The 111,205-nt window shown below is 67.6% G+C and carries 111 protein-coding genes and 1 tRNA gene (1 of these 112 cut by a window edge); 61 read left to right on the forward strand and 51 right to left on the reverse strand.

The features are described from left to right. Positions 1–450 precede the first annotated feature (450 nt). The gene (locus BLT45_RS18150) at positions 451–918 is read left to right on the forward strand and encodes a hypothetical protein (protein WP_139187993.1); all 468 of its coding nucleotides are present in this window, start codon (positions 451–453) and stop codon (positions 916–918) included. A 230-nt stretch (positions 919–1,148) separates the two neighbouring features. On the opposite strand, the gene lolD is transcribed toward BLT45_RS18150, so the two are convergent. From lolD to BLT45_RS18625, 10 genes are read right to left on the reverse strand one after another with little or no spacing between them, the layout of a single operon-like run. Further along, the gene (gene lolD / locus BLT45_RS10180) at positions 1,149–1,856 is read right to left on the reverse strand and encodes a lipoprotein-releasing ABC transporter ATP-binding protein LolD (RefSeq protein WP_093298875.1); all 708 of its coding nucleotides are present in this window, start codon (positions 1,854–1,856) and stop codon (positions 1,149–1,151) included. Then, complete coding sequence (locus tag BLT45_RS10185; RefSeq protein ID WP_093298877.1) at positions 1,849–3,096, reverse strand: lipoprotein-releasing ABC transporter permease subunit; 1,248 nt, start codon at positions 3,094–3,096, stop codon at positions 1,849–1,851. The genes lolD and BLT45_RS10185 overlap by 8 nt, the downstream gene beginning before the upstream one ends. Positions 3,097–3,101: 5 nt before the next feature. Beyond that, the gene (locus BLT45_RS10190; RefSeq protein WP_093298879.1) at positions 3,102–3,557 is read right to left on the reverse strand and encodes a hypothetical protein; all 456 of its coding nucleotides are present in this window, start codon (positions 3,555–3,557) and stop codon (positions 3,102–3,104) included. Beyond that, positions 3,508–3,756 (reverse strand): FAD assembly factor SdhE, encoded by a 249-nt coding sequence (locus tag BLT45_RS10195; protein ID WP_056880931.1) that lies wholly within the window; start codon positions 3,754–3,756, stop codon positions 3,508–3,510. Before BLT45_RS10195 ends, BLT45_RS10190 begins: the two co-directional genes overlap by 50 nt. Then, positions 3,753–4,184, reverse strand: coding sequence for an MAPEG family protein (locus BLT45_RS10200; protein WP_093298881.1), 432 nt, complete (start codon positions 4,182–4,184; stop codon positions 3,753–3,755). Before BLT45_RS10200 ends, BLT45_RS10195 begins: the two co-directional genes overlap by 4 nt. Positions 4,185–4,188: 4 nt before the next feature. Beyond that, positions 4,189–4,971, reverse strand: a complete 783-nt coding sequence (locus tag BLT45_RS10205; protein WP_093298884.1) for a succinate dehydrogenase iron-sulfur subunit — start codon at positions 4,969–4,971, stop codon at positions 4,189–4,191. Between the two features lie 18 nt (positions 4,972–4,989). Then, positions 4,990–6,780, reverse strand: a complete 1,791-nt coding sequence (gene sdhA, locus BLT45_RS10210) for a succinate dehydrogenase flavoprotein subunit (RefSeq protein WP_093298887.1) — start codon at positions 6,778–6,780, stop codon at positions 4,990–4,992. A gap of 4 nt (positions 6,781–6,784) precedes the next feature. Continuing rightward, entirely contained in the window at positions 6,785–7,168 is a 384-nt protein-coding gene (gene sdhD, locus BLT45_RS10215; RefSeq protein ID WP_093298895.1) for a succinate dehydrogenase, hydrophobic membrane anchor protein, read from the reverse strand. Continuing rightward, entirely contained in the window at positions 7,165–7,557 is a 393-nt protein-coding gene (gene sdhC / locus BLT45_RS10220) for a succinate dehydrogenase, cytochrome b556 subunit (protein WP_093298898.1), read from the reverse strand. Before sdhC ends, sdhD begins: the two co-directional genes overlap by 4 nt. 55 nt (positions 7,558–7,612) lie before the next feature. Beyond that, positions 7,613–7,798 (reverse strand): DUF1674 domain-containing protein, encoded by a 186-nt coding sequence (locus BLT45_RS18625; RefSeq protein WP_093298900.1) that lies wholly within the window; start codon positions 7,796–7,798, stop codon positions 7,613–7,615. Between the two features lie 39 nt (positions 7,799–7,837). Here BLT45_RS18625 and BLT45_RS10230 point away from each other — a divergent pair, with 39 nt between their 5' ends. Then, positions 7,838–8,701 (forward strand): CAF17-like 4Fe-4S cluster assembly/insertion protein YgfZ, encoded by an 864-nt coding sequence (locus tag BLT45_RS10230; protein ID WP_254771856.1) that lies wholly within the window; start codon positions 7,838–7,840, stop codon positions 8,699–8,701. A gap of 86 nt (positions 8,702–8,787) precedes the next feature. After that, the gene (gene ubiM, locus BLT45_RS10235) at positions 8,788–10,020 is read left to right on the forward strand and encodes a 5-demethoxyubiquinol-8 5-hydroxylase UbiM (RefSeq protein ID WP_093298903.1); all 1,233 of its coding nucleotides are present in this window, start codon (positions 8,788–8,790) and stop codon (positions 10,018–10,020) included. Between the two features lie 4 nt (positions 10,021–10,024). On the opposite strand, the gene BLT45_RS10240 is transcribed toward ubiM, so the two are convergent. The 7 genes from BLT45_RS10240 to BLT45_RS10270 form a co-directional block, all read right to left on the reverse strand. Beyond that, positions 10,025–10,567 carry an NADPH-dependent FMN reductase gene (locus tag BLT45_RS10240; RefSeq protein WP_093298906.1) on the reverse strand — a complete coding sequence of 181 codons (543 nt, stop codon included), beginning with the start codon at positions 10,565–10,567 and terminating at the stop codon, positions 10,025–10,027. A gap of 29 nt (positions 10,568–10,596) precedes the next feature. Next, positions 10,597–12,858: a thiamine pyrophosphate-dependent enzyme gene (locus tag BLT45_RS10245; protein ID WP_093298909.1), complete on the reverse strand. Its 2,262-nt coding sequence runs from the start codon at positions 12,856–12,858 to the stop codon at positions 10,597–10,599. A 13-nt stretch (positions 12,859–12,871) separates the two neighbouring features. Then, positions 12,872–13,522, reverse strand: a complete 651-nt coding sequence (locus BLT45_RS10250; RefSeq protein WP_093298912.1) for a glutathione S-transferase family protein — start codon at positions 13,520–13,522, stop codon at positions 12,872–12,874. Continuing rightward, positions 13,512–13,997: a nucleotidyltransferase family protein gene (locus BLT45_RS10255; RefSeq protein ID WP_139187994.1), complete on the reverse strand. Its 486-nt coding sequence runs from the start codon at positions 13,995–13,997 to the stop codon at positions 13,512–13,514. The genes BLT45_RS10250 and BLT45_RS10255 overlap by 11 nt, the downstream gene beginning before the upstream one ends. Then, on the reverse strand, positions 13,997–14,548 hold the full coding sequence (locus tag BLT45_RS10260; RefSeq protein WP_093298918.1) for a GNAT family N-acetyltransferase: 552 nt from the start codon (positions 14,546–14,548) through the stop codon (positions 13,997–13,999). Before BLT45_RS10260 ends, BLT45_RS10255 begins: the two co-directional genes overlap by 1 nt. Before the next feature lie 93 nt (positions 14,549–14,641). Next, on the reverse strand, positions 14,642–15,805 hold the full coding sequence (locus BLT45_RS10265) for an acyl-CoA dehydrogenase family protein (RefSeq protein WP_093298921.1): 1,164 nt from the start codon (positions 15,803–15,805) through the stop codon (positions 14,642–14,644). Between the two features lie 149 nt (positions 15,806–15,954). Beyond that, complete coding sequence (locus BLT45_RS10270; RefSeq protein ID WP_093298924.1) at positions 15,955–16,767, reverse strand: glycine zipper 2TM domain-containing protein; 813 nt, start codon at positions 16,765–16,767, stop codon at positions 15,955–15,957. 172 nt (positions 16,768–16,939) lie between these two features. Here BLT45_RS10270 and BLT45_RS10275 point away from each other — a divergent pair, with 172 nt between their 5' ends. Further along, entirely contained in the window at positions 16,940–17,164 is a 225-nt protein-coding gene (locus tag BLT45_RS10275; RefSeq protein ID WP_093298926.1) for a DUF6116 family protein, read from the forward strand. Between the two features lie 4 nt (positions 17,165–17,168). Next, positions 17,169–17,936 (forward strand): TatD family hydrolase, encoded by a 768-nt coding sequence (locus BLT45_RS10280; protein ID WP_093298928.1) that lies wholly within the window; start codon positions 17,169–17,171, stop codon positions 17,934–17,936. Here the strand turns inward: BLT45_RS10280 and BLT45_RS10285 are convergent. Continuing rightward, positions 17,917–18,729: a tRNA threonylcarbamoyladenosine dehydratase gene (locus BLT45_RS10285; protein WP_093298931.1), complete on the reverse strand. Its 813-nt coding sequence runs from the start codon at positions 18,727–18,729 to the stop codon at positions 17,917–17,919. The two genes, BLT45_RS10280 and BLT45_RS10285, sit on opposite strands and share 20 nt — an antisense overlap. Positions 18,730–18,805: 76 nt before the next feature. Here BLT45_RS10285 and BLT45_RS10290 point away from each other — a divergent pair, with 76 nt between their 5' ends. Together BLT45_RS10290 and BLT45_RS10295 are read left to right on the forward strand one after the other, a co-directional pair. Next, positions 18,806–19,246 carry a cytochrome c gene (locus BLT45_RS10290; RefSeq protein WP_093298934.1) on the forward strand — a complete coding sequence of 147 codons (441 nt, stop codon included), beginning with the start codon at positions 18,806–18,808 and terminating at the stop codon, positions 19,244–19,246. Between the two features lie 143 nt (positions 19,247–19,389). Further along, positions 19,390–19,866: a glycine zipper 2TM domain-containing protein gene (locus BLT45_RS10295; RefSeq protein WP_093298939.1), complete on the forward strand. Its 477-nt coding sequence runs from the start codon at positions 19,390–19,392 to the stop codon at positions 19,864–19,866. A 92-nt stretch (positions 19,867–19,958) separates the two neighbouring features. On the opposite strand, the gene BLT45_RS10300 is transcribed toward BLT45_RS10295, so the two are convergent. Further along, entirely contained in the window at positions 19,959–20,168 is a 210-nt protein-coding gene (locus BLT45_RS10300) for a cold-shock protein (protein WP_093298942.1), read from the reverse strand. A gap of 230 nt (positions 20,169–20,398) precedes the next feature. On the opposite strand from BLT45_RS10300, the gene BLT45_RS10305 reads away from it, so the two are divergent. From BLT45_RS10305 to BLT45_RS10320, 4 genes are read left to right on the forward strand one after another with little or no spacing between them, the layout of a single operon-like run. Continuing rightward, complete coding sequence (locus BLT45_RS10305) at positions 20,399–20,884, forward strand: DUF456 domain-containing protein (RefSeq protein ID WP_093298945.1); 486 nt, start codon at positions 20,399–20,401, stop codon at positions 20,882–20,884. Positions 20,885–20,936: 52 nt separating this feature from the next. Beyond that, entirely contained in the window at positions 20,937–22,112 is a 1,176-nt protein-coding gene (locus BLT45_RS10310; RefSeq protein ID WP_093298947.1) for a phospholipase A, read from the forward strand. Continuing rightward, positions 22,112–22,531, forward strand: coding sequence for an arsenate reductase (glutaredoxin) (arsC, locus tag BLT45_RS10315; protein ID WP_093298951.1), 420 nt, complete (start codon positions 22,112–22,114; stop codon positions 22,529–22,531). The genes BLT45_RS10310 and arsC overlap by 1 nt, the downstream gene beginning before the upstream one ends. A gap of 47 nt (positions 22,532–22,578) precedes the next feature. After that, a complete protein-coding gene (locus tag BLT45_RS10320) occupies positions 22,579–23,688 on the forward strand; it encodes a sterol desaturase family protein (protein WP_093298954.1) in 1,110 nt (369 codons plus the stop codon). Positions 23,689–23,802: 114 nt separating this feature from the next. Here BLT45_RS10320 and BLT45_RS10325 read toward each other — a convergent pair whose 3' ends face one another. The 3 genes from BLT45_RS10325 to BLT45_RS10335 are packed head-to-tail and all read right to left on the reverse strand — an operon-like array spanning position 23,803 to position 26,405. Continuing rightward, positions 23,803–24,438, reverse strand: coding sequence for a glutathione S-transferase family protein (locus BLT45_RS10325; protein WP_093298958.1), 636 nt, complete (start codon positions 24,436–24,438; stop codon positions 23,803–23,805). 17 nt (positions 24,439–24,455) lie between these two features. Then, positions 24,456–24,881 carry a hypothetical protein gene (locus tag BLT45_RS10330; RefSeq protein ID WP_093298962.1) on the reverse strand — a complete coding sequence of 142 codons (426 nt, stop codon included), beginning with the start codon at positions 24,879–24,881 and terminating at the stop codon, positions 24,456–24,458. Positions 24,882–24,887: 6 nt separating this feature from the next. Further along, positions 24,888–26,405, reverse strand: a complete 1,518-nt coding sequence (locus BLT45_RS10335; protein WP_093298966.1) for a fumarate hydratase — start codon at positions 26,403–26,405, stop codon at positions 24,888–24,890. 112 nt (positions 26,406–26,517) lie between these two features. On the opposite strand from BLT45_RS10335, the gene BLT45_RS10340 reads away from it, so the two are divergent. The 11 genes from BLT45_RS10340 (at position 26,518) to BLT45_RS10390 (ending at position 39,100) form a co-directional block, all read left to right on the forward strand. Continuing rightward, a complete protein-coding gene (locus tag BLT45_RS10340; protein ID WP_093298970.1) occupies positions 26,518–27,405 on the forward strand; it encodes an RNA polymerase sigma-70 factor in 888 nt (295 codons plus the stop codon). A gap of 37 nt (positions 27,406–27,442) precedes the next feature. After that, positions 27,443–27,889, forward strand: coding sequence for a carboxymuconolactone decarboxylase family protein (locus BLT45_RS10345; protein ID WP_254771857.1), 447 nt, complete (start codon positions 27,443–27,445; stop codon positions 27,887–27,889). 34 nt (positions 27,890–27,923) lie between these two features. After that, positions 27,924–28,568, forward strand: a complete 645-nt coding sequence (locus tag BLT45_RS10350; RefSeq protein ID WP_093301855.1) for a trimeric intracellular cation channel family protein — start codon at positions 27,924–27,926, stop codon at positions 28,566–28,568. A 107-nt stretch (positions 28,569–28,675) separates the two neighbouring features. Further along, positions 28,676–29,761, forward strand: a complete 1,086-nt coding sequence (locus tag BLT45_RS10355; RefSeq protein WP_175455816.1) for a sensor histidine kinase — start codon at positions 28,676–28,678, stop codon at positions 29,759–29,761. Positions 29,762–29,763: 2 nt separating this feature from the next. Continuing rightward, positions 29,764–30,612, forward strand: a complete 849-nt coding sequence (locus BLT45_RS10360; protein ID WP_093298978.1) for a LytR/AlgR family response regulator transcription factor — start codon at positions 29,764–29,766, stop codon at positions 30,610–30,612. A gap of 210 nt (positions 30,613–30,822) precedes the next feature. Continuing rightward, a complete protein-coding gene (locus BLT45_RS10365; protein ID WP_217629556.1) occupies positions 30,823–33,951 on the forward strand; it encodes an efflux RND transporter permease subunit in 3,129 nt (1,042 codons plus the stop codon). Positions 33,952–33,971: 20 nt separating this feature from the next. Further along, a complete protein-coding gene (locus BLT45_RS10370) occupies positions 33,972–35,069 on the forward strand; it encodes an efflux RND transporter periplasmic adaptor subunit (protein WP_093298983.1) in 1,098 nt (365 codons plus the stop codon). Between the two features lie 86 nt (positions 35,070–35,155). Next, positions 35,156–37,030: an ABC transporter ATP-binding protein gene (locus tag BLT45_RS10375; protein ID WP_093298988.1), complete on the forward strand. Its 1,875-nt coding sequence runs from the start codon at positions 35,156–35,158 to the stop codon at positions 37,028–37,030. A gap of 23 nt (positions 37,031–37,053) precedes the next feature. Next, complete coding sequence (locus BLT45_RS10380; RefSeq protein ID WP_217629557.1) at positions 37,054–38,262, forward strand: PQQ-dependent sugar dehydrogenase; 1,209 nt, start codon at positions 37,054–37,056, stop codon at positions 38,260–38,262. A gap of 14 nt (positions 38,263–38,276) precedes the next feature. Then, entirely contained in the window at positions 38,277–38,657 is a 381-nt protein-coding gene (locus tag BLT45_RS18520; RefSeq protein WP_254771858.1) for a hypothetical protein, read from the forward strand. Beyond that, entirely contained in the window at positions 38,654–39,100 is a 447-nt protein-coding gene (locus BLT45_RS10390; protein ID WP_093298993.1) for a PaaI family thioesterase, read from the forward strand. The genes BLT45_RS18520 and BLT45_RS10390 overlap by 4 nt, the downstream gene beginning before the upstream one ends. 607 nt (positions 39,101–39,707) lie before the next feature. Here BLT45_RS10390 and BLT45_RS10395 read toward each other — a convergent pair. Together BLT45_RS10395 and BLT45_RS10400 are read right to left on the reverse strand one after the other, a co-directional pair. Beyond that, a complete protein-coding gene (locus tag BLT45_RS10395) occupies positions 39,708–40,505 on the reverse strand; it encodes an amidohydrolase (RefSeq protein WP_093298997.1) in 798 nt (265 codons plus the stop codon). 19 nt (positions 40,506–40,524) lie between these two features. Further along, the gene (locus tag BLT45_RS10400; protein ID WP_093299003.1) at positions 40,525–41,676 is read right to left on the reverse strand and encodes a pyridoxal phosphate-dependent aminotransferase; all 1,152 of its coding nucleotides are present in this window, start codon (positions 41,674–41,676) and stop codon (positions 40,525–40,527) included. A 71-nt stretch (positions 41,677–41,747) separates the two neighbouring features. Here BLT45_RS10400 and BLT45_RS10405 point away from each other — a divergent pair, with 71 nt between their 5' ends. From BLT45_RS10405 to BLT45_RS10465, 13 genes are all read left to right on the forward strand, one after another. Beyond that, positions 41,748–42,254, forward strand: a complete 507-nt coding sequence (locus BLT45_RS10405) for a DUF3293 domain-containing protein (RefSeq protein ID WP_139187995.1) — start codon at positions 41,748–41,750, stop codon at positions 42,252–42,254. A gap of 117 nt (positions 42,255–42,371) precedes the next feature. Then, positions 42,372–43,016: a heme ABC exporter ATP-binding protein CcmA gene (gene ccmA, locus BLT45_RS10410; protein WP_093299012.1), complete on the forward strand. Its 645-nt coding sequence runs from the start codon at positions 42,372–42,374 to the stop codon at positions 43,014–43,016. After that, positions 43,013–43,699, forward strand: coding sequence for a heme exporter protein CcmB (gene ccmB / locus BLT45_RS10415; RefSeq protein WP_093299017.1), 687 nt, complete (start codon positions 43,013–43,015; stop codon positions 43,697–43,699). The genes ccmA and ccmB overlap by 4 nt, the downstream gene beginning before the upstream one ends. 15 nt (positions 43,700–43,714) lie before the next feature. Further along, positions 43,715–44,473: a heme ABC transporter permease gene (locus BLT45_RS10420; RefSeq protein WP_093299022.1), complete on the forward strand. Its 759-nt coding sequence runs from the start codon at positions 43,715–43,717 to the stop codon at positions 44,471–44,473. Beyond that, a complete protein-coding gene (gene ccmD / locus BLT45_RS10425; RefSeq protein WP_093299027.1) occupies positions 44,470–44,637 on the forward strand; it encodes a heme exporter protein CcmD in 168 nt (55 codons plus the stop codon). Before BLT45_RS10420 ends, ccmD begins: the two co-directional genes overlap by 4 nt. A gap of 4 nt (positions 44,638–44,641) precedes the next feature. Continuing rightward, entirely contained in the window at positions 44,642–45,106 is a 465-nt protein-coding gene (gene ccmE, locus BLT45_RS10430) for a cytochrome c maturation protein CcmE (protein ID WP_056880889.1), read from the forward strand. Between the two features lie 412 nt (positions 45,107–45,518). Continuing rightward, positions 45,519–47,459, forward strand: coding sequence for a heme lyase CcmF/NrfE family subunit (locus BLT45_RS10435; RefSeq protein ID WP_093299034.1), 1,941 nt, complete (start codon positions 45,519–45,521; stop codon positions 47,457–47,459). Next, the gene (locus BLT45_RS10440; protein ID WP_093299039.1) at positions 47,456–48,052 is read left to right on the forward strand and encodes a DsbE family thiol:disulfide interchange protein; all 597 of its coding nucleotides are present in this window, start codon (positions 47,456–47,458) and stop codon (positions 48,050–48,052) included. Before BLT45_RS10435 ends, BLT45_RS10440 begins: the two co-directional genes overlap by 4 nt. After that, positions 48,049–48,507: a cytochrome c-type biogenesis protein gene (locus BLT45_RS10445; protein ID WP_093299049.1), complete on the forward strand. Its 459-nt coding sequence runs from the start codon at positions 48,049–48,051 to the stop codon at positions 48,505–48,507. Before BLT45_RS10440 ends, BLT45_RS10445 begins: the two co-directional genes overlap by 4 nt. After that, positions 48,507–49,517 (forward strand): tetratricopeptide repeat protein, encoded by a 1,011-nt coding sequence (locus tag BLT45_RS10450; protein ID WP_093299054.1) that lies wholly within the window; start codon positions 48,507–48,509, stop codon positions 49,515–49,517. The genes BLT45_RS10445 and BLT45_RS10450 overlap by 1 nt, the downstream gene beginning before the upstream one ends. A 228-nt stretch (positions 49,518–49,745) precedes the next feature. Then, positions 49,746–50,873 (forward strand): homoserine O-acetyltransferase MetX, encoded by a 1,128-nt coding sequence (locus BLT45_RS10455; RefSeq protein WP_093299059.1) that lies wholly within the window; start codon positions 49,746–49,748, stop codon positions 50,871–50,873. Positions 50,874–51,109: 236 nt separating this feature from the next. Continuing rightward, positions 51,110–51,697, forward strand: a complete 588-nt coding sequence (locus BLT45_RS10460; RefSeq protein WP_093299063.1) for a cysteine dioxygenase family protein — start codon at positions 51,110–51,112, stop codon at positions 51,695–51,697. Between the two features lie 58 nt (positions 51,698–51,755). Continuing rightward, positions 51,756–51,841: transfer RNA gene (locus BLT45_RS10465), tRNA-Leu, on the forward strand. Positions 51,842–52,149: 308 nt separating this feature from the next. Here BLT45_RS10465 and BLT45_RS10470 read toward each other — a convergent pair. Together BLT45_RS10470 and BLT45_RS10475 are read right to left on the reverse strand one after the other, a co-directional pair. Continuing rightward, the gene (locus BLT45_RS10470; protein WP_254771904.1) at positions 52,150–60,735 is read right to left on the reverse strand and encodes a glycoside hydrolase family 94 protein; all 8,586 of its coding nucleotides are present in this window, start codon (positions 60,733–60,735) and stop codon (positions 52,150–52,152) included. Positions 60,736–61,257: 522 nt separating this feature from the next. Then, positions 61,258–64,041, reverse strand: coding sequence for a PAS domain-containing hybrid sensor histidine kinase/response regulator (locus tag BLT45_RS10475; RefSeq protein ID WP_093301865.1), 2,784 nt, complete (start codon positions 64,039–64,041; stop codon positions 61,258–61,260). A 459-nt stretch (positions 64,042–64,500) separates the two neighbouring features. Between BLT45_RS10475 and BLT45_RS10485 the strand changes: the two genes are divergently transcribed. Beyond that, a complete protein-coding gene (locus BLT45_RS10485; protein ID WP_139187996.1) occupies positions 64,501–64,950 on the forward strand; it encodes a hypothetical protein in 450 nt (149 codons plus the stop codon). 82 nt (positions 64,951–65,032) lie between these two features. Here BLT45_RS10485 and BLT45_RS10490 read toward each other — a convergent pair whose 3' ends face one another. Both BLT45_RS10490 and BLT45_RS10495 read right to left on the reverse strand, forming a co-directional pair. After that, positions 65,033–65,836: a transglutaminase family protein gene (locus tag BLT45_RS10490; protein ID WP_093299081.1), complete on the reverse strand. Its 804-nt coding sequence runs from the start codon at positions 65,834–65,836 to the stop codon at positions 65,033–65,035. A gap of 159 nt (positions 65,837–65,995) precedes the next feature. Beyond that, the gene (locus BLT45_RS10495) at positions 65,996–66,499 is read right to left on the reverse strand and encodes a TspO/MBR family protein (protein WP_217629558.1); all 504 of its coding nucleotides are present in this window, start codon (positions 66,497–66,499) and stop codon (positions 65,996–65,998) included. A 361-nt stretch (positions 66,500–66,860) separates the two neighbouring features. Here BLT45_RS10495 and BLT45_RS10500 point away from each other — a divergent pair, with 361 nt between their 5' ends. Together BLT45_RS10500 and arr are read left to right on the forward strand one after the other, a co-directional pair. Beyond that, on the forward strand, positions 66,861–67,643 hold the full coding sequence (locus BLT45_RS10500; protein ID WP_093299086.1) for an autotransporter outer membrane beta-barrel domain-containing protein: 783 nt from the start codon (positions 66,861–66,863) through the stop codon (positions 67,641–67,643). A 205-nt stretch (positions 67,644–67,848) separates the two neighbouring features. Further along, positions 67,849–68,256: an NAD(+)--rifampin ADP-ribosyltransferase gene (gene arr, locus BLT45_RS10505; RefSeq protein ID WP_093299090.1), complete on the forward strand. Its 408-nt coding sequence runs from the start codon at positions 67,849–67,851 to the stop codon at positions 68,254–68,256. Between the two features lie 150 nt (positions 68,257–68,406). Here the strand turns inward: arr and BLT45_RS10510 are convergent, their stop codons facing one another. The 6 genes from BLT45_RS10510 to BLT45_RS10535 all read right to left on the reverse strand — a co-directional run bounded on the left by BLT45_RS10510 (position 68,407) and on the right by BLT45_RS10535 (position 72,865). Then, entirely contained in the window at positions 68,407–69,153 is a 747-nt protein-coding gene (locus tag BLT45_RS10510; RefSeq protein ID WP_093301872.1) for a L,D-transpeptidase, read from the reverse strand. Between the two features lie 156 nt (positions 69,154–69,309). After that, the gene (locus BLT45_RS10515; RefSeq protein WP_093299095.1) at positions 69,310–69,579 is read right to left on the reverse strand and encodes a hypothetical protein; all 270 of its coding nucleotides are present in this window, start codon (positions 69,577–69,579) and stop codon (positions 69,310–69,312) included. A gap of 149 nt (positions 69,580–69,728) precedes the next feature. Next, entirely contained in the window at positions 69,729–70,880 is a 1,152-nt protein-coding gene (locus tag BLT45_RS10520) for an acyltransferase family protein (RefSeq protein ID WP_093299100.1), read from the reverse strand. Between the two features lie 7 nt (positions 70,881–70,887). Next, positions 70,888–71,574: an ABC transporter permease gene (locus BLT45_RS10525; protein WP_093299103.1), complete on the reverse strand. Its 687-nt coding sequence runs from the start codon at positions 71,572–71,574 to the stop codon at positions 70,888–70,890. Further along, positions 71,571–72,455, reverse strand: a complete 885-nt coding sequence (locus BLT45_RS10530; RefSeq protein WP_093299108.1) for an ABC transporter ATP-binding protein — start codon at positions 72,453–72,455, stop codon at positions 71,571–71,573. Before BLT45_RS10530 ends, BLT45_RS10525 begins: the two co-directional genes overlap by 4 nt. After that, positions 72,452–72,865, reverse strand: coding sequence for a GntR family transcriptional regulator (locus tag BLT45_RS10535; RefSeq protein ID WP_254771859.1), 414 nt, complete (start codon positions 72,863–72,865; stop codon positions 72,452–72,454). Before BLT45_RS10535 ends, BLT45_RS10530 begins: the two co-directional genes overlap by 4 nt. Positions 72,866–73,131: 266 nt before the next feature. On the opposite strand from BLT45_RS10535, the gene BLT45_RS18155 reads away from it, so the two are divergent. Further along, positions 73,132–73,755 (forward strand): cupin domain-containing protein, encoded by a 624-nt coding sequence (locus tag BLT45_RS18155; protein WP_139187997.1) that lies wholly within the window; start codon positions 73,132–73,134, stop codon positions 73,753–73,755. An 85-nt stretch (positions 73,756–73,840) separates the two neighbouring features. Beyond that, the gene (locus tag BLT45_RS10545; RefSeq protein WP_093299118.1) at positions 73,841–74,536 is read left to right on the forward strand and encodes an aspartate/glutamate racemase family protein; all 696 of its coding nucleotides are present in this window, start codon (positions 73,841–73,843) and stop codon (positions 74,534–74,536) included. A 14-nt stretch (positions 74,537–74,550) separates the two neighbouring features. On the opposite strand, the gene BLT45_RS10550 is transcribed toward BLT45_RS10545, so the two are convergent. The 5 genes from BLT45_RS10550 to BLT45_RS10570 form a co-directional block, all read right to left on the reverse strand. After that, complete coding sequence (locus BLT45_RS10550; RefSeq protein ID WP_254771860.1) at positions 74,551–76,698, reverse strand: TonB-dependent siderophore receptor; 2,148 nt, start codon at positions 76,696–76,698, stop codon at positions 74,551–74,553. 125 nt (positions 76,699–76,823) lie between these two features. After that, positions 76,824–77,195, reverse strand: a complete 372-nt coding sequence (locus BLT45_RS10555; protein ID WP_093299124.1) for a YciI family protein — start codon at positions 77,193–77,195, stop codon at positions 76,824–76,826. 122 nt (positions 77,196–77,317) lie between these two features. Next, positions 77,318–78,943 (reverse strand): ABC-F family ATP-binding cassette domain-containing protein, encoded by a 1,626-nt coding sequence (locus BLT45_RS10560; protein ID WP_093299128.1) that lies wholly within the window; start codon positions 78,941–78,943, stop codon positions 77,318–77,320. Between the two features lie 157 nt (positions 78,944–79,100). Continuing rightward, positions 79,101–80,438: a sensor histidine kinase gene (locus tag BLT45_RS10565; RefSeq protein ID WP_217629559.1), complete on the reverse strand. Its 1,338-nt coding sequence runs from the start codon at positions 80,436–80,438 to the stop codon at positions 79,101–79,103. Beyond that, positions 80,435–81,178, reverse strand: coding sequence for a response regulator (locus tag BLT45_RS10570; RefSeq protein WP_093299134.1), 744 nt, complete (start codon positions 81,176–81,178; stop codon positions 80,435–80,437). The genes BLT45_RS10565 and BLT45_RS10570 overlap by 4 nt, the downstream gene beginning before the upstream one ends. 240 nt (positions 81,179–81,418) lie before the next feature. Between BLT45_RS10570 and BLT45_RS10575 the strand changes: the two genes are divergently transcribed. The 4 genes from BLT45_RS10575 to BLT45_RS10590 all read left to right on the forward strand — a co-directional run bounded on the left by BLT45_RS10575 (position 81,419) and on the right by BLT45_RS10590 (position 84,530). Further along, positions 81,419–82,159, forward strand: a complete 741-nt coding sequence (locus tag BLT45_RS10575; protein ID WP_175455817.1) for an SDR family NAD(P)-dependent oxidoreductase — start codon at positions 81,419–81,421, stop codon at positions 82,157–82,159. A 73-nt stretch (positions 82,160–82,232) separates the two neighbouring features. Continuing rightward, on the forward strand, positions 82,233–83,246 hold the full coding sequence (locus BLT45_RS10580) for an alpha/beta fold hydrolase (protein ID WP_093299139.1): 1,014 nt from the start codon (positions 82,233–82,235) through the stop codon (positions 83,244–83,246). Between the two features lie 17 nt (positions 83,247–83,263). Beyond that, positions 83,264–83,968 carry a cytochrome c biogenesis CcdA family protein gene (locus BLT45_RS10585; protein ID WP_093299144.1) on the forward strand — a complete coding sequence of 235 codons (705 nt, stop codon included), beginning with the start codon at positions 83,264–83,266 and terminating at the stop codon, positions 83,966–83,968. A gap of 4 nt (positions 83,969–83,972) precedes the next feature. Continuing rightward, positions 83,973–84,530: a thioredoxin family protein gene (locus tag BLT45_RS10590; protein WP_093299153.1), complete on the forward strand. Its 558-nt coding sequence runs from the start codon at positions 83,973–83,975 to the stop codon at positions 84,528–84,530. A gap of 76 nt (positions 84,531–84,606) precedes the next feature. On the opposite strand, the gene BLT45_RS10595 is transcribed toward BLT45_RS10590, so the two are convergent. Both BLT45_RS10595 and BLT45_RS10600 read right to left on the reverse strand, forming a co-directional pair. Then, the gene (locus tag BLT45_RS10595; RefSeq protein ID WP_093299159.1) at positions 84,607–84,819 is read right to left on the reverse strand and encodes a tautomerase family protein; all 213 of its coding nucleotides are present in this window, start codon (positions 84,817–84,819) and stop codon (positions 84,607–84,609) included. Between the two features lie 55 nt (positions 84,820–84,874). Beyond that, positions 84,875–85,606, reverse strand: coding sequence for an SDR family NAD(P)-dependent oxidoreductase (locus tag BLT45_RS10600; protein ID WP_093299163.1), 732 nt, complete (start codon positions 85,604–85,606; stop codon positions 84,875–84,877). Positions 85,607–85,715: 109 nt separating this feature from the next. On the opposite strand from BLT45_RS10600, the gene BLT45_RS10605 reads away from it, so the two are divergent. The 4 genes from BLT45_RS10605 (at position 85,716) to BLT45_RS10620 (ending at position 87,948) form a co-directional block, all read left to right on the forward strand. Beyond that, on the forward strand, positions 85,716–86,645 hold the full coding sequence (locus BLT45_RS10605; RefSeq protein ID WP_093299167.1) for a LysR family transcriptional regulator: 930 nt from the start codon (positions 85,716–85,718) through the stop codon (positions 86,643–86,645). 99 nt (positions 86,646–86,744) lie between these two features. Next, positions 86,745–87,158: a cupin domain-containing protein gene (locus BLT45_RS10610; protein WP_093299172.1), complete on the forward strand. Its 414-nt coding sequence runs from the start codon at positions 86,745–86,747 to the stop codon at positions 87,156–87,158. Between the two features lie 18 nt (positions 87,159–87,176). Next, a complete protein-coding gene (locus BLT45_RS10615) occupies positions 87,177–87,398 on the forward strand; it encodes a DUF2798 domain-containing protein (protein WP_093299177.1) in 222 nt (73 codons plus the stop codon). A gap of 130 nt (positions 87,399–87,528) precedes the next feature. Next, positions 87,529–87,948, forward strand: a complete 420-nt coding sequence (locus BLT45_RS10620; protein ID WP_093299183.1) for an organic hydroperoxide resistance protein — start codon at positions 87,529–87,531, stop codon at positions 87,946–87,948. Between the two features lie 149 nt (positions 87,949–88,097). On the opposite strand, the gene BLT45_RS10625 is transcribed toward BLT45_RS10620, so the two are convergent. Both BLT45_RS10625 and BLT45_RS10630 read right to left on the reverse strand, forming a co-directional pair. After that, positions 88,098–88,658 (reverse strand): dihydrofolate reductase family protein, encoded by a 561-nt coding sequence (locus BLT45_RS10625; protein ID WP_093299188.1) that lies wholly within the window; start codon positions 88,656–88,658, stop codon positions 88,098–88,100. A gap of 148 nt (positions 88,659–88,806) precedes the next feature. Next, positions 88,807–89,730, reverse strand: coding sequence for a LysR family transcriptional regulator (locus BLT45_RS10630; protein WP_093299193.1), 924 nt, complete (start codon positions 89,728–89,730; stop codon positions 88,807–88,809). A gap of 144 nt (positions 89,731–89,874) precedes the next feature. Between BLT45_RS10630 and BLT45_RS10635 the strand changes: the two genes are divergently transcribed. Then, positions 89,875–90,267: a RidA family protein gene (locus tag BLT45_RS10635; protein WP_093299197.1), complete on the forward strand. Its 393-nt coding sequence runs from the start codon at positions 89,875–89,877 to the stop codon at positions 90,265–90,267. A 54-nt stretch (positions 90,268–90,321) separates the two neighbouring features. Here the strand turns inward: BLT45_RS10635 and BLT45_RS10640 are convergent, their stop codons facing one another. Together BLT45_RS10640 and BLT45_RS18160 are read right to left on the reverse strand one after the other, a co-directional pair. Continuing rightward, positions 90,322–91,980 carry a GMC oxidoreductase gene (locus BLT45_RS10640; protein WP_254771861.1) on the reverse strand — a complete coding sequence of 553 codons (1,659 nt, stop codon included), beginning with the start codon at positions 91,978–91,980 and terminating at the stop codon, positions 90,322–90,324. Between the two features lie 242 nt (positions 91,981–92,222). Further along, positions 92,223–92,450, reverse strand: coding sequence for a hypothetical protein (locus BLT45_RS18160; protein WP_139187999.1), 228 nt, complete (start codon positions 92,448–92,450; stop codon positions 92,223–92,225). Between the two features lie 173 nt (positions 92,451–92,623). Here BLT45_RS18160 and BLT45_RS10650 point away from each other — a divergent pair, with 173 nt between their 5' ends. The 4 genes from BLT45_RS10650 to mddA all read left to right on the forward strand — a co-directional run bounded on the left by BLT45_RS10650 (position 92,624) and on the right by mddA (position 96,765). After that, complete coding sequence (locus BLT45_RS10650) at positions 92,624–95,206, forward strand: ATP-binding protein (RefSeq protein WP_093299208.1); 2,583 nt, start codon at positions 92,624–92,626, stop codon at positions 95,204–95,206. 105 nt (positions 95,207–95,311) lie between these two features. Continuing rightward, a complete protein-coding gene (locus tag BLT45_RS10655; protein ID WP_093299214.1) occupies positions 95,312–95,677 on the forward strand; it encodes a DUF4242 domain-containing protein in 366 nt (121 codons plus the stop codon). A 66-nt stretch (positions 95,678–95,743) separates the two neighbouring features. Beyond that, the gene (locus tag BLT45_RS10660) at positions 95,744–96,016 is read left to right on the forward strand and encodes a DUF4242 domain-containing protein (protein WP_093299218.1); all 273 of its coding nucleotides are present in this window, start codon (positions 95,744–95,746) and stop codon (positions 96,014–96,016) included. A gap of 14 nt (positions 96,017–96,030) precedes the next feature. Next, the gene (mddA, locus tag BLT45_RS10665; RefSeq protein WP_093299222.1) at positions 96,031–96,765 is read left to right on the forward strand and encodes a methanethiol S-methyltransferase; all 735 of its coding nucleotides are present in this window, start codon (positions 96,031–96,033) and stop codon (positions 96,763–96,765) included. A gap of 63 nt (positions 96,766–96,828) precedes the next feature. On the opposite strand, the gene BLT45_RS10670 is transcribed toward mddA, so the two are convergent. Continuing rightward, positions 96,829–97,620: an alpha/beta fold hydrolase gene (locus BLT45_RS10670; RefSeq protein ID WP_093299227.1), complete on the reverse strand. Its 792-nt coding sequence runs from the start codon at positions 97,618–97,620 to the stop codon at positions 96,829–96,831. Positions 97,621–97,923: 303 nt separating this feature from the next. On the opposite strand from BLT45_RS10670, the gene BLT45_RS10675 reads away from it, so the two are divergent. After that, positions 97,924–98,187 (forward strand): hypothetical protein, encoded by a 264-nt coding sequence (locus BLT45_RS10675; protein WP_093299232.1) that lies wholly within the window; start codon positions 97,924–97,926, stop codon positions 98,185–98,187. Between the two features lie 3 nt (positions 98,188–98,190). Here the strand turns inward: BLT45_RS10675 and BLT45_RS18650 are convergent, their stop codons facing one another. Continuing rightward, a complete protein-coding gene (locus tag BLT45_RS18650; protein ID WP_305775344.1) occupies positions 98,191–100,749 on the reverse strand; it encodes a methyl-accepting chemotaxis protein in 2,559 nt (852 codons plus the stop codon). Positions 100,750–100,957: 208 nt separating this feature from the next. Here BLT45_RS18650 and BLT45_RS10685 point away from each other — a divergent pair, with 208 nt between their 5' ends. Continuing rightward, a complete protein-coding gene (locus tag BLT45_RS10685) occupies positions 100,958–102,712 on the forward strand; it encodes an EAL domain-containing protein (RefSeq protein ID WP_254771862.1) in 1,755 nt (584 codons plus the stop codon). Positions 102,713–102,728: 16 nt separating this feature from the next. On the opposite strand, the gene BLT45_RS10690 is transcribed toward BLT45_RS10685, so the two are convergent. Continuing rightward, positions 102,729–103,652 (reverse strand): LysR family transcriptional regulator, encoded by a 924-nt coding sequence (locus BLT45_RS10690; protein ID WP_093299241.1) that lies wholly within the window; start codon positions 103,650–103,652, stop codon positions 102,729–102,731. A gap of 104 nt (positions 103,653–103,756) precedes the next feature. On the opposite strand from BLT45_RS10690, the gene BLT45_RS10695 reads away from it, so the two are divergent. From BLT45_RS10695 to BLT45_RS10720, 6 genes are all read left to right on the forward strand, one after another. Continuing rightward, positions 103,757–104,506, forward strand: a complete 750-nt coding sequence (locus BLT45_RS10695; RefSeq protein ID WP_093299246.1) for an SDR family oxidoreductase — start codon at positions 103,757–103,759, stop codon at positions 104,504–104,506. Between the two features lie 99 nt (positions 104,507–104,605). Then, a complete protein-coding gene (locus BLT45_RS10700) occupies positions 104,606–105,535 on the forward strand; it encodes an alpha/beta fold hydrolase (protein ID WP_093299249.1) in 930 nt (309 codons plus the stop codon). Between the two features lie 112 nt (positions 105,536–105,647). Then, complete coding sequence (locus BLT45_RS10705) at positions 105,648–107,882, forward strand: CocE/NonD family hydrolase (RefSeq protein WP_093299254.1); 2,235 nt, start codon at positions 105,648–105,650, stop codon at positions 107,880–107,882. A 148-nt stretch (positions 107,883–108,030) separates the two neighbouring features. After that, a complete protein-coding gene (locus BLT45_RS10710; protein WP_093299264.1) occupies positions 108,031–108,255 on the forward strand; it encodes a hypothetical protein in 225 nt (74 codons plus the stop codon). 41 nt (positions 108,256–108,296) lie between these two features. Beyond that, positions 108,297–108,785 carry a nuclear transport factor 2 family protein gene (locus BLT45_RS10715; RefSeq protein WP_093299269.1) on the forward strand — a complete coding sequence of 163 codons (489 nt, stop codon included), beginning with the start codon at positions 108,297–108,299 and terminating at the stop codon, positions 108,783–108,785. A gap of 109 nt (positions 108,786–108,894) precedes the next feature. Further along, positions 108,895–109,452 (forward strand): hypothetical protein, encoded by a 558-nt coding sequence (locus BLT45_RS10720; protein WP_217629560.1) that lies wholly within the window; start codon positions 108,895–108,897, stop codon positions 109,450–109,452. A 6-nt stretch (positions 109,453–109,458) separates the two neighbouring features. Here BLT45_RS10720 and BLT45_RS10725 read toward each other — a convergent pair whose 3' ends face one another. The 3 genes from BLT45_RS10725 to BLT45_RS10735 form a co-directional block, all read right to left on the reverse strand. Next, on the reverse strand, positions 109,459–109,890 hold the full coding sequence (locus BLT45_RS10725) for a nuclear transport factor 2 family protein (protein ID WP_093299274.1): 432 nt from the start codon (positions 109,888–109,890) through the stop codon (positions 109,459–109,461). A 139-nt stretch (positions 109,891–110,029) separates the two neighbouring features. Beyond that, a complete protein-coding gene (locus BLT45_RS10730) occupies positions 110,030–110,401 on the reverse strand; it encodes a YciI family protein (protein ID WP_093299277.1) in 372 nt (123 codons plus the stop codon). Positions 110,402–110,482: 81 nt separating this feature from the next. Beyond that, on the reverse strand, positions 110,483–111,205 hold the 3' portion of the coding sequence (locus BLT45_RS10735) for an HD-GYP domain-containing protein (protein WP_093299282.1). The gene runs 507 nt beyond the window's last position; only the last 723 of its 1,230 coding nucleotides appear in the window; its start codon lies beyond the right edge, outside the window — the gene reads right to left on this strand; it ends in the stop codon at positions 110,483–110,485.

Genomic DNA, 111,205 nt, shown 5'->3' on the forward strand with positions numbered 1-111,205 from the left:
GTGGCGTACTTTTACCTTCCCAAGGTCGCAAATGCGGCCTAACAATTCATTCAAGCCGAACCCGCTTCGCGGGTCGGCTTAATTCAGGCGTTAGCGCCCATGAAAAGCAGTATTCGGCTACTAAAGTTCTGGGTACTAGCAACTGCTCAGATCGTTCTGGTCGTTGCCTGTGCGGTCGTTTGGTTCTACTTCCGCACAGTTGCTTACCTGACTGGCCCACCTGATCCAGACACTTACGCCTGGAACTGGGGGTTCCAACTTGTCGCGTTCGTCATTGTCTGGCTGCCCGCACTTCTCGTCTGCACCGGTATTCTGCTGGTCATCGAGCGGGCTGCACTTACCCCGTACTATCGCGCTAGGGCACTCCAAGTTGGTCGGCATGTGCGCTAACAATTCATTCAAGCCGAACCCGCTTTCGCGGGCTGGCCTGGCTCAGGCATCGGGCTCGCTATGAAGATCCTCGCGGCGCTCGCTCTGACATCGATGCTGGCAGGCTGCACCTCGACCCGTGGTGAGCCAAGCGATGCCGAGAGATTCGCGACCTTGGTGGCCGAACCCACGCCACCCGAGTGGCGTGTGGGTGCTGTCTGGGAGTTTTCGAATCCGGAGCCGCACGACGGCTCCCGCTCAAGCTGGACTGTTCGAGTGACGAACACACCTATCGAAACATGCACGTCCGGCGAATGGCGGGAACTTGAACCCATCCGGACGCCTGTGCAGGGCACCAGGGAACCGGCCAGATATGCCTACAGCGTTTCGGGTCGCCTGCTGATGCTCGACTTCAATGCCGGAACGTGCGACATCGGTGATATCCGAGGCGAGCTCACCGACGGGTCATTCGTTGGACAACGCTCGGCCGGACCCTTTCCCGGCCGCGATTTCGTCGCGCCGCGGATCGTGGGTCGAAGCGTGCCGTGAAAGGCCGCGTCAATGCGTGCAAGCCGAATCTGCTTCGCGAAGCGGAGCAACTCGAGTGTTCTAACGCATGAAGCGCATCGCGAACCTGGCGATCGCACTGGGTATCTTCATTGCGGCGTGCGGATGCATTGGCAAGCCTGCCGTGAAGAACCTGCTGCCCGCAACCGGGTCGCTATGACGGACTGACCTCACTCCGGCGAGATCGGCACGGCATGAACCGTGCCGCCTTTTCAGACCGCTTCAGGCGCCAGCTCGCGAAGCTTGCCTTCGTGCAGTTCGAGTACGCGATCCAGCCGGCGCGCCAGGCGGCGGTCATGGGTCACCAGCACCAGACTGGTCTTCTGCGCGCGGTTGAGCTCCAGCATCAGGTCGAACACCGTCGCTGCGGTCTTCTCGTCCAGATTGCCGGTCGGCTCGTCGCCGAGCACGCAGGCCGGCTGGTTGACGAGGGCGCGGGCGACAGCCGCACGCTGGCGTTCGCCGCCGGACAGTTCACCAGGCTTGTGTTCGAGACGATGCCCCAAACCCACCGACTCCAGGAGCGCTTTCGCGCGCGCGGCGGCATCGTCCGTCGCCGCGCCACCCAGCATCACCGGCATCATCACGTTCTCGAGCGCGGTGAACTCCGGCAACAGATGGTGGAACTGGTAGACGAAGCCGAGCGAGGTGTTGCGCAGCTGGCCGCGTGCGGCGTCCGACAGCGATGACATCTTCTTGCCGGCGACGTAGACCTCGCCGGAGGTGGGCGTGTCGAGGCCACCCAGCAGGTGCAGGAGCGTGCTCTTGCCCGCGCCCGACGCACCGACGATGGCCACGGTCTCGCCCGGCTGCACGTTGAGCTCCAGGCCATCGAAGACCGGGGTGCGCAGCTTGCCTTCGGCATAGGTCTTGCCCAGCGCTTCGGCATGGATGACCGCGGTGCGGATGGACTCATTCATAGCGCAGCGCCTCCGCGGGCTGGGTGCGGGCGGCGCGCCACGCCGGGTACAGCGTGGCCAGGAAGCTCATCGTCAGCGCGACGGCGGCGATCATCACCACTTCGCCTGCGTCGAGTTCGTAAGGCAGACCGGTGATGTAGTAGACGTCCGAGGGCAGCAGGGTGACCTTGAACACGGCCTCGATGGCCGCGAGGATGTATTCGAGGTTGACCGTCAGCAGGATGCCGCCGATCACGCCCATCACCGTGCCCATCACGCCGATCAGCACGCCCTGCACCATGAAGACCTGCATCACGCCGCGCGGCGTCAGGCCCAGCGTGCGCAGGATGGCGATGTCGGCCTGCTTGTCGGTGACCAGCATCACCTGCGAGTTCACCAGCGAGAACGCGCCCATCAGGATGATGAAGGACAGCAGGATGCCCATCACCGTCTTCTCCATCTTCAGCGAGTGGTAGAGATTGGCGTTTTCGCTGGTCCAGTCGCTGATCCGGTATGGACCCTGCAGCCGCAGTGCGAGGTCGCGCGCCACGTCCCAGGACTGGTACATGTCGTGCAGCTTCAAGCGGACGCCGGTGACGCCCTCGCCCATCCGCAGCACGCGCTGCAGGTCGCCCATGTGGACGAGCGCGAGGTTCCGGTCCACGTCGTTGTGGCCGACCGCGAAGATGCCGGTGACGGTGAAGCGCTTGATCTTGGGCATCGCGCCCATCGGCGTGCCCTGGAAGTCGCCCGCCGTGACGACCACGCTGTCGCCCACGCCGACGCGCAGCCAGGCGGCCAGCTCCTGCCCGAGCAGGATGTGGAACTCGCCCGGCTTCAGCGAATCCAGGGTGCCGGCCTTCATCTTGTCGCCGATGACGGAGACCTTGGGCTCCTCGCCCGGCAGGATGCCGGTGACCAGGGCGCCTTGCGGGTCCGCATTGCCGGTGAGCATCGCCTGCACGTGGATGAAGGGCGCCGCGCCCGATACGCGCGGATCGTCCATCGCGATCTTGGTGGCGTGCGGCCAGTCCTGCATGGCTTCGCCCGCCCCCATCACGGTGGCGTGCGCGGTGGCCTGCAGCAGCCGGTCGCGGATTTCGCGCTGGAAGCCGCTCATCACGGACAGCGTGGTGATCAGGATCATCACGCCCAGGGCGATGCCGACGACCGAGGCCAGCGAGATGAAGGAGATGAAACCGTTGCGGCGCTTGGCGCGGAGATAGCGCAGGCCGATGGCGACGGGGATGGGTTTGAACATGGACCCTATGGTGCCATCGGGCCCGCCGGGCGCCCAGCGTCGGCTTCGCCCGCAGCAAGCCTCAGTTCACGCCGGGCGCGGGCCGGCAGCGTGTCGGGCCACCAGGCCGCATGGCGCCAGGCTCCGCCCGGCCGTTCGCGCCAGCGCAGGAACGCCAGCGGCCCACGCCAGGCCAAGCGCACATCGTGCAGAGGAGCCCCATCGACGGTGGGCACCCGGCCGTCGCCCGGGAACCAGAATTCACGCTCCGCCGACGCGGCATGGGCCTGCGCCAGCCACAGGCCGCGACTCAGCGCCAAGACGGCCCCGGGCCAGGCGATGGCCACGGGTAGTTCGCAGAGCAGCAGCGAGAGTGCCGCCAGCAGGCCCAGCAAGACCAGCCACGCCTGCACCAGGCGCGAGGGGCGCCATTCAAGCCGGCAGCTGACGGATCCGTTCGACCAGCGCGGCGAGTTCCGCATCGGGACACTGCTCGTAGCCCATGAACCAGCGCCAGAGCTTATCGTCCTCGCAATCCAGCAGGCGTAGGAAAACCACGCGCTGCGGCTCGGATTCGGTCGCCCAACTCCGATCGAGGTAACGACCGAACAACTGGTCCAGTTCGCGCATGCCGCGCCGGCAGCGCCAGCGGATGCGCTTGAGTTCGGGATCGTCGCTCATGCCGCCGCCAGCGCGAGGGCCAGGCGCACCCAGAAGGCGATCAGCACCAGTGTCGCCACCGCGTAGGCGACGAAGCGGGTCATGACGTGGTTGAACGTGCAGTGCACCAGGCTGTGCACCGCACGCAGGCCGACGAAGACCCAGGCCAGCGCCAGCGATACCGCGTCGGCCACGCCGAGTTGCGCGGCCAGCAGCACGCCGGCGTAGAACAGCACCGGCAACTCGAACAGATTGCGGAAGTTGTCCGATGCGCGGGTGTCGGCCAGCAGCCGTACCGAATCGGCCGCGTTCGCCAGCGCCTGCGCATGGATGCGCTTGCGCGACATTTCACCCAGGCGGAGCTGGTACAGCCTGGCCCACACGAGGAAGGTCAGGCCGGCCATCGCCACTGCGGGCCAGAGGATCGCCGTGGCGGACGCGTCGCTCATGCGGTCAGGCGCGACGCGCCATCATCAGCTTCTTGATCTCGGCGATCGCCAGCGCCGGGTTCAGGCCCTTCGGGCAGGTACGCGCGCAATTCATGATGGTGTGGCAGCGGTACAGCTTGAACGGATCTTCCAGATCGTCCAGGCGCGCACCGGTGTCCTCATCGCGCGAATCGATGATCCAGCGGTAGGCCTGCAACAGGATCGCCGGGCCGAGGTAACGCTCGCCGTTCCACCAGTAGCTCGGGCAGCTGGTCGAGCAGCAGGCGCAGAGGATGCACTCGTACAGGCCGTCCAGCTTCTTGCGGTCTTCCGGCGACTGCAGGCGCTCGCGATCCGGCGGCGCCGGCGTCTGCGTGCGGATCCACGGCTTGATCGAGGCGTACTGCGCGTAGAAGTGGGTCAGGTCGGGAACCAGGTCCTTCACCACGTCCATGTGCGGCAGCGGATAGATCGGCACTTCCGCTTTGGTGCAATCGCCGATCGCCTTGGTGCAGGCCAGCGTGTTGGTGCCGTCGATGTTCATCGCGCACGAACCGCAGATGCCTTCGCGGCACGAGCGACGGAACGTCAGCGTGGGGTCGATCTCGTTCTTGATCTTGATCAGCGCGTCCAGGACCATCGGACCGCACTTGTCGAGGTCGACATCGTACGTGTCGGTACGCGGATTGGCGCCGTCGTCCGGGTTCCAGCGGTATACCTTGAAGGTGCGCACATTCTTGGCGCCCTTCGCGGGGAAGTGCTTGCCCTTGGTGACGCGCGAGTTCTTCGGGAGGGAAAATTCGGCCATGTGTCAGGTCTCCCGGGCTCAGTAAACGCGCGGCTTGGGCGGCACCACATCCACGTCCTTGCTGAGCGTGTACATGTGCACAGGGCGGAAATCGAAGCTGCACTTGCCGTCGTCGGCGACATTGACCAGCGTGTGCTTCTGCCAGTTGACGTCGTCGCGCTCGGGGAAGTCCTCGTGCGCGTGCGCGCCGCGGCTTTCGTGGCGTTGCTCGGCCGAGTTGATCGTGGCGACCGCGCTGAGCAGCAGGTTGTGCAGTTCGTAGGTCTCGATCAGGTCGGAGTTCCAGATCAGCGAACGGTCGCTGACCTTCACGTCCTGGAAGCTGGAGAAGATGTCGGCCATCTTGTCGCAGCCATCCTTCAGCGACTTGCTGGTGCGGAAGACGGCGGCGTCGGCCTGCATCGTGCGCTGCATGTTGTCGCGGATCACCGAGGTCGGCGTATCGCCGCTGGCGTTGCGCAGCTTGTCCAGGTGCGACAGCGCCTTGTCGCACGCATCGCCGGCCAGCGGCTTGTGCGACGAACCGCTCTTGATGGTCTCGGCGCAGCGGTTGGCGACCGCGCGGCCGAACACGACCAGGTCGAGCAGCGAGTTCGAACCCAGGCGGTTGGCGCCGTGCACCGACACGCAGGCGGCTTCGCCGATCGCGTACAGGCCGGGCACCACCGCATCGGGGTTGTCGCCGACCTTGCGCACGACTTCGCCGTGGTAGTTGGTCGGGATGCCGCCCATGTTGTAGTGCACGGTCGGGATGACCGGGATCGGCTGCTTGGTCACGTCCACGCCGGCGAAGATGTGGGCGCTTTCGGCGATGCCGGGCAGCTTCTCGTTGATGACCTCCGGGCCCAGGTGGGTCAGGTCGAGCAGGATGTGGTCCTTGTGCTCGCCGACGCCACGGCCTTCGCGGATCTCGATGGTCATCGAGCGGCTGACCACGTCGCGCGAGGCCAGATCCTTGTAGTGCGGTGCGTAACGCTCCATGAAGCGCTCGCCGTTGCTGTTGCGCAGGATGCCGCCTTCGCCGCGGACGCCCTCGGTGATCAGGCAGCCCGCGCCGTAGATGCCGGTCGGATGGAACTGCACGAACTCCATGTCCTGCATCGGCAGGCCGGCGCGCATCACCATGCCGCCACCGTCGCCGGTGCAGGTATGGGCGGAGGTCGCCGAGAAGTACGCACGGCCGTAGCCGCCGGTGGCCAGCACCACGCCATGGGCGCGGAACAGGTGCAGCGTGCCGGTGGCCATGTCGAGGGCGAGCACGCCGCGGCAGGCACCCTCTTCATCGAAGATCAGGTCAAGCGCGAAGTACTCGACCATGAAGCGCGCGTCGTGCGCCAGCGACTGCTGGTACAGCGTGTGCAGCATGGCGTGGCCGGTACGGTCGGCGGCGGCGCAGGTGCGCTGCGCCGGCGGGCCTTCGCCGTACTTGGTCGTCATGCCGCCGAACGGGCGCTGGTAGATCTTGCCCTCTTCGGTGCGGGAGAACGGCACGCCGTAGTGCTCCAGCTCGATGATGGCCGGGATGGCCTCGCGGCACATGTACTCGATGGCGTCCTGGTCGCCCAGCCAGTCCGAGCCCTTGATGGTGTCGTAGAAGTGGTAGCGCCAGTCGTCCTCGCCCATGTTGCCCAGCGCGGCGGAGATGCCGCCCTGCGCCGCCACGGTGTGTGAGCGGGTCGGGAAGACCTTGGTCAGGCAGACCGTCTGCAGGCCCTTGGCCGCCAGGCCGAAGGTCGCGCGCAGGCCGGCGCCGCCGGCGCCCACCACGACCATGTCGTACTTGTGTTCGGTGATCTTGTAAGCGGACATTGACTCAATTCCCCAGCGCGATGCGGGCCACGGCGAAGACGCTGACGATGGCGCCCAGCACGGCGATAAACTTGACGGTGGTCTGCACCGCGAGGGCGAGCAGCGAGTTGTGCACGTAGTCTTCCAGCACGACCTGCAGGCCGAGCTGGGCGTGCCAGAACATGGCGACCAGGAAGCCGACCAGCAGCACCGCGTTCCACGGCTTGGACACGGCGGCGGTGGCGGTGACGTAATCGGCGCCGACCAGGCTCAGTACGAACACCAGGAACCAGATCGTCAGCGCGACCAGCGCGGTCGCGGTCAGCCGCTGGTGGACGAAATGCTCGGTACCGGTCTTCGCCGAGCCCAGGCCGCGCGCATTCTTGATCGGCGTGCGGAAGTTGCTCATGCGCCACCTCCCAACAGCACATACGCCCACACCAGGGCGGTGATGACCAGGCTGCCGATCACCGACAACCAGCTGTTGCGCACGAACGTGGCGATGCGGTAGCCGATGGCGAAGTCCTGCACGATGTGGCGGATGCCGTTGCACAGGTGGTAGGCGAAGGCCCAGGTCCAGCCGAACAGGAACAGCTGGCCGTACCAGGCGCGCGCCATGTCGGTGAAGCAGTTCCAGGCTTCGGGGCCGATCATCAGCGTCAGCAGGCCCGCGGTGATCACCAGCGCGCCGGCGGCGAGGACGATGCCGGTGGCGCGATGCAGGATGGAGGTCGCCATCTGGATCTGCCAGCGGTAGACCTGAAGATGGGGGGAAAGCGGACGTTGTGGAGTCGCCATTGACGCGCTCGTTGTCTCGGCTGGGCGGTCGTGACCGCGTTGGCTCAAACGCTGCTCAGAAGTCGATGCAGCGCCCGTTCTTTTCCCAATCCCCGTAACGCGTGGGCTCAGGCCCGTCGCGGCCGCCGATCTCCTTCGCCACCGCCGTTCCCCCTGCCCCTTCACCCGCAGGCGGGGTCGAGGTTTCGGGCGGCTGTGTTCCGGGATCGGTGTCGGGAGTCGGGGGTGTTTGACCTATCATGGCGGTCTCGCAACGCACAAAATTTTAATCCCCACCCCCTTGGCTGACAACCTTTCCCGTACCAGCACACCGGTTTTCGCCCTGCCCGACCACGCGCTGGTGACGCTGGAAGGGCCCGATGCGACGGCGTTTGCGCAGGCCCAGTTCGCCAACGACGTGGCCGTCCTGCCGCCCGGACAGTGGCAGTGGAATGCGTGGCTGACACCCAAGGGGCGCGTGATCGCGGTGCTCGCGCTGGCCAAACTGGCCGAGGACCGCGTGTGGCTGGTGCTGCCCGACCACCCGGCCGGCGCCTTCGCCGAAGCGCTGCGACGTTTCGTGTTTAGACGAAAGTTGAAGATCGATGTCCCCGTCGACACCGCCGTCAGCGGAGGATTTACCGCGCCCGCGGTCGCGCACGGCGCCGTGCTGGCGATGGATGCCGGCACGCTCGAACTGGATATGGGTGGCGACGGCGGCCCGCGCACGCTGCGCCTGGGGCCCGCCGCGGCCGATGACGCCGTACAGCAGGCCGCGTGGCGCGCCGCCGATTTGCGCCATGGCCTGCCCCGCCTGCCGGAAACGCAGCGCGAGCAGTGGACGCCCCAGCAGCTGGCATTGGACCGGCTGGCGGCGTACAGCGTCAAGAAGGGCTGCTACCCGGGCCAGGAAATCGTCGCCCGCACGCATTTCCTCGGCAAGGCCAAGCGCGCGTTGCAGGGCTTCCTCGTTGACGGCGCTCTCGATCCTGGCGCCGCGGTGCGCGACAGCGAGCGCGACGTCGGCGCCGTGGTGAGCACCGCGCCCGAAGGTCCGCAGACCCTGTTGCTCGCGGTGCTTCCCCTGGACCATGCCGGCGAAGGCCTCTCGGTCGAGGCACGCCCGCTGTCGCGCGCGCCGCTGCTGGACGGCCTGCGCCGCTGACCCTTCTGCGCGGGGATTGATCCACGTCAATGACGTGGGCGCCTGCCTGCCTAGACTGCCGTGAACCCAGGCACGAGGACACGCGCATGCACCACGACGTCATCATCATCGGCGCCGGCCCGGCCGGCTTGTGCCTGGCCAAGGCGCTCTGCGAACTCGATCTCAAGGTGGCCCTCGTGGAGCGCCAGTCGCGCGCCGCCATCGCCGAACCCGCGTTCGACGGCCGCGAGATCGCACTGACGCACGCCTCGATGCGCCTGCTGCGCGATCTCGGCATCTGGCAGCACCTGCCGGAAGATGCCTGCTCTCCGCTGCGCGCTGCACGGGTGATGGAGGGCGACTGCCTGCACGACATGCGCATCGACGCCGCCCTGGCTGGCAAGGAGCAGCTCGGCATGCTGGTGCCGAACCATCGGATCCGGGAAGCCGCGTGGGCGGCCGTGTCGGACCTTCCCGGCCTGGATTTCTTCGACGGCGCCCGCATCCACGCCGTCCGCACGACGGACGATCGCGCCGGCATCACCCTCGGCGACGGGCTCCGCCTGGAAGCGCCGCTGCTGATCGCCGCGGACAGCCGATTCTCCGAAACGCGACGCGCGATGGGCATCGGGGCCGATCAGCACGATTTCGGCAAGAGCATGCTGGTCTGCCGCATGCACCACGAGCAGCCGCACCAGGGCGTGGCGTGGGAATGGTTCGGCCATGGCCAGACACGGGCGTTGCTGCCGCTGGAGGAGCACGCATCCTCGATCGTCATCACCCTGCCCGACGCCGCCGCACGCCGCCTCGCCGCGCTCGACGTGGACGCCTTCGCGTGCGAGATGGAGCAGCGTTACGGGCATCGCCTCGGCCACATGAAGCTGGAGAGCAGCCGCCATGTGTATCCCCTGGTGGGCGTCTACGCGCGCCGGTTCGTCGCCCGCCGGTTCGCACTGGCCGGCGACGCGGCGGTCGGCATGCATCCGGTCACCGCGCACGGCTTCAATCTCGGACTCGCCAGCGTCGAACGGCTCGCCGACATGGCGCGGGAAGCACTGCAGCGCAACGGCGACCTGGGGTGCGCGGACGGGTTGGCGCGCTACGAGCGCCGTCATCGTCGTGGCACCCGGCCGCTGTACCTGGCCACGCGCGCCATCGTCGAGCTCTACACCGACGATCGCGCGCCCGCACGCCTCGTGCGCGAGGGCGTCCTGCGGGCCGGCCGCCGCCTCACGCCGTTCCGGCGTGCGCTGGCCGGCATGCTCGCGGACGAGGCGCCGAACACGCGTCGCCCGCTGCAGCGCCTGAGGGATGGCCTGGCGCTGCTGCGCCCGGCCTGACGGATCAGTCGAGCCAGGCGCCGAAACGATCCAGGAACAGCTGCAGGCGCTTGCGCAGGCGCTCGTCGACCACGTCGCCCGCCGCGTCGATCTGGCCCTCCCGGTACTGGATGGCGATCTCCGGTTGCGGCAGCACGGCGACGTCGACCGCGGCCAGCACGTTGCGCAGATGCTGCTGCGCGGACACCGTGCCGTGCGCACCCGGCGACGTGCCGATGATCGCGGCACGCTTGCCGCCGAAGGAATTGCGGCCGCCGGGACGGCTGCCCACGTCGATGGCGTTCTTCAGGACGCCGGGGATTGAGCGGTTGTATTCCGGCGTGACGAACAACAACGCATCGCAGCCTTCCACCTGTTGCTTGAACTGCGAGCCCGCCGGCGGGAAATCCGCATCGTCGTCCTGGTCGTACAACGGCAGGTCGCCGATGCCGATCTCCTCGAAGGCGAAACGATCGCCCGCCATCGCCCGCACGGCGCCCGCGAGTTGGCGATTGAAGGAGCCTTCGCGCAGGCTGCCGATGATGATGCCGATGCGGGGCGTGGCCATGTCCGTTCCTCGATCAGGTACAGCCGACATCATGCCAGCCGGTCGGCCGCGGCGACGATGTCCTCGTCGCCCGGCAGCACCAGGAACGCGGCGCCGGCGAGCGGTGTGTACGTATCGGCGCCGACGACGCGCTGGAACGGACGCGCCCGATAGCCGGCTTCGGCGATCGCCGTGATGACGCCTTCACCCACACCGGCGGCCTGCCGTCCCTCGTCGACCACCAGGATGCGCTTGGCCGTCTTCGCCTGTTCGGCGATGAAGGCCGCGTTGAGCGGTACCAGCCAGCGCAGATCGACCACGCGCACCTGCCAGCCATGCGTGCGTTCGATGGTCCGCGCGGCGCGCAGGCTCATCGGCACGCCGTTGCCGTAGGTGAAGATGACCAGGTCGTCGGCGCCTTCGCCGTAGACGCGCCCCTCGCCGAGCGTCATCGCCTCGTCCTGCGGCGGATACGGGAACAACCACTGCCCGTCGCCTGGTTCGTGCAGGTCCTTGGTCATGTACAGCGCGATGGGCTCGAGGAACGCCGTGACGCGCCCATCGACCTTGGCCAGGGCGGCCAGCGTGCGCAACATGGTGGCGGCATCGTCGCCCCGCGAGGGGCAGCCGACGACCAGGCCCGGGATGTCGCGCAGCGCGGTGATCGAGTTGTCGTTGTGGAAGTGGCCGCCGAAGCCGCGCTGGTAGCCCAGGCCGGCGATGCGGACGACCATCGGGTTGCGGTACTGGTCGTTGCTGAAGAACTGGAGGCTGGCGGCCTCGCCGCGGATCTGGTCGCAGGCGTTGTGGAAGTACGCCAGGTACTGGATCTCCGGCAGCGGCAGCATGCCCATGTTGGCGTAGCCCTGGGCCAGGCCGAGGATCATCGTCTCGTCGAGCAGCGTGTTGAACACGCGGCTGCCCTTGAACGCTTTCTGCAGGCCCTTGGTGACGGTGTAGACACCGCCCTTCTGCGCGACGTCCTCGCCGAACAGCAGCGTCTCCGGATACTTGCAGAACAGGTCGTGCAGCGCGTTGTTGATCTGGATGGCGAGATGCCGCGGCGGCAGTTTCTCCGGCAGCCTCTCCTCGCTGCCGAACGCAGCCACTCGGACATCGTGCGGCGCGGTGCGACGCGCCTCCTTTGCGACCTCGCGCGGGCTGTACGGCGCCAGCGGAGCGATCACGTCCTGCAGCGATGCGATCTTGGGACGGCGGTCGGCGTCCTCCGCGGCGGCGAAGCAGCGCTTGCGCGTGGCGTCGTACAGCGCGAGCAGCGACGCCTTCGTGTACAGGCCCGACGCCAGCGCGATGTCGGCGCTGCGCAGCAAGGGATCGGTCGCCTCCACGGCGCACAACTCTTCCAGCGGGCGCCATTCGATTTCGAAGTCGGTACCGGCGTGGCCCATGATGCGCGTGGTCCGCAGGTGCAGGAACGTCGGCCGGCGCGTGCGGCGGCAGTGCTCGACGGCGGCCTGCACCTGGCCGTAGCCGGCCGCAAGATCGAGGCCATCGGCGTGGAAGTAGTCCAGGTCGGCGCGGTCGCGGAAGTTGCGGCCGATCCAGCCATCCGGCGTCTTCACCGAAATGCCGATGCCGTTGTCTTCGCAGACGAACAGCACCGGCGCCGGCAGCTTCTGGTAGGCCGTCCACGCCGCCGCGTTGAACGCGGTCTGCGCGGTGGCGTGATTGGACGAGGCGTCGCCGAAGGAACAGATCGCGATGCTGTCCTCCGGGATGGGCAATGCATGGCCGATGCGGCGCCCCTGCTCGATCGCCACCGCCGTGCCCAGCGCCTTCGGCAGGTGGGAGGCGATGGTCGAGGTCTGCGGCAGCACCCACAACGGCTTGCTGCCCCACACCTTGTGGCGGCCGCCGGAGGCCGGATCTTCGGCGCTGGCGGCGAAGCTCAGTGCCGAGTCCATCACCGGGTCCATGCCCGGCAGCTTGCGGAAACGCTCGGCCATGAAACCGCCGCTGCGGTAATGCAGGAAGGCCGGATCGGTATGGCGCGTGGCACGGGCGACCATCGCGTTGCCCTCGTGGCCGCTGGACCCGATGGTGTAGAAGACCTTGTTCTGCACGCGCAGCACCCGCGCCATCAGGTCCAGATGGCGGCTGACCAGCTGCGATTCGAGCAGCTCGACGAAGCCGCGCGCGTCCAGCGCACTGCCCGGCAGGACGGGTTCGCCCGCTGCCGGTGCAACACGTGCCTGGCCGTTCCATTCGTTGACGAACTCGATGAAATTCTGGTCGCAGATCTCGGCCCGGTTCAGGCCTTTCATGCGTGCGGGAATCTCTTTTGCAGTCATGTGCTCGCTCGGATCAGGAAGACGCCAGGCGCGCGGCGACGTCGTCGCTCACGCCGGGCATGGGAACGAAACCCGGCTGGGCGCGCACGCGCGCCAGCCAGTCGGTGATGCATGGGTACGCGACGAGATCGAAACCGCCGTCGTCGGCGCAATGCGTATAAGCAAACAGCGCGATATCGGCCACGCCGTAGTCGTTTCCGGTGAACCACGCCGCTGCCTGCAGATGCTTCTCCATCACGGCCAGCGCCTGCGCGCCGCGCTCGACCAGGCGCGGCAGATCCGCGCGGCGCGGCGAATCCAGCGGCGTCCAGCCCCGGATGAAGCGTGCGACCGCGATATAGGGCTCATGGCTGTACTGCTCGAAGAACAGCCAGCTCAGCGCCAGCGCACGCTGCCACGCATCGTCCGGCAGGTACGGGCTGCCTTCGGCCAGCCAGCAGAGGATGGCGTTCGATTCCACGAGGACGCCGCCATCCGCGCGCTCCAGCATCGGGACCTTGCCGTTCGGGTTCTTGGCCAGGTACGCGGGCGTGCGGGTACCACCGTTGGCGCTGTCGACTTCGATCCAGCGGTAGGGGCGTCCGAGCTGCTCCAGCAGCAGGCGCACCTTGTGGCAGTTGCCCGAGGTGGACATGCCATGGACAGTGACGGTTTCAGGCGACATGCGGATGCTCCGACGCGGCGGGAATGCGGGCGGCCTTGGCGAGGTCCTTCTCGCGGCCGAACGCCAGCAGGATGCGGCGCTGGTCCTCCCGCGTCGGGATGCGCACGGCGTGGCCGCCGACATCGATGCGCACGTCGTCGCGAACGTCGAGTTCCTGCCATCCGATGGCCGTCATCACCTCCAGACCGCCCATGACTTCCAGCGGCATCGGCAGGTGCGTGAAGCGCGCGAAGGTCGAACGGAAACGGGCGTCGTCCGCGGGCTGGTAGGCCGCATCGACGTGGTCGATCCACGCCTCGCGCAGGCGCAGCGCATCGCGGCGGCTGCATAGCACATCGATATCCTGCGGCACGATGTCCGGAATGCCTGCCAGCGCCATCGCGGCACTGCCGATGATCCACCAGGGATCGCGGAAGGTCCGCGCCAGCTCGGGCAAGGCATCGTGCAGGCCTGCGTGCAGCGCGGAGGTCGGCATCACGGGCGCGCGGCCCTGCGTGTGCGCCACTGCGCGCGCGTCTGGCCCCAGACTTCCACCGGTTTCTCGTGGTGCGGTTCGGGCAGGCGATCCATCCGCAGGTAGGCCGATCCGAGTTTCGCGGCGACCGCCTTGGAGTTGGCGTTCTCCGGATCGATGGTATGGATCACCTCGTCCCAGCCCAGCTGGTCGAACGCCCAGTCGATGCTGGCCGTCGCCGCCTCCGGTGCGTAACCGCGGCCCCAGGCTTCACGGGCGATGCTCCAGCCGACCTCGGTGCCCGGCCAGCCTTCGGGCTGCCACGGCCCTACCCGGCCGATCCAGCGACCGCTGGCCTTCTCGATCACCGAGAACATCGCGAACCCTTGCAGGTGCCAACTGCCGAGCATCGCCGCGAGGCTCCGCCACGCGGGTGAGCGTGCCTGCACGCCGCCGATGTAACGGGTGGCCTCCTCGTCGGCGACGAAGGCCGCCCAGGGCTCGTAGTCCTCGCGCCGCGGCAACCGCAGCAGGAGGCGGGGGGTTTCAAGCTGCAGCTCTGAAAGATCCATCGTTGCCACGTCATCCCAGAACGGAAGGTCTCCCAACCCGCGGGCCTCTTGCCCGCGCGCTCCCTCTCCCGCACGCCTGGTGCGGGTACCCGCTCAGAACGCGCTGATGCCCGTCAGCTCGCGGCCGATCACCAGTTGGTGCACGGTTTCCGTGCCTTCGTAGGTGATCACCGATTCCAGGTTCAGCGCATGGCGGATCGCGGCGTGCTCGGTGGTGATGCCGGCGCCGCCCAGCAGGTCGCGGCACTCGCGGGCGATGTCGATGGCCATGCGGCAGTTGTTCCACTTCGCCAGCGATACCTGCTGCGGCGCCATCGTGCCGGCGTCTTTCAGGCGGCCCAGCTGCAACGACAGCAGCTGCGCCAGGGTGATGCGGCGGGCCATCTCGGCCATCTTGATCTGCGCGCTCTGCGTGGCCGCGACGGGGCGGTCGAACAGGATGCGCTCCTTGGTGTAGGCCAGCACTTCATAGAGGCAGGCGATCGCCGCGCCGATCGGCCCCCAGGTGATGCCGTAGCGCGCCTGGGTCAGGCAGCCCAGCGGACCCTTCAGGCCCTTCACGTTGGGCAGGCGACTGCTGTCGGGCACGCGCACGTTGTCGAAGAACAACGCGCTGGTCACCGAGGCGCGCAGGCTCATCTTGTGCTTGATCTCCTGCGCCGTGAAACCAGCCATGCCCTTCTCGAGCAGGAAACCCTGGATGCCGTCGTCGGTCTGCGCCCAGACGATGGCGATGTCGGCCAGGTTGCCGTTGGTGATCCACATCTTCGAACCGTTGATGACCCAGTCGTCGCCGTCGCGGCGCGCGTGGGTCTTCATGTTGGCCGGGTCTGAGCCGCCGTGCGGTTCGGTCAGGCCGAAGCAGCCGATCACCTTGCCCGCTGCCATGTCGGGCAGCCAGCGCTGGCGCTGCTCTTCGTTGCCGTAGGCGTAGATGGGGTACATGCACAGCGAGGACTGCACGCTGACGAAACTGCGGATGCCGCTGTCGCCGCGCTCCAGTTCCTGGCAGATCAGCCCGTAGCTGACCGCGTTGAGGCCGGCGCAGCCGTACTTCTCCGGCAGCGAGGAGCCGAGCAGGCCCAGTTCGGCGATCTCCGGCACGAGTTCCTTCGGAAAGCGTCCCTGGTCAAACGCGTCGCCGATGATCGGACGTACTCGCTCGTCCGTGAAGCGGGCGACGGCGTCCTGGACGGCGCGCTCCTCTTCGGTCAGCAGGGAACGGACATCGAACAGGTCGTACGGGTTCAGGGCCATCGCGTTTCAACCGGCGTTTGAGGTATCCGGCGATTGTATGCGGTGGCCCTCGGCGCCGGTAAGCGCCAGTCCGCAAAGCGAAGGCCGGCGAAACGCCGGCCTTCGAGGGGTGCCACGTTGAAACGCAGGTTCCGGCCGGGACCGCGGGTTCAGCCCTGCTTGGGCGTATCCACGCTGGCGGTCTGGGTCACGACCTGGCCGTCGATCACCGGCAGGCGGGCGCCCGGCTCCTGTTCCATGCGGATGGTCTTTTCCTGGCCCTCGAACCGGTAGGTCACGTCGTAGCCGACGACCTTGTCCGTCGTGCCCAGGGCGATGCGGTTGCCCGGCTTGCTGTCCATGCGCATCGTGCCGGTGGTGCCGTCCGGGTTCCGGTAGGTGACGTTGTAACCGGTCACGCGCGAGGACTCGGACGTCGCATTCTCGGTATGGCACTGGCGCTCGGTGCGGCTGACCACCTTGCCACCCACGTGGCGCTTGTCCACCTGGTTGCCGATGGCGCCGCCCGCGACCGCGCCGGCCACGGTCGCAGCCTTCTTGCCGCTGCCGCTACCGACCTGGTTGCCCAGCAGGCCGCCGATCACGGCACCCGCCACCGTGCCACCGACGTTGCCGTCGCGTTCCGGTGCGCGCTCCTGCACCACGACGTCCTGGCAGACCTCGCGCGGCGTGCTGCTGGTGGTCGTCTCACGCACGGCTTCGGTGCCGATCACCGTCGCATACAGCTTCTCCGAACTCGTCACCGGGGCGGACTTCACCACCTCGGCGTACTGGAGCGTGCCGACCGGAATCTGGTTGTCCGTCGAGGCCGCATCGTCCGCGACCAGCGAACCATCCGCAGCCGTCACCAGGCCGCCCTCCGCCGGGCCCTTGTCACCGCCCTTGAGGAAAGCCGCCGTGGCCACACCGCCCACCAGCAGCGCGCCGACGGCGACAAGAATCGTTGTGGTATTGCTCTTCATCGCTGCCTCCAAGTCGGGCCTTGCCCGGTTCACATTGGTCATCATTGCACCACTGCGAACCTGAACCAAGTACCCGCGAACGGCCACGAAAACCAACAAAAAATGAACGATTCCATGACCTCCCGATCATGCTAGCGTGATGCCCATCCCACTGCGGTCGAGTGCCGACGCCATGCCCAGTCCCATCCTCCTTCCCTTTCTCGATTGGGCGCGCAAGCTGCGCTATCCCACGCTGTTCAAGATCACCGCCGCGCTGTTCTTCGTGACCCTCTTCCTGCCGGACCCGGTGCCCTTCGTGGATGAAATCCTGTTCGGCCTCGGCACGTTGCTGCTCGCCAACTGGAAGCGGCGCAAGGATCCGCCATCCTCGCTCGAGGCGCCCGACGCACGTCGCTGACCTCATGCTGGTCGACAGCCACAGCCACCTCGATGCGCCCGAACTGGACGCCGACCGCGACGCCGTGCTGGCGCGTGCGCGCGCCGCCGGGGTAACGCGCCAGGTGGTGCCTGCCGTGACGGCCGCCTCGTGGCCGAAGCTGCGCGACGTGTGCGCACAGGAGGCCGGGCTGTTCGCCGCCTACGGCCTGCACCCGATGTACTTGTCGGAGCATCGGCCGGGGCACCTGGACGAACTGCGCATGTGGATCGAAGGCGAGAAGCCGGTGGCCGTCGGCGAATGCGGGCTCGACTTCTTCGTCGACGGGCTGGATGCGGAGACACAGCAGTCCTACTTCGATGGCCAACTGCGGCTGGCGCGCGCGTTCGACCTGCCGGTGATCGTCCACGCACGTCGTGCGGTGGATGCCGTGATCGCTTCGATCCGTCGGATCGGCGGCCTGCGGGGCGTGGTGCACAGTTTTTCCGGCAGCCCGGAACAGGCGAAGCAGCTGTGGCAGGCCGGTTTCCTGATCGGCCTGGGCGGACCGGTGACCTACGAACGCGCCAACCGGGTGCGCACGCTCGCCCGCACGATGCCGCTGGACTACCTACTGCTGGAGACGGATTCGCCGGACCAGCCCGATGCCGGCATCCGCGGGCAACGCAACGAGCCCGCGCGGCTGACGGAGATCCGCGATGTCATCGCCGGACTGCGCGACATGGCGCCGGACGAGATCGCGCGGGTGACCACGCAGAACGCGGAGCGCCTTTTCAGGCTGCCGTCGCGCTGACGGCGCGGGCCTTCTTCAGCAGCAGCTCCAATGCCTTGCCCACCATCGCAAAGGCGAAGGCACCGGTGATGTGCGTCGCCGCGCCCAGGCCCACGCCGCAGTCCAGCTTCAACGCTGCATCGGCGCCCAGTTGCGGCCGCAGGCCACAGACGGTGCCATCGGCCTGCGGATAGTTGACGTTCTCCAGCGAGTAGACCGCCTGCACGCCGAAATAGCGGTCGCGGTTCTTCGGGAAGTTGAACTCCGCGCGCAGCTTCTTGCGTACCAACGCGAGCAGCGCGTCGTGCTCGGTGCGCGAGAGGTCGCGCAGGCGGATCTGGGTGGGATCGGTGCGTCCCCCTGCCGAGCCGGACACGACGATGGGCAGCTTGCGCCGGCGGCACCAGGCGATCATCTCCACCTTCACGCGGAAACTGTCGCAGGCATCGAGCACCAGATCGAAGCCGCGATCCAGCAGCTCGCCCATGTTGGAGGCGGTCAGGAACTGCGGCACGACCTCGACGTCGATCAATGGATTGATCGCACGGCAGCGCTCGGCCATCGCTTCGGCCTTGTTTCGGCCGTAGTGGCCTTCCAGCGCGGGCAACTGGCGGTTGGTATTGGAGACGCAGATGTCGTCCGCGTCGATCAACGTGAGATGACCGATGCCCGAGCGCGCCAGCGCTTCCACCACCCACGAGCCGACGCCGCCCATGCCGACGATGACCACGCGCGAGGCCGCGTACCGTTCCGTCGCGCCCACGCCGTACAGGCGGTCGATGCCGGCGAACCGGTCCCTAAGTTCTTTCTTCATATCACTAGTGTAAAGCGTGGCGCGAACCGTGACGGCCGTCGTACCATCGCCCCGTCACCCACCAGGAGCCCGCCGCATGGCCAGCCAGCCCGAGACCAAGAAGCCGTCCGCCGCTTCGCGCTACTTCTTCCTCTTCCTGATCGGTCTGGTGGTAGGCGCCATCTGCACGGTGATGGCAATGCGGGCGCTGCAGGCGCGCCAGGATCCGTTCCCCCACAGCGTCATGCACGTGATGGGGAAGCACGCCGGCCAGTTGGCGGACAAGGTGAAAGAGAACCGCTGCGCGGCCACCGACACGATTCCGCACGTGCGAACGCTGCGCGCGATGGCGAACGATCTCGAGTTGGCGTTCCCCGGCCTGGCCGACGACACCCGCTTCAAGAGCCACACCAGCCAGTTCCGCGCGGACCTGGACGCCGCCCTGAGTGCGCCCCCGACCGAGTGCGCCGCCGCGTCCACGCTGGTCGAGAAGGTAGGCGCGGACTGCAAGGCCTGCCACCAGGATTTCAAGGGATGACAGCGGCGTCACGCCTCTGAATCGCACCTGACACTCGGGCCGCGCAAGCGGCCCGATTGTCATCACGTTCACGCGCTGCTGCCGAGCATGTGACACGACAGGACCCGGCAAACGCACGGGCTCCATCGCACAGGAGGCTTCCCATGAATACGCGTCTGCTCGTCATCGGCCTGACCGCCACCGTCGCCCTCGCCGGTTGCGCGAGTACCTCCCCGGGTTACGGCAGCAGCGGCTACGGCAGTGGCGGCTACAGCGCCCCGGCCAACCGCTACTGCGCGGACTGCGGCATCGTCGAACGCATCGACGTGGTGTCGTCGGGCCGGAGTGCTCCTTCCGCAACGGGCGCCGTGCTCGGCGGCATCGTGGGCGCAGTGGCGGGCCGCCAGATCTCCGACCGCACGGGTGGCAGCGAGGGCAACAAGAACGTGTCCACGGTCGCCGGCGCAGTGGCCGGCGCGGCCGCCGGCAACGCCATCCAGAAGCGCACCACCGGCGACACCTACAACGTCACCGTGCGCATGGACGATGGCCGCCGCGTGACCATCAGCCAGCACGACCTCGGCGGCATCCGCGAGAACACCTACGTGCGCGTCCAGAACGGCCGCGTGGTCCTGCGCTGATCCGCGCACCCCACAGGCAAAGAAAAAGCCCGGCATTCGCCGGGCTTTTTCATGCGGAGCCCGCGCCTGGCGCGGTACGCATCACATCAATGTCAGACAGGCTGCACCGCATCCGCCTGCAGGCCCTTCTGGCCCTGCACGACGGTGAAGCTGACCTTCTGGCCTTCCTTCAGGCTCTTGAAACCCTGGGTCTGGATGGCGCGGAAGTGCACGAACACGTCTTCGCCATTTTCCCGGCTGATAAAGCCGAAGCCCTTGGCATCGTTGAACCATTTCACGGTTCCGGTTTCACGCTCGGACATCTAGTTGCTCCTTGGAACGGGTGGTGGTTACGCCTCTCGGCGGCTGGTTGCAAGGAGGACACGAGGTACAAGCGATGCAGCGGATCATTGGATCTACCCCATCAGGCCACGGTGCACGGTGACCTTGGCAACGACAGCGGCCGCACAGTAACCCGGCATTTGGCAAAATGCAAACGCGCGAACGAAAAAGTCAACCCCCTGGCAAGCCCTTGATTCACTAGGAGAATTGTTTGGACATCCAGTATCTGTACTACACCGTCGCCATCGTGCTGATCCTGGTGGGCATCGCCGGGGTGATTCTGCCCGCCCTGCCCGGCCTGCCGCTGGTGTTCGCCGGCATGCTGCTGGCGGCCTGGGCCGGCGATTTCCAGCAGATCGGCTGGGTCACGCTGGTGGTCCTGGGCCTGCTGACGGCGCTCTCCTTCGCCGTCGACATATTCTCGACCGCGATCGGCGCCCAGCGGGTGGGTGCCAGCAAGAAAGCCCTGCTGGGCACGGTCATCGGCACGTTCGCCGGCCTGTTCTTCATGCCCATCGGCCTCCTGGCAGGCCCTTTCGTCGGTGCCCTGGTCGGCGAGCTGTGGCACGGGCGCGAGTTCCGCCAGGCCACCAAGGTCGGCCTGGCCACCTGGCTGGGCATCGTGCTGGGCGTGGTGCTCAAGCTGGGCCTCGCGTTCGCGATGCTGGGCCTGTTCGTTTTCGCCTGGATCTTCTGACCTTCGCCCGTCGGCTGGCAGAATGTCGGCGCCCCCAACGAGCGATCCCTGCATGACGCACCGCATTCGACTGCTGCCGCTTGTAATTGGAGTTACATACGGCCTGACCGCCCACGCGCAGGAAAGCGCACCGGTAGCGACGCCGGCCGAAGCCTGCTTCCTGCTGGAAAACGATGCGCAGCGCCTGGCCTGTTACGACAAGGCCCTGGGTCGCACGGCCGCCGACACCCGCCGTGCGGATGAAGACGCCGTGGCGGCGAAGGAAGCCGAAGCGGCGGCCCGCGCAAAGGCTCGCGAGGCCGCCGATGCCTCGCACGACCCGGATGCGCCGCTCAGCGAGCGCACGCGCCGGCGCCTGGGGGCGTGGTTCCGCGCGGACGACCCCTCGGACGCCGACCTGATCGCCAACGCGGGCCGCGGCTCCCTGCTGGACAGCCGCTGGGAACTGGCCAAGGACTCCAAACTGGGCGTGTTCCAGTTGCGCGGTTACAAGCCGGTCTACCTGCTGCCCGCGTTCTGGACCAGCCAGGTCAACGAAACGCCGACCTCGCCGAACCCGGACAACACGGTCACCACGCCCCAGGAATTGCAGGACATCGAAGCCAAGTTCCAGCTCAGCTTCAAGACCAAGTTCGCCGAGAACCTGTTCGGCGACAACGGCGACCTCTGGGGCGCCTATACGCAGAGCTCGCGTTGGCAGGTATTCAACGGCGAGGAGTCGCGCCCGTTCCGGGAGACGAACTACGAACCGGAAGTGATGCTGGTGTTCCGCAACAACTACAGCATCGCCGGCTGGAAGGGCCGCATGGCCGGCATCGGCATCAACCACCAGTCCAACGGCCGCAGCGATCCGCTCTCGCGCAGCTGGAACCGGGTGATCGCCACCATCGGCCTGGACCGCGAGAACTGGGCGTTCGTGGTCCGGCCGTGGTACCGCGTGCCCGACGGCAACGACGACGACAATCCCGACATCGAGGACTACATCGGCCGCGGCGACGCGATGCTGACGTACGCACGCGGCGGGCACGTCTTCACCGTGCTGGGGCGCCACTCGCTGCGCGGCGGCGACGATTCGCACGGCGCGCTGCAGGTGGATTACGGCTTCCCGATCACCCGCACCTTCCGCGGCCACGTGCAGGTCTTCCACGGCTACGGCGAGAGCCTGATCGACTACAACCACAAGGCCACCTACCTCGGCCTGGGCATCTCGCTGCTGGACTGGTACTGATGGACGACGTGACGATCTACCACAACCCCGCATGCGGCACGTCGCGCAACACGCTGGGACTGATCCGCAATGCCGGCATCGAACCGCGCGTCATCGAGTACCTGCAGGCGCCGCCGGACCGCACGACGCTGCTGGCGCTGATCGCCGCCATGCAGATCCCCGTGCGCGACGTCGTACGCACGAAGGAGGCGCTCTACGCCGACCTCGGCCTGGCCGAGGCCTCCGATGCGGCGCTCGTGGACGCGATGCTGGCCCATCCGGTGCTGATCAACCGCCCCATCGTCGTCACCGCCCTGGGCACCAAGCTCTGCCGCCCATCGGAAATGGTGCTCGACATCCTGCCGCAGCGGCAACGCGGCGCCTTCAACAAGGAAGACGGCGAGCCGGTCGTGGACGCGGCCGGAAACCGCATCGGCTGACGTAAGATCGGGCGCAGGACCTGTACCGCCTGCCAAGGAAGCCGCCCATGCCACGCCTGCGCCGTTCGTTCTTCGCCTATGCCTCCGCCCTGCTGGGTCTGCTCAGCCTGATGGCGGTGGCCTGCTTCCATTTCCCGGAGCTGCTGACGAGCAAGGAATTCCGGGCGGCCTACAACGAACAGTTCGCCCGCCACCTGTTGCTGGTCGGGCTGGTGGCGGCGTTCGCGCTCGGGACCTTGGCCATCCTGCGCGACCGCAACAAGCGCATCGCGCTGATCGGTGTCGGCAGCGCGACGGTGGCCGTGCTGCTCGGCGGCACCAACGTGCAGTTCGACGCCATCGGCAAGACCCCCTACTCGCTGGGTCTGGACTGGTTCGTGATCTCGCTGTTCTTCTCGGCGCTGGTGTTCGTCCCGCTGGAGCACTACCTGGGCAAGCGCCGGATCTCGCCGCTGCGCCCGGGCTGGCGCACGGACGTGACCTACTTCTTCATGAGCCACATGCTGGTGCAGTTCATCCTGATCCTGGTGACGGCCTCGACCTCGACCATCGCCGGTTTGGCCGCATTTCCGGCGCTGAAGGACGCGATCCAGTCGCTGCCGGTGTGGGCGCAGTTCCTGATCGCCGTGTTCGTCGCCGACCTCGCACAAGCGCTGCTGCATCGCGCGTACCACAACATCCCGTGGCTCTGGCGCTTCCATGCGGTCCACCATTCCAGCCGCGAAATGGATTGGCTGGCCGGCTCGCGCATCCACTTCGTCGAGATCGTGCTGACCCGCAGCGCCGTGTTGCTGCCGCTGCTGATCCTGGGCTTCTCCACGCCGGCCGTGAACGCCTACGTGATCCTGGTCGGCCTGCAGGCGGTGCTGGCGCACGCCAACCTCGGCCTCCGTTTCGGCGTGCTCGAGTACCTGCTGGTGCTGCCGCGCTACCACCACTGGCACCATGCGCGGCACAAGGACTACCTGGACGTGAACTACGCCATCCACCTGCCGCTGGTGGACATGCTGATGGGCACATTCAAGCTGCCGCCGAAGCAGGAAGACTGGCCCGAGGAATACGGTGTGATGAAGCTGGAAACCGTGCCGCGCGGCATCGTCCGCCAGCACCTGATGCCGTTCCAGGGCGGGAAGAAGTTCGACGAGTACGTGGACTGAGTTGCCAGGGCAATCGGTGTGGGAACGAGGTGAGTCGCGAAACTGCGTGATCCAAGCGGTGCGAGCCGGAGAAGAAGCTCGCGACTTACGTCGCTCCCACAAGACGCATGTCCATTACGTCCAGTCGGTCAGCCCCTCGCGGGCATAGACTTCCCTGAAGCTCGGCAGCGCCTTCATCCGCTGCGCATAGGCCAGCAGCACCGGCCAGGTGTCGGTGGGCTTCGGCATGTTGCGCGACCAGCGCATCAGCATCGTCAGCAGGAAATCAGCCGCGGTGCGTTGCGCGCCCAGCAGGTAGGGGCCATGCGCCTCCAGGTGGTCGGCGACCTGGCCCCACGCCTTCTCCAGCTTCGCCCGCGCGTGGAGCTGGGTGGCCTCGATGTTGGCCTCGCCGGCGATCTCGTCCGAATAGAACCACGCACGGTACGCCGGCATCAGCGTGTTGGCGCAGAACAGCATCCAGCGGTAGTACTGCGCGCGCTGCGTGCCCGCCACCGCCGGCGCGAGTTCGGCGCGCGGGTGCGTGTCGGCGAGATGCATCAGGATCGCCGCCGTCTCGGTGATGACCTGCCCGTCCACCACCAGCGTGGGGACCACGCCGGCGGGATTGAGCTTCAGGTAGTCGCCGGACTTCTGGTCGCGCTTGTCGAAGTCCAGCTCGTGCAATTCGTGCGGGATGTCCAATTCGATCAGCAGCCAGTGGACGACCAGGCTGGCGGTGCTGCGGGAGTAGTAGAGCTTTGTCGTCACGGATCACCCGATAACCATCAAAGGGAAGTCGAAGCCGGTGCGGCAGTGGCCGCCTTCACGGGCGTATGGCATTGCGAGCAGGCTTGGTCGAGCGTGAAGGCATCTAGACCTGCTATTTCGTAGCCGCATTGGACGCAATGGAATCCAGGTTCGATGCGTGTACGGTCAACAGCGGGCACATACATCACACCTTTCTCGTCGGATTCGATCACCCACCATTGGCGGTCGAAGTCGTAGCGAGCGACTCCATGGATTTCGATATCTTCGGCGTCATCCGATTCGTCGTATGCCACGAGATCGAGTCCGTCTTTAAGCACGACGCCTGCGTTCGACAGGTCTCTCAGGGAGCCAAACGTGTCCAAGACCACCGCAATCCGGCCATTCGCTGGCCCGCGGACCAAGCCATTGAAGTCAGCGTAGATCCTGAATGCGTCGGCTGTCATCAGCGCTTACGCCACCACCACCGGAATCTTCCCGATGCGCGCCTGCCATTCCTTCGGGCCAGTCTGGTGCACCGAAGTGCCCTGCGAATCGACGGCCACCGTCACCGGCATGTCCTGCACGGTGAACTCGTAGATCGCCTCCATGCCCAGGTCGGCGAAGCCGACGACCTTCGCCGCCTTGATCGCCTTCGACACCAGGTAGGCCGCGCCGCCGACGGCCATCAGGTAGGCCGACTGGTGCTTCTTGATCGCTTCGATCGCGGCGGGGCCGCGCTCGGCCTTGCCGACCATGCCCAGCAGGCCGGTCTGCGCCAGCACCTGCTCGGTGAACTTGTCCATGCGGGTCGCGGTGGTCGGACCGGCCGGGCCGACGACCTCGTCGCGCACCGGATCGACCGGGCCGACGTAGTAGATGAAACGACCCTTCAGGTCGACCGGCAGTGGCTCGCCCTTGTTGAGCATGTCGACCATGCGCTTGTGCGCGGCGTCGCGGCCGGTCAGCAGCTTGCCGTTGAGCAGCAGCACTTCACCCGGCTTCCAGTTGGCCACGTCTTCGCGCGTCAGTGTGTCGAGATCGACGCGACGGCCCTTGGAGGCGTCGTAGGTCAGCTCCGGCCAGTCTTCCAGCGAGGGCGGGTCCAGCATCACCGGGCCGCTGCCGTCGAGGGTGAAGTGCGCGTGGCGGGTGGCGGCGCAGTTCGGAATGAGCGCGACCGGCAGGTTCGCCGCGTGGGTCGGATAATCCTTGACCTTGATGTCGAGCACGGTGGTCAGGCCGCCCAGGCCCTGCGCGCCGATGCCCAGCGCGTTGACCTTCTCGTACAGTTCCAGCCGCAGTTCCTCGGCGCGGTTGGACGCGCCGCGGGCCTGCAGGTCGGTGATGTCGATCGGCTCCATCAGCGATTCCTTCGCCAGCAGCATCGCCTTCTCGGCGGTGCCGCCGATGCCGATGCCGAGCATGCCCGGCGGGCACCAGCCGGCGCCCATCGTCGGCACGGTCTTCAGCACCCAGTCGACGATGGAGTCGGACGGGTTGAGCATCGCGAACTTCGACTTCGCCTCCGAACCGCCGCCCTTCGCGGCGACGATCACGTCGACGGTGTTGCCCGGCATCACCTTCACGTTCACCACGCCCGGCGTGTTGTCCTTGGTGTTGGTGCGCTTGCCGGCCGGGTCGGCCAGCACGCTGGCGCGCAGCTTGTTGTCCGGGTGGTTGTAGGCGCGGCGAACGCCCTCATGGACCATGTCCTCCACGCCCATCGTGGCGTCGTCCCAGCGCACGTCCATGCCGATCTCGAGGAACACGGTGACGATGCCGGTGTCCTGGCAGATCGGGCGGTGGCCCTCGGCGCACATGCGCGAGTTGATCAGGATCTGGGCGATGGCGTCCTTGGCCGCCGGGGATTCCTCGCGCTCGTAGGCGGCGGCGAGGTTCTGGATGTAGTCGACCGGGTGGTAGTAGCTGATGTACTGCAGGCCATCGGCGATGGACTGGATGAGGTCTTCTTGCTTGATCGAGGTCATTGGCGCGACGGGCGGGCTGCCGGTGGGGTAGCGGGCGGAAGCCCCCATTTTAGGCCAAAGTGGGGGCCGCCCCGGCTGTCACGGGCCGGTGCCCTCGCCCGTCTTTGGTCGCATGAACGCCGAAAACACCTTCGAAACCCACCGCGCCCGCCTGTTTGGGCTCTCCTACCGCCTGTTGGGCAGCCGCAGCGACGCCGAGGATGTCGTCCAGGACACCTGGCTGCGCTGGCAGCAGACCGACAAGACCGGCATCCGCGACCCCGAGGCCTGGCTGGTCACCGCCGCCACCCGCCTGGGCATCGACCGCCTGCGGGCTGCGCGCGTGCAGCGCGAGCACTACACCGGCCCCTGGCTGCCCGAACCCGCCGAGATCGACGAGGCCCCCGGCCCCGAGCGCACCGCCGAGGTGTCGGAACAGGTTTCGCTGGCCTTCCTGGCCGTGCTGGAACGGCTGGGCCCGGAGGAGCGCGCGGCTTTCCTGCTGAAGGAGGCCTTCGACTACGACTACGCGCAGATCGCCCCCCTGCTCGGCCAGAGTGAAGCGAACTGCCGGCAGATGGTCCACCGGGCGCGCGAACGCGTGCAGGCGGGGCGCCCGCGCTTCGACGTGCCGCCGGAGAACCATCGCCGCCTGCTGGAGCGTTTCATGCAGGCCGCACGCCGCGGCGACCAGCCGGCGATCACCGCCCTGCTGCGGGAAGACGCGCAGCTGGTCTCCGACGGCGGCGGCAAGGCGCAGGCGGTCATTCGCCCGCTGCTGGGCGCGATACGCATCGCCCGGCTGTTCTGGGCCGCTTACCGCCGGCAGGACCCGGCGATCGCCTGGCGCATGGGCACGGTGAACGGCGAACCGGCGATCCTGCGTTACCGCGACGGCGTGCTGGTCGCGGTGATGGTGGCGGTGAGCGATGGCGAACGCATCAGCGAGCTGTTCACGGTCGCCAATCCGGACAAGCTGGGCCCGGGTGTCACGACGAAGGACGGTGGTGCGTCCTGGTAGCGAAGGTGGCCATCGTGGCCGCCATTGAGGCACTGACATGAGCATGAAATTCCATCGCGTCGATTACCCCAAGCACGTTCCCGAGGCCTTCCGTGGCCTGTATGCCACCAGCACGGCGCTGCACAACGGCGCGCTGGGCAAGGAGTTCCTCGAACTGGTCTTCCTGCGCGTCTCCCAGATCAACGGCTGCGCCTACTGCATGGACATGCACAGCAGCGCACTGGTCAAGGCCGGGGTGGAGTCGCGCAAGCTGCACACGCTGGCCGGCTGGCGCGACAGCCGCTTCTTCGACGCGCGCGAACGCGTCGCGCTCGCCTGGGCCGAAGCGCTGACCACCCTGCCCTCCGGCGCGCCGGCCGATGCGACCTACGAGGCGCTGAAGGACCACTTCGACGAGCACGGCATCGCCGAGCTGACGATGGCCGTGGCCACGATCAACGCATGGAACCGCCTGGGCGTGGGCATGCAGCCGATCCTGCCCTGACCGCGCAGCCGCGCCAGGCGGCACAATGGGCACCATGGATACCCTGGTGCTCATCCTCGACCTGGTCGGCACGTTCGTGTTCGCGCTCAGCGGCGCCATGCTGGGCGTGCGCCGCCGGCTGGACATCTTCGGCGTGCTGGTGCTGTCGTTCATCGCCGCGACCGCCGGCGGCATCACCCGCGACCTGCTGATCGGCGCCACGCCGCCCGCGGCGCTCAGCGACTGGCGCTATCCCGTCACCTCGCTGGCTGCCGGCGTGGTGACGTTCTTCCGCGCGCCGCTGATCGAGAAGCTGCACCACCCGGTGCGCCTGTTCGATGCGATGGGCCTGGCCCTGTTCGCCGTCGCAGGGACGCAGAAGGCCCTGGAGTACGGCATCGCACCGCCGATGGCGGCCGCGATGGGCATGCTGACCGGCATCGGTGGCGGTATCGCGCGCGATCTGTTGCTGGCGCAGGTACCGCTGGTGCTGCGCGCCGAACTCTATGCCGTGGCCGCGCTGGCCGGCGCCCTGATCGTCGCGGTCGGCCATTGGTTGACGCTGCCGCCGCTGCCGTGCGCACTGGCCGGTGCCGCGGCCTGCTTCGGCCTGCGGATGGCGGCGGTCACGTTCGGCTGGCACCTGCCGGTCGCCCTGCAGTCCGGCGGGGACGGCGAGCCGCCCGGCCCGCTGCGCTGACCCGCCCGCACGTGCGCCCAAGCGTGCACGGGGGCCGATGAGCCGTGCCGCATCGCGGGGCGCATGGCCTTAGCATGGCGGCACCTGCGTCCGTACCGTCTTCCGCCATGGCCATCGCTGCATCCCGCTCCCTCGATATCCCCCGCCAGCAGGCCTTCTGGCTGCTGCACCTGGGCGGCTGGGGCGCCTACTTCGCACAGGGCTGCCTGTATGCCGTCGCGCACGGCAAGCCGTCGGGCTACTGGGTGGTGCCGCTGACCGCGGCCATCACCGGCGCCGTGGTCACCCTGGGGCTGCGCTACCTGCTGCGCGCGTGCTGGGGCCTGCCGCCACGCAGGCTGCTGGCGGTGATGGTGCCCGCAATCCTGGTCAGTTCGGCCGTCATCGATTTCGTCACCCGCGAGGCGCTGGTCGACTTCTGCGAAACCTGCCGGCCGTCCACGCAACTGGAGTTCATCGCCTATTCGCTGGGCTACATCTACGTGGTGCTGGCCTGGGTGGGCGCCTACATGGGCATCAAGTACTACCGCCAGTTGCAGGGCGAAACCGAGCGCACGCTGGCCGCGCGCAGCATGGCCCATCAGGCGCAGCTGAAGATGCTGCGCTACCAGCTCAACCCGCACTTCCTGTTCAACACGCTCAACGCGATCTCCACCCTGATCCTCGACCGCGACAACGCCACCGCCAACCGCATGGTGCAGGGCCTGTCGTCGTTCCTGCGTCACTCGCTGGACAACGATCCGATGCAGCGGGTGACGCTGCGGCAGGAACTGGACGCACTGACGCTCTACCTGGACATCGAGAAGATCCGCTTCGCCGAGCGCCTGCGCATCGAGACCGACATCGACGAGGACTGCTGGCGCGCCTTGCTGCCCAGCCTGCTGCTGCAGCCGCTGGTCGAGAATGCGATCAAGTACGCCGTCGCCAAGCAGGTCGCGGGCGGGTTGCTGCGCATCGAGGCCGAACGCGAAGGCGAACAGCTGGTGTTGCGCGTGATCGACGACGGTCCCGGCTGCGGCAGCCTGGAAGGCAGCGAGCTGCCGCCGGGCAAGGGCGTGGGCCTGCGCAACACCCGTGAGCGGTTGAGCGTGCTGTACGGCGACGCCGGCGGCTTCTCGGTCCGCAACCACGAACGCGGCCTGGAAGTCTCGCTGCGCCTGCCGTTCGAAACTTCCCAGACCCTCGGGGATTGAGCATGGACAGCCACGCCCGCGTCGAACCCGCCCCGCGCCTGCGCGCCCTGATCGTCGACGACGAACCGCTGGCGCGCCGCGGCTTGGAGATCCGCCTGGCGGCGCACCCGGACATCGAGATCGTCGGCCAGTACGGCGACGGCGCCGCCGCGATCGCCGGATTGCGCGAGCATCGGCCGGACCTGATGTTCCTCGACGTGCAGATGCCGGGCATGGACGGCTTCCAGACGCTGCGCGCGATTCCGGCCAACGAAATGCCGCTGGTGGTGTTCGTCACCGCCTACGACCACTATGCGATCCGCGCGTTCGAGGCCTCGGCGACCGACTACCTGCTGAAACCGGTGGAGGACTCCCGCCTGGCGCAGGCGCTCGTGCGGGTGCGCCTCGCCCGTGCGCAGCGCGAAGCCAGCGGCCATTGCGCCCACCTGCTCGGGCTGCTGGGCGAACTCAGCGGCCGGCCGCCGCTGGACCTGGACGAAGCCCTGAAGCCCGACGCGCTCGACCTGTTGCGCCGCGAAGACAAGCTCGCCGTGCGCGACGGCGGCCGCACGGTGCGCGTGGACCTGCACAGCATCCGCTGGATCGACGCCGCCGGCGATTACATGTGCATCCATGTGGACGGTGACGACGCCAACGGCACCACCCTGATCCTGCGCGCCACCATGCGCGACCTGGAGAAGCAGTTGGATCCGCAACGCTTCCCGCGCATCCACCGCTCCACCATCGTCAATGCCCGCCGCGTGGTGGAGATGCGCCCGCACACGAACGGCGAAAGCTTCCTGCGCCTGGACTGCGGCCAGGAACTGAAGCTGTCCCGCAGCCATCGCGACAAGCTGGCGGTGTTGCTCTAAGCGTCGCCTGCTTCTTGTGGGAGCGACGTAAGTCGCGACGACGGACCTTGATGCGGCCATCGCGACTTACGTCGCTCCCACAACAGCTCCGCTCCTTGCGCGTAACGCGAATTCTCATTCTTCGGTTCGCCGCGCCGCGTTCACCACTCGCCGCAACGCCGCGCCGCGCATGACTTCCGGGCCATAACGCCGTCTTCTGCTGCGCGCATCGTGCGCACCGCCGAAGCCAAGATCGCCCGCACGATGAAACTCACCGAAGCCTCCCTGCGCAATCCCGCCGCCGTCGCCGTGGTGGTGGCGATGGTCTGCGCGTTCGGCCTGCTGAGCCTGGGCAAGCTGCCGTTGCAGCTGTTTCCGGACATCGAGCGTCCGCAGATGTCGATCCAGACCGGCTGGCGCGCGGCGTCGCCGCAGGAGATGGAATCGGAGATCGTCGAACCGATCGAAACGGTGATGCAGGGGCTGCCGGGCCTGGAGGAGATGGCCTCCAACGTCAACGCCGGCAACAGCTTCATCAACCTGACCTTCGCCGTCGGCAGCGACATGGACGCGATGCTGGTGGAGGTGCTGTCGCGGATGAACCGCCTGCAGCCGCTGCCGCGCGATGCCACGCCGCCGGTGGTCCAGGCCGGCGCCGACAACGCCAACAACTCGCTGACCTATTTCTTCGTGCAGAAACTGCCGGGCACCCGGGGCGACATCCTCGACTACCGGCAGTTCATCGAGGACCGGATCGTGCCGCGGCTGACATCGGTCGACGGCGTGGCCGGCGTGGAGATCAACGGCGGCGCGGAAGAAGAGCTCACCATCACCCTGGACCTCGCGCGCGCGGCGGCGCTCGGCATCCAGATCCCGGAGGTCGCGGCGGTGGCCGCGCGCGCCACCGATGTCTCCGGCGGCGTGGTCGAAGCCGGGCGTCGCGAGTACGTGCTGCGCTTCGCCGGACGCTATTCGCCCGACGCACTCGGCAACCTGATCCTCGCCTGGCGCGACGGACGGCCGGTGCGCCTGGCCGACGTGGCCACCGTCGAGGTCAAGCGACCGGAGCAGCGCTTCTTCGCCTATCAGAACGGCAATCCCGCCATTGGCCTGCGCATCCTGCGCGAGAGCGGCGCCAACGTGCTCGACACGCTGGACGAGGTCAAGCAGGTGGTCGCCGAGGTGCGCGAGCAGGAACTGAAGCCGCTCGGCCTGGACATCGCCCAGAGCTTCGACGCCTCGGTGTTCATCAACCGTGCGCTCGGCCTGCTCTCCGGCAGCCTGACCGCCGGCGTGCTGCTGGCGGTGGGTTGCCTGTGGTGGTTCCTGCGCGATGTGCGCGCCACCGCATTGATCGCGTGCGCCATTCCCATCTCGCTGCTGGCCACCTTCATCGTGCTGCAGCTGACCGGCCGCAGCCTCAACGTCATCTCGCTGGCCGGGTTGGCCTTCGCCGTGGGCATGGTGATGGACGCGGCGGTCGTGGTGGCCGAGAACATCGTGCGCTTGCGCGAGCAAGGGCTGTCGGCGACGCACGCCGCACTGGAAGGCACGCGCCAGGTCGGCGGCGCGCTGGTCGCGTCCACCCTGACCACGGTGGCGGTGTTCCTGCCGGTGATCTTCATGGAGGACGTCGAAGGCCAGCTCTTCGCCGACCTTGCGCTGACGATTTCCATCGCCGTCGGCATCTCGCTGCTGATCGCCGTCACCGTGTTGCCCGCGGCCGCTGGCAGCTGGTTGCGTACGCGCCCTGGCGAGGAACGCCAGCACCGGTTCTGGTCGCGGCTCAGCGACTGGGCGCTGAAGACCACCGACGGCCGGACCCGCCAGCTGGGCTGGGTCGGCGCGCTGGTGCTCGCGCCCGCCCTGCTCGCCGCCGTGCTGATGCCGCAGATCGACTACCTGCCCCCCGTGAAGCGCGCGGCGGTCGACGCTTTCTTCAACTTCCCGCCCGGCATGAGCCCGGAGCGGGTGAACCGCGAGATCGCGCCGGTCCTGCTAGAACGCATGCGCCCCTACATGGACGGCGAGAAGGGCCCGCAGCTGAGCAACTGGTACCTCAACCTGTGGCCGGGCGGCGGCACGCTGGGCGCGCGCGTGGTGGACCCGGGCGATATCGGCGAACTCGAACGCATCGTCCGCGACGAGATCGTGGTCGGCTTTCCGGATACCCGCGCGTTCGCCAGCGAAGGCGAACTGTTCGGCAGCTTCGGCGGGTCCGCGCGCGCCATCGCCATCCACCTGCAGCACAGCGACGGCGATGCGCTGGCGCGGGCGGCGGAGACGGGACGCAAGGCGTTGTCCGACCGTTTTGCCAGCGCCAACGTGCAGGCCTGGCCGAGTGCCGACGGCGGCACGCCGGAGCTGCGCGTCAATCCCGACGACCGCCGCCTGGCCGAAGCGGGCTGGCGGCGCCCCGAGCTGGGCACCGTGGTGCGCACGTTGGGCGACGGCCAATGGCTGGGCGAACACTTCGACGGCGACCGGCGCCTGGCGATCATCCTGCGCAGCGCAGGCGAGGACGACATCGCCCGCCTGGGCGCCGCGCCGCTGGCCACACCGCAGGGCGGCGTGCTGAGCCTGGCCGACCTGGCGCAGGTGGACACGATGCTGGCACCCAACCAGCTGCGCCGCATCGACCGTCGCCGCACCATCACCCTCACCGTGGACCCGCCGGCGGCGATGTCGCTGGAGGAAGCGCTCGACATCGTCAACGACGAGATCGTGCCCACCCTGCGCGACGCGCTGCCGCCGGACGCCGCAATCCGCATCTCCGGCAGCGCCGATCGGCTGGGCGAAGTGGTGCGCAGCATGGGCATCAACTTCGCGATGGCGCTGGTGGTGCTGTTCATGCTGATGGCGGCGATGTTCCGCTCGCTGCGGGACAGCGCGTTCGTCATGGCCACGCTGCCGATGGCGGTGCTGGGTGGCGTCGCGGGCCTGCGCGTGCTCGACCTCGCGGCCGGGCAGACGCTAGACCTGCTGTCGATGATCGGCTTCATCATGCTGCTGGGCATGGTGATCAACAACGCGATCCTGCTGGTCGCGCAGACGCGCGAAGCGCAGGCCGAAGGCGCCTCGCTGGACGACGCACTGAAGCAGGCCCTGGAACAGCGCCTGCGTCCGATCCTGATCGCCGCCCTCACCGGCGTGCTCGGCGCGCTGCCGATGGCGATCAATCCCGGGCCCGGTGCGGTGATCTACCGCGGGCTGGCTGCGGTGTCGGTCGGTGGCGTCGCGCTGAGCCTGCTGTTCACCGTGGTGCTCGTGCCGGCGCTGCTGCGCCTGGCCGGCCGCGCCGCGCCCGCGCGCGCCGCCTTGTCGACCGACGACGCACCGCTGCCCCATCCCGTGTCCTGACCCCTGCTCCGGAGTTCCCCATGCGTACCCTGCACAAGTCCCTGATCGCCCTCGCGCTGGCCGGCGTCCTCGCCCTCCCCCTGCTTCGCCTGGACGCCGATGCCAGCGCCCCTGCCGCCACGCCGGAAGCGCCCCCCGCCATCGTCAGCGTCGCGCCGGCGGTCAGCACCGATTTCGCGCCGCGCCACTGGGCGCCCGGCAGCATCATCAGCCGCCAGGACGCACGCGTGGCCAGCGAACTCGAAGGCCGCGTGCTGCAGGTCGCGGAGGTCGGGCAACGCATGCGCGCGGGACAGGCGCTGGCGGTGCTGGACGACACCACGCTGCGCCTGCGCGAGCGCGAGGGCGAGGCCGACCTGGCCCGCATCCAGGCGCAGCTGGACCTCGCCGCGCGGCAGGAGCAGCGCTATGCGCAGTTGGCGGCGCAGCAGAACATCGCGCGTTCGCAGTACGAACAGCTGCGCGCCGACCGCGACGTACTGGCGCAGGAACGCGCGCGTGCGCAGGCCCAGCTCGCCCAGGTCCGTCACCAGCGCACGCAGATGGTGGTGCGCGCGCCGTTCGACGGCATCGTCGCCGAGCGCCACACCCAGCGCGGCGAATACCTGGTGACTGGCGCCTCGGTGGCACGACTGGTGGATACCGCCGCACCCGAGGTGCGCGTGCGTGCGCCGGTGGACCTTGCTCGCCACCTGGAGCGCGGCACTTTGGTGCGCGTGCGCGCCGGCGGCGACGAGCGCGACTACCCGGTCAGCGCATTGGTGCCGGTGGGCGATGAAGCCTCGCGCCAGTTGGAACTGCGCGTCGCGATCCGCGACCTGCAGGCGCCGGTCGGCACCGCGGTCGACGTGGGCCTGCCCAGCGCGGCAGCGCGCACGGTCGTCGCCGTGCCGCGCGATGCGGTGATCCTGCGTCGCGAGGGCGATTTCGTGTTGCGCGTGGATGCCGCCGGCAAGGCGGAGCGCCTGGCGGTGAAGACCGGTGCCCGTGTGGACGACATGGTCGAAGTGAGCGGCGACGTGCAGGCCGGCGACCGCCTGATCGTCCGCGGCGGCGAACGCGTCGAACCGGGCCAGGCGGTGTCCGTGCAGCCGCTGGCGGCGTTGGCGATGCGCTGACGCCGATACGAGGCGCATGACATCCGGATACCGGGCTGCGCAACGCATTCACTGACGGGGGACCCGCCAGCAGGCACAATCGGGACATGGCGTCCTCCCCCTCGCACGCGCCCCCGCGGCGCACCGGACAACCCAACCTGCGCGAGCGCTTCGATGCGATGCGCAACCTCGTGCCGTTCCTGCGCCAGATCTGGCAGACCAGCCGCACGCTGACCCTCGCCAGCCTCGGCCTGCGCGTGGTGCGCGCGGTGATGCCGGTCGCCACGCTCTACATCGGCAAGCTGATCATCGACGAAGCGATCCGCCTGGTCGGCCTGGGGCTGGGCTTCGACGCGTTGGGCGACGCGTGGCGCAGCGGCCAGCTCGACACGCTGCTGGGGTTGCTGGCGCTGGAGTTCGGCCTCGCCATCGTGTCCGATCTGCTGGGCCGGCTGGTGAGCTATGCCGACGCGCTGCTCTCGGAACTGTTCACCAATGCGACCAGCATCCGCCTGATGGAACACGCGGCGCAGCTGGACCTGGAGGACTTCGAAGACCCCGACCTGCAGGACAAGCTCGACCGCGCGCGCCGGCAGACGATGGGGCGCATGAACCTGATGAGCCAGCTGTTCGGCCAGGTGCAGGACGCCATCACCGTGGCGACGTTCGCCGCCGGCCTGCTGGTCTACGCGCCCTGGCTGATCGCGCTGCTGGCGCTGGCGCTGGTCCCTGCCTTCGTCGGCGAGGCGCACTTCAACGCGCTCGGCTACTCGCTCAACTTCCAGTGGACGCCCGAACGCCGCCAGCTGGAGTACCTGCGGCAGATGGGCGCCAGCGTGGAGACCGCGAAAGAGGTGAAGATCTTCAACCTCCACCGGTTCCTGATCGACCGCTACCGCACGCTTGCCGAGAAGTTCTTCGTCGCCAACCGCGCCCTGGCCCGGCGACGCGCCTTCTGGGGTGCGCTGCTGGCCGCGCTCGGCACCCTGGGCTATTACGTGGCCTACGGCTACATCGCCTGGCGCACGGTGCGCGGCGATTTCAGCATCGGCGACCTGACCTTCCTCGCCGGCAGCTTCCTGCGCCTGCGCCAGCTGCTGGAAGGCCTGCTGATCGGCTTCTCGCAGGTCGCCGGCCAGGCGCTGTACCTGGACGACCTGTTCTCGTTCTTCGAGATCGAGCCGGAGATCGCCTCGCCCGCGAACGCCATGCCGGTGCCGAAGCCGATCACCCGCGGCTTCGTCTTCGAGAACGTCGGCTTCCGCTATCCCGATGCCGAACGCTGGGCCGTGCGGCACCTGGATTTCGAACTGCACGCCGGCGAAGTGCTGGCGCTGGTCGGCGAGAACGGCGCAGGCAAGACCACGCTGGTGAAACTGCTCGCCCGCCTGTACGACCCGGACGAGGGCCGCATCCTGCTCGACGGCCGCGACCTGCGCGAGTACGACATCGACGATCTGCGCGCCAACATCGGGGTGATCTTCCAGGACTTCGTGCGCTACCACCTGACCGCCGGCGAGAACATCGGCGTCGGCCGCATCGAGGCCATGTACGACCAGGACCGCGTGCGCGCCGCCGCCGCGCGCGCGATGGCCGACGAGGTGATCGACGCGCTGCCGCGCGGCTACGACCAGCTCGTGGGCCGGCGCTTCAAGGACAGCGTGGACCTGTCCGGCGGCCAATGGCAGAAGATCGCCATCGCCCGCGCCTACATGCGCGACGCGCAGGTCATGATCCTGGATGAACCGACGGCCGCCCTCGACGCGCGTTCGGAGTTCGAGGTCTTCCAACGCTTCAAGGAATTGTCGGACAATCGGACCGCGGTGCTGATCTCGCACCGCTTCTCCAGCGTCCGCATGGCTGACCGCATCCTGGTGCTCAACGAAGGACGGCTGGAGGCCAGCGGCACCCACGAGCACCTCATGGCCCAAGGCGGCCGCTACGCGGAACTGTTCGAACTGCAGGCCGCCGGCTACCGCTGACTTCCCCCACAGGAGACACGACGTTGCGCCACGCTCCCCACCGACTCGCCACCGCCCTCCTCCTCGCGCTGCCGCTGGCCGCGTGCAACTCCTCCGCCAACGGCGACGCATCGGGCGCTGCGGCGCCCGCGGCCGCGCAGGCCGCGCCGGCCAGCCAGCCGGCGCAGACGCTGACCAGCGCGAAGGGCCAGATCCGCGTCACCCAGGTGGCCAGCGGGCTCGCCCATCCGTGGGCGCTGGCGTTCCTGCCCGACGGCGCGGTGCTGGTCACCGAACGCGGCGGCGCGCTGCGGCGCGTCGGCACCGACGGCGCGGTGTCTGCGCCGATCACCGGCGTGCCGAAGGTGTTCGCCACCGGCCAGGGCGGTCTGCTCGACGTGGTCCTGGCCCCGGATTTCGCCAGCACGCAGCGCATCTACCTCAGCTACGCCGAGCCCGGCGACAGCGGCACCGCCGGCACCGCCGTCGCCTACGGCACGCTGGCCGGCGACGCGCTCAGCGACGTCAAGGTGATCTATCGCCAGGAACCGAAGGTCGACGGCCCCAACCATTTCGGTTCGCGCCTGGTCTTCGACGGCCAGGGCCATCTCTTCATCAGCCAGGGCGAGCGCAACAAGCGCCCGATGTCGCAGGAGCTGGACAAGCTGCAGGGCAAGCTGGTGCGCCTGAACCTCGACGGCACCGTGCCGCAGGACAATCCCTTTGTCGGCAAGGCCGGCGCGCGTCCGGAAATCTTCAGCTACGGCCACCGCAACATGCAGGGCATGGCGCTGGATCCGCGTACCGGGAAACTGTGGCAGAGCGAGCACGGCCCGCGCGGCGGCGACGAGATCAATCTGCCCGAAGCCGGCAAGAACTACGGCTGGCCCATCATCACCTACGGCATCAACTATTCCGGCCAGCCCATCCCCGAAGCCGAGGGCAAGGCGAAGGACGGCATGGAGCAGCCCTTCCACGTCTGGGAGAAATCCCCCGGCGTGTCGGGCATGGCGTTCTACACCGGCCAGCCGGACAGCCCGTGGAACGACAGCCTGTTCCTCGGCTCGCTGGCCGAGCGCAACCTGATCCGCCTGACCCTGCAGGGCGATACCGTCCTCGGCGAGGAACGCCTGCTCAACGAGATCGGCGAGCGCGTCCGCGACGTGCGCGTGGGCCCGGACGGCAACGTCTACGTGGTCACCGACGAGGAAGACGGCAAGCTGCTGCGGATCGAACCGCCGAAGGCCCCGTGACGATGCGCCCGATGATGATCTGCACCGCCGTGTTCGCGTGGGCGATGGCCACCGCCGTCGCCGCGCATGCGCAATCGCCGACCGACTACACGCAGGCCAAGCAGCGCGCCGACGCCGACGAGGCATCGTTGCCTGCGGCGACGTCGCAGACCTTGCTCGACGCGCAATCGCGGGTGCTCGGCGAGGCGATCGCCGAATGCGCCACGCCGAACGCCGATACGGCGCCGTTCGTGATCGTCGCCGAGTTGGATGCCGCCGGCGCGGTCCGCCGCACCTGGCGCGAGGGCGGCACACCGCTGGCGATCTGCGTGCAGAAGCAGATCAACCGCAAGACGCTGGCCGCGCCCCCGCGCTCGCCGTTCTACACCTCGTTCGAACTGAGCTTCACGCCATGAGCGACAGCACCGACATCAACGCCCTGCTGCGGGCGCGCCTGCCCGCAGGCGTACCGCTGCAGATCCCGCCGCCCTGCCTGGTCGACATGCAGGGCGAGCCGGTGGCCTACGTGGAAGGCGAATCGCTGACGATGCGGTTCCCGGTACTGGCGCGCTACCAGAATCCGATCGGGCACATGCAGGGCGGTTTCATCGTGGCGGCGCTGGACAACACGCTGGGGCCGTTCTCGTACCTGATCGCACCGCCCAGCGTGACGACGTCGCTCAACACGCAGTACCTGCGCCCGGTAACGCAGGAGATGCCGCACATCACGTGCCATGCGCGGTTGGTGGAACGCACGCGTACGCAGTTGTTCTTGGCCGGCGAGGTGCGCGACGACGCGGGCCGTGTGCTGGCGATGTGCCAGGCGGTGTGCCAGATCCTGCCGCAGAAGGCGGGCTGAACCCGATACGCACATCCGTTGATGAGCGCATCGGGTTCATGGGTTTGCTGAGGCATGGCGATGGGTTTGGCATGGTGCCGCTCGCCGCGGGGGCCCTACTTTTCTTTGCTTGTGCAAAGAAAAGTAGGCAAAAGAAACACCCCCCGGCGGTCCGCCCACCGCTGCGCGGCGGGTGCGCAGTCCCGGCGGGAATTTTCGGACGGGGCATCCTGCCCCGGCCGAAAACGGCGCACATCCTTGTGCGCCGCCCTGCGGGTTTTACCCGCCGTGACTGCCGGACCTCAGGGGCCCCGAAAGTCGAGACGGACATATCCGGCGGGCACGCCTTTGACCTGGCTCTTCAGGGCCCCCATGAGGCACGGCGAGTGGGCCGGGTAAAACCCGAAGGGCGCCGCCCGGATGGGCGGCGTTTTCGTATGGCACATGGATGTGCCTTACGGAAATTCCCGGACCGCTCGCGGACCCGGAGCGAAGCGCAGGGCGTGCCGCCTGGGGTGTGCTTTCTTTGGTTACTTTCTTTGCACAAGCAAAGAAAGTGACGCCTCGCGGCGAGCGCACCATGCTGGCTGCACCAGCAAGCTTGATACCGAGCGCAACATCCGAGGGATCAACGCAGCTCGAACCGATCCGCATCCAGCATCGCCGGGAACCGCTCCCGATGCGCCGCCAACGCCTCCGCCGAAATCGTCGACGTCACCACCCCCTCGCCCGCCGGCAACTCCACCACCGGCTGCCCGAGGAAATCGATCACCGCACTGTCGCCACTGTATGCGTGCCCGTTGCCATCCGTGCCCGCGCGATTGACCGCCGCCACGTAGCAGAGATTCTCGATCGCCCGCGCCCGCAGCAGCGTCTTCCAGGGATAAGCCCGCGGCGCCGGCCAATTCGCGACGAACAGCTGCAGATCGAAATCCAGCTGGCCCGCGCGTTCGACATCGAAGCGATTGCGCGCGAACACCGGGAAACGCAGGTCGTAGCAGACCAGCGGATTGATCCGCCACCCCTTCCACTCCACCGTCAGACGCTCACGACCGGCGGCGTAGCGCGTGTGCTCGTTCGCATAGCGGAACAGATGGCGCTTGTCGTAATGCTGCAGACCGCCATCGGGCATGGCGAACAGCAGACGGTTGAATACGCCGTCCGCCGTGCGCAATTGCACGCTGCCGGTCATCGCCGCATTGAGCGTCGCCGCCTGCTCGCGGATCCATGCCACCGTGGCGCCCTCCATACCCTCGGCCTGGTCGATCGCCTCGTTGCTGAAGCCGCTGGTGAAGGTCTCCGGCAGGATCACCAGATCGGTCTGCCCCGCGAGCGGCGCGATCAGCCCGCCGTAGTAGTCGCGGTTGCCCGCCGGATCGTGCCAGCGGGTTTCGCCCTGGATCAGGGAAATGCGCAGGTCCTGCATGCGTGTCTCCGTTTCCGCCCTAGAGCGTCTTCAAACTTGCGATCGCCGCATCCAGCGTCGCCTCGTTCTTGGCGAAGCACAAACGCGCCAGGCGCTGGCCGGTCGGCGGCGTTTCGTAGAACGGCGACAGCGGGATCGCGGTGACGCCGTGCTCGACGGTCAGCCACTTCACGAACTCGGCATCCGGCAGGTCGCTGACGGCGGAATAGTCGACCAGCTGGAAATAACCGCCCGGCACCGGCAGCGGCTTGAACTTCGTGCCCAGCAGCTGTTCGCGGAAACGGTCGCGCTTGTCCTGGTAGAACGCGCCCAGCTGCTCGTAGTGCTCCGGCTCCTGCCGGATCATCGCGGCGAACGCGTGCTGCGCCGGCGCGAACGTGCAGAACACGTTGTACTGGTGGACCTTGCGGAATTCCGCGCTCAACGCCGGCGGCGCGATGGCGTAGCCGATCTTCCAGCCGGTGCAGTGGTAGGTCTTGCCGAAGCTGGAGACCACGAACGCGCGCGCAGCCAGTTCGGGATAGCGCAGGATCGATTCGTGGCGACGTCCATCGAACACGATGTGCTCGTAGACCTCGTCGGAGATCAGGTAGATGCCGGTGCCTTCCAGCAGCGCGGCCAGCGCGCGGATGTCGGCTTCGTCGAACATCGCGCCGGACGGGTTGTGCGGGCTGTTGACGATCAGCAGGCGCGTACGCGGCGTGATCGCCGCGCGCACGCGGTCCCAGTCCACGGCGAACGTCTGCGGGTCCAGCGGCACGTGCACGGCACGCGCGCCGGCCAGGTCGATGGCCGGCTCGTAGCTGTCGTAGGCCGGGTCCAGCACGATGACCTCTTCGCCCGGGCGCACGACCGCGTGGATCGCGTTGAACAGCGCCTCGGTGGCGCCGCTGGTCACGGTGATCTCGGTGTCCGGGTTCACTTCGCGCCCGTAGCAGCGCAGCACCTTCTCGGCGATGGCCTGGCGCAGCGGCGCCACGCCCGTCATCGGTGCGTACTGGTTGTGGCCGTCGCGCATGGCGCGGTCCAGCTCGTCCACCAGCCGCTGCGGTACCGCGAAGTCCGGGAAGCCCTGCCCCAGGTTGACCGCGCCGTGCTCGGCGGCGAGCTGCGACATCACGGTGAAGATGGTGGTGCCCACCTTGGGCAGCTTGGTCTGCGGCTGGAACATCCCGGTTCAGGTACTCGTGGAAGGGGGAGCACGGAGTGTACGCGCTCGACGTTACGCGCGATGATGCGGCCATGGCCGAACACAGTGTTCCCGCCGAAGGCGCCGCGAACGGGGATGTCCCCGAGGCCGAGCGCGCGCGGCTGGCCATCGCCTGGGCCGCCGCGCACTACTTCGTCACCCTCGGTCGCAAGGAATGGCTGTTCTGCGCGGGCCTGACGACACCCGAGGTCGAACGCCAGGTCATGGCCGACCGCTATCTGTTCATCACCGCCTGGAATCCCCCGCCCGGCGAAGCCTCGCGCGCCGACAACGACGCCGCGCAGGCCCGATTGGAGGCGCGCGTGCAGGCGCTGGGCCTGAGCCTGCACCCGGCGCTCGGCTGCAACAGCCAGGGGGGCATGGTCGAGTACGGCTGCCTGGTCCTGGATGCCACGCTGGCGCAGGCCGATGCGCTGGCGCGGGAATTCGGCCAGGGCGGCACGCTGTGCTGGCGTGCCGGCGAACCCGTCCGCTTGCGGATGATGTGGCCCCGGCCGGCCGGCGCCGACGGCGACCCGCACACCGACTGGGTGGGCTGACGCGCATGTTTGCGGGGGCGCGACGGTCTGTCGCAGGCGGGTGGACCGGCGGCTCCGTTTAGAATGGGCGGCTGAGCCCCAGGACACCCAGCCTCCCGCACGGGAACGCCCGACCCGATGACCGACGCCGCTCCCACCCATCCGCCGTTGCTGGCCGCCCGCGGCCTGGCGTTCTCGCGCAACGACGAGCCGGTGTTCGGGCCGCTGGATTTCGCCGTGGACGCGGGCGAGGCCCTGCTGGTGCAGGGCGGCAACGGCGTAGGCAAGACCACCCTGCTGCGCGTCCTGGCGGGGCTGCTGCGCGCCGATGCGGGCCACATCGACATCGACGGCCATCCCGCCGGCCCGTCGCGCCGTGCCCATGCGATGGCCTACCTGGGCCACCTGCCGGCACTGAAGGCGGACCTGAACGCGCTCGAGAACCTCAACTTCCTCTGCGGCCTGCACGGGCGCCGCGCCCGCCAGATGCCGGGCAACGCGCTGGCCATGGTCGGCCTGGCCGGATACGAGGACGCGCTCGCGCGGCAGCTCTCCGCCGGCCAGAAGAAGCGCCTCTCGCTGGCCCGCCTGTGGCTGTCGCCGTCGCCGCTCTGGCTGCTGGACGAGCCCTACGCCAACCTCGACCTGGACGGCATCACCCTGGTCAACCGAATGATCTCCGCGCACCTGCGCGACGGCGGCGCCGCGCTGGTCACCACCCACGGCGCCTACGCGGCCCCGCCGGTGCAGACCCGCATGCTGTTGCTGGAGCGCCCCGCATGAATCCGGCGCCCTCGCTGTTCCAGACCGCCCGCGCCCTGGTCGTGCGCGACGTGCAGCTGCTGTGGCGCCGCCGCGGCGATGCGCTGCAACCGGCGCTGTTCGCGCTGCTGGTGGTGGTGCTGTTCGCGCTGGGCCTCGGTACCTCGCCGCAGGCGCTGTCGAAGGTGGCGCCCGCCGTGCTGTGGGTGGGGGTGCTGCTGGCCGGCCTGCTGTCCCTGGATACGCTGTTCCGCGGCGATGCCGAGGACGGGTCGCTCGAACAATGGATCCTCGCCCCGGTGCCGCTGGCCTGGCTGGTGCTGGTGCGCGTGCTGACCCACTGGGCCACCACCGCCGTGCCGCTGGTGCTGGCCGCGCCGCTGTTGGGCGAAATGCTGCACCTGCCGCGCAGCGAACTGCCGATGCTGCTGGCCACGCTGGCGCTGGGCACGCCGCTGCTGAGCCTGCTCGGTGCGGTGGTCGCCGCCCTGACGGTCGGCATGAGGCGCTCTGGTATCCTTGTGGCCCTGCTGGCGCTGCCGCTGTACGTGCCGGTACTGGTGTTCGGCGCGGGCGCCGTGGCCGCCAACGCGCAAGGCCTGGATGCCTCCGGCGCCCTCCTCTGGCTGGCCGCCGGCCTGCTGCTGTCGTTGCTGCTCGCCCCGCTGGCCGCCGCCGCGGCGATCCGCATCGCCCTGACCTGAAGACCCACGCTGCGCATGAATCCACTCGTCCGCTGGTTCCACCAACTCGGCTCGCCGCCCTACTTCGACCGCTTCGCGGCGCGCTGGACGCCGTGGTGCTACCTCGCCGCGATCGTGCTGCTGGGGCTGGGCCTGTGGCAGGCGCTGTTCGTCGCCCCCGCCGACTACCAGCAGGGCGACAGCTTCCGCATCCTCTACATCCACGTCCCCAGCGCGTGGATGAGCATGTTCGTGTTCGGCCTGATGGCGGTCTACGCGGCCATCGCGCTGATCTGGCGGATCAAGCTGTGCGAGATCCTGGCGATGGCGTGCGCACCCACCGGCGCCGCGTTCACCATCATCACCCTGGCCACCGGCAGCATCTGGGGCAAGCCGATGTGGGGCACGTGGTGGGACTGGGATCCGCGCCTGACCACCGAGCTGATCCTGCTGTTCCTCTACCTGGGCGTGATGGGCCTGTACGGCGCCATCGACGACCGCCGCAACGCCGCCCGCGCGGCCGGCCTGCTGGCCATCGTCGGCGTGGCGATCCTGCCGGTGATCCGCTATTCCGTGGTGTGGTGGAACTCGCTGCACCAAGGCCAGACGATCCGCGTGTTCGGCGAGTCGAGCATGGACGACAGCATGGTGCTGCCGCTGGTGCTGATGGTGGTGGCGACCAAGTTCTGGTTCGCCGGTTCGCTGCTGGCGCGCGCGCGCGCCGACAACCTGCGCCGCGAGGCCGGCAAGGACTGGGTGGCGAAACTCGCCGCCGCCAAGGGAGCCGCGCCGTGAGCTACCTGGAATACGTCATCGGCGCCTACGCCGTGTTCGCCGTCGTGCTGGCATGGGATTTCCTCGCGCCGCGCCTGCAGGTGCGCCGTGAACTGCGCGCCGCCCGCCAACGCGCCGCACGCGACACCCGCCGCGCCGCCGCGCCCGCCGATCTGGAACGCTGACCGCATGAATCCCGTCCGTCGCCGCCGCCTGCTGTTCGTGCTGCTGGCCCTGCTGGTCGCCGGTGCCGCCACCGCGCTGATCGCGATGGCCCTGCAACGCAACGTGGCGTACCTGTACACCCCGGCCGAAGTGCTGCGTGGCGATGCCAGCGAGCGCGCCCGCTTCCGCCTCGGCGGCATGGTCGAGAAGGGCTCGTTCAAGCGCGAGAGCGGGTCGCTGGTCTCCCAGTTCCGCGTCACCGACGGCGATGCGCAGCTGACCGTGCGCTACGGCAAGATCCTGCCGGACCTGTTCCGCGAGGGCCAGGCCGTGGTCGCCACCGGCACCATGCAGGACGGCGTGTTCGTCGCCGAGGACGTGCTGGCCAAGCACGACGAGACGTACATGCCCAAGGAAGTCGCCGACAAGATGGGCAAGGCGCACCAGAAGCACGACGTGCAGGCCGCACCGACGGGGCCGGCGAATTGATCGCCGAGCCCGCCGTGATCTCCCTTCTCCCTGCTTGCGGGGAGAAGGTGGCCGAAGGCCGGATGAGGGGCGCTCTTGCTTTCTGGCGCCGCTGTCGGACGTCCATTCCGCGCATCCGTCTGTACACGGATTTTTCGGGACTTCGCGACTCCGCTCGCCCCTCACCCGCCTTCGGCACCCTCTCCCCGCTGCGCAGGGAGAGGGACTCGAACGCAGAACGCTCTCGACGAGCACAAGCCACCACACTACTTCACGACCATGCGCCTCATCCCCTTCTCCCCGCCTGCGGGGAGAAGGTGGCCAAAGGCCGGATGAGGGGCGCTTTTTGCTTTCAGGCGCCGCTGTCGGACGTGACCCTCACCCGCCTTCGGTACCCTCTCCCCGCGAAGCGGGGCGAGGGAATGGATGACTGATGCTGCCTGAACTCGGACAAATCGCGCTGATCCTGGCGCTGCTGGTGGCCATCCTGCAGGCGGTGCTGCCGCTGGCCGGCGCGCACCGCGGCAAGACCGCGTGGATGGACGTCGCCCGCCCAGCCGCCTACGCGCAGCTCTGGCTGGTGATGCTGGCCTTCATCGCGCTGACGGTCGCGTTCGTGCAGCAGGATTTCTCGGTGAAGTACGTCGCCGACAACTCCAACTCGCTGCTGCCGATGGTCTACCGCTACACCGCGGTGTGGGGTTCGCACGAAGGGTCGCTGCTGCTGTGGGCACTGGTGCTGGCGATCTGGACGGGCGCGGTGGCGGTGTTCTCGCGTCGCCTACCGGACGTCGTGATCGCGCGCGTGCTCGGCGTGATGGGGCTGGTCGCCGTCGGCTTCCTCGCCTTCCTGATCTTCACCTCCAATCCCTTCATCCGCCTGCTGCCCTCGCCGGGCGAGGGCCGCGACCTGAATCCGCTGCTGCAGGACCCGGGGATGATCATCCATCCGCCGCTGCTGTACGTGGGCTACGTGGGTTTCGTGGTGCCGTTCGCGTTCGCGATCGCCGCGCTGCTCGATGGCCGCGTCGATGCGCGCTGGCTGCGCTGGACGCGCCCGTGGACGAACGTCGCCTGGGGTTTCCTCACCCTCGGCATCGCCCTGGGCAGCTGGTGGGCGTACTACGAACTGGGCTGGGGCGGCTGGTGGTTCTGGGATCCGGTCGAAAACGCCAGCTTCATGCCCTGGCTGGTCGGTGCGGCGCTGATCCATTCGCAGGCGGTCACCGAGAAGCGCGGCGCCTTCCGCGGCTGGACGTTGCTGCTGGCCATCGCCGCGTTCTCGCTGTCGCTGCTGGGCACGTTCCTGGTGCGCTCGGGTGTGATCACCAGCGTGCACGCCTTCGCGGCCGATCCCAGCCGCGGCGTCTTCATCCTGATCTTCCTCGGCATCGTGATCGGCAGCTCGCTGCTGCTGTATGCATGGCGCGCGCCGCAACTGGCCGATGACGCTACGGAGAAGTCGTACTTCGCCGCCAACTCGCGCGAGACCCTGCTGCTGGCCAACAACCTGCTGCTGACCGCCGCCTGCGCGATGATCCTGTTGGGCACGCTCTACCCGCTGATCGCCGATGCGCTGGACCTCGGCAAGATCTCGGTCGGCCCGCCCTACTTCAGCCTGCTGTTCATCGTGCTGATGGCGCCGCTGGTGGCGCTGGTGCCGTTCGGCCCGCTCACCAAGTGGCAGCGCGACAAGGCCTCCCGCCTCGGCGCGATGCTGCTGCCGTGGGTGTTGCTGTCGGTCGTGCTGGCCGTCGTTGCCTACTTCGTCGCGCCGCAGGGCAAGCTCAAGGCCGCCGCCGGCATCCTCGGCGCGGCGTGGGTCGGCCTGGGCACCGTGCGCTTCATCTGGTCGCGCCTGCGCGCCAATGGCCGCTTCACCCCGGAAATGCTCGGCATGACGCTGGCGCACACCGGCGTCGCGGTGTTCCTGGTGGGCGCGCTGCTGGTGGAAGCGCTCAACGTGCAGCGCGAACTCGCCGTGAAGCCTGGCCAAACCGTCGAGGTCGGCCGGTGGGGCTTCCATTTCCAGGGCGTCGATGAAACCCAGGGCCCGAATTACCTCTCCGACCGCGGCCATGTGCAGGTGCTGCGCGACGGCACGCCGGTGACACTGCTGCACCCGGAAAAGCGCGCCTACGCCAGCGGCGGCCAGGTGATGACCGAGGCCGGCATCAAGCCCGGCGTGCTCGGCGACGTCTATGTCGCCATCGGCGAACCGCTCGGCGATGGTGCATGGTCGCTGCGCGTGCACATCAAACCCTTCGTCCGCTGGATCTGGCTCGGCGCCGCCCTGATGGCGCTGGGTGGCTTCGTCACCGCCGCCGACCGCCGCTTCCGGAATCACCGCAAGAACGAGGCGACCCCCGCATGAGCAACGCGTCCGAACTCCCGCCGTCGCCGCCGCGCTCCCAGGGCGCGCTGACTTTCGCGTTGGTCATCATCGGCCTGTTCTTCGTCGGCCTGATGGGCTTGCTGTATTACGGGGTGAAGCAGTCCGACCGCGCCGGCCGCGATGCGTTGCCCTCCACGCTGATCGGCAAGCCGGCGCCCGCGTTCGACCTGCCGCTGCTGCACGAACCCACCAAGCGCGTGACCAACGCCGACCTCGCCGGCCAGGCCTACGTGATGAACGTGTGGGGCAGCTGGTGCCCGGAATGCCGCGTGGAGCACCCGGTCCTCACCCGGTTCGCGCTGACCAAGCGCGTGCGTTTCATCGGCTACAACCTCAAGGATGAGCGCCCGGATGCGTTGCGCTGGCTGGAGCAGTTCGGCAATCCCTACATGATGGTGCTGGCCGATATCGAAGGCCGCACGGCGATCGACTGGGGCATTTCCGGAGCGCCCGAGACCTTCCTGGTGGACGGCCAGGGCATCGTGCGCTGGAAGCACGTCGGCGCCATCGACCAGGCCATCATCGACCACCAGCTGATTCCCGCGCTGGAAAAGATCGAAACCGGCCGATGAACACCTCCCCCGTCCTCCTGTTGCGCGCCTTGCTGCTGGCCCTGCTGGTCGCCGTCGCCGCGCCGGTCTTCGCGCAGGTCAGCGATCCCACCCCGCTGCAGTTCCGCGACGATGCCGAGGAAGCCCGCTTCCACAGGCTCACCGCCGAACTGCGCTGCGTGATGTGCCAGAACCAGTCGCTGGCCGATTCCAACGCGCAGATCGCCCACGACCTGCGCCGCGAAGTGCTCGACCTGATGCGCCAGGGCAAGAACGACGCGCAGGTGAAGCAGTTCCTGGTGGACCGCTACGGCGAGTTCGTGCTGTACAAGCCCGATGTCGCACCCGGCACCTACGTGCTCTGGTTCGGCCCGCTGCTGCTGCTGTTGGCCGGCGGTGTGTGGGTGGGGCGCATCGTCGCGCGCCGCGCCAGGCAACCGGCCCCCGCCACCGACGACAACGACCAGGAGTGGTGATGACCACGTTCGTGATCCTCGCCATCGTGCTGTCCGTGGCCGTGCTGCTGGCGGTGCTGTGGCCGCTGTGGCGCACCGCCAAGCCGCTGGTGATCGGCGGCGTGGTCGCGCTCGGCATCGCCACGTTCGCGCTGTACCGCGTGGTCGGCACGCCCGCCGCGCTGGAACCGCAGGCCACCGCGGCCGCGCCGGCCACGCTGGAAGAGGCCATCGCCCAGCTCGAGGCCGAGCTGAAGAAGAAGCCGAACGAACCCGAGGGCTGGCGCCTGCTCGGCAAGTCCTACGCGGCGCTGCAGCGCTACGGCGACGCGCAGAAGGCGTTCGAGCGCGCAGTACAGCTGATGCCCGACGACGCCGACTTGCTGGTGGAAGCCGCGCAGGCCCGCCTGTTCAACAACGCCGACCGCAAGCTCGATGCGCAGGCTATCGCGCTGCTGGAACGCGCGCGCCAGATCAATCCCGGCCATCAGCGTGCCGCCTGGTTCGTCGGCCTGGCCCAGCGCCAGGACGGCAAGCCGGCCGAGGCCGCGAAGACCTGGGAGCCGCTGCTGGCCCAGGTGGATCCCAACACCGCCGCCACCCTGCGCACGCAGATCAACGAAGCGCGCGCCGAAGCCGGCCTGCCGCCGCTCGCCGACGCCGCGCCTGCCGCCGACGCTTCGCCCGCGCTGCTGACGGTGACCGTGGACCTCGCGCCCGCGCTGAAAGAGAAGCTGGCACCGGGCGATACGCTGTTCGTGTTCGCCCGCCAGGTGGGCGGCCCGCCGATGCCGGTCGCCGCCAAGCGCCTGCCGGTGGCGTCGTTCCCGATGACGGTACCGCTCGGCGACGGCGACAGCCCCATGCCCACGCTGAAGCTCTCGCAGCTGCCGCAGGTGCAACTGGTCGCGCGTATCTCCAAGGGCGGCGCCGCCACCGCGACCGCCGGCGACCTGGAAGCCACTGCCATCACCGCCGACGTGAAGGCCGGCAACACCTACACCCTGACGATCGACCGCGTGGTGCCGTAAGGCGCTTGTCGCTCCCTTCTCCCCGCCTGCGGGGAGAAGGTGCCCGGAGAGCGGATGAGGGGCAAGCGCGGTGCACACACGTGCGCCGACGCTGTCCATCTTCGTTCGCCCCTCACCCGCCTTCGGCACCCTCTCCCCGCTTCGCAGGGAGAGGGCACGCAAAGCACCGCAACACCGCGATGCACGGGTGAAATGGCATCGCCCGGCGGCATTGCCTACACTGCCCGGATGACCGAATTCATCCCCCCCGGCACCCGCTTCCATCCCCTGCCCTCGCCGTTCCGCATGAAGCGGGGGGGCGCGCTGCACGGGGCGCGGGTGGCGTACGAGACCTGGGGTACGTTGAACGAGCGCCGCGACAATGCGGTGCTGATCGTCACCGGGTTGTCGCCCGATGCGCATGCCGCCCGCAATGCCGGCAACCCGGACGAGGGCTGGTGGGAGCCGATGGTGGGCTCCGGCAAGCCGATCGATACCGATCGCTGGTTCGTGGTCTGCGTGAACTCGCTGGGCAGCTGCAAGGGCTCGACCGGGCCGGCGTCGGTCAATCCGGACACCGGCGCGCTGTATCGGCTCGACTTCCCCGAACTGTCGGTGGAAGACGGCGCGAACGCGGCATTCGACGTGGTGCGGGGGCTGGGCATCGAGCAGCTGGCCTGCATCATCGGCAATTCGATGGGCGGGATGACCGCGCTCGCCTACCTGTTGCTGCACCCGGGCGCGGCGCGCACCCACATCAACATCTCCGGCAGTGCGCAGGCGCTGCCATTCTCCATCGCCATCCGCTCGCTGCAGCGCGAGGCGATCCGCCTGGATCCGCATTGGAACCACGGCCAGTACGACGACGACACCTATCCGGAATCCGGCATGCGCATGGCGCGCAAGCTGGGCGTGATCACCTACCGCTCGGCGCTGGAGTGGGATGGCCGCTTCGGCCGCGTGCGGCTGGACTCCGACCGCCCGGACGAGGAGCCGTTCGGCCTGGAATTCCAGGTCGAGAGCTATCTGGAAGGCCATGCGCGCCGGTTCGTGCGCCGGTTCGACCCGAATTGCTATCTCTATCTCAGCCGGTCGATGGACTGGTTCGACCTGGCCGAATATGCCGCCCAGGAGCCGGCGGGCGGCGATGTGGTCGCGGGCCTGGCGAAGATCCGCGTGCAGCGGGCGCTGGCCATCGGCGCCACCACCGACATCCTGTTCCCGCTGCAGCAACAGCAGCAGATCGCCGAGGGCCTGGCCGCCGGCGGCGCGCAGGCGGACTTCCTGCCGCTGGAGTCGCCGCAGGGCCATGACGCCTTCCTGGTGGACTACGACCGCTTCGGCCCGGCCGTGCGGGATTTCCTGGCGTCGATCTGATCCGGGATGCTCCCTTCTCCCCGCGAGGCGGGGAGAAGGTGCCGAAGGCGGATGAGGGGCAAGCGCGGTAGCGACCCGTGCACCGTCCCATCCGGCCTCCGTTCGCCCCTCACCCGCCCTCCGGGCACCCTCTCCCCGCACGCGGGGCGAGGGATCTCAGGCCATTTCCGCACCGCACGACGCCCTCCCCGGCCGGGGCGGCTAAAATGGCCCCACATTCTTATCCGGGCCGTGCCATGACCCTCGATTTCCCCGGCGCCGACAAGCTGGTCGCCTCGCTGGACGCCGCCGTCGCCCTGGGCGACGACCGCGCCATCACCGATGCGCTGCGCAAGTCGCTGTGCGAACTGATCTGCGACGAGGACGTGCGCCTGCCAGCCTGTGTGCTGGAGCCGATCTCGGACCACTACGCGCGCCGCGAGCTGTACACCAGTCCGGAGCACGGCTACAGCGTGATCGCGATGACGTGGGGCCCCGGCCAGGGCACGAAGATCCACGATCATTCGGGCATGTGGTGCGTGGAAGGCGTGTGGCGCGGGCGGCTGGAAATCACCCAGTACGAGCTGGCCGAGCACGACGAGGTGCGTTATCGGTTCATCCCGGCCGGCACCATCGAAGCAGGCACCGGGTCGGCCGGCAGCCTGATCCCGCCGCACGAGTACCACACCATCCGCAACCCCAGCGACAAGGCCGTGGCGGTCAGTCTGCACGTCTACCAGCGCACGATGGTCCGCTGCGGCATCTACACGCCGGAGGAAGAGGCCGGCACCAGCGGTTGGCAGCGCCGCGGCGAGCGCCTGCTGGGCACCGACCAGGTCAACTGAGCCCACGCGGGTCCACCCTGTCGGCGAGGCCCCGCGCTCGGCTATACTTCGCGTCCGCGCCGGAGTGGCGGAATGGTAGACGCAGCGGACTCAAAATCCGCCGCCCTTAAAAGCGTGTGGGTTCGAGTCCCACCTCCGGCACCAAGATCAAACCCTGGACCTCCAGGGTTTTTTCGTTTGTGGGGCCTGGGCGCACATGTCGAAAGTCCGCTAAAGGCCAGAAGCGAACATCGTCCCTAAATCCGATCGAAGGTCTCCACCAGGTCGTTGACACGACTTCGGAGCTCGGCAATTTCCTCTGGATCACATTCGATCTCTATCTCGAGCACCAATGCATGGAACTGCGGCCAGAACTGCGCAGGATGGCGAACCCGGCTTTTCCACACCGGGATCATGTCGACCAGGTTGCGCCATCTCGCTTCAGTCTCGGGTCGAAGCACGGCGCTTAGACCTCAGGTGACGTACGCGGCGTGGTGGAGTTTTCCGTCATCCACCAGCGGGATCTCCAGCGCATCCTGCGCCGCGCCATCCAGAATCAGCCTCGCACCGCCCGGTTCACTCCCCACCTCGACGTTGATCTGGTAGGTGGCGCTGCCGAATCGGTAGCGCACTTCGAAGGCATCCCAGTGGGCAGGCGCGCAGGGAACCAGCGTCAGCACATCCCCCTTGCGCCGCAGACCCAGCACGGATTCGACCAGCAGCCGATACATCCAGCCGGCCGACCCCGTGTACCACGTCCATCCGCCGCGCCCCGTATGCGGTGGCACCGCGTAAACATCGGCGGCCATGACATACGGTTCCGCCTTGTATACGTGGACGGCGTCCGCGTCCAGCGCGTGGTTGATCGGATTGATCATGCGAGCGAGATCCCAGGCACGGGCATTGTCGCCGGCATGCGCGAACGCCATGGCCGCCCACACCGCGGCATGTGTGTACTGGCCGCCATTCTCGCGGACGCCTGGGACATAGCCTCGGATGTAGCCCGGATCGTGCGCCGTCTTATCGAAAGGCGGATCGAGCAGCTGGACCAGGCCAGCCTCCGGCTTCACCAGCTTCGTATAGAGCGAGTCCAGCGCACGCTGCCCACGCGAGGCCTCGGCAACGCCCGACAGCACGGACCAGCTCTGCGAGATCGAATCGATCCTGCATTCATCGCTGCTGGAAGAACCGATGGGCGTGCCGTCGTCGAACCATGCCCGGCGATACCACTCGCCATCCCAGGCATGCGTCTCCAAAGCGGCAGCGAGGGCATCCGCCTGTTCGACGCACCAGCGTACGACCTCGGCATCGCCGCGCTCCTGCGCGACGGGAACGAACCTGCGCAACGTATCCACCAGGAAGAAGCCGAGCCAGACGCTTTCGCCACGCCCAGCTTCGCCGACGCGGTTCATGCCGTCGTTCCAGTCGCCGGTGGCCATCAGCGGTATTCCGCGCTCGCCCAGCAGGCTGCAGCCGCGTTGCAGCGCCAGGACGCAATGGTCGTACAGCGACTTCCGTAGCGAGGACGTCGCCGGCATGTCGTAATAGCCTTCTTCATCGGGGTTGACCTCCCTGCCCTCGACGAATCCCACGATCTCGTCCAGCACGGTGGTGTCGGAGGTCACTTCGAGATAGCGACTTGTCGCCAACGGCAGCCAGAGATAGTCGTCCGAGCAGCGCGTCCGGACGCCCCGCCCCTGCGGCGGATGCCACCAGTGCATCACGTCGCCCTGGGGGAACTGGTGGGCAGCGCTGGTGAGCAGGTGCTTGCGGCTCAGGTCCGGTCGCGCGTGGATCGTCGCCATCGTGTCCTGCAACTGGTCGCGGAAGCCGAATGCACCGCCGGACTGGTAATAGCCACTGCGCGCCAGATAGCGGCAGCCCAGCGTCTGGTACAGCAGCCAGCCATTGGCTAGCGCATCGAACGCGGCATCGGGCGTGCGTACCTGGATCGAATCCAGCAACCCTCGCCAATGGATTCTTGCCGCGTCCAGCGCATCGTGGGCGCCATGCTTTCCCTGGGGGCGACGTGCCATCGCCAGCGCGCTGTCACGGTCCTTCGCCGCACCCAGCCTGAAGGCCACTTCCCGTTCCTCTCCCGGGCCCAGTTCCATCGGCACCTGGATGGCCGCGCACGGGTCGAGCCCGACGCCGACACGACCGCTCAGTCGTTCCCGACGCAGGGCGACCGGGTGGTGTAGGCCCCCGTTGCGACCGACGAACTCGATGCGGTCCGATGTCCAACTGCAGCCGCTGGCGTCAGTGTCGAAGAATGCCGTCCTGCCTGCGAACTCGGTATTGAACGAGTTGTGTGCAACCAGCGCGCCACTGACAGGATCCACCTCGGTCACCACATGCATCCTGGACTTGTGGCGCAGGTCGCCCAGCACCCACTCGACGTATCCGAACGCGGACAGCTTGCGCGTCTGATCAGACAGGTTACGGATGCGGAGCATCGAATACTTGACCGCCTCATCAACCCCCACGTAGACCCACAGCTCGGTGTGGATGCCACGCTCCTGGTGTTCGTAGACGGTGTATCCGAAGCCATGGCGGGCCCGATAGTCGCCCGTCCCCCGGCACGGCAGGGGCGTGGGAGACCAGATATCGCCGCTCGTGTCGTCGCGCAGGTAGAACGCCTCACCGCTCAGATCGGAGATCGGGTCGTTATGCCAAGGAGTGAGACGGTACTCGTGGGCGTTCTCGAACCAGGTGTAGCCCGGCGAACTTTCACTGACGACGCAACCGAACGCTTCGTTGGCCAGCACGTTGCACCACGGCGCGGGCGTCGGCATGCCTTCACGCGATACGATGACGTACTCCCTGCCATCCCGCGTGAACGCACCGATCCCGTTGTCGAAGATGCGCTCCGGTTCCATCGGCAGGAACGGCCACAGCGCTTCCCGCTGCTCCTCGTCGCCCTTCCATGCCTCGGGAAGTCCGCCTCCCGGATCGAGTGGTGCTTGCCACTCGACTGCGTCGGATGCCGATGTCCCGGACGCGTCGTCGGCGCCGCGCTCGCGCGCGAGCATCGCGGGCAGCGGTTTCGGCGGCAGCTTCCGCCCGAGTTGGGCCGCCAGCGTCCCCTCGCGGTCGTCGATGAGTACGCGGGCGACCGCCTGCAGCAAGGTGCGGTCTTCCTGAGACATGTTCTGTGCGGGCCGCACGAAGATCCCTCCGGGCCGATCGAGGATCGACGCCTCCGAATCGGCAGAGATCATGCCCAGGATCTGGTCCTGCAGCTGCTGACGGTAACCGGCCTTGCTGTCGTTCCAGATGACCAAGTCCGCATGCAAGCCCTTGAGCCGCCAGTACGCATGCGCCTGCACCAGCTGCCGCACCACTTCGATGTTGTCAGCGTCGTGGACCTTGAGCAGCACGATGGGCAGATCGCCGGAGATTGCATGCCCCCAGAGGCCCGACTGACCGCGCTGGTTCTGCCGCAGCACGTCGGCAGGGGCCCGCAGATGCGGGTTGGCGTAGACCACGAGGCTGGCGAGCCGCTCGTAGAGCTGGGCTTCGGCGACGGTGGCGTTGATCTGGCGCCGCACCACCTGGCTGTGCGTCCACGCAAGATCGAATACGCGATCCGCCAGACGACGGTCGCGATACCGGTCGATCAGCGTCTGGCTCGCTTCTCGACTGGTCGCCACGCCATAGACCATATCGATCTGGACCGCCTGCTCCGGCTCGAGGTTCACCCTCACTCGGATCGCCACGATCGGATCCAGTACGGACCCTTCGCTGTCGCCCAGTGCCGCTTCGCTCGTCAACGCCTTCGGCGTGCGCGTCGTATTGCCTCGACCTACGAATTTCGACCGGTCGGTCTCGTAAGAGATCGATGCCACGTCGGCATCGTGCACGGCGACCAGATGGATCAGCCAGGGCGGCACTTCATCGTGGGCTCTGGGACGCCGGGTGCACAGCAGCGCCTGTTTGTCGCGCACGATCTCGGTCTGCACGAACAGGTTGCTGAAGGCCGGATGCGCGTCGTCCGAGGCGGCCGTGGCGAGGACGACTTCCGCGTAGCTCGTGATCTCGATGGTACGGGGACGACGGCTGCGGTTGGCGATCTTCAGCCGCCGCAGCTCCATGTCGTCTTCAGGCGAGATAGCGATCTCGAGGTGGCTCTCGAAGCCCTGCTTGCGGCCACGGAACTCGGCCTTGGCGTCCGAGAAAATCGCTTCGTACTGCTCCACGGGCACGCAGGTCGGCTGATGCGCGGCCGACCAGAAATCGCCGCTCTCCACGTCGCGCAGATAGCAGAACGTCCCCCAGGCATCCGTCGTGCCGTCCTCCCGCCATCGCGTGGTGGCCATGTCCCGGTGACGGCTATAGCCACCGCCTGCGTGACTGACCAGCCCGTGATAGCGCCCGTTGGAAAGGAGCTGGACTTCCGGGCGCGGACCTTCCGGATCGCGCAGGACCCGCAGTACCGCCTCTCCCTCGCCCACGGGTGTCCGCGTCTCCAGCGTTTCCGCCTCGTGGGGATGGAAGATGCCCACCCGCGGGATGCGCTCCTGCAGCAACAGCAGCGTCGCCTGGAACTCGGCATCCGCGACGAAGCGGCGCTGCATGGGTTCGTTCCCCAGCAGATGGACCAGCGACAGGAACCCCATGCCCTGGTGATGGGCCATGAACGAGCGCAGCAGTACGCACTCCTGTCCCGGCGGGACGCGCGAGGGCGTGTAGTCGATCGCCTCGTACATGCCGAAGCGACCGGAGAAGCCAAGGTCCTGCAAGCGTTGCAGGTTCTCGCAAGCGGCCTCGGGACTGACCATCAGCGCCATCATGCTGGCGTACGGCGCGACGACGTTGTCTTGGCTCAGTCCGCGTTTCAGGCCCAGTCCCGGCACGCCGAAGGCCCGGTACTGATAGTTCATGCGGGTATCGACCGCGTTGTAGCCGGACTCCGATACGCCCCACGGCAGGCCCAGCCCCTTGCCGTGCAGGATGTGAGCTTCCACCGCGTTGTGCATGGTCTGGTCGAGCAAGGTGTCCGGGTAGCCCGGCATCACCAATTGCGGCATCAGGTACTCGAACATCGAGCCGCTCCAGGACAGCAGTGCGGGCGTTCCATTGACCTCGGTCAGCAGGCGGCCGAGCGCGAACCAGCTCTCCTGGGGCAGCTGGCCCTGCGCGATGGCGACGAACACGCCGAGACGGACTTCCGAAGCGAGCAGGTCGTAGAAGCTGTTGTCCAGGCGGTGATCGTCGACATTGAAGCCGATGGCCAACAGGTTCCTCGACCGGTCATACAGGAAGCCGTATTCCATCAATGAGAACTGGCCAGCCACGTGTGCAAGCCGCTCCAGCTCGTTGATACGTTCCCGCGCCAGTTTCGAAGCGCGAGGATCGCCGCCTGCGGTGGAGAGTTCGCGCAGGGTGGGAATGGGACGGCCTGGCGAGTCGGCCGATCGTGGGAATGGCCCGTCAGGAAAGAAGGCCGTCAGTTCAGCCAGCGCGCTCGTGCAGGCATCGTTCAAGGCCTGCGGCCAGTGACGGTCGCCCGGCTCGAGGACGACCGGGGCTGGCCAGGCGGCCAACAGATTTCCGGCATGCGTTTGCAAGGCCGCTAGCGCCGACGCTGCCCGATCCCACGACATGACGGCATCCGCGTCGACCGCCGCAAGGCAGCTCCTGAACGCCGCCAGCTCGAGCGCGATGGAAGCGCTCCGTTCGGGGAGCGAGACTGCCGCCTCTTCCACAATCCCCAGCGTGTCCGCGATTCCGCTGAACGTCGTGGGCGCCAGGATGGGCGCATCTGGCAACGCCAGCAAGCCCTGCCTGAGGGTCAGCAAATGGCCGGCGAGATTCCCGCTGTCCACTGTGGAGACATAACGCGGCGGAAGCGGCTGCAGGTTCGAGGTGTCGTACCAGTTGAGGAAGTGTCCGCGATGCCGCGGGAGCTGCTCCAGCGTGTCGAAGACGTTACGCGTGCGCTCGGCGACCGCGCCGGCCTGCAGATAGCCGAAATCCCACGCCGCGAGATTCGCCAGCAGGGAGAGCCCGATGTTCGTCGGCGATGTGCGCCGGGCCACGACCAGCGAGGGATGCTCCTGGATGTTGTCCGGCGGAAGCCAGTGGTCTTCCTCGTTAACCCATGTTTCGAAGAACGACCATGTACGCCGCGACAACTTCCCGAGGAACATGCGCTGCGATGGGCTCAGTGCCGCATCCTCGCGTTCCGGAGGACTGCTCAGCCAGGTCATCACCGCGGGCGCCCACATCCAGGCGAGCAGCACCGGTCCCGCTACCGCCAAGACGTCGGGTCGCAGCCACAGCAACAGCAGCGCGACCGCGACCGCCACCACCGAGCCCGGCAACATGCCGCGCCAGTCGGCGCTCCGATCTCCGGCCAGCGAGCGCTCCACTTCGCTGGAAGGATTCCACTGCAGCAGGTGGCGCCGGCTCACGCCCAGCCGCCAGAGCGTGCGCAGGATGGCGCCGCTCGCGAGCCAGGCTTCGTGGGCAAGACACGCTACGTTGAGCGCGGCGCGCTGCAAGGACCTTGCGGTGGCGCGGCCCACCTGCACCCAGTGCGTCTCCGCCGGCGTATCTTCCGGCAGGGTCATCCCGTCCTTCAGCGCGGAGACGAGGACCGGCAGGAACCACAGCGTCAGTACGATCAGTGTCCAGGCCAGCGGCCGCGGTGCATGCAGCCATCCGATGACGAACAACGCCAGCGCCGCCATCGGCACCAGACTGCGACGGAGATTGTCCAGCAGCTTGCCGCGCGAGAGCCAGCTCAGTGGATTGCGCTCCCACACACCAGTGGCATTCGGTACGCGCGGCAGCAACCACGGCAACAGTTGCCAGTCGCCGCGCGTCCACCGCGTCCGTCGCTTGGTGTCAGCGGAATAGCGATCCGGATAATCCTCGTAGAGCCGCACATCGCTGACCAGGCCCGCGCGTGCGAAGCAGCCTTCGAGAAGGTCGTGGCTGAGGATCCGGTTCTCCGGCAGGCGCCCCGCCAGTACCCGTTCGAACGCGGCGACGTCGTAGATGCCCTTGCCCACGAACGAGCCTTCACCGAACAGGTCCTGATAGACATCCGATACCGTGCGTGTGTACGGATCGATGCCCGGCTCGCTCCCGAAGACCTTCGCGAAGCGGGAAGGCCTTCGGCCACCGAGACTGCTGCCGACGCTCGGCTGGAGGATGCCGTAACCGCGGATCACCACGTCGCGCCGCGGATCGACGACCGGCTGGTTGAGCGGGTGGGCAAGCGTGGCGACGAACTCTCTGGCCGCGTCCCGCGGCAGCCGGGTGTCCGTATCGAGGGTAATGACGTATTTCGCATGCCGCAGCGCCGAGACATCGCCGACCATGCGCATGAAGGGCGCATGCTCTCCGTCCAGGATGAGCGCATTGAGCGCCGACAGCTTTCCACGCTTGCGCTCGTATCCCATCCAGGCGCCCTCTGCTGCGTTCCATTGCCGGGGCCGGTGCAACAGGAAGAAGCGGTCCAGCTTTTCCGGCGCGTAGCGCCGGTTGAGCCGTTCGATGTGGGCCGCCGCGTACGCGAGCAGTTCCTCGTCTTCGGGAAGCGACGCGCTCGGGGCATCCAGGAAATCCGTGAGCAGGACGAATCTGAGTTGCGCATCCCGATTGGCCAGGAAACGCACCTCCATCCCTTCGACCAGGCCATCGATGCCACGGATGCTCGAAAGCAGGGTCGGCACGGCGACCACGGATCGAGAAGCCTCTGGAATTCCGGTACTGAAATCCATGCGTGGCAGCGGACGGGGCGAGATAAGCAGCGTCGCGAGCCAATTGACCAGCGCGATACCCAGCTCACTGAAGATCAGGATCGAGAGGCCGACAACGATCCACAGCGGAACATCGCCGTACCCGCTGGATATGAGACCCCAGGTCGCAACCGCGATGATCGCAGCGATCGGAAACAGGTACGCCAGCAGTGGATAACGTTGCGGGCGTAGCCGGGCACGGCGATAGCCGGGCGCCGCACGTGCCACGACGTCCAGCGTGCGATCCAGCCCGGCATTCAGCAGCCAGTAGCCCACGTGTGCGCTCTGCTGGCGCGGAACCTCCGATGCGGCGTGATCGCGCGCCAGCGTGACGGCGACACCTGCGACCTCGTCCTCCGACGCCCCGCTGGAGCGTGCGATCTTCTCGATCACATGTCGATAGGCGTCGCGGGTGCCGAAGTCCATCTGACCGTAGATGCCCGCAGGATCCTCCCGCAGGCGTCTGTCGACCACACTCATGTCTTCCACGAAGCCTTTCCAGTCCATCGTCGCCAAGAAGCGCAGGCTGCCGATGCTGTTGCCGATGGAGACCTGGTCGGTCGCTTGCTGTTGGCTTTCGGCATTGACGAGCTCGTCGATCCGATAGCCGGCAGCGGCCACCCATTGATCCAGCCACGCGCTCGGCAATGCCAACGGTCCCGTGCGACCATCCAGCCGGCGCGTCAGTTCCGAGACGAACGCGCCCGTCAACGGCGGCGTGGAGCGCGCCATATCCGCCACGGTGAGCACCACGTCACCCGGCGCTTCGATGGCGGCGCGGTTCAGCGTCCGCGCCCATGTGTTGGCCAAGCGGCGATCTGCACCGTCGCTCATCACCTGCGCCGCCATGCGACGCAGGTTTTCCAACAATGCCAGGCGCAGCATGATGGGAACGGCCCAAAGTTCGCCCATCTTGAGCGGCGCAACCGTCTGGTAGGCGGCAATGAAGCGACGCAGGGTCTCTCCGTCGATACGACCGTCCCCGTGAGATACCGCCTCGATCGTCAGCGCGTACACCCGCGGCAGTCCGCGCAGCGGGCCGTGCGACAGCGAAGGCAATTGCCGACTGTAGCCCTTGGGCAGATGGCGCCGCGCCAGCTGGATCTGCTCTTCGATGATGTGGTAGTTGTCCAACAACCACTCGCCGGCCGGCGAAATCCTCAGTTCCTCGCGAACCAGATCGTTAAGAAGATCGTTCGCCTCGCTCAGTACGCGCTGGTTTGACTGCAGGCGCTCAAGCAGCCGCTCTTCGGTCGGCTCCATCCGCACCTTGTGCGCATGGGCAAGCGAACGGCCATAGGCATCCATCTGCTCCACGCTGAGAAGCTGGGCTCTCAGCGGGCCCTCGCCCTTGCCAGCCGGATTGCTGAACAGACGGGTACGACGGAACTGCTTGAGCCGGCGCCGCAGGCGTAGCCAGCGTCCGAAAGCGCGCTTGAGGTTGGTCATGACGAGCCTGTGGGGGCAGGAATGTCCTCATCCTCGCACCCGGCCCCACTCGCGAAATGTGAAGACCTGCGAGGCAGATGCCATCCGTGCCGCTGCGCGCAGCGTGAACGTCATTCCACGGAGGGCGGCAACTTGCTCAGCGTGTGGTGACCTTTACTCTGTCGGCTTCTACGGTCTTCACACCGTGTACTCGCAAGCGCTCAGGCGTGGCATGGATCGCTCGACGCATCCGCCGGGGACGCCGGACAAGTTTGCTGCAAGGCACTGTTGAGCGACCACCGGACAGGCTGCATGATCGATGAGAGCCAGAGACGAAGATCCAGTCGAGGCTCGCTTTGGGTCGGGAACGGACCCCTGGTGTTTCCACCCTCTTGCCAGAACTCACTTCTCCAGCACGTCGCGCACGCGTGCCGCAAGCTCCTGAAGCGTGAAGGGCTTTCCGATCAGGTTGACGCCGGGGTCCAGCACACCGTTGTGGACGACGGCGTTGCGGCTGTAACCCGTGGTGAAAAGCACCTTCAGATGCGGCCACCGCCTGCAGGCCTCATCCGCCAGCTTGCGTCCGTTGGTCTCCGGCATCACCACGTCCGTGAACATCAGGCTGATGGAAGGTTCTTCCTCGAGAATACGCAGGGCGGCCGCGGCGCTGTCCGCGGAGAAGACGTGGTAGCCAAGCTCGGTCAGCGCGTCGACGGAGAACTGACGCACCGCCAGCTCATCCTCGACCACTAGAATGACCTCCTGGAGCTCGCCGCGGGGAAGCGGATGGGCGATCGTCACGACGTCGGTTCCCACGTCCGCGCCAACTTGGCGTGGCAGGTACACCTTGACGGTGGTGCCGCTGCCGATTTCGGAGTAGATCTTCACGTGGCCGCCGGATTGCTTCACGAAGCCGTAAACCTGCGACAAGCCCAGCCCGGTGCCCCGACCGACCTCCTTTGTGGTGAAGAACGGATCGAACGCTTTCGCGATGACCTCGGCCGGCATACCGGCGCCGGTGTCGGATACCGCGATGAGCACATACTGTCCGGGTGCGACACCAAGATTCCCTTCCGCATAACCATGATCGAGGTAGCAGTTAGCGGTCTCCACGGTCACGCGCCCGCCCTCGGGCATCGCGTCGCGCGCATTCACCGCCAGGTTGAGGATCACATTCTCCAACTGATTGGGATCGGCATGCGTCCTCCAGAGGCCGCCTGCCAGTACGGTCTCAAGCCGAACGTCACCACCGAGCGAGTGGCTCAACAGGTCCGACATCCCTGCGACGAGCTTGTTGGCGTCCAGCGACTCGGGCTGCAATGGTTGTTGGCGCGAGAAAGCGAGCAGTCGCTGCGTGAGTTGTGCTGCACGCCGCGCTGCCTCCATCGCGATGTCCACGTAGCGCTTGGCGCGAGCGTCCTCGGGATCCAATCGCCCCGTCAGAAGATCCAGCGGACCGATGATCGCAGCCAGCATGTTGTTGAAGTCGTGCGCGATACCGCCGGTTAACTGTCCCACCGCTTCCATCTTCTGGCTCTGCCGCAGCGCATCCTCCACGCGTATGCGCTCGGCGACCTCTTCGGCGACCCGGCTTTCGAGGCGCTCGTTGAGCTCCCTGAGCTGCGTTTCGGCCGCCTTCCGCGCCGTAACATCGATCGCAACGCCGACCACGCGCGTGCAGCGATCGCGTTCGAACAGACCTCGTCCCTTGGCGGCTACCCAACGTGTCACGCCGTCCTCCTTGCCGACGGTCCGGTACTCCACGTCGTAGAGCGCCCGCTGCGCGGGGTCGGCCGCAGCGGCGAACGCCACGCTCGTTTTCTCCAGATCTTCCGGATGCAAGCCGGCGTAAAAGTCCGCCATGGAGCAGGGAACATGCGGCGAGATGCCAAACATGGCCTTCGTCCGCGCAGGCCAGATGAGCAGGTCGTTGACCAGGTCCACGTCCCAGAAGCCGATGTCGGACGCTTCCGTCGCTAACCGCAAGCGCTCCTCGCTTTCTGTCAGGGCGGCCTGGGCGGCCTTCCGTCCGGTCAGGTCGAGCATCGCGCCGATCATGCGGATCGGCTCGCCTGCCGATCCACGCAGGACTGTCCCGCGGTCCAAGATATCGGCATAGGCGCCGTCGGCGCGCCGGAAACGATACTCGGCCGACCATACGTCGCCGCCATGATCGATCACCGCGTGGATGCTGTCGCCGATCCTCTCCCGGTCATCGGGATGGATATTGTCCAACCACCATTGGGCGCTGCTTTCCAGTCGATCATGGCCGAACAACGTGGCCAGTGCCTCGTTCCAGATCACGTGACCGTCCGCCATGCGCCAATCCCAAATTGCATCGCTCGTGGCGAGTGCGGCGAGGCGGTAGCGCTCTTCGATCTCCCGATGGCTGGCTTCGACCGCTTTCCTGTCGGTTATATCCAACGATGCACCGATCAAACCGACGATCTGTCCGTTCGCATCCCGGAGCGGTGCCTTTGTCGACAGCCAGAAGGCACGCTTCCCATTCGGATAGTTCACTTCCTCTTCCAACTGCTCCATCTGGCCTGACGCCATGATGCGTGCGTCGGCGGCCATGACGGCCGCAGCCTGTATCTGGTTGTCGAGCAATTCGGCATCCGTGCGTCCTAGGTACTCCTCCGGCGGCCTGCCGATCAGGTTCGTCGTACCGCGATTGCCGATCAGCAGTCGACCCTGCCGGTCCTTGGCGTACACGACACCTGGCACCGCTTCCACGAACGTATTGAGCAGGCCTTCCGCCCGATCCCGAGCCTCTTCGACGCGCCGCCTTTCACTGATGTCGATCAGCACGCCAGGGAAGCTTATGGCTGCGCCGCTCGCATCCAGATTGACCCACCCGCGCGCTTCGACCCAACGCCACGCGTCATCTCCATGCCGGGTCCTGTACTGATGAACGTACTGTCCTCCGCGCGATATCGCGTCTTGGATGGCGGCATCTAGGCTGGTTTGATCCTCCGGATGAACGGACCGGATCAGGTCCTGAAGCGTCCGGCGTCCACCGCTCGGGTCCAGACCAAAAGCCCGCTCCAGCGCCGGATCCACCGTGACGGCATCGGCCTTCACATCCCAGAACCATGTTCCGATGATGGCACCCGCCGCCAACGCCACACGGACGCGTTCGCCATCCAGCGCATCTAGAGGCAGGTACGTAGATGATTGCGGCATCGGACTGTCCCTCGGGACGAAACGGCACATTGACGAATCAACCGGGGACGGCCGCCAAGCCGCCCACATCCTCGTCCAGTCTAGCTAATCTGGTCGCGCGGGTGTGCATGGGACTGAGCGTAGATCCAAGGCGAAGCTCATGGGCATCCTCGCCATGACGCCCGCCTTCCTGTACATCCCTGCAGCCTGGTACGCCACGTTCATGGACAGCGCGACGCACCACCCTGCAAGCCTCCTCAATGGCGCGAATCTCCCGATGTCCACTTCGGGTCGGAAGCGCACAAGCGCTCCTGGTCGCAGCCTGTCGAGATGCGCTACCGGGCAGCGGCTCCAAGTGAAGTTAACGAACATCGGGGCATTGCAGCGGTAGATACCGCGCTCATCCCCATAGGGAAATGCCCCCGCCACACGTCTACCGTGATGGATGGGCGCTATTCGCGGCCCGTGCACCGACGGACGATGATCAAAGACCACCCGAACCCATACCTCCAGGCTTCGCTCCGCGAGCTGTCCGCCTCCCTTGAACGGTGTGCAGGCCAACTGCAGACGACGAAGGGGACCGAAGAGCGCCAGGATATGGCGCACCTGCTCCTCGCCGCCGCCAAGCGCCTCGCCCCCAAGGACAAGCGCCAGGGAGAGCCGATCAGTCGCGTACGCGCGGGAGCGGAGGTCCTGCCAGCGTTCTGGCCGCACTACGAACTCGAGAAGCGCGCGATGCGCTGGCACCTGTTCCACCAAGCCGCCGAGGCCGTCGGCCTCACCCCTGCGGATCTCGATGAGTACCTCGCACTGACGGGGCGGCCCCTGATGGATCGCGTGCTGGAAAGCGAGGAAGGCTACCGCGAGGCCCTGGATTGGATGGAAGAAACCCGTCGGGTGGGTGACCGGGCTTCCCGCCGCGTCGAGTAGAACCACAGGCAACATCGCGCGCCTGCACGTGTCGGCACCTGACGATGGGTAGACCGGGCTTCGCCGTTGGAAGCCGCTTCGCTCAATCCATCCTGCGTGCGTCCGCCGTTCGCTCGCCCACCCACACCTGCATCTCCAACGTCTGCAGCCAGCCGTGAGGGGTCAGGAACGCCACGTCGGCCGCATCTCGCCCGTAGGCGACCACGATCCGGCCACCGCGGGGCGCGGACTGCGTCGGGTCGAACGTGTACCAGCGGCCGTCCAGATACGCCTCGAACCAGGCATGCAGATCCATGGGTTCCAGCCCGTACAGGTAGCCGACCACCATCCGGGCAGGAATGCGCAGACTCCTGCACAGCGTGATGCCGACATGGGCGTAATCGCGGCAGACGCCGGCCCCTGCGGCCAGGGTGCCGAGCGCGTCCGTCGTGGCGTCGCTCACACCGTACCGGTACTCGATATGGGCGCGGATCCATTCCACGATGGCGCCGACCTGGCCATTGCGGGGATCCGCCGCATCCACGATGGCCTGCGCCTGCTCGAACGCACGGTCGCTTGGGCAGTAGCGGCTCGGCAGCAGGTACTGCAGCGTGTGATCGGGCAGGAGCGCAGCCGGCGCGGGCGCGACCCAGGGCGCGACCGCAATATCGCGCTCGGTTTCCACCTCGAGCTCGGCCCGGATCCGCATGCGCCCACGCGGCACCACGAAACGCTGGCACAGGTTGCCGAACACATCGACGTATTCGGTCGGGCGGACATGGGGCTCGAAGGCATAGGTTTCGCTGATCAGCCACTGCGCCTCGCCACTGCGCGGCCGCAGCATGGCCACCACCGCACAGTCCTCGGTCGACTCGACCGTCAGTTCGCATCCGGCTAGCAGATGCATGTTCGAGCCGAGGAAAGAAGGAGAGTCATGGGGCGAGCGCGGTCCGTTCGAGGCTCGACGGAATGTCGTCACGCATCCTCTCACACCCCGCGCGCGTGTCGCGTGAGAAGCCTACGAAGTGCCGCAAGGCAGCGAGGCCGCCGGTTCGCGGGCACTTCCTCAGTACCCCAGCAGGTGGGGATTGCCACGCCACGCGACATAGTTGAGCGCCAGCGCAAAACCGACCCAGCAGAGGTAAGGCAGCAAAAGCGCGCCGGCGGCCACCCGCACCCGCCAGAAGATCACCAGGGTCGCGAGGATCAGCACCCAGAGCAATGCGATATCGACGAAGGCCATGCCGCCCTGACGCCAGGCGAAGAACAGCCAGCTCCACAGCGCATTGACGACCAGCTGGGCGAGGAACAGGAGCAGCGGGCGGCGCTGCCGCGCCCAGCCTCCCTCGCGCCACACCAGCCAGGCAGCGACCGCCATCATCCCGTAGAGCAAGGTCCAGACCGGCCCGAACACCTGCGCAGGAGGTGCCCAGCTCGGCAGCGCGAGAGAACCATAGAAGGAGGCGGCAGCGATGGACGCCCGTGCGCCGATGCCGGCCACGGCATAGCAGGCCAGTAGCCATCCCACCAAGCCAATCAGTTGTCGGGTTCGCGTCATGAGGTGCTCCATCGTCGGGTGGGAACAGGACGTGCAGGCAGACACAGGACCGTCATCGTGCCGCACCGATGTCGTCGCTCAATGAATGCCCGCTCCCCGTTTACTTTCACCGTCGCCGGCTGCACACACGCGTGTTTGCGCACACCCGCGACGTTCTTCTCGCATACGGTCTGCGCGCAGCACTGGATGCACGCGCGCCTTCCGCCTGCGATAGCCGACAAGCGGCGATGGCGCATACAGCGAAGTCGATACCTCGTGAAGGCTTTTGAAAGCTCGCTTACGTAATGACGTGCGGTGAATCCAAGCGCGCATGCGTCCGCGTAGACGTTGCGCCTACCGTCGGTAGGCATGACCACTTTCTTGGGAGAGGCACATGCGCATCAATGTCTTGGCCGCCTTGCTACTCGCGGCCGCAGGTCCTGCTTACGCCGCTGGACCCGAGCAAGGAAAGTTCTCGATGTCCGTCTTCGGAGGCGTCGACATGCCCATCAGCGGCGATGTCCACTCCGGCGCCGTGGCGCCCGTTCCCGATCTCGGGCCGTTGAATCCGGACTTGGCGGGCGTCAGCGCGGAGTTGCGGATTCGCTCCCGCAGCCACGACCAGATCTACGGCACAGCCAGGTCGTTGGGCCTGGAAGTGGGCTATGGACTGAGCGAGCGGAGCGAAGTATTCCTTCAGGCCAGGGAGACCAGCACCGACGATGGCCGCGTGCGCGTCGGTGCCGCCTACGTGCCGGCGCTCGATACCGAGCTCGACGTCTTCGGCACGTTCTCGGACTACGACGCGTACACGTGGGAGGTGGGTTACCGGCGTTTCTTTCGCGATGGCGGCCGGGTCAGGCCGTTTTTCGCGGCGCGACTGGGTGCGACCGAAACCGATGTCATCCGGGCCACCTTCGAGATTCCCGACGCCGCGATCACGATCCCGGATGCGCCGTTCTACGAGAAGGCCTGGGCGCTGAGCGGCGGGCTCGAGGCCGGCGCGCAGATCACGTTCACCGAGCGCTTCAGCATGACACTCGCCGCAGGGGTGAACTACATCGACGATCTTTCCGACGACGATTCCGCGATCGCCGGGCTTGGCCTGGCGGCCATCAACGATACCGGCAGCCGTGTCTCGATACCGATGTCCATCACCGGCCGCTGGGACTTCTGAGAGCGTCCACCGGCGGGCGCGGCAACGTGCCCGCCGCCCCGCCAGATGTCGGCGGCACCCGCACGCGGACCGGATGCCGCGCACAAAAAAGGAGGCGCGCTGCGCCTCCCACCCTCAATGTATATACCGGTCGGGGGCTTGCGGCAAGGCCCGGTGCGGGCTTCAGTATCGCCGGCCTGTCGATACGGCAGGCCACGAGAGCGTCATGTCCATGCGCGATACCGAGATCTACTACCACGGCACAAAGGCCAGGCTGGCGCCCGGCGACCTGATCGCTGCGGGCTACACCTCCAACTTCGGCACGCGCCGCATCGCGAAGTACGTCTACCTGACCGCGATGCTGGAGGCCGCCACATGGGGCGCGGAGCTTGCCGTCGGGGAAGGCCGGGGACACCTCTACATCGTCGAGCCGACCGGCCCGTTCGAGGACGACCCCAATCTCACCAACCAGCGCTTTCCCGGCAATCCCACCCGCTCGTACCGCACGCGCGAGCCGCTGCGCGTGGTCGCCGAAGTGAACGGCTGGATAGGCCACACGCCCGAACAACTCGCCGCCATGCGCGATCGCCTGGCCGAACTGGATCGGCAAGGCGTGGAGGCCATCGAGGATTGACGTGCGATCGCCTGCGAATCACGCAGGCGCGGGGCGAGAACCCGGGGCAGCGTCGCTACTCATGGAGAGCGCGGCCTGCCCCTGCCCTGGCGACATCGTCCCACCCGCAATGCGGTTCGCTGTGCCGACGCGCACAGGCGGACGCGCCTTTCAGCGACGGCGTACGCGCTTCCCGTCGTTGCTTGCGGTATCCGCGCGACTTTGCGCGAACTCCGGGAACGTCTCCGCGAGCGAGTCCTTGTCCGGGAGGATGTAGAACACCCCGCCCTTCTCGAAGGTGGTCTGCATGATCCGCTCGTAGAACCCGGGCGAAACGTTGATGCAACCATGGGTGATGCGGTTGTCGTCGGGCGTTGCCGAGGCCAGGCGCTCGACGCGCTTCTCGGCCGGCACGCCGGTGGCGGTCGGGTGGATGGAGACCGCGGACTCGTAGTCCACCCACAGCACGCGCCCGGCGTCGATGGACGGGCCGAAGCCGCCCACGAAACGACCCGCAGGCGTCGTGCGATCACGACCGGGAATTTCGCGAAGCGCGAGACCCGCGACGCCCGGCGCCGTGTGATCGCCGACCGCCGAGCCGAACAGCCCGGGCGCTGCGCCGCGGAGCTTGCCGTCACCGCCGAACACCAGAATCTGGGCAGCGGCCTTGTCGATGATCGCGAAGGGATACCCCTGGCTGTCCTTGCTTGCGACGATCCAGCCCGCAAGCTCGATCACCGTATCGGAGACTTCCTGGCCGGGCGGAAGCTGGTCAGGGCTGTTTTCCGCTTGCGCGGCAGCCTTCTCTTCAGCGGTCTTCTCGTCAGCGGACTTCTCTGCGCTGACCTTCTCTTCGCCGGCCTTCTTGGCACCGGCCTTCGCGGCACTGGCGCCGAAACTCGCCAACGCCAGCGTCATGATCAGCGCGCTGCCAGCGGTCCGGATCGCGGAATGGATGCAGGTACGGATGACGCGATTCCTCAAAACACGGATGGGATCATGAAAGAAGCCCGGTGGCCGCAACGGCCACCGGGTTCTGTTTCACACGGTTCGCAACACGTCGCGTCAGCGCGATCAGCCGCGCGGCACGCGGCGCGGTGCGGCTTCGAGCTGCTGGACGCGGCGTTCGATCTGGTCGAGACGCTGATTGGCCTGCGTCGCGGACTGATTGGCCGACTCGGCGCTCTGGGCTGCGCCCTGCACCTTGGTGTCGAGCGAATCGAGGCGCGAATTGATGCCGGCGAACTCGTCGTCGTACGTGGCGCAGCCGCTCAGCGCAACGCCCGCAACCAACGCCACACCGAGCACACGCGCCGTCTTCATGTATCGCTTCGTCGTAAACATTCAAATCCTCCTTCGTCTGGGGAGTCGGAATATAGCGGCGTTTGCCACCGCTGCTGCAACCTGCCTTCAGGCTGGAGTGGTCTACGTGCAAGGACTGTGAAAATGGGACGCCGTTGGTCGTCTGATCGTCGTCTGAAATGCGCAATACATCACTTTCCCGCGCGCACCATTGCCGTGGGCGCTCGTGCGCCCAGGAGCCCGCCCAAGCGCGTGGAGCGCACCAATGCGTGGTAACCGAGCAGGCAGAACCCGAACGTCGCCAGCACCGAGGCCACGAACTTGATGCCCCAGGGCAGATTCACGTCAAGCAAACGGTATTGGAGGGCGAACAGGATCGGCAGGTGGACGAGGTAGATCCAATAGGATGCATCCGAGAGGTAACGCAGCACGGCATGGCGGCGGTTCAACCAGGCCTTTCCGGCGACCAGGCAGGCGCAGGTCATCCATACGCTGATGTAGGCCTCGAGCACCGCCATCGGCCAGGAGGCGGAAGGATCCTGCACGCTGGGCGCGTGCCGATCCAACAGGACCCAGAAGATGCCGTAAAGCACCAGGCTGGCGGCCAGCAGCCACAGTGCGAGGCGCCGGAAGCGTTCGAGCATGGCGTCGTGGCCATACAACAGGTACCCGAACGCGAAGAGCGGCCCGTAGTAACCGAACGCCCAGAACTGCGGCAGGAGGCTTTCCGGCGCCGGATGGGGCGCGCTGACCGAGGCCAGTGCCGGCACCAGCAGCAAGGGCAATACGCCCAGCATCCAGAAGGGACTCAGCGCGCGCACGCGATTTCCGAGTTTCTCCAGCCCGAAGTTCCTCGCCGACCACACCAGCACGTAGAAGAACAGCAGGTAGTAGAGGAACCACAAATGGCCGGTGCCGGGCAGCTGCTCGGGCAGGCCTTGCGTCTGCAGCAGCTGCCGGATGACCGCGAGCAAGGGCGACGGGTGCTGCACCGTCGCCGCGGCGTGCAGCGTGCTGTACTTCAGCATCACATGCACGAGCGGCAGGAAGATCACAAACGGCAGCGCGATGCGCGTGAAGCGATTGCGGAAGAATCCGCCCATCCCGCGCTTCGCCACCAGCATGGCCGCGAAGAACCCGGCGACCACGAAGAACAGCGGCATGCGGAACAGATGCAGCAACCAGATGCCCACGTCGACGGCCGTCGACGACGCGCGATCGGCCGTGGGAACGAAGTCGTGCGCGAGCGGACTGTAGGCGAGCGCCGCATGGAACAGCACGCCCGACAGCATGGCGAGCGCCCGCAGGTTGTCCATCGCGTGGAGGCGATCGGGCGCCGACATGGCGGCGTCAGTAGAACGCTTTCTTGCGGCAGTGCACCCAGCCGGTGATCACCAGCACCGCGATGCTCCCCACGATTTCCACGAGCAGGATGGCGACGGCGGGCAGGCTCCAGACGACCCGCTCGGTGCTCACGTTGTGGGTGATCTCGGGGATCTGCCCCAGCAACATGATGAAAGGGTTGATCAGGACCATGCTGCCGATCATGGCGAACGTGTTCCAGCCCTCCGATTCCACCGCCATGGCCACGCTCAGGGAGACGCTGTAGGCCAGGGTCACGAAGCCGAAGATCAGGATGGAAAAGACGACCAGTCCATCGGGCAAGGGCGTGAACGCGATGACGGCCAGGGTGCCGACGGACAGGATCAGGAACGGCACGAAGAACGTCACCAGGTTGCCGAGCAGTTTCGCCAGGTAGAAATCCAGCGGCGTGAGCGGCAGGCTCATCACGAAAGCCAGCGTGTGCTCCTTGCGTTCGACCAGCAACGAGGTGGAGATCGAGAAGCAGGAGATGCCGACCATGACGACGAGCAGCAGCAGCGAGCCCAGGTAGAAGCTCCAGCCCTTGGCCATGCCGATCAGGCAGAGCGCGAAGATGCCCCCGGTCACGTAGGCCGCCAGCTGCTTCTGGAACAGCACCCAGTCTTTGAAGATCAACTGCTTGATCACGGGCAGGTTGAGTTCGAAGCGCTTCATGCCGCACCTCCAGCGCGCACGGTGGTGACGAAGATGTCTTCCAGGCTCATCGCCTCGGCGCTGCGGATTTCCAGCCCCTGCGCCTGCAGGCGGCTGAGCAGTCCGTCGTTGAACTGGCGCACCCGCAGCTCCAGCAGCGAGCCGTTCTGGCGCGTCATCGCGATCTCGGGCCATGCATGCTCGTCCGCCGGCCACGTGCCCTGGCAGATGATCCGGCGCCAGTCGTCGAGGAAGGACTCCTTGTCCTTGGACGCGAGCAGGCGGCCCTGGTGGACGAAGCTGATCGTGTCCGCCAGTTGCTCGATATCCCGCGTGTTGTGCGAGGAAAACAGCACGCTGCGGGCGTCGTCGCGCAGGATGTCGGCGAGCGCCTGCAAGACCTCGTCGCGCGCGACCGGGTCGAGGCCCGTGGTCGGCTCGTCGAGCAGCAGCAGCTTGGGGCGGCGGGCGAAATTCAGCAGCAGCAGGGCCTTGACCCGCTGCCCATGCGAGAACCCGGCGAGCGTCTGCTCCGGCCGCAAGTCGAAGCGACGAAGCAGGTCGGCCGCGTAGGCCTCGTCCCAGCCGGGGTAGATCGCGCGGATGAAATCCATGTGCCAGCGCAGCGTCTGGCTCTTGTACAGGCGCATGTCTTCCGACGCGAAGCCCAGCTCCTTCTTGACCGACACCTGCTGCGCCGGCATCGCGTAGCCCAGCACATCGACGGTGCCGCTATCCGCCCGCGCGAGTCCGCTGAGGATGCGCAACAAGGTGGTCTTGCCGGCGCCGTTGACGCCCACCAATCCCATGATCTGGCCCGCGGGCATGGTCAGGGTGATGTCCTGCAGCGCAAAGCTGTCGTAGCGCTTGGTCACGCCGGACAGGGCGAGTGCAGCGGTCATGGCGTGGATCCTCCGGAGGTGTCGGGCGTGGGCGCGGCCTGCTCGTCATCGAGCATGTGCCGTATCTCGTTGCGGGTGATGCCGAGCCGCGCGGCGCAGGCCAACAGGGCGTCGAAGTGCTGGGTGAATTCGGCGCGCAGCAGGTCCGTGGGCAGGTCCGAGGACTCGGCCACGAAGGAGCCCATGCCGTGCCGGGTGACGATGATTCCCGCCAGCATCAGGTCCGCGTAGGCGCGCTTGACCGTGATCACGCTGACCCGGCTGGCGCTGGCGAGCTCGCGGATCGACGGCAACGCCTGCCCCGGCTTCCAGTCGCCGGCGATCACCTTGGCGGTGATCTGGTCGACGATCTGCTGGTACATTGGCGTGCTGTCGGTCGTCGACAGGAACAGTTCCGCGCTCACTGCCACCCACTGTGCATACTTGATATGCACAGTATGCACAGCATGGACTGCCCTGTAAAGCGGTCGTTGAGGCCGTCAACGATCGGCTCGGGGAAGGACTCGGGAAGCGACCTCAACCAATGACCGTCGCTCACGACGACCGGGGCGCGACGGTGACACGGATGTGCCGGGCGAGGTATTGGATGGCGCCTTGGCATCGGGCACGGACACGCCCTGATGTCCTCACCATTCGCCTTGTATCGTTACGGAAGTACGGTTCAAGGAGCTAGCGCATGTCGCTTCTACTCGCAGCACTGCTCGCGACTCATGCAGCCACTGCTGTTCCAGGTCAGTGCACCGCGCCAGCCCGCGACCATGTCGGAGAGCCTGGTTGCTATCTCTCCGCAGAGATCGAGATCGAGGCCCCGAACGGTGAGCTCTATTGGCACATCTATGCGTTTCCGACGCTGATCGATGCCCGCGTCGCCGCCACGCACGCTGGGCAAGCCGTGGCCACAGAAGCGCATGGCAAGGCATGGCTTCATGTGCTGGGTGACGCCACGCCACCCCCGATCGAAGGCGCGATCTCCAAAGCGTCGATAGGCCCCATTCGTGCACCTTCGAAAGGCCGCATGCGCTTGCTTGAATCTTGGTTTCCGCCAGGCATGAAGACACGTGCGCACTCTCATCCGGGACCCGAAGTCTTCTACGTACTCGAGGGCGAACAGTGTGTTGAGACTCGCGACGGCACCGCACTCGTGGCGGCTGGAGAACACTACATCCTCGATTCAGGGGCGCACTTGCAGGCATCGCCCGAAGGTCGGCGAAGCCTGGTCCTTCTGATCATGCCCGACGACACCCCATGGATGAGTCTCGAGTCCGACTGGAATCCCAAGGAAAGTTGCTCGGGAACGTAGATCGGCTCGATCTCCGAACCGCTCCGCCGTCGGCAGCGTACGGCACCGCATAATCGGCGCCCGAGACAATGGAAGCACGACAGGCATGAAGACGATCGGACTGATCGGCGGGATGAGCTGGGAATCGACGGTGCCGTACTACCGCCAGGTCAACGAAGGCATCAAGGCCCGCCTGGGTGGCCTGCATTCGGCAAAGGTCGTGCTGTACAGCGTCGACTTCCACGAGATCGAACAGCTGCAGCGCGACGGCGACTGGGACACCGCCGGCGAGGTGCTGGCCGACGCTGCGCGCCGCGTGCAGGCCGCCGGTGCCGACCTGCTCGTGCTGTGCACCAACACCATGCACAAGGTGGCGCCGCAGATGGAGGCAGCGGTGTCGATTCCGTTGCTGCACATCGCCGATGCCACCGGCGCGGCCATCACCGCCGCCGGCCATCGAACGGTCGGCCTGCTCGGCACCCGCTTCACGATGGAGCAGGATTTCTACCGCCAGCGCCTGCAGGACAGGCACGGGCTGCAGGTCCTCGTGCCGGAGGCCGACGACCGTCGCCTCGTTCACGACGTGATCTACGACGAACTGTGCCGCGGCGTCATCCGCGATCCCTCCCGCGAGGCCTATCGCCGCGTCATGGACGACCTGGTGGAGCGCGGCGCGCAGGCCATCATCCTCGGCTGCACCGAGATCGGCCTGCTGGTGGGTCCGCAGGATGCGCGCGTGCCGTTGTTCGACACCACCGCCCTGCACGCCAGCGCCGCCGTGGAGGCCGCGCTGGCGGAGTAAGGCTGACCGCAGGACTACCAGTCGATACGCAGGTCCAGCGACGCGTTGCGTGCCTCACCCAGCGTGTCGAGGTTCCAGTATTTCCGGTTGAACAGATTGTTGATGTTGCCGGTGAGCGTGGCGCTGCGGCCGCCGATCGTGGTGTTGTAGCGGAAGCCCGCATCGGCCACGGTGCGACCGGGAATCAGCACGCGGTTGGCGTCCTCGTAATACTGGTCGCCCGAGTAGCGGACGTTGCCGTGCAGGCTGAAGCCCTGCAGGGCAACGGGACGGTACTCCACGTTGGCCACATACTGCCGGCGCGACGAACCCGCCGGCCGGTTGCCGACCAGGCCCGCGCTCTCGGGCGACAGGTCCTCCAGGCTGGCATCCATCCACAGCCCGCCCAGCCCGATGTCCAGGCGATCGGTGATGCCGACGCTCGCGATCGCTTCGAAGCCGCGATACAGCGTCAGTCCGTCCTGCACGAGCCAGCGCTCTTCGCCGCGCCACTGGTCGATCTGCGCGGCACGTTCGACGCGGAACGCGGCGGCGGTGAAGCCGAACCGCCCGGTCTGGTACTTGGCGCCGAGCTCGTACTGCTTGCTGGTCGTGGCATCGAGCACCTCGCCGGCGTTGGCGTACGGCGGCTCGCTGTCGAAGCCCACGCGGCCGCCCGACTCCAGCGACTCCACGTAGCTGCCGTAGATCGACACCTCGTCGATCGGCTTGTAGATCAGCGCCACGGTGGGCGTCAGCGCCGACGTTGCATAGCGCGAGTCGACGTCCGGATCGCCATCCCGGTCGCGCTGCTCGTAGTCCACGTAACGCACGCCCAGGATGGCCTGCCACTGCTCGCCGATGTGGATCGTGTCGCTGGCGAACACCGCCTGTTGGCGCTCGTCGTAGCTGAAAGGCGCCCAGCTGAAGTCCGGCACATGCGTGGAGAGGAAATCCAGCCGCTGGTAGAGGTTGCCGTTGAAGTCGTTGCTCCAGTACCAGTCGTTGCCCCAGCGCTCCCACGTGCGCAACGCGGACACGCCGAACACCAGGTCATGGCGCAGGCTCCCGGTGCCGACCTGCCCGGTGACCAGCACCTGCGCCACGCTGTTGCGCAGGTCGCCGGCGAAGTTGTACACGCTGCCTTCGTAGTCGCCGGCCTCGTTGAGCAGGTTGCCGAACATCTTGTTGGAATAGTGCTCGCGCCGACCGGCGCCGACGGTGACGTCGATGTTCCAGTTCCCGTTGATGCGCCATTCCAGGCCGGTGGTGACGTTGCTGGTCACCGCCTTGTAGTACGAATTGCGTACGCGGACGTTCTCGTAATCGTAGGTCGGCGTGGGCAGGCGCTCGCCTTCATAGGTGTCCCAGTAGAAGTAGATCGGCTCGTGCTTGAGCTTGTTGTCCTCGTGCAGCACTTCCGCATGCCACACCACGCGATCGCTGATCGGCAGGTCGACGGCGAGCGCGACCAGCGTACGGTCGATGCCGGCCCCGTTGTAGGCGTCGCCGCCCTCCCTCACCAGATTGGCGCGGTAGCCCAGCGAATCCGGTCCGCCGAGGTGCTCGCTGGCGTCGACATGCAGCGAGAACGCGTTGTCGTTGCGCCAGCCCAGGGTGGTGGAGAACAACGGACTGGCGGTGGGGCGCTTGGTCCGGTAGCTGATGATGCCGCCGGGCGCGCCGAAGCCGTACATGAAGCCGCCCAGGCCCTTGAGCGCCTGCACCGATTCCACGGCTTCGAGGGGGTACTCGCCGCCCCACTCCATCAGCATCGGCACGCCATCGACGTAGTGATTCGTCACGCCGATGCCGCGGATCTGCGTGCCCCACCAGTTGGTCGTGGCCGAAGGCTCGGCGGCGTACACGGACGGGTCGTTGATGAACACCTGGCCCAGCGTGGTGGCGCCGCGCTTTTCGATGTCCTCCTGCTCGACCACGGTGACCGAGAAGGGGGTGTCGAGCAGCCGCTTGGTGCCCAACGCACCGGAGCTCGCATCGAGATTGAGGTTCAGGCCCAGGCGTTCGCCCTTCACCTGGATCGTGTCGAGCGTGACGGCGGCATCCGATGCTTCCTCGGCGGCGTCCTGCGCGAGCGCGGTGGCCGGGGGGGCGAGCAGAAGGGCGAGCGACAGGAACAGCGGCTTGCGCGCATGCGCGCGGGGGAAGCGGGTCGACGACACGGAATCAGCCTAGGGCACGGGGAGTGGCTGACTGCGTGGCGCAGCGGCTGATGGGCACAGTCTAGCAAATGCGAACGGCTCGCAATTGATCCAGATCAAGGCCGCCCCGTCGGGAGGCGAATGCTTTATGGGGCGAGATAGAAATCCATCGGAATCAGCTCGACGGCCCACCCGCCCTCCTCGCCCAGGGTCGCCGCCGGATGCATCGACGCGATGCGCAGCGCTTCGTCGGGGCTGTCCGCCTCGATGATGAAGAGGCCACCCACCACTTCCTTCGATTCGGTATAGGGCCCGTCGCTGACCTGCGTCTTGCCGGCATTCGGCCGTAGCGTGCGCCAGCCTTCCAGATCGCCCAGCGAGGCGGACACCAGCACCTTGCCGGTCGCCCGCATCTTCTCGTCCAGGGCGGGACACTGGCTCACCAGCGCCTCGACGTCGTCAGGGGCCATGGCAGCGAACCTGTCGGGGGTGAAATAGGCGAGGCCGAGGTACTTCATGGCAGTTCCTTGAGTGCGGAGATGTCTGGGCGACGAAGTAGGAGGACGAGAATCGACACACGGGACGAGATCTGAACAGCACTGCCGCCGATCCGATCGCATCCGGCCAGGAGCAGGATGCCTCAACCCGGTCGCTCAGTGAGCCCTTTCGCTGTCAGCTCCAGGCGTCGCGTGGGGTTGAGCGCGTCCAGGAAGTGGGCGTCATGACTGACCACTACCATCGCGCCTTCGTAGTCCTGAAGCACCTTTTCCAGATGCACGACAGCATCAAGATCGAGATTGTTCGTCGGCTCGTCCAGCAACAGCAAGTGGGGTGCCTCGTCCGCGTACAACACGCTGGTCAGCGTGGCACGTAGGCGCTCGCCGCCCGACAACGCGCTGACGGGGAGCTGCATGCGGTCACCGCGGAAGCCAAGACGCGCCAACACATCGGCGCGCTGCTGGGATGGCAGGCCAGGGGCGACGCGCGCGAAGTTCTCGGCCAGCGACAAGCCGGATACCAGCTGATCGAGGCGTTGGCTCAGATAGACGACCCGGCGACGGCTGATTCGGCGCTCCCCACGGGTCGGTAGCACGTCCCCGGCCAAGATCCGGAGCAACGTCGTCTTGCCCACGCCATTGTCACCCGTCAACGCGATGCGCTCGGGGCCTCGGATGGTCATCGTCACGCCGTGCTCGCCCCATATCACTCCCTCGCTCCCGTTGGCCTGCGCGCGCTCCACCGTCAGCACATGCTGGGTAGGACCCACCCGCGTGGACGGGAACGAAAAGCGAGGCGCTATAGATGTCGCTGCGTCCAGCTCCGCACGCCGCAGCGCGTCACGCACTTCCGCAAGGCGGGCGCTGTGCACATCGGCCGCCCTGCCCGCCGATACTTCCGCGCGACGTGCCAGCGTGCCGGCGACGATCCTGGGCACGCCGGCATCGGGGAGCGTCCGCCGGGCATTCGAGGAGCGCCGCTCCGCGCGCTCGTGCGCCTGCTGCCTGTCGACTCTCTCGCGCCTAAGCTCCTTGCGAAGATGCTGCACCTGCTGCTCTGCTGCGGCCTGTTCCCCGTCGGCTACCGCACGATAGGCGCTGTATCCGCCCCCCACCATGCGCAGGCGCACGGGCTGCAGTTCGGCGATCTGCTGCATGCCCTCAAGCAGGTCGCGATCATGGCTGGCCACCAGTACACAGCCGCGGAACGCATGCAGCACGTCGTGCAGCCGTCGGCGTGCGGCACGATCGAGATGATTCGTGGGCTCGTCCATCAGCAGAACGTCGGGGTTGCGCAACAACCTGGCGGCCAACGCCAGGGACATCGCCTCGCCTCCGCTGAGCGTGGCGACCTTCCGCTGGAGCGGCATGTCGCCGAGGCCAAGCATGGCCAGCTGCGCCGCGATCCGCTCGCGCAGATCCCAATGGCCATCCGCAGCGTCCAGCTGCGTCGCATCGGCCGTACCGGCGAGCACAGCGTCCACCGCCACCAGTGCCTCGGTGACGCCCAGCACGTCCGCGATGGTGGCGTTGGCCGGGAGCTGCCAGCGTTGAGGGAGATACCCCCACTTGCCCATGATCTCGATGGTGCCGGCCTGCGGCGCCAGCTCGCCTGCCAGCAAGCGCAGCAGCGTGCTCTTGCCTGCGCCATTGGGCGCGACCAAGCCAACCCGCGAGGGGCTCAGGGTGAAGGACAGGTCGGCGACGACGGAACGGCCATCGGGCCAGGAAAACGAAAGATGGGAGACGCGGATGCGTGCACCGGACATGGGTTCCTCCTCGGATCGCGCCGCATGCGCGGGCGATCAATGGACAAGGCACCCGGTCGGGCCAGGCGCGCGTTCTTGTCAGGGGAACGGTTCGATCACACGTCCGGCAACTCCGGCGACATCAGGATGAAGGGGTATTGTGGCAGCGCGCGGTGCGTCAGGGCTGAATGGTTCGCGACGCGCCCTCAGGCAGGATGACTGTCGCTTGCAGGCCACCCCCTTCACGCGGGGAGAGCCGCAGGGAGCCACCCAACGCCTGCGTCAGCTGCTGGGCGATGGCGAGGCCGAGGCCCGTACCGCCGGTGGCACGGCCGCGTGAGGGTTCGAGTCTGTGGAACGGTTTCAATGCCGCTTCCAACTGGTCGGCCGGAATACCCGGGCCGCGATCGAGCACATCGATACACACACGCCCTTCCCCGTCGATGCGCAGCTGCGTCTCCGCGCTGCCGGCGTGGGCCAACGCATTGTCGATCAGGTTTTGCAGGACGCGCCGCAGGACCTGCGGATGCGTATCGCGTGACGCCAACGTGCCTTGCAGCAGCTGCACAGGACGACCTGCATCCTGGTAGTCGCCTGCGATGCTCTCCAGGAAGGCTGTCAGGTCGACATGGATCGCCGGCCCGAGCGTCACGCTCGCGCTCCGCGCGTAGTCCAGCCCCTCACGCACCAGCTGGCTTACCTGATCGATATCACCGAGCAGCTTGTCCTGGCTGGGACTGGCCTCCATGGCCTCCACGCGCAGGCGCATGCGGGTGATCGGTGTCTGCAGGTCATGGGAAATGGCGGACAGGATCTGCGTGCGCTCGCTGACATGCGCCGCGACGCGCGCCTGCAGCGCATTCAAGGCCTGCGCCGCCTGGGCGACCTCCCACGGTCCCTCCTCCGGAAGGGGCACGTTGTTTCCTGCAGGGTCGAGGCATTCAGCGGCAAGGGCAAGCCTCGCCAACGGACGGGTCGCCAGGCGCACTGCGACGCCCACGCACAGCAAGAGCACCAGCACCTGCGCAGCGAGCACCCAGGGCAGCCACGTCGCCACCGGCATGGGCGCTGGCGTGATCTCGATGGTCAGTGGCTGCCCATCGGCCAGGGTCAGTTCCACCTCGTAGCGCTCAGGCATGGAGGAAACAGTGCGCGGGCGCAGCGGGTAACGCTGGTCCAGTGCGTCGTCTATCAGTCCGGTCACCTGGCGGGAACGCTCGGTAGATAGCGGAGCGCCGGCCGCCGCCGGCCGCAGGAGGTAGCGGTAGGTCCTCCGCTCCAGGCGGGGTACCCACGCTGCACGCTCGTCGGCCGGCAGGTGTTCGAGCAGTGCCACGCTGACGGGAACGTCTTCGTAGAGGTTCCTGAGCATCATCGAACGCGTGGCGTCCATGCGCTCACCGAACAGGAGCGCGAACGACAGGCCATGCGCAAGCAGCAGTCCGACCCCGAGGATGAGGATCAGACGCGCGCGCAGCGTTCCAGGCAACCAGCGCGGGGACTGCATGACGGTCATGCGTCCCCACCCTCCAGCACCACCGGCTGACTGAACACATAGCCCTCGCTGCGAACGGTCTTGATATAGCTCTGTTCGCGCGCGCCATCTCCCAGACGCTGCCTCAGGCGGCTGACCAACAAGTCGATGGAGCGATCGAACACGTCGGCATCACGCCCCTGCGTGAGGTTCAACAACTGGTCCCGGCTGAGCACGCGCTGCGGATGATCGATAAAGACGCGCAGCAGACGGAACTCGGCACCGCTCAACGGATAGGCCGTGCCCTGCGGGTCGAGCAAGTGCCGTACGGTGGTGTCCAGTCGCCAGTCGCCGAAGCGGATCCACCGGCTGGCCTCCGACACCTGCAGGTTCGGCGGCAACATGCGCGCACGTCGGATCACGGCATTGATGCGCGCCAGCAGTTCGCGCGACGAGAACGGTTTGGTCACATAGTCATCCGCCCCCATCTCCAGGCCGATGATCCGGTCCGTTTCGTCATCGCGTGCGGTCAGCAAGACGACCGGCACCGCACGATGCTTGCCCGCGCGCAGGTTCCTGCACAAAGAAAGGCCGTCTTCTCCCGGCATCATCACGTCCAGCACGACCAAGTCGACATCGCTGGTATCCAGCGTCGCCTTCATCTCCCGTCCATCCGCTGCCAAGCTGACGCGCAGGCCGTTGCGACGCAGGTAGTCCCCGACCATCTGGCGGATGTCGCGATCGTCGTCGACGACGAGGATGTGATCGGTGTGGGACGACATGCGTGAGACTCCGGGATGCGGGTGGCAGGGTGAACTGCCTTTCGCCGCGCATGGTAGCGCCTGCCGTTGGCGGGACGGCGCCCCGACGACACCGGCTTTGTATCGGAATGTATCCGGCGCAGGTTTCGCGGCATTGGCTGACAAATCAGCGGCCCTCGCGACACGTGGCGGATAACCCGGAAGCGCGAAATGCGTCCATCGCCAGCGGACGACCCGCCGGCATCACCCGAAGGACGCGACATGCAGTCTCCCAAGATTTCCTCCCCCAACGCCGCGTTGGTGTTCGGCGGATCACGCGGCATCGGCGCCGCCATTGCCCAGCGATTGGCCCGAGAAGGCCATCCCGTCGCCCTGACCTACGCCTCGCGCAGCGACAAGGCGGCGGATGTCGTGGCAACGATCCGTGCAGAGGGCGGCCAGGCCATCGCACTGCAGGCGGATGCGGCGGACCACCACGCGATCACCGCGGCCGTTGCGGATGCCGAAGCCCGGTTCGGTCCGCTCCGGGTCGCTGTCGTCAACGCGGGCATCTACGAGGGCAGCCCGCTGGACCAGTTCCCGCTGGACACGCTCGACCGGATGCTGGCGGTGAACGTCCGCGGCGTCTTCCTGGCGATCCAGGCGTCCGCCGCGAAGATGGCCGAGGGTGGCCGCATCGTCACGATCGGCAGCAATACCGCCCAGCGCAGCGGGTCGGTCGGCAGCAGCGTCTACGCGATGACCAAATCGGCCGTGGCCACACTGGTGCGGGAACTCGCACTGGATCTGGCGCCGCGACGGATCACCATCAACAACATCCAGCCCGGCCCCATCGAGACCGACATCACGGCCGGCTTCCTGGAACACCTGATCCAGCGCAACCCACTCAAACGGGTGGGACGCCCGGAGGAGGTCGCGTCGCTGGCGGCCCATCTGGTCAGTGCCGAGGCGAGCTACATGACGGGCGCCAGCCTGACGATCGATGGCGGTTACTCCATCTGAATTGACCGCGGCGCGTACGCGCGCGCCGCGCTTCCCGATCCATCCCTTCATCCACCCTGCTGGAGGATTCACCATGTTCCCGATCCCTGCCTCGAACCCTCGCCGCCCGCGTGCCCTGTCATGGCTGGCAAGCGCCTTCCTGCTGTTCGGCGGCACCGCATTTGCACAGCCGACCTCGACACTGCCGCCTGAGTTGGTGGCGAACAAGCTTGTTGACGCAGGCGACCTGCGCATCGGCTATGCCGATCTCGGCCCCGCCAAGGGCGAGGTCGTCATCCTGCTGCACGGCTGGCCGTACGACATCAACAGCTATGCGGAGGTCGCGCCGCAACTGGCGGCGCGGGGCTACCGCGTGATCGTCCCGCATCTGCGGGGGTACGGAACCACCACGTTCCGCTCTGCGGACGCGCCGCGCAACGGGCAGCCGGCCGCCCTCGCCTCGGACGTGATCGCGCTGATGGACGCCCTCAAGATCCGCCGGGCGACACTGGCCGGCTACGACTGGGGCGCGCGATCGGCGGACATCGTGGCTGCCGTGTGGCCGGAGCGGGTCAAGGCGCTGGTGTCGGTCAGTGGCTATCTGATCGGCAGTCAGGAGGCCAGCCGCAAGCCGCTCCCGCCGTCGAGCGAGCTGCAGTGGTGGTACCAGTTCTATTTCGCCACCGACCGCGGCCAGGCGGGGTACGCGCAGTACACCCACGACTTCGCGAAGAAGATCTGGGAACTGGCGTCTCCGCAGTGGACGTTCGATGACGCCACGTTCAAGCGCAGCGCGGCCGCCCTGGACAACCCGGACCATGTGGCCATCGTCATCCACAACTATCGCTGGCGCCTGAGCCTGGCCGAAGGCGAGCCGAAGTACGCAGCGTTGGAGCAGCGTCTGGCCCAGGCCCCGGTCATCAGGGTGCCGACCATCACCATCGAAGGCGATGCCAACGGCGCACCGCATCCGAAACCGGAGGCCTACGCCACCAAGTTCGTCGGCAAGTACGAGCACCGCACGTTCACGGGCGGCGTCGGCCACAACCCGCCGCAGGAGTCGCCTGCCGCGTTTGTGCAGGCGGTCGTCGACGCCACGCATCTGTAACGGAAGGGGAGCGCACCATGATCGACTACGCGCTGGCCACGCTGGCCGGCATGGCCACCATCCTGTCGCCGTGCATCCTGCCGGTCCTGCCGATCGTGCTTGCCACGGGCTCGGGCGGCGACCGCACCGTGCCTGCCTGGATCATCGCGGGCTTCGTCACGACCTTCGCCACCAGCGGTATCCTGCTCGGCGCGCTTGCGTCGTCGTCGGGCGAGCTGCAGGCCAGCATCCGCACGGGCTCCATCTTCGTGCTGCTGCTGGCCGGCCTGGCGTGTTTCTGGCCGGCCCCGTTCGAACGCACCGTCGCCTGGGCGCAGGCGCAGTGGCACCGTGCGCGCCCGACCGGCGTCGCTCTCCCGCAGCTCGGCGGACGTCCGGGCGCACTGCTCATCGGTGCTTCGCTGGGGTTGGCATGGACGCCATGCGCGGGCCCCGTTCTGGCGTCGGTGCTGGCGCTGGCGACCCGCGCACAGGCGCCTGCCGAAGCCAGCGTGCTGCTCGGGCTGTATGCCCTCGGCGCCGGCATTCCGATGCTGCTGATCGCCTACGGCGGACGCTGGATCACGGCACGCCTTCCGCTCCTGCAACGCCACGCCGACCTGCTGCGAAAAGGATTCGGGGTGATCGCCGTCGCGGTCGCCGTGCTTCAACTGTTCCAGTACGACGTCCTGGTATCCGCCTGGGCCACGCAGTGGCTTCCCCCTCTCTCGCAAGGACTCTGATCCGATGAAAAGACTCTCTTCGTTCACCACGCTGTTGGCCGCATGCCTGTTCGCTGCCGCATGCTCCCCCGAGGTGCAGGCCGATCCGGTCCAGCCCACCGTGGCCAGCCCCTCACCGATGGCACCGGACTTCACCGGCATCGATCATTGGATCAATGCGTCGCCGCAGCGCCTTGCGGATCTGCGCGGCAAGGTGGTGCTGGTGGAGTTCTGGACCTACTCCTGCATCAACTGCGTCCGCGTGATGCCGCATGTCAAACAGTGGCATGCGAAGTATCGCGACCAAGGGCTCGTCGTCATCGGCGTCCACACGCCGGAATATGGCTACGAGAAGAAGTTGAGCAACCTCAGGGCCGCGATCCAACGATTCGGCATCACCTACCCGGTGGCGCAGGACAACGGATACAACACCTGGAATGCCTACAGGAACCGTTACTGGCCTGCCTTGTACCTGATCGACCAGCAGGGTCGCATCGTCTACCAGCACTTCGGCGAAGGGCAGTATCAGGAAACGGAAGCGAAGATCCGTTCGCTCCTGGCCGCCAGCAAGGCCGCTCGTTAGCGGAGGCCGAGCAGGCCGGCGCATGCCGGCCTGCATCCGCGATGGAGAAAGCGAGATCCAGCTCGCCGCGGAAGCTTCAGCGCGGCGTGGCTTCGCGAGCGCGTCGCTCCGTCACCAGTTCGCCACCGTGGCCCCAGTTGTCGGTATCGACTTCGTCGATGACGATGTGAGTCAGATCGGGCTGCTTGCCGAGCACCCTCTCCAGCGTGTCGGTGATCTCACGCACGAGTTGGCGCTTCTGCGTCCGCGAGGTGCCGTCGCGGGTGATGCTGACGCGTACGAAAGGCATGGAATGTCTCCTTTGAAGAACGGAAGGCAAGGCGCTACGGAGCGTCCCTGCAAGATCACCAGCGACCCGCGGACATGCCGCCATCGACCGGCAGGACGACGCCCGTGGTGAATGCGGCATCACCCAGATAGAGCACGGCATCGGACACTTCGTCGACCGTACCGATACGGCCAGCCGGCTGCAGTCCGTTGAGGAAGTCGTGCATCTCGGACACGTAGAGAGGGGTATCGATGATGCCCGGCGCCACCGCATTGACCTGGATGTTGTGTGGCGCCAACTCCAGCGCCAACGCGCGCGTGGCGTGGTTGATGCCGCCCTTGATCAGGACCGGCAAGGCGGCAGGCACTGATTGCAACGGCTGCGCAGCGATGCTCGCGGTGATGTTGACGATATGGCCCGCACGACGCTCGCGCATGTGCGGCACGGCAGCCTGGGCCGCGAAGAAGAAACCCTTCAGGTTGGTGTCGACCAGCGCCTGCACATCGTCAGGTGCGTACTCGGTGAACGGTCGGGCGATGAAGATGCCGGCGTTGTTCACCAGGATATCGACCTGGCCGAAGCGCTCGATGGCGGCTGCCACCAGACGCTTGGCGGTGTCCGGCTCAGCGATATCACCTGGCACGAGCAGCAGGTTGGCGGGCTGGCCGAGTTGGAGGGCGGCGGACTGCAAGCGCTCGAGCGTGCGCGCGTTGGCGACGACGTTGTCGCCACGTTGCAGATAAGCGCGGGCAATGGCGAAACCGATGCCACTGGAGGCGCCGGTCACGATGACGGTCTTGATGCTCATGGACTTCCTCGAATGTTGGGGGTGCCTTTCGGCGTAGCGGCACTCTATTACCGCCAAATGAGGCAATAAATCGGTGAGAATGCACATCACCTGTTACCTGGCGTAATCAATGCAGCGTCGATTCGACGACATCCTGGTGGGCAGCCTGGAACTCTTCTGCCTGGCCGCCGAGACCGGCGGATTCAGCCGCGCAGCGACCGCCGCGGGCGTTACGCCGGCCGCAGTCAGCCGGTCCGTGGCGCGGTTGGAGGAGCGGCTGGGAGTGCGGCTGTTCGTGCGCACGACCCGCACCATCCGACTGACGGATGCGGGGCGCGCCTATCTGGTGCACTGCCGTCAGGCGCTGGACCAGTTGGCAGAAGCGGACCGCGAGGCCTCCGGCCAGCAATCGGAACCTGCCGGCCGGCTCCGCATCAGCGTGCCGACCACGTATGGTCACTATCGCCTGCTGCCCCTACTCGCCGAATTCCATCGCCGTCATCCACGCATCCAGGCCGATGTGCACATCGGCAATCGCAACATCGATTTCACCGCCGAAGGGTTCGACCTCGCCGTACGCGTGCGCAAGCCGCCCGACTCGGGACTGGTCGCCCGCCATCTGGAAGACGCGGAACTGGTGCTGGTCGCGTCGCCGGACTATCTGCAACGACGGGGAACGCCAGGGCGCCTGGGCGATCTGGCCGAGCACGACTGCATCCAGTTCGAGCTGCCCAGCACCGGTCGACGCATACCGTGGCTGTTCAGGGATGGCGCCACCGAAATCGAGATGGAGACGGAGGGGCCGTTCCTGCTTTCGGAGGACGTGCTGGGGGGCGTCTCGCTCGCGTGCAGCGGTGGCGGCGTGTTCCAGGCGTATCGCTTCACGATCGAGCGCGAGATCGCCCAGGGACGCCTGGTGGAGCTGCTGCCCCGCCACGGTGGCCGCAGTCGTCCCTTCAACCTGCTGTACCCGCACGGCCGGCACATGCCGCTGCGCGTGCGTACCTTCATCGATTTCCTGCTCGAATCGGTGCGCGCTGGCTTCTCCGCCGCCGACTAGCCTGGAGCGGACAACTCCGGTTACAAAAATGCCCGCACCCGGACACAGCCGGGATACGCAGGCAGCGTGAAATGGCCTCCCATCTCCGGAGGACCTCCCATGAAGACCAAGAAGCACGCCTTGATCACCGCCACGCTCCTGGCGTTGACCGGCGCGACGCTGTGGGCGGCAAGCGCCCAGCCTGCCGGCATCGGGCGCCATGAAGCCCTGCGCCACGACCTGGATGCTCCCGGTCGCGAAGTGGTGCAGGTTCGCGTCGACTTCGCACCGGGCGCCGCGTTCGGCATGCATACGCATCCGGGCATCGAAGTCGCGTATGTACTGGACGGCACGCTCGAATACACCTTCGAGGACAAGCCCCCGGTGACCCTGACGGCCGGACAGTCCCTCTTCATTCCCGCCGGCATGCCGCATGCCGCGCACAACCCGGCGCAGACGAGCGCGGCCGAGCTGGCGACCTACCTGGTCGAGCAGGGCAAGCCCATCGTCGCGCTGCGGCAGCAGAGCCATTGAGAACCCGGGATCCATGTCATGAACGTCGTACTGAAACGGAAAGTCGCCTTTGCCCTTTCGATGGGCGTCGTCACCACCGGCCTCATTTCCTTTGCCCTGCTTGCGCTCAATCTCGGGTTCTCGCAGGAGTTCCTGTCCACGTGGCTGCGTTCCTGGGGCGTCGGCTACGTGATCGTGATTCCCGCGATCCTGTTGATCGGACCTCGCCTGCAGGCGCGCATCGATCGCTTCATCGTGTGATCGAAGCAGCGGACGACGACGATGCGTGTGTCGTCCGCGCGCTCCAACGCTGACCTCACGTCGCCGGACACGCGCCACGTCCGGCGTCTTCCTCCCTTGGCGCACATCCCCCAAACCATCAGGTATCCCCGTGATCAACGCTATCGAAAACGTCGTCTACACCGGCAAGACCCACACCACCGGCGGCCGCAAGGGCGCCGCCCGCAGCGATGACGGCCGTCTGGCCATCGAGCTTTCACCGCCCGGCAGCCATGGCGCCGGCACCAACCCGGAGCAACTCTTCGGCGCCGGCTGGTCGGCCTGCTTCCTGGGCGCCATCGGCAAGGCGGCCCAGGCCGCGAAGGTCGTGCTGCCCGCCAACGCGGCGGTCGATGCGGAAGTGGACCTGGGCCTGACCGGTGACGCCTACTTCCTGGCGGCACGTCTCAACGTAAGCCTCCCCGGCCTGGAGCCCGCCGTCGCCCGTGCGCTCGTCGACACCGCGCACCAGATCTGTCCGTACTCGAAAGCGTCGCGCGGCAACATCGATGTCGAGATCAATCTCGTCTGACTCCGTCACTGCGGCATCCGCCTGCGCGGATGCCGCAGCGGTACCCGCTGGAGACACGCCATGCATAAACCCGCAAACCGCACCGCCCTGAACACCGGAGCATCCTCCGGCGGTTCGATGCATCATGGGACGGACCCGACAACCGGGTGTCAGTCGCGCGTGCGCCGGTAATGCATCGCGACCGCACCGCAGCGCAGCGGGATCGCGGAGATCAGCTCAAGCCGTCGCGTGCGGGGTAGTCCGCTCTGGTACAGGGTCGGGCCATGGCCGGCGATGCGGGCATGGACGAGGAACCGGTATTCGTCGATCAGACCCAGACGGTCGAGTTCGGCCGCCAGCGTGCCGCTGCCGAGCAGCACGCCGTCCGGCGTCGCATCCTTCAGCGCCTGTATGCCGGCGCGCAGGTCGCCCGTAATGAGGTGGCTATGCGCCCAGGTGAAGTCCGTTCGCGTCGACGACACCACGTACTTCGGCTTCGCCTCCAGCTTGGCCGCCCACTCGCGGGTCGCCGGTGGTGCTTCCACTTCACCGCGCGCCACCCTCGGCCAATAGCCTTCCATCATTTCGTAGGTCACTCGACCCCACAGCATCGCGCCGTGTTCGTCCATCAGCCGGGTGAAGAAGGCATGCGTCTCTTCATCCGCGATGCCCTCCTCATGGTCGACGCAGCCGTCGAGGGTGAGGTTGAGGCTGAAGGTCAGAAGTCCCATGGGCAAGTATCTCGGAGCGATGGAGGCCGGGGGGAGTCCGGCGGATACCGTGGCGAAGAAACCGATGATGGCGCGCCGGAGCCTTCCATTCCTGCGCTGCGGCACCAACGTCTAACGGGATGGTAGCGTTGCCTCACCGTCCCATCGACTACCCCGGCGGCCGGATCCCCGGCGCATGCTGCGCCATCAGCTCCACAACCCAATCGATGAACACGCGCAGCTTGCGGCTCACGTGCCGGCTGGGCGGGAAGGCCACGTACATCGGCATCGGCTCGAGCTCCCAGTCCTCGAACAAGGCGACCAGTTCACCGCGCGCCAGGGGTTCGCGCGCCATGTAGGTGGGCAACCACAGCACACCGAGGCCTGCGATGCCGGCGGCGAGGTAGGCATTGCCGTCGTCCACCGACAACGCATGACGGCCCTGCACGCGCACGACCTCGTCGCCGCGACGCATCGGCGACATCAGGGGGCTGCCGGTACGCGAACTCCGGTAGCCGACGATGCGGTGCCCGGCCGTTTCCAGCGCCTGCGGATGCGCCGGCATGCCCGCGCGCGCCAGATAGGCGGGCGCGGCGTAAACGCCCAGGGACAAGTCGGCGACGTGGCGTGCGCGCAGCGATGTGTCGGTGAGCACCCCGCCCCGCACCACGCAGTCGACGTTCTCGTCGATCAGGTCCACCTTGCGGTCGCTGGCGCCCAGGTCGAGCTGGATGTCGGGGTACCGCGCCTGGAAGTCGGGCAGCGCAGGCACCAGTACATGGCTGGCCAGCGGCGCCGGGACGTCCACGCGCAATCGTCCCCGCGGCGACGCGGAAGCGGCCGACAGGCTGGTCTCGGCATCGTCCAGGTCGGCCAGCAGCCGCACGACGCGCTCGTAGTAAGCGGCCCCGTCGGGGGTCACGTTGACCTTGCGCGTGGTGCGGTGGAGCAGCTTCACCCGCAGGTGCGTTTCCAGCTGCTGCACCAGTTGGGTGATGCGGGTCTTGCTGGCCTGCAGCGTGTCGGCGGCCTTGGTGAAGCTTCCGGTTTCGACCACGCGGACGAAGGCCTGCATCGCGTCGATACGGTCCATGCACGCCTCGGGTGCTGCGGAGATTGTTTGGATTCTACAAACAGTGATACCGCGGCCGGTGTGTTTATCACCCTCGCGCCACTGCCTAGAGTGATGGCCATGCATCGGGCCGCCGCGCCCACATCCCCCAACAGGAGCACGCTCATGGCAACCCGCGACGCCGTTTTCCCCGCCGGTCGGCAGGACCTCTACACCCACCACGCCTATTCCGCCGCGATCCGCTCCGGCGACCTGTTGTTCGTTTCCGGCCAGGTCGGCAGCCGCAGCGACGGCTCGCCCGAACCCGACTTCGAAGCCCAGGTCCGCCTGGCGTTCGCCAATCTCGAAGCCACCTTGAAGGCCGGCGGATGTTCGCTGGACGACATCGTCGACGTGACCACCTTCCACACCGATCCCGAACACCAGTTCGACACGATGATGAAGGTGAAGGGCGAGGTCTTCCCGACCGCGCCCTATCCCAACTGGACGGCGATCGGCGTCACCTGGCTCGCAGGCTTCGATTTCGAGATCAAGGTGATCGCGCGCATCCCGGACTAGGTTCGATCACCGCCCCGCGCAACCCAGCTCCGCGACGCCCGGACCCGCGCGGGCTCACAGCAGCATGTGCAGGTGCTCGGCCAGCCTCAGGCTCATCGCGACGATGGTGAAGGTCGGGAACGCCCAGCCGCCGGTGGGAAACACCGAACTGCCGGCCACGTGCAGGTTGGCTACGCCATGCACGCGGGAATGGAGGTCCACGACGCCTTCATCAGGCGATTCGGACATGCGGGTGGTGCCCATGTGGTGCGCCGTCCCGTGGATCGGCGCGTCCGCACGGGACCGATCGCCCAGCCACTCGTCGGTCGTGAACTTGCCTTGGCTCGCGTTCGCCAGCGCGGAACCGAAGATCGTGGCGGCGGTGCGATAGGTATGCCAGTCGAGGTCGGTCAGGCGCCAGTCGACGACCACTTTCCGCTGACCCAGTGCATCCAGTTGGTCGCCCAGGCGCACGCGGCTGTCCGGATTCGGTGCCTGCTCGAAGTAGCCGACCACGTCGACCCGCTGGGGCGCCACCGGCAGCTTTCCGATGTGCTTCCGGTACATGGCGCGCGCGACGTGGCCCGGATGGAGACCGATCGTCGCGACCGCCTTGCCCACGGCGCCGAACGAGCGCTCCGTGGCTGAGGCATCGAATGTCGGATGCGCCGAACCGAGTGGTCCATCCAGCGCCATGGCCTCGTCGTGGACCGTCTTGCGGAAGGCGCGGCGCAGTTCCCGGAGTGCCCGGATGCCCTCCGGCACGCGCCCCTCCACCGCGAACGGCTTGACCCGGCCATTGAGAAGACCGTGCCGTTCCCGCGCGGCGTCCGAGAGGCACAACTCGGGAAAGCAGGGCGCCGTCCCCTTCCCGCCGCTGCGGTCGTACGGTCGCGTGACGCGCTCGGGCGAACCGGTCTGCAAGGTGCCCAGCCGGCAACTCGGATGATCCATGAAGTAGCGGCCCACCAGATCGCGCCGGTTGCCCAGGCCGCCGGGCGCCACGGCATCCGAAAGCAGCAGCAGGCGCGCGTTCTCGATGCCGCCGCAGGCGAGCACGTAGTGGCGGGCGACCAGCGAAACCGACTGCCCGGACAGCGACTGCACGGCCAGCGACCGGATATGGGAGGCGTCGGGCCCCGCATCCAGCGAGGTCGCGTTGGCGTGCAGAAGCAGCTGCACGTTCGGGGCGCGCGCGAGTTCCTCGCGGAACACCTCGCCGAAGAAAACCGGACTCCTGACGAAGTTGCGGTGCTCCAGCAGATCGTGTTCGATGGCGCCGAGGCGCAGGCCTGGGCGCCTGACGAACGAGCCGTCGGCCAGCGCATGGTGTTCGATGCCGAACAGCCGGCTCGCGCGCTCGTAGAACGGACGCAGCTGCTCGTACGCGAGTGGCCAGCCGCTGTGCGGAATCCAGTCGTGGCGGGAAAGATCGTTGTTGCCCAGGGGGATGCAGCCTCCGCCCCAGACATGGGTGGTCCCGCCCAGCGCGCGTACGCGGCTCCTGATCGGGTCGAAACGCCCTTCGCCGACCGCGGACCCTTCGTACAGCGACTGGCTCAGGGATTCCGGTCGGTGGCCGCCTCCTTCCACCAGACATACGCGGACCGACGTATTCAGCCAAGATCGCGCGATCGCGATACCCGCCGGGCCGGCGCCCACGATGCAGATATCCGCCTCGATCCGGCTGGGCAATGGGGCGACATCCGCATCCAGGATCACGATACCGTCCAAGGTCCGATCCCGCGACGCGCGGCATCTCCAAGTCTTTCATCGAATCGAGCGATCACGAAGCCCCAGGCACCGGAGGTGCGCACAGGCGCACGACGGCGCGCGCAGACAGTGCGGCCCGGCCCGTTATCCAGACGTGACGAGCTTGGCGCTCCGGGCCGCGGTCGCTGCCATGGCGCGGGACATTCCACGCCCGTGCCCGGTATGGACGACCAGGAAGGTGTTCACGGAACGGGGTCGGCGACTCAGGGCCTCGCGGCTGCGGTCGCGCCATGCGTATGGCTCACGCCCAGCATCCGCCCTATCGCCAACAGGCGCCTGATGACGCCCGAGCGCAGATGCATCGGCGCGCGTTCGTAGATGCTGCTCCACAACCCGGACACGAACGCGGCGGGATCGCCGATGTCCGCACCGCCCCGCACGAGGTTTTCTGCGTCGGCGAGGCGATCCTCGATGCGATCGGAGGTCAACATGGACGCGCACGCTAGGTGTCGTCGCGTGAAAAGGCCGTATCGATGCACGCCCGGGCGCGCCCCGATGTCCTGAATCTCCCGCCCCGCGCGTTGGTGGGGGTACTCGCGCCTCGACCCGATGCCCACGCGCCAGGCGATATCCTTTCCCTGGCGTCGAAGGTGCTGGCCTGCCGATGAACCTGCTTGAACGCGAAGCGCAGCTCGATGCCCTGCGGGGCCTGCTGGACCAGGCACGGGACGGTGCCGGTGGCGTGGTGCTGGTCGGCGGAGAAGCGGGCATCGGCAAGACCAGCCTGGTCACCGCGCTGCGCGAGCGGCGCGGCACGATGGACCTTTGGTGGGGCGCGTGCGATGCCTTGCAGACACCGCAACCGCTCGCGCCGTTGCACGACATCGTGCGCCACCATCCGGTCGGCTTCGGCAGACTCATCGACACCGTCGGGCGCATCGCCCTGTTCGGCGCCGTCCTTTCCGAGCTCCAGGCAGCGCCGACGCTGTTCGTGGTGGAGGATGCGCATTGGGCGGATGAGGCCACGCTGGATCTGCTCCGGTTTCTCGGCAGGCGCCTGGCACAGGTGCCGTGCCTGCTGGTGGTGACCTATCGCGACGATGAGGTCCCTGCGCACCATCCGCTGCGTCGCCTGATGGGCGACCTGCCGCGGGCGAACGTGGTCCGGATGCAGGTGCCGCGCCTGAGCGCCGACGCCGTGGAAGCGATGGCGAAAGGCGCGCTGCATGCCAGCGAAGGGCTGTACGAGGTCACCCAGGGCAATCCCTTCTTCGTCAGCGAAATGCTTCGGCGCGGCATCGAGACCGTGCCGCATGGGGTGGAGGATCTCGTGCTGGCGCGCTTCGCCCGGCTCAGTCCGCCCGCGCAGGACGTCGCACAGCTGGCGGCCATCGTGCCCCGCCATCTCCAGGGCTGGTTGCTGGACGCCGTACTCGCGCCCCCGGTCGAGGCGGTGGAGGAATGCCTGGATGCCGGGCTGCTCGTCGCGCATCGCGAGGCGTTCGCATACCGCCACGAACTGGCACGCGTCGCGGTCGAACGCTCGCTGTCCGGCCCGCGCGCGCAGCGGTGGCATGCGCGCGTGCTCGCGACCCTGGACGCCCTGACCGCCGATCGCGCACCGTTGGCCTGGCGCGTGCACCATGCCGCCCGGGCCGGCGACCGCGATGCGGTACTGCGCCTGGCGCCGGCTGCGGCCGAAGAGGCGCGGCATAGCGGCGCACACCGTGAGGCCGCCGCACAGCTGCGGACCGCGCTGGGCTTCGCCGACGGACAGCCCGACGTGGAACGCGCCGCGCTGCTCGAGCGGCTGGCCTACGAGAGCTACCTGACCGACCAGATCGAGGAAGCGTTGACCGCGCGCGAGGCGGCCCGCGATCTCTGGCGCGCACGCGGCGATCGCCTAAGGGAGGGCGATGCCACGCGCTGGCTGTCGCGCCTGAGCTGGTACAACGGCCAGAGCGCGCAGGCGCAGGCCCATGCCGACGAGGCCATCCGCCTGCTGGAAGACCTGCCGCCCGGCCGCGAACAGGCCATGGCCTGCAGCAATCGCGCGCAGCTGCACATGCTGCAGGGCGAAAGCGACGCCGCGGTGACGTGGGGCCAGCGCGCGCTGCGCCTGGCGGTCGCGCTGGGCGATCGGGAGATCGAGGCGCACGCACTGAACAACATCGGGACCGCACAACTGGATCTCGACGAGGCCTCCGGCGCGGCCGCCCTGGAGCAGAGCCTGCAGCTCTCGCTGGACCATGGGTTCGAAGAACACGCCGCGCGTGCCTACGTGAACCTGGCGTACAACGCCGTCGTGCGCGTGCGCCTGCCCGCCGCGCAGGATTGGCTGTCGCGCGGGCTCGCCTACTGCGAAGCGCGCGACCTCGACGCATGGGCGGGCTATCTGGCGGCCCTGCAGGCCAGCGCCTGGTTCGCCGCAGGCCGATGGGACGAGGCCGCCGGGCAGGCGACCGGGATGCTCCGCACATCCCGTCTGGCACCCATCACCCGCGTCATCGCGCTCACCGTGCTGGGGCATGTGCGCGTCCGCCGCGGCGATCCCGACGCGCAGCCGGTGCTCGAGGACGCGCTGCAACTGGCAATGCCGATGCAGTCGTTCCTCCGCATCGCGCCGGTTGTGGTCGCGCAGCTCGAAGCCGCATGGCTCGCCGGCGATACCGCGCGCATGGACGACATCCTGTCCGTGCTCACGCGCACGGACGCCCGCTCGCGCTACGACCGCGGACTGGTGGACGAGATCGCGTACTACCGGGGCTGCGCGACCGCCGATGCCGACGGCGCGATGGACAGCCCCATGGGCCTGCAGGCGTCCGGTCGCTGGCGCGAAGCCGCGGACGCGTGGCGCGCGCTGGGGTGTCCCTACGAGCAGGCGCGAGCGTTGGCCGACGGCGACGAGGAAGCACAACGTACCGCGCTCGCCCTCTTCGAAGAACTCGGCGCAGGCCCGATGGTCGCCCGCCTGCGCCGCATATTGCGCGACGCCGGTGTACGCGGGGTACCGCGTGGCCAGCGCGCCTCCACCCAGGCCAATCCCTACGCCCTGACCGCACGTGAGATCGAAGTGCTGGAACTGCTGTGCGGCGGCCTGCGCAACGCGCAGATCGCCGCGCGCCTGTCGCGCTCGGTTCGCACGGTGGACCACCACGTCGCCGCGGCCTTTTCCAAGCTCGGCGTGGGCACCCGCACCGAAGCCATGGCGGCCGCACTGGCGGCAGGCATCCACGCCAAAAGATAGGCAATCGCTGCGCGCAATCTGGGTAAGTCCGCCGACGCGGTGCGGAAGGCCGCTCCGTAGCCTGTGCAGCACAGCAATCCGCTGTGCCTACCACGGACTTACCCCATGAAAACCGCCTTCCATCCCCTGCGTACGCTGGCCGTTGCCGCCCTGTGCGCCCTCACCCTGAGCGGCACTGCCCTGGCCAGGGACATCGGCGACACCACCAGCACCAACCACCGCTACGTCATCCAGCGCTCGTTCCCGAAGGGTGCGCTCGACGGCCTCGACGCGGCCACCAAGGCCAAGGTCAACCAGACCAATGCGCGTTTCGGCGTGAAGTGGCTGATGTCTTTCGCCAACGGCGACAAGACCAAGACCTTCTGCGTCTACGAAGGCCCGACCGAAGCCGCCATCCGCGAGGCCGCCAAGGCCAACCACCTGCCGGTGGACAGCATCACCGAAGTGCCCGTCACCCTCGACGCGCATTGAGACCGCCGGGTGCGCGGCCCTTCGTCGCGCACCCGATCCCACCGAACCTCTTCCGGAGACACTCCCATGCCCCGCTACATGATCGAACGCACCTTCCCCACCGGCCTGAACATTCCGATGACCGACGCGGGCGCCCGCGCCTGCCTCGGCGTGGTCGCCACCAATGCCAAGGAAGGCGTGACCTGGGTGCATTCCTACGTGAATGCCGACAAGACCAAGACGTTCTGCGTCTACGACGGCCCCGATCCCGAAGCCATCCGCCGCGCCGCCGGCGACAACAACCTGCCGCTGGAGCGCATCACCCAGGTGAACGTGCTGGCGCCCTACTTCTACCGCTAGGCCGGAGACCCGCCATGAACCGCTCACTGGCCGTGCTGTACGGCGGCGTCAGCTACACCGCTTTCCTCGGCGTCTTCCTGTACGCCATCGCCTTCGTTGCCGGCGTGGGCGTCCCCAAGCACATCGACAACGGGGCGCTCGCCCCGTGGTCGACCGCGCTGGCGATCGACATCGCGTTGCTCGGCCTGTTCGCCGTCCAGCACAGCGGCATGGCACGGCCTGCGTTCAAGCGATGGTGGATGCGCTTCGTGCCGTCCGCGATCGAGCGCAGCACCTTCGTGCTGGTCAGCAGTCTGGTGCTCGCGCTGCTGTTCTGGCTGTGGCGCCCATTGCCGCAGACGATCTGGCATGTCGACGCCGCGCTGGCGCGAGGTGGCCTCTGGGGCATTTCCCTGTCCGGTTGGCTGCTCGTGCTGACGAGTTCGTTCACGATCAACCACTTCGAACTGTTCGGGTTGCGCCAGGTGTGGTGGCACGCGCGGGGACGCACCGCGAAGGACGAGCCCTTCGTCATCCGTGCGATGTACCGGATCGTGCGCCATCCGCTGATGCTCGGCTTCCTGATCGCGTTCTGGGTGACGCCGGACATGACCGTGGGGCACCTGCTGTTCGCCGCGGTCGTCACCGGCTACATCGTCGTGGCTGTCAGGTTCCTCGAGGAACGCGACCTGGTCGCGGTGCACGGCGATACCTACCGCGACTACCAGCGGCGCGTGCCGATGCTGCTGCCGGGACGGAAGCGCGGCTGAATCGAAACACGGCGATGACGGGCCGCGGGCGACACCCGCGGCCTCTGCCACAGGGACTGCCGCCTACCTGCCCGCAGCCGCAAAGCCCTTCGCGGCGCCGTCGATCGTGTCCGCGACCACCTGGGGCTGGGTCATGAAGACCGCATGGCTGGCGGACACCTTGGTGATGCGCGCGCCGATGCGTTCGGCCATGTGGATGAGCATGGCCTGGTCGAAGGCCTTGTCCTCGGTGGCGATCACCGCCCAGCTGGGCTTCGTGCGCCAGGCCGCGTTCGTCAGCCGGGTCTCGAACACCGACATGTTGATGGGCACCTGCGAATCGCGCAGGAACGCGGCGTCGGCGTCGCGGGTATCGTGGGCGAAGCCGGCCTTGAACTTCGCGGGGCTCAGGAAGCCGTAGCCGTCGCTGCCCGTCTCGATCACGAACTCGGGCGTGGCCGCGAAACCGGCGTACTGCTGCGCCGTGGTTTCGCCCGCGTCCGGCGCCAGCGCGGACACATAGACCAGGCCCACGACCTTGTCGTGCACGCCGGCTTCGGTGATGACCGTGCCGCCCCAGGAGTGGCCCACCAGGAGGGTGGGACCGTCCTGCCGGTCGAGCACGCGCTGCGTCGCCTTCACGTCGTCGGCCAGCGACGTCAGCGGGTTCTGCACGATCGACACGCGATAGCCGCGCGCGGTCAGGTTGTCGTAGACGGCGCGCCAGCCGGCGCCATCGGCAAAGGCGCCATGCACCAGGACGACATTGTTCACCGGCCCGCGATGGCTGGCGGCCACGGGCTTGCCGGCGTGTGCGGACGGTGTGATGGCAGCCGCCCATGCGGCGGCCAGGACGATGGGAATGAGCTTGAACATGGATGTCTCCTCAAGGGGGTGAATCAGGCATCGGTGCGTGGCACCTCGGCCCGCAGGACCACTGTGCGATGCCGGCCCACACGATGCGCCACCGGGAGTCCTGATAACTTGACCGAACGTGCTGATCGCCGCTCCATCGTCCTTTCCGGTACGCCGAGCACGGCGTTCCCTGGCAGCGACGCGCGCAGCCATCCGCGGCTCCGACGGGTCACCCATCGCGCACGCCTGTACCTGATCCCGTGCAGGACCGGGAGGCGCCTCCGCGCTAGGCTGATTCCACCCTGTACCCCGCCGGTGAGCCCCATGCCCCACCCGTCCGATCCCTATACGCCGATCAACTGCGAGTTCCACGACGTGCTGGAAGCCACCGCGACGCGCCGCACGCAGGCCGTCATCCGATTCCTCGATGACGACGGCACATTGACCGAACGCGCGACGCGCATCGTCACGTTGTCCGCCCGTGACGGCATCGAATACGCCGAACTCGGTACCGGCGAGCGCATACGCCTGGATCGGCTGGTCGCGGTCGACGGCAGCGCGCCGGCGGACTTCGCGCCGCCGGCCTGAGGATCAGACCGCCTGCACCGCCCGTGCCTGGCCATGGCCTGCGGGGCGTTCGGTGCGGAACTGCGCGACAGACCGGCGCAACGCCCCCACGTCCTCCCGCATGCGGCGCGCGGCAGCCGTGGCTTCTTCCACCAGCGCCGCGTTCTGCTGGGTGGATTCCTCCATCCGGTTGACGGTCTGGTTGACCTGCTCGATGCCGGCGGATTGTTCCTGCGAGGCGCCGGAGATCTCGACCATGATGTCGGTGACCCCCTGCACGCTGGCGACGATCTTGCCCATCGTCGCGCCCGCCTGACGCACCAGCGCCGAGCCGTCGGCCACCTTGTCCACGGACGTCCCGATCAGGCCCTTGATCTCCCTGGCCGCGTTCGCCGAGCGCTGCGCCAGCATGCGCACTTCGCTGGCCACGACCGCAAAGCCGCGCCCCTGTTCGCCGGCGCGCGCGGCTTCCACTGCGGCATTGAGCGCCAGGATGTTGGTCTGGAAGGCGATGCCGTCGATGACCGAGATGATCTCGGCGATCTTTTTCGACGACTGCTCGATGTCGGTCATCGTCGCGACCACCCGGCCGACGACCTCGCCTCCTTGCGAGGCCACACCTGCGGCGCCGATGGCGAGCTCGTTCGCCACCCGCGCCGATTCCGCGTTCTGGCGGACGGTGGAGGTCAGCTCCTCCATCGAAGCCGCGGCTTCTTCCAGGCTGGCGGCCTGCTGCTCGGTCCGGCGCGAAAGATCGGCATGGCCGGCGGCGATTTCGCCGGCAGCGGTGTTGATCGACGTGGCGGCATCCTGGATGCCGCCGACGATGTCGGTCAGCTGGGCCACGGTGGCGTTGGCGTCGTCGCGCATGCGCGCGAACACGCCTTGGAAGTCGCCCTCCATGCGTGCGGTCAGGTCGCCCTGCGAAAGCGCGGCGAGCAGCCCCTGCAGCGCGGACAGGTTGTACTGGAACGCATCCAGCAGGCGGTTGGTGCTGCCCGCCAGGGTCAGCACGAAGCCCTGCTTGTCTTCCAGCGGCACGCGGTCGCGCAGGTCGCCGCGCGCGGCGGCATCCACCACCGCCGCGATCTCGCGCTCCACCAGCATCTCGACCTCGCGGCTCCGCCATTCGACGACCGCACCCATGCACACCCCGTGCACCCGCACGCGGTTGACCGCCCACTGGTAGTGGATGCCGGCATGCTCGACATCCTCTTCGAAGACATCCTCCCCGCCGGCGAGCCGACGCTGCACCTGCGCGAACACCGGATGCAATTGCACGGCGTCCAGGCCGGACATCGACGCGCTCTCGGGCAGCACCGCCCGCAGCGAACGGTTGGCATAGGCCAGGGCGCCGTCAGCGTCCAGCATCATCAGCCCGGTCTGGGCGCAGTCCAGCGCCTGGCGGGCGCGCTCGTTCTCGCGCGCCACGGCGCGTTCCGCCTCGATGCGCGCACGCATGCGCTGCTGCATGTGCGACAGGGTCGCGGCGAGGCGGCCGATCTCGTCGTGCGGGTTGTGCACCCTCAACACCGTATCGAGCCGGTCGTCCGCGATATCGGTGGCGAAGCGCAGCGTATCCTCGATGGGCCGGCGCACGGCGCGCAGGACCATCAGCAGCGTCGCGATCAGCGCCACTGACACCAGCAGCCAGGTCAACATGAAGAACCCGTCGATCCAGCGGCCCTGCGTGCGTTGCTGCGCGCGCGCGTCCGCCAGCGCATCGGACTGCGACTGTTGCAGCGCATCCAGCGCAGGGGTGATGCCGGTGGCGATGTCTTCCAGTGACTGGGCTTCCACATCCAGGCCGATGCGTGCCGCGGTGTAGGCCAGCAAGGCGCCTTGATAGGCATCCATGTCGGCGCGCAGGGCGTCCTGTGCTTCCGGCGGCAACCGCGCACCGGTCAATGCCAGATCGAACGGCAGTTTCTCTTCGCTGACGCGGTCGGTGTGCGTCGCATCGCCGGTCAGCAGGAATTGGCTCTCGAACCGCCGCATGCGCTGCACATGGCCGGTCAGCGTCGGATTGCCCACTTCGTCGATACGGGCCTCCAGCACACCGGCGGCGGCGTCCAGTTGCGCACGCAGCCCGGATTCGCCCTGCCCCATCTCGTCCACGCGCGCATTGAGCGAGGCGATGCCTTCGCCGAACTGGGCGATCTCGGCGGCGACGCCCTTCAGCGCGGAGGAGCCCGGGTCTGCGCTGGCGGCGCCGGCGTCCGCGTCCAGCGTGCCCGCCAGGCGTTCTTGCGCCGTCCGCAGGGCCGCACGATGCTCGTCGGACAGGCTGTGCGCATAGGCCGTCTGCAACCGCCGCGCTTCGGCGACCTGCTGGGCCAGGGTGCCGGCGAGCACCGCGCGTGCCTGGTAGCCAGCGAACGTGTCGCCTGCGCGCTCCGCCCCTACACTGGCGCGCCAGTAGGCCAGTGCGATCACCAGCAGGCCGACACCGGATACCAGCAGGCTGGCCTGGATCTTGCCGGCCAGGCTCATGCGACCGAGCCGCGTGGAGGACAGCAAGCGCATGCGGCGTAGGGCGGCATCGCGCAGGCGACGCAGGGTCGAATTCGGGGGGGAGGCCATGGGCGTATTCCGGACAGAATGACGCATCGGTATCGGCCGTTCCCGCCAGGACTTTAATGTCCTTTTTCGCCACGCGTGCGGCGTTCCGGGATGCAGGTGTTGTACGCGGCGTGCGCTACAGCACGATGACGACGACGACTGACACTCCACTGTCATGCGATCGCGCTAGCGTCCCGGCCCCATGCTCGCCTGCCCTGCTCCCGCCCCGATGTCCGCCGTGCTGGACGCCGCCCTGCGCCCGGGCGGATTGCGCGCGGTGTACCAGCCCATCGTCCATCTGGAAGACCAGCGCGTGGTCGCGCACGAAGGCCTGATGCGTCACGCGCACGGGTCGATGACACCGCTGCAGTTGCTGGACCTGGCGCGTGTCGCCGGACGGCTCGGCGAGCTGGAAACCCAGGCCGCACGCATGCTGGTTCGCAGCTTCGATTTCGAGCGTGGCGGGCGCCTGCTGGTCAACCTGAGCGCGCACGCGATCCTGCAGGACGCCTTCCGCCCGCAGCAGATCATCGAAGGCCTGCAGTCCGCGGGGCGCGACCTGAGCCGGTTCGTCATCGAGATCACCGAGCGCGACATCGTCGAAGACGTGGGCCGCCTGGCCGATGCGCTGGGTTACCTGCGCGCGGCCGGAATCCGCATCGCGCTGGACGACTTCGGCAACGGGCATTCCAACTTCGAGCTGTGGCATGAGCTGGGGCCGGAGTACGTCAAGATCGACCGCTACCTGATCCACGAGATCGCCGAGAGTCCGGGCCGCCTCAGCATCGTGCGTGCGCTGGTGCAGGTGGCCGAGAGCCTCGGCACCGACCTGATCGCGGAAGGCGTGGAGCGCATGCAGGACCTGGCCATCATCCAGGACCTGGGCATCCGATACGCGCAGGGTTATCTGCTGGGCCGCCCGTCCGAACGGGCGACCGACGCCGTGCCGGACGACCTGCGCCTGGCTTCGCGCGAGAAGCTGCCGGTGTGGCCGCGCAGCGGGCGTCGCTCGGCCTTTCCCAAGGTCACCGCGGCGCACCTGCTGATCGAAGCGCCTTCGATCACCGACGACGCGAGCAACTTCGACGCCGAGCAGCTGTTCCGCCAGCATCCCGACCTGCAGGCGCTGCCGGTCGTGGACGGCAGCGGGCATCCGCTCGGGCTGATCAACCGGCGCGTGTTCAACGAGCGCATGGCGGTGCCGTTCGCCCGCGAGCTGCTCGGTCGCAAACCGTGCATCAAGCTGATGCACGCCTCGCCCATCATGGCGGACGTGGCGCAGAGCATCGATGCGATGTCGGAGATCCTGCTGGGCGAAGACCAGCGCTATCTTTCGGACGGCTTCATCATCACCCGCGATGGGCGCTACGCCGGCGTGGGCACCGGCGAAGCCCTGGTCCGGCGCGTCACCGAGCTGCGCATCGAAGCCGCGCGCTACGCCAATCCGCTGACCCTGTTGCCCGGCAACATCCCCATCGCCGAGCACATCGCGCGGTTGATCGATGCGCACCAGCCGTTCACGGCGGCGTACTGCGACCTCAACCACTTCAAACCCTACAACGACCAGTACGGATACTTCCGCGGCGACCGGATGATCCGCCTGGTGGCCTCGACGCTGTTGCGCCATGCGGAGCCCCAGTGGGATTTCGTCGGCCACGTGGGCGGCGACGACTTCGTGGTGCTGTTCCAGAGCGACGACTGGGAGCGGCGCTGCCGCGAGATGGTCGGCGAGTTCAACGCCGCCTGCCGCGCACTGTTCGACGACGACGATCTCGCACGCGGCGTGCTGGAAGGCGAAGACCGCGCGGGGCGCTACACCACGTTCCCGTTGACCACGCTCACCATCGGCGCGACCCAGGTGACCCCGCACCGCTTCTGCACCGCCGAGGAAGTCGCCTCGCAGGCGGCCGCCGCCAAGCGGCTGGCCAAGCGGCTGTCGGTGGGCCTGCACGTGCTGGATGCAGCGGAGGCGACCACGGGCTGAGCGCGCGCTTCGCGCATCAGCCCAAGGCGGCGACGTCGATGCCCTCGACCAGGCGCGAGGCCAGGCGCTTGTTCTGCAGTTGGGCCAGCCACCACTCCAATGCGCGGCCCTGGTGGTCGCCACGCCAGGCGACGTAGAGCAGGTTGGGTTCGCGCGGGTCCGCCATTTGCTTCTCCACCAGATCACCGCGCTTGAGCAGGCCGGCCACACGGTCGCGCGGCAACCAGCCCACGCCTAGTCCTTCGCATTGCGCATGGATCTTCGCGCGCATGCTCGGCACGGCCAGCGACGGCTGCCCGCCCAGCACCCCGTAGCCGCGCACGTCCACCCGGCGCGAGGTGTCGGCCACCACGACGGCCCGATGCTGGAGTACCGCCGCCCGCTCGACCGGCTCGCGTGCCTTGGCCAACGGATGGCGCGGCGAGACCGCGAACACCCAGTCCATCACCCCGAGTTCGAACCAGCGCAGGCCGGGAATGACAGGAGGCTCGTTCGTCGCGCCCACCACCAGGTCGGCGCGGCCGTCGCGTAGCGCGTCCCAGGTGCCGGTGAGGACTTCATGGGTGATGCGCAGCGTCACGCCCGACTTCAAGCCATCGAAGGCGCGGATGACGGGCAGCAGCGTTTCGAATTCGAGGATCTCGTCGGTGACGATCCAGAGGCGGTCTTCCCAGCCGCCCGCCACCTGCTTCACCCGTTGCGTCAGCCGCGACACGTCCAGCATCAGGCGCGCCGCTTCCTGCGCCAGCAGATGGCCGGCGGGCGTCAGCTGCAGGCGGTAGCGGCGGCGGTCGAACAGCAGCGCATCGAAGCGCGCCTCGAGCTGGCGCGCGGCGTGCGACACGGTGGAGGGCGCCTTGCCCAGGCGGGCGGCGGCGCGGGACAGGCTTCCGCTCTCCCGGATGGCTTCCAGCAGGGCCAATTCGTCCGCTGACAACATGTTCGATACCTTCGAACGAGTCCGTCGCGATTGTGGCACGGAAAGCCGTCTTCGCCTTGCCAGTATGCGCTCACAGCATTGGGCTGGCATCGAAGGACTTCACCATGAACCGCTTCAACAACAAGACCATCCTCGTCACCGGCGGCAGCAGCGGCATCGGCCTGGCCACCGCCCAGGCGTTCGCCGCCGAAGGCGCGCGCGTCGTCATCACCGGCCGCGACGCCAAGACCCTCGAACAGGCCAAGGCCACCCTGGGCCCGGACGCCGTCGCCCTGGTCAACGACGCCGGCCGCCTGGCCGACGCGAAAGCGCTCGCCGCCGCGCTGGCGGCCGCCGACCTGCAGTTGGACGCCGTTTTCCTCAATGCCGGCACGGCGAAGTTCGCCGCGTTCCCGGACGTGGACGAGGCGCTGTGGGACCAGATCTTCGACACCAACATCAAGGGGCCGTACTTCCAGGTCCAGGCGCTGCTGCCCCGGCTGAATCCGGGCGCATCGATCGTCATCAACGGTTCCATCAATGCCCGCATCGGCATGCCGAACAGTTCGGTGTACGCCGCCAGCAAGGCGGCCGTGATCTCGCTGGCGAAGACGCTGTCGGCCGAACTTCTGCCACGTGGCGTGCGCGTCAACGTGCTCAGCCCGGGTCCGGTGGCGACGCCGCTCTACGGCAAGCTCGGCCTGGACGCCGCATCGCTGGAAGCCACGGCGGCGCAGATCCAGAACCAGATCCCGCTCGGCCGCTTCGGTACCCCGGCAGAGATCGCCGCCACCGTGCTGCACCTGTCGTCGCCGGAATCGGCCTTCATCGTCGGCACCGAGATCATCGCCGACGGCGGCATGAGCCAACTCTAGGCGCATCCCGCGCCCGCCCTGCTGGCCGACGGCGTTCCGCTTCCGCGTTGCCCACGGATATCCGCCGGTCCAGCGACATCCACCCCCGAGGAGATCGTCATGAACACCCTGCTGCGTTCCCTCCAGCATGCGGCCACGGCCCTGCTGGCGATCCTGGCCCTGCAATCGTCCGCCCATGCGGCGCCATCGCCGGCCATCCAGGACCACACCGCCACCGTCAACGGCGTCACCCTGCACTATCTGCAGGCGGGCGACGGCGATACGTCCCCCGTCGTGCTGCTGCACGGCTACGCCGAAACCAGCCATATGTGGCGGCCGTTGATGCCAAAGCTGGCCGACCGTCACGTCGTCATCGCTCCGGACCTGCGCGGTGCGGGCTCATCCTCCAAACCCGACACCGGCTACGACAAGAAGACGCTCGCGCAGGACATCCATGCGCTGGTGAAGTCGCTGGGTTACCGCAAGATCAAGATCGTCGGCCACGACATCGGCCTGATGGTCGCCTACGCCTATGCGGCGCAGTACCCGGACGAGGTGGAGAGCATCGTGCTGATGGATGCCTTCCTGCCGGGCGTCGGCGACTGGACGAAGGTGTGGCTGTTGCGCGACCTGTGGCACTTCCACTTCTATGGCGAAACGCCGCTGAAGCTGGTCGATGGCCGCGAGCGCACCTATTTCGAGCACTTCTGGAACGACTTCGCCGCCGACCGCACGCGCTCCATCCCGGAAGCCGACCGGCAGTTCTACGCGAAGGAGTACGCACGCCCCGGCGGCATGCGCGCGGGCTTCGAATACTTCCGGAACTTTGAACAGGATGCGAAGGACTTCGCCGGCTTCGCCCAGACCACGCTGCATATGCCGATGTTGGTGCTGTCGGGCGAAAAGGCCGGCGGCCAGTTCCTGATCGACCAGGGCCGGATGGTGGACGACCACGTCGAAGGCGTCATCATCCAGGGCTCGGGCCACTGGCTGATGGAAGAGGCGCCCGAACAGACGATCCCCGCGCTCGTCGCTTTCCTGGACCGATAAACCCAGGCCCCGGGCCCGTTGCGTCGCGACGGGCCCCGGTTTCGTCGCATAGTACTTCCCTGCCGCGGCCCCCCGTGCAAAGCTTCCGGCGCCTTCCACGGACCGGACCGACATGAGACTGCTGGGACTGCTGCTGACGGTGTTCGCCCTCCCCTCCGTCGCACAGGCGAAGGACATCCGGATCCCGACGGGCCTGCAAGGGGGTGACCTCGACGCAGCGATGGTCACGCTGGCCCGCGATGCGATGGCGACCTACCACGACGAGGACCGCGCGCGCGATCTCGGCACGCGGTTCCGCCTGCAACTGGTCGCCGGCCAGTACGCGCAGGCGATCGGCAGCATCGAAGCCCTGCGTGCCCTGCGCAACGATCCGCCTTCGCAGCCGCCCGTCTTCCTGCAGTACGACATCCACGCCCGCGCGAAGATGCTGCAGGCCCGGCGCGGGATCGCGTTCGCGCCCGCATGGCGGGACGTCTTCGCCGAGCGTTTCGGCGCGCTCGACGACCGGACGGCGTTGCAGGCGGAATTCAGCTTCGGCACCTCGCCGAGCCGGCTCCGGGGAGATCTCGATGCAGCCCTGGCCAGGACGAAGGGAAAGCGCACGCTGCCGCTGGCCGAGGCCATCGACCTGCTCCGCGCGTACCAGGTGCAGGCCGCGTACGCCGCGTTCCAGCCGCTGTTCGACGCGGCATTGAAGGACGACGACGCGCGTCGCTACCACGTCGATCGCGACGTGCTGGTACGGACGCCGGAAGGAATCGGCATTGCCGCCCTCGTCGTGCGCCCGGCCAAGGCATCGCCCTTGCCGACGCTGCTGCAGTTCACCGTCTACGCCAACGATGAGGTGGCCCGGGGCGATGCGAAGACGATGGCGGCCCATGGCTACGTGGGCGCCGTGGCCTACAGCCGGGGCAAGGGCCGCAGCCCCGACGCCAACGCCCCCTTCCGGCACGATGGCGTCGACGCGGCCGCGGTGATCGGCTGGATCGCTGCGCAGCCCTGGAGCGATGGCCGGGTGGGCATGTTCGGCGGCAGCTACAACAGCTTCGCCCAGTGGTCCGCGCTGAAACAGCGGCCCCCAGCGCTCAAGGCGATCGCCACGTCGGCGTCTGCAGCGCCCGGCATCGACATCCCGATGGAAGGCAATGTCTTCCTCAATTTCATGTATCCGTGGCCGCTGTACACGGCCAGCAGCCGCTGGCTGGACGATGCCCGCTACGGCGACGGCGCACGCTGGGCGAAACTCGATCGCGAGGCCTACGCGAGCGGCCGCGCGTACCGCGAGCGGCCGTTGCTCGACGGCAGTGCGAATCCGCTGTTCGCCGAATGGCTGCAGCATCCCGCCTACGACGCGTACTGGCAGGCGATGATCCCGCAGGGCGACGCGTTCGCCGGCATCGACATCCCGGTGCTGGCCACGACGGGGTACTTCGACGGTGCGCAAGCCGGCGTGCTGCATTACTTCCGCGAACACCTGCGCCACCGCCCGCACGCCGACCACACGCTGGTGATCGGTCCCTACGAACACGTCACGATGCAGACGGGCGTGCCGCCGACCGTGCAGGGCTATGCGCCGGATGCCGCCGCGCGCATCAATCTGCAGGCGCTGCGGCTGTCGTGGTTCGACCATGTGTTCAAGGGCGCACCGAAACCCGACCTGCTGGCAGACCGCGTGAACTGGCAGGTCATGGGTGCCGACACCTGGCGTCATGCGCACACGCTGGAGACGATGGCGACGCGCCGCCAGTCGCTGTGCCTGGCCCCAGGCACGGCGGCCGGGACGCATGCGCTGTCCTCCACGCCGCAGCCCGGTGTGGTCGCCACCCAGCACGTGGACTTCAATGACCGTAGCGACGCGGGCTGGACGGCACCTCAGAACGTACTCAACCCGCAGCTGGATCCGCATGCGGGCCTGGTCTTTGCCGGCGACCCACTGCCCCAGGACACCGAACTGGCGGGGCCGTTCGACGGCGCGCTCGATTTCACCGTCAACAAGCGCGATGCCGACATCGCCATCGGCGTGTACGAACTCACTGCCGAAGGCCGGTACTTCGATCTCGCGTGGTGGCTGCAGCGCGCGAGCTACGGTGCGGATCGCCGCGAGCGTCGCTTGCTCGCCCCTGGCGTACCGCAACGCCTCGCCGTGAAGGACACGCGTCTGATCGGGCGCGTGTTGGCGGCGGGTAGCCGCCTGGTCGTGACGGTGGGCGTGAGCAAGCAGCCGGATCGCCAGCTCAACCTGGGCAGCGGCAAGGATCCGTCGGACGAAGTGCTCGCCGACGCGGGTGCGCCGCTCGAGATCCGGTGGCACGGCAGCAGCTGCCTGACGTTCGGCGTGCGCGACTGACCCGCGCGGCCGGCAGGGCGCGTCAGGTTCGGTCGGACCGAATCCGCTTCCGTCGCCATGCGGGGCGTTTCGTCGCAGACCGGTTGTCCGCGGCGGCGGCGCGGCGCGAGGATCACGGTGTGCCGGTTGCCGGCCCCAAGGAGCCTCCATGAAGACCCTCGTCGCGCTTGTCGCCTGGTGCATCCTGTTCGTGCTGTGCTGGCCGCTGGCCCTGCTGGTGCTGGTGCTGTGGCCGCTGGCATGGTTGGTGTCGCTGCCCTTCCGGCTGGTGGGCGTGACCTTCTCCGCGCTGTTCGCCTTCCTGCATGCGCTACTGATGCTGCCGGCACGCCTGCTCGGGGCGCGCCCGCGCGCCATGGCCACGCCCGCATGATCGCCATGCGCACGCCGGGGTCCCACCCGATGAGGAAGCTCATGCCCGTGCTGCTGGGCCTGGGGCTGTTCGCGTTCGCCGGCCGTACGGCGGCGGCGGACCCGTCGCCTGAACGCACGCCGGAAGCCCTCACGCAGCACGTCGCCACGCTCGACGGCGCGCTGTTCGACGCGTTCAACCACTGCGACGATCCGGCGCAACTGGCGCGCCACGCGGACTACTTCGATGCGGCCGTGGAGTTCTACCACGACAACGGCGGGGTCACCTGGACCCGCGACGAGATGATCGGCCGCACCCGCGACAACGTGTGCGGCAAGTACCAGCGCCGCCTGGTAGCGGGTTCGCTGAAGGTCTATCCGATCCGCGGCTATGGCGCGATCGCGCAGGGCGAGCACACGTTCTGCGCGACCGACGGCGGCGACTGCGGCGGCATGGCCGACTTCACGATGGTCTGGCGCGAGCAGGGCGGCCGCTGGCAGGTCACCCGCGTGCTGAGCTACGGCCATCGGCCCGCGCCGCCCGCACCCTGACACCCGGCGACTTCGCACTGGCTTCACACAGGGCCCCTCGCCCGCCCACGGCCATCAGCGACCGTGCGCCTGCACTCCTGCAGGCTGACGGAACTTGACGATGGCGAGCATGCCGCTTCCCTCCCCCACGACCCGATGGATCCGCCGGCTGCGCCCGCTCGCCTGGGGCGGTGCGGCCGCGCTGTGGCTGGCGCCGTGGGTCGCGATGCGGTTCACGTCCGAAGTGGCCTGGACGGGATCGGACTTCGCCCTGTTCGGCGCCATGTTGCTCACCGGCTGCGTCGCCTTCGAGATCGCGGCGCGCGCGGCACGGGCGCCCGCGTATCTCGCCGCGAGCGTGATTGCGCTGGGTGCGGCATTCCTGCTGGTGTGGGCCAATCTGGCGGTCGGGATCGTCGGCGAGCCCTCGCAGCCGGCCAACCTGGCGTTCATGACGATTCCCCTGGTCGGCATCGTGGGCGCCGCCCTCGCCCGTCGGAAGCCGCGCGGCATGGCCGTCACCCTGATGGCGATGGCCGGCCTGCAGATCGTCGCGGGCGGCCTGGCGCTGCAGGCGGGTACGCAGGAACCCCGCGGGTTCCTGCTGGGCTTCACCGCCGCGTATGTCGCGGTGTGGCTGCTGTGCGCGACCCTGTTCCGCAAGGCGGCCGACGCGGCACCGCGATAGCCGGGATCACCGCGGCTTGCTGTGCCAGAGCGCGTTGACGATGACCCAGCGGCCGTCGAAGCGGCCCATGTGAAAATGGTCGACGAACCACGGCGTTTCCAGGCGCACGGCGGCGGTCTCGGCGGTCACGTCGAGGATGCGGCAGCTGCGGCTCCATTGTTCCTTCGGCGTCTTCAGCACGCCCTGGCGGGTCAGCGCCACGAGTTCGTCCTTCGACATCCGGCGCAGGCCGAGGCGCTCGTACGGCGTGTCGCCGACCACGGCGCGCTTGGCCAGGTCCGGGTGCAGCGCGCGCGATACCCGCGCCGGGTCGCCTTCGAGCTGGCCGTCGATGTAGTCCAGGCAGGTGGCCTCGATCGCCGCCAGCGTGGCGGCGTCGGCCGCGGGGGCCGGCGTGGTGGCAGCGGCCGCCGCCATGACCAGGGAAAGCAACGACATGCGGAACTCCTTCGCGTCTGTTCGGGGGAATGGCCTGCGGGCCTGCCCGGTCACACGGGAATGACGCGACGGGCGGGCCATGCTGGGGCACGCACCCGCAGCGTCCACGTGCCGGAAGTTGGTCGGCCGCCGGGGCCCTTCAGCCGCCGGACATGCCGCAGTCGGGCGCCTCTTCGATGGCGCGCACCTCGCACTCGATGTCCCATTCCTCGCCATGCACCTGCAGGAAGCGGCGCGTATGGGCGATGGCCTCCTCCAACGAGTCGGCCTTGAGGATGGCGAAGCCGCCGATGACCTCCTTGGCCTCGGTGAACGGGCCGTCGGTCACCCGGATCTCGCCGAAGCGCGAGCGTACGCGCGCGCCCTGCGCGGTCGGCATCAGCCCGGCGGTATCGAGCAGCACGCCGGCGGCGGACATCTCGCCGATCAACGCCATCATTTCGGTCATCAGCCGTTCGCTGGGTTGCTGGCCGGTGGTCTCATCGACCCGGATCATCGAAAGGAACCGCATGGTCTGCCTCCTGGGGCATGGGAACTGCCTCAGCGACGGACGGCGACGGACGGAATCGACATTCCCCGGAACACCGGTGGCTCAGGGCAGCCAGAGCTTCTCGAGTTCGCGGAAGCCCCAGGTGGCCGGGGACTCGACACTCACGATGCGCTCGCGGTCGCCGGCGGAGGCCAGGTCGACGTCGGTCATCAGCAGGTGGGTGCGCGATTTGGCCGAATAGAACACGCGCACACGCGGTGCCAGCAAGGTGGCCGGATTCTGTTCCACCACCACCGCCAAACGGTCGCTGGACAGGCGCACGAGGGCGCCGATGGGATAGATGCCCACGCTGCGCACGAAGGCCTTCAGCAGGGTTTCGTCGAAGTGTCCTTGCCAGCCGGCCATGCGGCGCAGGGATTCGGCCGGGTCCCAGCCGGCCTTGTACGGACGGTTGGAGGTGATGGCGTCGTAGACGTCGCAGATCGCGCTCATCCGCGTCAGCAGCGGCAGGTCGGTGCCCGACAATCGCTGCGGATACCCGGCGCCGTTGACCTTCTCGTGGTGGTGGCGGGCGATGTGCAGGATCGCCTCCTGGGTGATGCCGCCATCGCGCAGCAGGCGTTCGCCGTGCACGGGATGCTGGCGGACGATGGCGAATTCCTCTTCGGTCAGCTTGCCGGGCTTGTTGAGCACGTCGGGCGGCAGCAGGGCCTTGCCCATGTCGTGCAGCAGTCCGCCCAGGGCGGCGTCGCGCACCTGGTCTTCGGGCAGCTGCAACTGGCGCGCCAGCATCGCCATCAGCGCGCCCACGGCCACCGAATGCAG

It is taken from the genome of Pseudoxanthomonas sp. CF385, from assembly GCF_900104255.1.
GTDB lineage: Bacteria > Pseudomonadota > Gammaproteobacteria > Xanthomonadales > Xanthomonadaceae > Pseudoxanthomonas_A.

Excerpts from the sequence above, each read along its gene's own strand:
- BLT45_RS18150 (WP_139187993.1), top strand. The coding sequence starts at position 451 with ATGAAGATCCTCGCGGCGCTCGCTCTGACATCGATGCTGGCAGGCTGC.
- lolD (WP_093298875.1), bottom strand. The coding sequence starts at position 1,856 with ATGAATGAGTCCATCCGCACCGCGGTCATCCATGCCGAAGCGCTGGGC.
- BLT45_RS10185 (WP_093298877.1), bottom strand. The coding sequence starts at position 3,096 with ATGTTCAAACCCATCCCCGTCGCCATCGGCCTGCGCTATCTCCGCGCC.
- BLT45_RS10190 (WP_093298879.1), bottom strand. The coding sequence starts at position 3,557 with ATGCGGAACTCGCCGCGCTGGTCGAACGGATCCGTCAGCTGCCGGCTT.
- BLT45_RS10195 (WP_056880931.1), bottom strand. The coding sequence starts at position 3,756 with ATGAGCGACGATCCCGAACTCAAGCGCATCCGCTGGCGCTGCCGGCGC.
- BLT45_RS10200 (WP_093298881.1), bottom strand. The coding sequence starts at position 4,184 with ATGAGCGACGCGTCCGCCACGGCGATCCTCTGGCCCGCAGTGGCGATG.
- BLT45_RS10205 (WP_093298884.1), bottom strand. The coding sequence starts at position 4,971 with ATGGCCGAATTTTCCCTCCCGAAGAACTCGCGCGTCACCAAGGGCAAG.
- sdhA (WP_093298887.1), bottom strand. The coding sequence starts at position 6,780 with ATGTCCGCTTACAAGATCACCGAACACAAGTACGACATGGTCGTGGTG.
- sdhD (WP_093298895.1), bottom strand. The coding sequence starts at position 7,168 with ATGAGCAACTTCCGCACGCCGATCAAGAATGCGCGCGGCCTGGGCTCG.
- sdhC (WP_093298898.1), bottom strand. The coding sequence starts at position 7,557 with ATGGCGACTCCACAACGTCCGCTTTCCCCCCATCTTCAGGTCTACCGC.
- BLT45_RS18625 (WP_093298900.1), bottom strand. The coding sequence starts at position 7,798 with ATGATAGGTCAAACACCCCCGACTCCCGACACCGATCCCGGAACACAG.
- ubiM (WP_093298903.1), top strand. The coding sequence starts at position 8,788 with ATGCACCACGACGTCATCATCATCGGCGCCGGCCCGGCCGGCTTGTGC.
- BLT45_RS10240 (WP_093298906.1), bottom strand. The coding sequence starts at position 10,567 with ATGGCCACGCCCCGCATCGGCATCATCATCGGCAGCCTGCGCGAAGGC.
- BLT45_RS10245 (WP_093298909.1), bottom strand. The coding sequence starts at position 12,858 with ATGACTGCAAAAGAGATTCCCGCACGCATGAAAGGCCTGAACCGGGCC.
- BLT45_RS10250 (WP_093298912.1), bottom strand. The coding sequence starts at position 13,522 with ATGTCGCCTGAAACCGTCACTGTCCATGGCATGTCCACCTCGGGCAAC.
- BLT45_RS10255 (WP_139187994.1), bottom strand. The coding sequence starts at position 13,997 with ATGCCGACCTCCGCGCTGCACGCAGGCCTGCACGATGCCTTGCCCGAG.
- BLT45_RS10260 (WP_093298918.1), bottom strand. The coding sequence starts at position 14,548 with ATGGATCTTTCAGAGCTGCAGCTTGAAACCCCCCGCCTCCTGCTGCGG.
- BLT45_RS10265 (WP_093298921.1), bottom strand. The coding sequence starts at position 15,805 with ATGGCCCTGAACCCGTACGACCTGTTCGATGTCCGTTCCCTGCTGACC.
- BLT45_RS10270 (WP_093298924.1), bottom strand. The coding sequence starts at position 16,767 with ATGAAGAGCAATACCACAACGATTCTTGTCGCCGTCGGCGCGCTGCTG.
- BLT45_RS10275 (WP_093298926.1), top strand. The coding sequence starts at position 16,940 with ATGCCCAGTCCCATCCTCCTTCCCTTTCTCGATTGGGCGCGCAAGCTG.
- BLT45_RS10280 (WP_093298928.1), top strand. The coding sequence starts at position 17,169 with ATGCTGGTCGACAGCCACAGCCACCTCGATGCGCCCGAACTGGACGCC.
- BLT45_RS10285 (WP_093298931.1), bottom strand. The coding sequence starts at position 18,729 with ATGAAGAAAGAACTTAGGGACCGGTTCGCCGGCATCGACCGCCTGTAC.
- BLT45_RS10290 (WP_093298934.1), top strand. The coding sequence starts at position 18,806 with ATGGCCAGCCAGCCCGAGACCAAGAAGCCGTCCGCCGCTTCGCGCTAC.
- BLT45_RS10295 (WP_093298939.1), top strand. The coding sequence starts at position 19,390 with ATGAATACGCGTCTGCTCGTCATCGGCCTGACCGCCACCGTCGCCCTC.
- BLT45_RS10300 (WP_093298942.1), bottom strand. The coding sequence starts at position 20,168 with ATGTCCGAGCGTGAAACCGGAACCGTGAAATGGTTCAACGATGCCAAG.
- BLT45_RS10310 (WP_093298947.1), top strand. The coding sequence starts at position 20,937 with ATGACGCACCGCATTCGACTGCTGCCGCTTGTAATTGGAGTTACATAC.
- arsC (WP_093298951.1), top strand. The coding sequence starts at position 22,112 with ATGGACGACGTGACGATCTACCACAACCCCGCATGCGGCACGTCGCGC.
- BLT45_RS10320 (WP_093298954.1), top strand. The coding sequence starts at position 22,579 with ATGCCACGCCTGCGCCGTTCGTTCTTCGCCTATGCCTCCGCCCTGCTG.
- BLT45_RS10330 (WP_093298962.1), bottom strand. The coding sequence starts at position 24,881 with ATGACAGCCGACGCATTCAGGATCTACGCTGACTTCAATGGCTTGGTC.
- BLT45_RS10335 (WP_093298966.1), bottom strand. The coding sequence starts at position 26,405 with ATGACCTCGATCAAGCAAGAAGACCTCATCCAGTCCATCGCCGATGGC.
- BLT45_RS10340 (WP_093298970.1), top strand. The coding sequence starts at position 26,518 with ATGAACGCCGAAAACACCTTCGAAACCCACCGCGCCCGCCTGTTTGGG.
- BLT45_RS10345 (WP_254771857.1), top strand. The coding sequence starts at position 27,443 with ATGAGCATGAAATTCCATCGCGTCGATTACCCCAAGCACGTTCCCGAG.
- BLT45_RS10350 (WP_093301855.1), top strand. The coding sequence starts at position 27,924 with ATGGATACCCTGGTGCTCATCCTCGACCTGGTCGGCACGTTCGTGTTC.
- BLT45_RS10355 (WP_175455816.1), top strand. The coding sequence starts at position 28,676 with ATGGCCATCGCTGCATCCCGCTCCCTCGATATCCCCCGCCAGCAGGCC.
- BLT45_RS10360 (WP_093298978.1), top strand. The coding sequence starts at position 29,764 with ATGGACAGCCACGCCCGCGTCGAACCCGCCCCGCGCCTGCGCGCCCTG.
- BLT45_RS10370 (WP_093298983.1), top strand. The coding sequence starts at position 33,972 with ATGCGTACCCTGCACAAGTCCCTGATCGCCCTCGCGCTGGCCGGCGTC.
- BLT45_RS10375 (WP_093298988.1), top strand. The coding sequence starts at position 35,156 with ATGGCGTCCTCCCCCTCGCACGCGCCCCCGCGGCGCACCGGACAACCC.
- BLT45_RS18520 (WP_254771858.1), top strand. The coding sequence starts at position 38,277 with ATGATCTGCACCGCCGTGTTCGCGTGGGCGATGGCCACCGCCGTCGCC.
- BLT45_RS10390 (WP_093298993.1), top strand. The coding sequence starts at position 38,654 with ATGAGCGACAGCACCGACATCAACGCCCTGCTGCGGGCGCGCCTGCCC.
- BLT45_RS10395 (WP_093298997.1), bottom strand. The coding sequence starts at position 40,505 with ATGCAGGACCTGCGCATTTCCCTGATCCAGGGCGAAACCCGCTGGCAC.
- BLT45_RS10400 (WP_093299003.1), bottom strand. The coding sequence starts at position 41,676 with ATGTTCCAGCCGCAGACCAAGCTGCCCAAGGTGGGCACCACCATCTTC.
- BLT45_RS10405 (WP_139187995.1), top strand. The coding sequence starts at position 41,748 with ATGGCCGAACACAGTGTTCCCGCCGAAGGCGCCGCGAACGGGGATGTC.
- ccmA (WP_093299012.1), top strand. The coding sequence starts at position 42,372 with ATGACCGACGCCGCTCCCACCCATCCGCCGTTGCTGGCCGCCCGCGGC.
- ccmB (WP_093299017.1), top strand. The coding sequence starts at position 43,013 with ATGAATCCGGCGCCCTCGCTGTTCCAGACCGCCCGCGCCCTGGTCGTG.
- BLT45_RS10420 (WP_093299022.1), top strand. The coding sequence starts at position 43,715 with ATGAATCCACTCGTCCGCTGGTTCCACCAACTCGGCTCGCCGCCCTAC.
- ccmE (WP_056880889.1), top strand. The coding sequence starts at position 44,642 with ATGAATCCCGTCCGTCGCCGCCGCCTGCTGTTCGTGCTGCTGGCCCTG.
- BLT45_RS10435 (WP_093299034.1), top strand. The coding sequence starts at position 45,519 with ATGCTGCCTGAACTCGGACAAATCGCGCTGATCCTGGCGCTGCTGGTG.
- BLT45_RS10440 (WP_093299039.1), top strand. The coding sequence starts at position 47,456 with ATGAGCAACGCGTCCGAACTCCCGCCGTCGCCGCCGCGCTCCCAGGGC.
- BLT45_RS10445 (WP_093299049.1), top strand. The coding sequence starts at position 48,049 with ATGAACACCTCCCCCGTCCTCCTGTTGCGCGCCTTGCTGCTGGCCCTG.
- BLT45_RS10450 (WP_093299054.1), top strand. The coding sequence starts at position 48,507 with ATGACCACGTTCGTGATCCTCGCCATCGTGCTGTCCGTGGCCGTGCTG.
- BLT45_RS10455 (WP_093299059.1), top strand. The coding sequence starts at position 49,746 with ATGACCGAATTCATCCCCCCCGGCACCCGCTTCCATCCCCTGCCCTCG.
- BLT45_RS10460 (WP_093299063.1), top strand. The coding sequence starts at position 51,110 with ATGACCCTCGATTTCCCCGGCGCCGACAAGCTGGTCGCCTCGCTGGAC.
- BLT45_RS10470 (WP_254771904.1), bottom strand. The coding sequence starts at position 60,735 with ATGGATGCCTATGGCCGTTCGCTTGCCCATGCGCACAAGGTGCGGATG.
- BLT45_RS10475 (WP_093301865.1), bottom strand. The coding sequence starts at position 64,041 with ATGCCGCAATCATCTACGTACCTGCCTCTAGATGCGCTGGATGGCGAA.
- BLT45_RS10485 (WP_139187996.1), top strand. The coding sequence starts at position 64,501 with ATGATCAAAGACCACCCGAACCCATACCTCCAGGCTTCGCTCCGCGAG.
- BLT45_RS10490 (WP_093299081.1), bottom strand. The coding sequence starts at position 65,836 with ATGCATCTGCTAGCCGGATGCGAACTGACGGTCGAGTCGACCGAGGAC.
- BLT45_RS10495 (WP_217629558.1), bottom strand. The coding sequence starts at position 66,499 with ATGGAGCACCTCATGACGCGAACCCGACAACTGATTGGCTTGGTGGGA.
- BLT45_RS10500 (WP_093299086.1), top strand. The coding sequence starts at position 66,861 with ATGCGCATCAATGTCTTGGCCGCCTTGCTACTCGCGGCCGCAGGTCCT.
- arr (WP_093299090.1), top strand. The coding sequence starts at position 67,849 with ATGTCCATGCGCGATACCGAGATCTACTACCACGGCACAAAGGCCAGG.
- BLT45_RS10510 (WP_093301872.1), bottom strand. The coding sequence starts at position 69,153 with ATGACGCTGGCGTTGGCGAGTTTCGGCGCCAGTGCCGCGAAGGCCGGT.
- BLT45_RS10515 (WP_093299095.1), bottom strand. The coding sequence starts at position 69,579 with ATGTTTACGACGAAGCGATACATGAAGACGGCGCGTGTGCTCGGTGTG.
- BLT45_RS10520 (WP_093299100.1), bottom strand. The coding sequence starts at position 70,880 with ATGTCGGCGCCCGATCGCCTCCACGCGATGGACAACCTGCGGGCGCTC.
- BLT45_RS10525 (WP_093299103.1), bottom strand. The coding sequence starts at position 71,574 with ATGAAGCGCTTCGAACTCAACCTGCCCGTGATCAAGCAGTTGATCTTC.
- BLT45_RS10530 (WP_093299108.1), bottom strand. The coding sequence starts at position 72,455 with ATGACCGCTGCACTCGCCCTGTCCGGCGTGACCAAGCGCTACGACAGC.
- BLT45_RS18155 (WP_139187997.1), top strand. The coding sequence starts at position 73,132 with ATGTCGCTTCTACTCGCAGCACTGCTCGCGACTCATGCAGCCACTGCT.
- BLT45_RS10545 (WP_093299118.1), top strand. The coding sequence starts at position 73,841 with ATGAAGACGATCGGACTGATCGGCGGGATGAGCTGGGAATCGACGGTG.
- BLT45_RS10555 (WP_093299124.1), bottom strand. The coding sequence starts at position 77,195 with ATGAAGTACCTCGGCCTCGCCTATTTCACCCCCGACAGGTTCGCTGCC.
- BLT45_RS10560 (WP_093299128.1), bottom strand. The coding sequence starts at position 78,943 with ATGTCCGGTGCACGCATCCGCGTCTCCCATCTTTCGTTTTCCTGGCCC.
- BLT45_RS10565 (WP_217629559.1), bottom strand. The coding sequence starts at position 80,438 with ATGACCGTCATGCAGTCCCCGCGCTGGTTGCCTGGAACGCTGCGCGCG.
- BLT45_RS10570 (WP_093299134.1), bottom strand. The coding sequence starts at position 81,178 with ATGTCGTCCCACACCGATCACATCCTCGTCGTCGACGACGATCGCGAC.
- BLT45_RS10575 (WP_175455817.1), top strand. The coding sequence starts at position 81,419 with ATGCAGTCTCCCAAGATTTCCTCCCCCAACGCCGCGTTGGTGTTCGGC.
- BLT45_RS10580 (WP_093299139.1), top strand. The coding sequence starts at position 82,233 with ATGTTCCCGATCCCTGCCTCGAACCCTCGCCGCCCGCGTGCCCTGTCA.
- BLT45_RS10585 (WP_093299144.1), top strand. The coding sequence starts at position 83,264 with ATGATCGACTACGCGCTGGCCACGCTGGCCGGCATGGCCACCATCCTG.
- BLT45_RS10590 (WP_093299153.1), top strand. The coding sequence starts at position 83,973 with ATGAAAAGACTCTCTTCGTTCACCACGCTGTTGGCCGCATGCCTGTTC.
- BLT45_RS10595 (WP_093299159.1), bottom strand. The coding sequence starts at position 84,819 with ATGCCTTTCGTACGCGTCAGCATCACCCGCGACGGCACCTCGCGGACG.
- BLT45_RS10600 (WP_093299163.1), bottom strand. The coding sequence starts at position 85,606 with ATGAGCATCAAGACCGTCATCGTGACCGGCGCCTCCAGTGGCATCGGT.
- BLT45_RS10605 (WP_093299167.1), top strand. The coding sequence starts at position 85,716 with ATGCAGCGTCGATTCGACGACATCCTGGTGGGCAGCCTGGAACTCTTC.
- BLT45_RS10610 (WP_093299172.1), top strand. The coding sequence starts at position 86,745 with ATGAAGACCAAGAAGCACGCCTTGATCACCGCCACGCTCCTGGCGTTG.
- BLT45_RS10615 (WP_093299177.1), top strand. The coding sequence starts at position 87,177 with ATGAACGTCGTACTGAAACGGAAAGTCGCCTTTGCCCTTTCGATGGGC.
- BLT45_RS10625 (WP_093299188.1), bottom strand. The coding sequence starts at position 88,658 with ATGGGACTTCTGACCTTCAGCCTCAACCTCACCCTCGACGGCTGCGTC.
- BLT45_RS10630 (WP_093299193.1), bottom strand. The coding sequence starts at position 89,730 with ATGGACCGTATCGACGCGATGCAGGCCTTCGTCCGCGTGGTCGAAACC.
- BLT45_RS10635 (WP_093299197.1), top strand. The coding sequence starts at position 89,875 with ATGGCAACCCGCGACGCCGTTTTCCCCGCCGGTCGGCAGGACCTCTAC.
- BLT45_RS18160 (WP_139187999.1), bottom strand. The coding sequence starts at position 92,450 with ATGTTGACCTCCGATCGCATCGAGGATCGCCTCGCCGACGCAGAAAAC.
- BLT45_RS10650 (WP_093299208.1), top strand. The coding sequence starts at position 92,624 with ATGAACCTGCTTGAACGCGAAGCGCAGCTCGATGCCCTGCGGGGCCTG.
- BLT45_RS10655 (WP_093299214.1), top strand. The coding sequence starts at position 95,312 with ATGAAAACCGCCTTCCATCCCCTGCGTACGCTGGCCGTTGCCGCCCTG.
- BLT45_RS10660 (WP_093299218.1), top strand. The coding sequence starts at position 95,744 with ATGCCCCGCTACATGATCGAACGCACCTTCCCCACCGGCCTGAACATT.
- mddA (WP_093299222.1), top strand. The coding sequence starts at position 96,031 with ATGAACCGCTCACTGGCCGTGCTGTACGGCGGCGTCAGCTACACCGCT.
- BLT45_RS10670 (WP_093299227.1), bottom strand. The coding sequence starts at position 97,620 with ATGTTCAAGCTCATTCCCATCGTCCTGGCCGCCGCATGGGCGGCTGCC.
- BLT45_RS10675 (WP_093299232.1), top strand. The coding sequence starts at position 97,924 with ATGCCCCACCCGTCCGATCCCTATACGCCGATCAACTGCGAGTTCCAC.
- BLT45_RS18650 (WP_305775344.1), bottom strand. The coding sequence starts at position 100,749 with ATGGCCTCCCCCCCGAATTCGACCCTGCGTCGCCTGCGCGATGCCGCC.
- BLT45_RS10685 (WP_254771862.1), top strand. The coding sequence starts at position 100,958 with ATGTCCGCCGTGCTGGACGCCGCCCTGCGCCCGGGCGGATTGCGCGCG.
- BLT45_RS10690 (WP_093299241.1), bottom strand. The coding sequence starts at position 103,652 with ATGTTGTCAGCGGACGAATTGGCCCTGCTGGAAGCCATCCGGGAGAGC.
- BLT45_RS10695 (WP_093299246.1), top strand. The coding sequence starts at position 103,757 with ATGAACCGCTTCAACAACAAGACCATCCTCGTCACCGGCGGCAGCAGC.
- BLT45_RS10700 (WP_093299249.1), top strand. The coding sequence starts at position 104,606 with ATGAACACCCTGCTGCGTTCCCTCCAGCATGCGGCCACGGCCCTGCTG.
- BLT45_RS10705 (WP_093299254.1), top strand. The coding sequence starts at position 105,648 with ATGAGACTGCTGGGACTGCTGCTGACGGTGTTCGCCCTCCCCTCCGTC.
- BLT45_RS10710 (WP_093299264.1), top strand. The coding sequence starts at position 108,031 with ATGAAGACCCTCGTCGCGCTTGTCGCCTGGTGCATCCTGTTCGTGCTG.
- BLT45_RS10715 (WP_093299269.1), top strand. The coding sequence starts at position 108,297 with ATGCCCGTGCTGCTGGGCCTGGGGCTGTTCGCGTTCGCCGGCCGTACG.
- BLT45_RS10720 (WP_217629560.1), top strand. The coding sequence starts at position 108,895 with ATGCCGCTTCCCTCCCCCACGACCCGATGGATCCGCCGGCTGCGCCCG.
- BLT45_RS10725 (WP_093299274.1), bottom strand. The coding sequence starts at position 109,890 with ATGTCGTTGCTTTCCCTGGTCATGGCGGCGGCCGCTGCCACCACGCCG.
- BLT45_RS10730 (WP_093299277.1), bottom strand. The coding sequence starts at position 110,401 with ATGCGGTTCCTTTCGATGATCCGGGTCGATGAGACCACCGGCCAGCAA.